The following is a 115,343-nucleotide window of genomic DNA, read 5'->3' as shown; positions in this document are numbered from 1 at the left end:
GCGTAGTCGGATAAAACAATTACATCATGCTCAGTAATCAAGCTATTGAAGCGTGATAATTTATCCTGCAATATCTGCTCTGTCGGCTTTTCTTCAAAATCGATGCGGATTAATTGTTGTTGGCGACCGATCACGCGTAACTTAATAATCGTCGAGATGCTAGGGTCGTGGTTCAAATAACTACGAATTCCAACTTCGCTCAACAAAGCTTCGACATTGCGCCCGGCCTCATCTTCACCGATCACGCCTAGCAAGCTGGTTTCTATCCCCAATGCCACAGCATTACGCGCTACGTTCGCAGCACCGCCCAGACGTTCTTCACGTCGTTCAACACGTACGATAGGGACTGGTGCTTCGGGCGATATACGATTGACTTCGCCAAACCAATAACGGTCCAGCATCACATCGCCCGCCACCAAAATACGCTTTTGTGTAATCGTCATAATTTACTGACCTAGCTTTGTGTTAACACGGCACGACCAATCGCGTGATATTCAATTTCCAGAGATTTAACTGCACATGGATCAAATAAATTACGGCCATCAAAAATTACCGCTTGCTTCAGATTAGTTTTCACATGATGCAAGTCTGCTGTGCGGAAGGTCTTCCACTCAGTCACGATTACTAGAGCATCGGCTGCAAGTAATGCTACGTTTTGATCCGCTGCAAAAGTAATTTGCTTTAACAATTCAGGGGCATCTGCAAAATCCAAGGCCAACACACGCTGCGCCTCGTCGATCGCAACTGGATCAAAAGCGACGATGTTTGCACCTGCACGCAATAGCTCTTGTATTAACACCCGTGAAGAAGCCGCACGCATATCGTCGGTATCAGGTTTGAAGGCCAAGCCCCATAGAGCGAATTTCAAACCTTGCAAATTTTTACCGTACTTTGCAAAAATTTTCGCGCCAAGAACATGCTTCTGATTTTCATTCACGTCTTCAACCGCTTGCAAGATTCTGAGTTCATGACCGTATTCTTGCGACGTGCGTACCAGTGCCTGTACATCCTTCGGAAAACAGGAACCACCATAGCCACAACCAGCCATCAAAAAACCTGGTCCAATGCGTGGATCAGACCCTATGCCCTGACGCACTGCCTCGATATCAACTCCGACTTTATCTGCCAAGTTCGCTAATTCATTCATAAACGAAATACGTGTCGCCAACATGGCGTTTGCTGCATATTTCGTGAATTCAGCGGAACGCACATCCATCCAATAGATTTTATGACCTGAAGTTTCAAAACTTGCATACACCTCACGCATCACTTGTTGCGCACGCAAACCTGATGCGTCATTACCATGACCAATCACGAGGCGATCCGGCTTCATGAAATCGGCAACGGCTGCCCCCTCTTTCAAGAATTCAGGATTTGAAGTGACTGCAAAATCCAAATCAGATTGACGTACATTCAACTCTTCGGCAATCGCCGCAGAAACGCGGTCCGCTGTACCGACTGGGACGGTTGATTTATCAACGACAACTTTAAAACTCGTCATGTACTTACCAATATTTCGTGCGGCGGCGACAACGTATTGCAGATCCGCTGAACCATCCTCATCTGGTGGAGTACCGACCGCGATAAACTGCACCTCACCATGTGCCACGCTGGCAGCGACATCGGTAGAAAAACGTAAGCGGCCAGCAGCGACATTGCGCGCAACAACTTCATCAAGACCTGGTTCATGAATCGGAATGCCGCCACCAACTAAGATATCGATCTTGCGCTGATCCACATCCAAACAAAACACATCATGTCCAACTTCAGCCAGACACGCGCCAGTCACCAAACCCACATAACCTGTACCAATAATTGTTATTTTCATTTTTAGAGATTTCCATACAAAAATTATTCTCGAAGGTCAACTTAACAACCCTTCAACGCAGAGCGACGGAGACGTTGAGAAATAGGAAAAGAGAGAAGAGAAAAGAACAGGAACTTAGTATGTATTTCCTTTTCTCGGCGCACCTCTGCGTCTGGGCCTAGAGGTGCTTTGATTTTTCCTAATTCATCACATTCAGCTCTTCCGTGCGGCGCGGTGGATAAGTTTCCCACTTGCTGCATCCCGGACATTGCCAATAGAATTGGCGTGCCTTAAACCCGCAATGGGTGCATTGGTAGCGCGTGAACTTCTGTGCATAACCGCTGACCAAATTTTTAACGATAGAGAGCTCTGGCAATACTTCTGGTGGTGCAGTCATCATGCGCGCATCCAGTAATTTGTCGAGTCCCAACAAGGTTGGCGTGCGACGCAACTCACTACTGACTAGTTGATTCGCTTCTGCAACAGTTTCAAGTTCTAGTGTCGCCTTAAAAACCACTTCCAATAAATCGATAGACGGCGTTTCTGCCATGTAGGACTTCAACAAATTCAGACCTTCATGTGGACGCTCTAATTTGCGATAACCATCCATCAATCGTTGCGCCACCAAAGCCACATGTGGAACACTTTGCTGCTCTACTCTACGCCAGGCCAATACCGCTTGTTCGACGTCCCCCTTAGCTAGATGAATATCACCCGTTAGAATCGCCGCACGGACATTATGACGGTCGGTGGCAATCGCTTTATCTAACATCAACATCGCTGCTTCAGGATGCGTATGCACCAATTCATCTTGCGCGATTTCACAATAAAATTGGGCGATCTCTTTTTGCCTGCCACCCGCGCCGGACTCCTGCAGAGCATGGGCAGCATCAATCGCACGCAACCATTCTTTTTCTTTTTGATAAATTTCCAGCAAAGCTTTACGTGCAGGAATGGCGTATTGGCCTGCCACCAATTGATTAAAGGTTTCTTCAGCTCGGTCTAATAAACCCGCCTTCAGATAATCCTGCCCCAATTCAAACATTGCTTGAGTCTGCTGTTCTATCGGCAAGTCCGGACGTGATAATAAATTTTGATGAACTCGAATTGCACGCTCTGTCTCGCCGCGGCGACGAAATAAATTTCCGAGTGCAAAATGTAATTCGACAGTCTCAGGATTGAGTTTTAAAATTTCGATAAAGGCGTCAATCGCTTTATCGGGTTGGTCATTGAGAAGAAAATTTAAGCCCTTAAAATAACCTTTTGGCAGACTGCTCGACTCAGAGATCAATTGGCGGATATCGACCCGCGCAGCAATCCAACCTAGGCTAAAAAAGAGAGGAATACCAAGTAACCACCAGATTTCAAATTCCATAGTAACGGGTCTCTGTGGGGGAATAATTATTAAGATTTAAGAATTGCGGATCACGTTGGGTATCGCATCAGGCATCGGAGCCTGATTTGCAGCCGCCTGCTCGAGTTGACGCTCTTTTTCGATTTCCGCAATGGTCTTTTTGTGACGCGAAATATCACGACGATGACGGAACACCATCGGTGCCATCGCCAACAGGCAAAACACTGCGCCAGCAACAAAAAAACATAACAATAAGATGACCAACGGTGCCGATTGTTGGTAGCCCCAGAAATACTCCAGTGTCACGATTTTATCGTTCTTCAGCGCAAAGCCTAAAAAGGCGATAAATACCAACAGCCAAATAAATTTAGAAATAATTTTCATAGTTAATCTAAGTTGCCTAAGTTGTCTAAGTTACTAACAGTAATCAAAGTGGCATATTTTTTAGTGGCCGACATGCTCACATATAACAAGCGGCCAAGATACACAAGACAATGAACGACAAATGAAATTGTACGTGAAAAAAAACGGCATATCGGAAATCCGTTATGCCGTTTTGTTTTCTTAGTGCAAATTACTCACTTTTTCCACACCTGATCACACTTTAATCATGCAGTATGGGCTGACCGACAGTCGCATCTACCCGTTCACGCAATTCCTTACCTGGTTTGAAATGCGGCACCCGTTTTTCAGGCACCATCACTTTGTCACCAGATTTAGGATTACGTCCAATTCGGGGTGGACGGCTATTTAAAGCGAAACTACCAAAGCCACGAATTTCTATACGCTGACCAGTGGCCAAGGCATCAGACATCGCGTCTAAAATAGTCTTGACGGCGATATCCACATCTTTTGCTACAAGTTGTGGATACCGCTCGGCCAGACGAGCAATCAGCTCTGACTTGGTCATAAATGAAGCCTCTGACTAGGTCGTTGCTTAGTTTTTGTTATCGAGCTTAGCTTTCAACAAAGCACCGAGGCTTGTTGTGCCAGAAGCCGCATTGGAATCAACAGCTGTTGACATCTTTTGCATTGCTTCTTGTGTATCAGCGCTATCTTTTGCCTTGATAGACAACTGGATACCACGTGCTTTACGGTCGATGTTCAATACCAAAGCTTCGACTGTGTCGCCAACTTTCAAGTGTGTACCAGCATCTTCCACGCGATCGCGTGAGATTTCTGATGCACGCAAGTAGCCTTCAACTTCGTCAGCCAATTGGATTACAGCGCCTTTAGCTTCAACAGATTTCACTGTACCAGTGACCAATGCGCCTTTGTCGTTCATTGCGCAGTAGTTGTTGAATGGGTCGCCTTCCAATTGCTTAACGCCTAAGGAAACGCGCTCACGCTCAACGTCGATTGCCAATACGATGGCTTCCAACTCGTCACCTTTCTTGAAGCGACGAACTGCTTCTTCGCCTGTTTCGTTCCAAGACAAATCAGACAAATGCACCAAACCATCGATGTTGCCTGTCAAGCCAATGAACACGCCGAAGTCAGTGATAGACTTGATTGCGCCACGAACTTTATCGCCTTTTTTGAAGTTCAAGGAGAAGTCATCCCATGGATTTGCTTTGCATTGCTTCATGCCCAAGCTGATACGACGACGTTCTTCGTCGATTTCCAGAACCATAACTTCAACTTCGTCGCCCAATTGAACAACTTTGTTTGGTGCAACGTTTTTGTTAGTCCAATCCATTTCTGAAACGTGGACCAAACCTTCAATACCTTGCTCGACTTCAACGAACGCACCGTAGTCAGTGAGGTTCGTTACTTTACCGAACAAACGTGTGTTTGCTGGGTAACGACGCGCCAAACCTGTCCAAGGATCGTCGCCCAATTGCTTAACGCCCAGGGACACACGGTTTTTCTCTTGATCAAATTTGAGGATCTTAGCAGTGATTTCTTGACCAACTGTAAGCACTTCAGATGGGTGACGCACACGACGCCATGCCAAATCAGTGATGTGCAACAAGCCATCGATGCCGCCCAAATCAACGAACGCACCGTAGTCAGTGATGTTTTTAACCAAGCCTGTAACCACTGTGCCTTCTTTCAGGTTTTCCATCAATTTCTGACGTTCTTCACCCATAGAAGCTTCAACAACTGCACGACGTGACAACACAACGTTGTTACGCTTACGGTCGAGCTTGATAACTTTGAATTCCATAGTCTTGCCTTCGTAAGGAGTTGTATCCTTAACTGGGCGTGTATCAACCAAAGAACCTGGCAAGAAAGCGCGGATGCCGTTCGTGAGAACAGTCAAACCACCTTTAACTTTACCATTAACAGTACCGATAACCATTTCGCCAGACTCAAGCGCTTTTTCAAGTGCGAGCCATGATGCCAAACGTTTTGCTTTGTCGCGGGACAAGATTGTGTCGCCGAAACCATTTTCCAATGATTCGATCGCTACGGATACGAAATCACCGATGTTAACTTCCAATTCACCTTGGTCGTTTTTGAATTCTTCAACAGGGATGAAGGCTTCTGATTTGAGGCCAGCATTAACGATCACGAAGTTGTGGTCGATGCGAACGACTTCAGCAGAAATCACTTCGCCAGAGCGCATATCTTGGCGTGATAAAGATTCTTCGAACAGGGCTGCAAAACTATCAGCACCAGTTGCGTAATCTTGAGTCATGAATACAGTAGACATAATTTTTACGAGTTAGCCGGAATAGGACAAAAGGTCTATTTACCGGGTTGGGTTAAACAACCCCACTTTGATTTTGGATCGAAATGGGGACTAAATAAGAAATATCGACAAATTCAGCAGACGAACCAAATTTATTAATTTCTTCGGAAAGCTCTAGAAATTAAATTTTGGGGATGCAGTGCTAGGCGCTTCCCGCAGCAGTACTGAAGTACTGCGAGGACAAGCAACAACGCAATGCGCCCCACAATTGGATTTATCGAGCTTCCCTTAATGCAATTGCGTAGAGACTGAGAATCTGATGCACTGCTTCATTCGCAGTGATATGAGACGTATCGAGTATGAACGCGCCTGGTGCGGGTTTGAGAGGCGCTTCTGTGCGAGCCATGTCGCGAGCATCACGTTCCGTCAAATCTTTTACCAAGTCTTCCATATTAGCAGGAAAACCCTTTTCAATCAATTGCTTATAGCGTCGATTTGCACGCGCATCCACACTTGCTGTCAAAAAGACCTTTTGAACCGCATCCGGGAAAATCACGGTTCCCATATCGCGTCCGTCTGCCACCAAACCTGGGGCTTGCCGAAATGATACTTGCAACTCGACCAAAGCCTTGCGTACCAGCGGCAAAACGGCGATTTTTGAGGCAGCGACACCAATTGCCTCTTCTCTCACGGCATCCGTGACATCGTCACCCGCGAGGTAAACATGGCCTTTTTCAAAACGACAAGGCAGTACACGTGCCAAATCAGCAATTTGCTGCTCTTCCCACAAATCAATCCCATGACGTATCGCGGACAAGGCAGTCAAACGATACAGCGCGCCAGAATCGAGGTAGTGAAACCCGAGTTGTTTCGCGACACGATGCGCTACCGTACCTTTACCGGACGCGGTAGGACCATCAATACTAATAACAGGAATATTGACTGAAGCGTTCAAAATAAGTCCTCGTGTTTGATCTTGACAAAGGCTTCAAAGAATTCTGGAAACGTTTTAGCAACACACTTAGGATCATTAATCCGCATCGCCGCACCACGTCGCGCAACACCATCCAAAGTGGCCAAAGAAAAGCACATCGCCATCCTGTGATCATCATAAGTATCTATCGTCGCTGGCGCAAGCTGTGAAGGTGGCGTAACGGTCATAAAATCTTGACCTTCCTCAACAATCGCACCGAGTTTGCGTAACTCTGTTGCCATTGCCACAATGCGATCAGTCTCTTTGACGCGCCAGCTTTCAATATTGCGCAAGGTTGTCGTGCCATTCGCATACAAAGCAGCGATCGCAATGGTCATCGCCGCATCAGGAATGTGGTTGAAATCCATATCAATCGCTTGCAAGGCACCCTGCGTTTCCGCTTCTATCCAATTATCACCCATCGTGATTTTGGCACCCATCTTTTCTAAGGCTTCGGCGAAGCGCACGTCGCCTTGTATGCTGTTTTTACCTACGCCTTCAACCCGAATTGGGCCGCCCGCTATCGCGCCTGCAGCCAAGAAATACGATGCCGATGAGGCATCTCCTTCCACATAGATCACCCCTGGCGACACATAATGTTGACCGGCCTTGATAGTGAATCGTTGCCAGCCATCGCGCACAACTTCCACACCAAAACGCGCCATTAAGTTCAAAGTAATTTCGATATAAGGTTTAGAAATCAGATCACCAACAACCTCAATCACCACATCGCTGTGATGTGCCGCCAGTGGCGACGCCATCAACAAAGCGGTTAAGAATTGGCTGGAAACATTACCCTTCACTTGCATCTTTTGCGCATGAATATGGCCGCGTTTGATATGCAATGGCGGATAGCCGGGATTACCGGTGTAATCAATTTGCGCACCAACAGTATTCAACGCATCCACCAAATCACCGATAGGACGCTCGTGCATACGCGCCACGCCATGCACGGTGTAATCACCTCCCAATACTGCAAGCGCTGCTACCAAAGGGCGAATTGCTGTGCCCGCATTCCCCATAAACAGATCAGCGTGATGATTTGGAAAAACACCGTTAGCGCCAGTCACCGTGTAATTATTCGAGCTACTTTCCTGCGTCCAGTGCACGCCAAGTTTTTGCAAAGCGTTTAACATCACCATCGTATCGTCTGATGCGAGCAAATCGTGAATCCGGGTTGTACCTTTTGACAACGCTGCTAACAATAAAATGCGATTTGATATGCTTTTAGAGCCCGGAAGCCGCACTGTACCTTGCACTTTCATCACTGGGTGTAAATCAAGATAAGGTGGGTAATGTTTAGTTTGATCTTTCATACTTTTCTCAAATGTCTGACCGTATTAAATTTCTTCATGTAATTTAGTTGATGATATTGCGGGATTAATCGATTGATTAACCTGGCTACTAGCAATTCAATCACCACCATCTTTATTTTGCGCTTCCGCTGCCTCAATGGCATTAATCCAATTCACTCGTGCTGTTTGCGCACGACTGTAAATCGACTCTAAAGCAAGGCTGTCACTGGCCTCCAGACTAGCTCGCAACTGCTTCAATTTTAGACTATAGGAATCAAGCTCTTCCAATATCGCATCACGATTCGCCAAGCTGATGTCGCGCCACATTTCTGGAGAGGAGCCGGCAATCCGGGTAAAGTCACGGAAACCGCTTGCGGCATATTGAAATAAGCGATCTGCATGCGGTTTCGCCGCAATGTCGTCAACCAGTGCATAAGCCAGCAAATGCGGTAAATGGCTAACCGATGCGAAGACTTGATCATGCTCTTTAGGACTTAAATAATGAATCATCGCGCCGCATAAACGCCAAGCTTGCGCAACCAACTCAACCGCTTGATTGGAATTCTCTGCAAGTCGCGTAATCACCACTTTTTTGCCAACATACAGATCATCGATCGCCGCTTCAGGGCCATTTTTTTCACGCCCAGCGATTGGGTGTGCTGGTACGAATTGCGAGATTTTTTCTTGCAAAGACGCACGCGCTGCGGTCACCACATCGGCCTTAGTACTTCCAGCATCCGTCACGATCGTGTTTGCCTGCAAATACGGATAAATTGCGCTCAAAATTTTTGCGGTTTGCGCAACTGGCGTCGCGATCACGATCAAATCTGCATCAGCGACGGCAGACGCCATATCATCGGTAAAACTATCGATGATACCGAGTCGTTTTGCAGCTTCCAAATACGTCAGATGTCGATCCAAACCAACAATATGCGTGACTGCTCGCGCCTTTTTCAAAGATAAAGCGAAAGAGCCGCCTATCAGGCCAACGCCTATCAAGACTAATTTGTTAAAAAATGGACGTTTTTGCGTCGCTTGGTTTTCCATCTTTGTGTCAATTCAAATCATTTTAGGCGGCAGGTCTGGGGTAATTTTGTTGTCACTCCTGCGCAGGAATGACAAAGTTCGCGATATCTGTTGACTCACTTGCGCATCATGCGTCATAAGACTCTGAAATCATTTATGAAAAAAATAGACTCTGCGATCTTTGCGGCTAAAAAATTTACACAGTACAAGGATACGATCCCAAAATCTTAAAGAACGCAGCGTCCTGATTCAACTCATCCATCGCTGCCTTGACTTTAGCATCCATCGCATGACCTTCCACATCAACGTAGAAGTAATATTCCCAATTACCAGTACGTGCCGGACGTGACTCAAAACGTGTCATTGACACACCGTGTTTAGACAAAGGTGCGAGTAGGTTATACACGGCACCTGCCTTGTTCGGCGTTGCCAGCACGATAGAGGTTTGGTCTTTACCACTCGGCGTTGTATTCAAACGCCCTACTACCGCGAATCTTGTACGGTTATGCGGATCATCTTGAATATGTGCACTGACAATGCCAAGATTGTATTGATGCCCAGCGATTTCACTGGCAATCGCAGCCACACTGTAATCAGCGCTCGCCATACGCGCTGCTTCTGCATTCGACGCTACTGGTTGGCGTTCGACATGCGGGTAGTGTTGATTGAGCCAAGCCTGACATTGCGCCAATGCCTGTGAATGCGCACAAATGCGTGTGACGCCTTCCATGGTTCCAGATTTACTCATCAAGCTATGTTGCACAGCAATCGCGACTTCACCGCTTATGGCGAGACTCGTTTGCAATAACAAATCTAGCGTGCGATTGATCGCGCCTTCTGATGAATTTTCGATAGGCACAACACCAAAATCTGCAGTACCGGCCTCAGTTGCACGAAACACTTCATCGATTGATATACAGGGCAATGCTTCGATCGCATGGCCGAATTGTTTGTAGACCGCCTGTTCACTAAAAGTACCAACAGGACCAAGAAATGCAACTACCACGCGACGTTCCAAAGCACGGCACGCGGACATCACTTCGCGGAAAATCAATTGAATGTCATCATTGAGCAAAGGGCCCGTATTTTTCGCTGCCATATTGCGTAAAACTTGCGCTTCACGTTCCGGTCTAAACACAGGCGCGTTGGTCTCCGCTTTCACGTGACCAACTTCTTGTGCAACATGAGCGCGTTGATTCAGCAATTCCAAAATCGCCGCATCAATGGCGTCGATTTTCTCTCTCAGAGGGAGTAATTTATTGTCGTTCATTTGAAAACCTAAAAACCGTTTTTGAATTCAATCGCAAACCGAGTGCCATCGAAAATTTAAATAGTATACTCAATCATTTTCAAGCTTTTGACTTGATTCATCAGCGCCACGGTTTCTAGGTGATGGTGGATACCATGCGAAGAAAGGGCTGATGATTTTGATTGCTTTTTTGTAGATCCTGTTCAAATCCGTTTCTACACATATCTCATCGTCCGCAGGCAAGAGTCAGTGTCGTAGCTATAAATTGAGCGTTCTCGTAGGGCGGGTGAAACCCGAGCTGCTCAGGCGCTCAATTACCTAACGGCGCGGGTTTCACCCGCCCTACAGACCAACTTGAACTGCATCAGCCTCAATTTTATTTAGTATTATTTACCGCAAAATCCCGCATGAAAGCCACCAATGCCTGCACACCTTCAATCGGCATAGCGTTATAAATCGAGGCGCGCATACCGCCGACTGACTTATGCCCTTTTAATTGCAACAAACCACGCTCCTTTGCCGTCGCTAAAAATGCGACATTCAAGGATTCATCTTTCAGATAAAAAGGTACATTCATGCGTGAGCGAAATTCTTTGGCCACGCGGGTAACATAAAAGTCTGTGCTATCCAAATAATCGTACAGCAAATTCGCTTTGGCAATATTCTTTTGCTCCATCGCCGCGACACCGCCTTGCCGCTTCAGCCATTGAAAGACCAAGCCCGCGATATAGATGGAATACGTTGGTGGTGTGTTGTACATGGAATCGTTATCTGCAACGATTTTCCAGTCGAATGCAGACGGACAAATTGACAATGCCGAACCAAGTAAATCTTCGCGAACTATCACCAGAGTCAAACCCGCTGGACCGATATTTTTCTGTGCGCCACCAAAAATCACGCCATATTTCGACACATCGATTACTCGTGACAAAATATGGGAAGACATATCAGCAACCAAAGGCGCACCGTTAGTTTGCAGAGCCACATCTGGCACAAAATGATATTCAACACCATCGATGGTTTCGTTGGTGCAGAGGTGCACGTAAGCGGCGTCTTTTGTTAAATTCCAAGTCAAAGGATCGGGTACGCCATCGAAGCCTGTGCTTTCGCTAGAAGCAGCAACATTCACATTCGCGTACTTTTTCGCTTCTTTAATGGACTTCCCACTCCACGAACCAGTGTGAATAAAATCAATGGTAGCTGGCTGTATTTTGCGACCGACTAAATTCAAAGGAACGATAGCGTTTTCGCCTAAACCGCCACCTTGCAAAAATAAGATTTTGTAGTTGGCAGGAACGCTCAACAATTCGCGCAAATCAGCTTGAGCCTGCGCGAGTATAGACATGAACTCTGGGCCACGATGACTCATTTCCATCACCGACATGCCGCTACCATGCCAATCTAACATCTCACTCGCTGCTTGTTGCAAGACTTCTTTTGGTAAAACGGCGGGGCCAGCCGAGAAATTGTAGATCGTAGTCATGGTTTTCAAACCGTTGTATTCAAACATAGGGTGGGCACGATCTTTGTGTCCACGCGTCCGACCAATGTCAGACATTTTAGATAAATATTTTCCGAAGTATTTAATCGTAGCGCGTGGGCACAAAAGCGTGCCCACGCTACGATTATTCTTCTACAGCTGGATCACCGCTAGCATCAGCAATTACTTCGCCGCCTTCAGCAGCTTCTGGATCGGCATCGGTTTCAACAATACGCTGCAAGCCGGAAAGCTTAGTACCATCTTCAACTGCAATCAAAGTCACGCCTTGTGTCGCACGACCCATTTCACGGATTTCAGAAACGCGGGTACGGATCAATACACCACCGGTCGTAATCAACATAATTTCGTCAGTTGGTTCAACCAAAGTGGCTGCAACAACTTTACCGTTACGCTCAGAAGTCTGAATCGCGATCATGCCCTTGGTACCACGGCCGTGACGCGTGTACTCAGTAATCGGCGTACGTTTGCCGAAGCCGTTTTCCGTTGCTGTCAACACAGATTGCTGTTCATTTTCCGCGACCAACAGAGCGATCACTTGCTGGCCTTCTTCCAGATTCATACCGCGTACACCGCGCGCAGTACGACCCATAGGACGCACGTCGTTTTCATCAAAGCGCACTGCCTTACCAGAATCAGAGAACAACATCACATCATGCTTACCATCAGTCAATGCTGCACCAATCAGGAAATCACCATCATCCAGATCCACCGCAATAATGCCGGCTTTACGTGGATTACTGAAATCATTTAGTGCGGTTTTCTTGACAGTACCCAAGCTAGTCGCCATGAAAATGTAATGATCTTCAGGGAAAGTACGATTATCGCCAGACAATGGCAAGATCACCGTAATTTTTTCACCATCCTGCAGTGGGAACATATTCACAATCGGTTTGCCGCGTGAATTGCGTGAACCTTGTGGTACTTCCCATACTTTTAACCAGTACAGACGACCGCGATTCGAGAAGCACAAGATGTAATCATGTGTATTCGCGACGAACAATTGTTCAATCCAATCATCATCCTTCGTTGCTGTCGCTTGCTTACCGCGACCACCGCGTTTTTGCGCACGGTATTCGGACAATGGTTGTGATTTCATGTAGCCGGTATGCGATAAAGTCACGACCATATCGACTGGTGTTATCAAATCTTCGGTTTCGAGATCGGTTGCATTCAAGACGATTTCTGAACGACGCGCATCTTTATTGCCGATGCCGTATTCGTTCATGCAGGCTGTCATTTCATCAGTGATGATGACGGTAACGCGTTCTGGTTTAGACAAAATATCCAAAAGATCGGCAATCTCTGCCATCACGTCTTTGTATTCATTAACGATCTTGTCTTGTTCCAGACCAGTCAAACGTTGCAAACGCATTTGTAAGATTTCTTGCGCCTGATCGTCAGACAACTTGTAAAGTCCATCAGTCTGAATGCCATAATGCTTAGGCAAACTCTCTGGACGGAAAGCTTCAATACCGCCTGGATTATCCGCTGCTGTGCGCGTCAACATTTCACGCACCATGGAACTATCCCATGCGCGGTTCATCAACTCAACTTTAGCTAACGGTGGTGTTGGCGCCGCTTTAATAATCGCGATGAAATCATCGATATTTGCCAAGGCAACAGCCAAGCCTTCCAAGACATGACCACGATCGCGTGCTTTGCGTAATTCAAATACGGTGCGACGTGTGACGACTTCTCGACGATGCGACAAGAAGCATTCCAGCATTTGCTTCAAGTTCAACAACTTCGGCTGGCCGTTGACCAGCGCCACCATATTCATACCAAACGTATCTTGCAATTGCGTTTGCTTGTACAAATTATTCAACACAACTTCAGGAACTTCGCCACGCTTCAATTCGATGACAACGCGCATACCCGACTTATCGGATTCGTCGCGAATATCAGAAATGCCTTCGAGCTTTTTATCGCGTACGTTTTCCGCGATACGTTCTAACAAGGATTTTTTATTGACTTGGTACGGCAACTCATCAACGATAATCGCTGTGCGTCCTTCTTTGCCGTATTCTTCAAAGTGAGTCTTAGCGCGCATCACAACGCGACCACGACCAGTACGATAACCATCGCGTACGCCAGACACACCGTAGATCAAGCCGGCCGTTGGAAAATCTGGCGCAGGGATAATCTCGATCAATTCATCAATGGTGCATTCTGGATTGCGCAAGACATGCAAAGCACCGTTGATGATTTCTGTAATGTTGTGTGGCGGAATATTAGTCGCCATACCAACCGCAATACCGGAAGATCCATTGATCAACAAATTCGGAATACGGGTTGGCAAAACGGATGGCTCTTTTTCTTTGCCATCATAGTTAGGCACGAAATCAACGGTTTCTTTGTCGATGTCCGCCAAAATCTCGTTAGCGATTTTATCCAATCGACACTCGGTGTAACGCATCGCCGCCGCATTGTCACCATCGACCGAGCCGAAGTTACCTTGTCCATCGACAAGCGTGTAACGCAAAGAGAAATCCTGCGCCATACGAACCAATGTATCGTAAATAGAGGCGTCACCGTGCGGATGATACTTACCCATCACTTCACCGACAACGCGTGCACACTTCACGAACGGGCGGTTATAGACGTTATTCATTTCATGCATCGCGAACAAAACGCGTCTATGCACAGGCTTTAAACCATCACGCACATCCGGCAAAGCACGGCCTACGATCACGCTCATGGCGTAATCGAGATAGCTCTTGCGCATTTCTTCTTCAAGGGAAATCGGGAGTGTTTCTTTTGCGAATTGATCCATTGGCGGTCAGACTTGTCTAAGTGCTTACTAAGTGCTTAATTATGTGCTCAAAAATACAGCAGTAAGCTTGGTTAAAATAACAAGCCAGCATGAAGCTGGCGGAAGACCTGCAACTCTTTACTAAAATATGGAAGGAATAAGTAGATTTATATACAGATTATTCATTCCACGCTATTTAGTATTCAACTGTCCATTTTAGCACGGCTACCTTACTCAATCACCGTTTTTCTAGATCTAAAAAGACTGTCCAAAATAGACCGTAAGTTGATTCGACACATTTCTTTCAAGACTTTCACAAATTTTAACCAAACGATCATGAAACTGTGGATGTTGAAGTTTCAAAACGACGTGTTGCCAAAAAAAGACATAAATTGCAGTCATACATTCCTACATCGCCTCATTTAAATCTACCAAATTGGACTTGTGGCAAAATCTTTCTGGCGCAACGCACAAGAAAGTTCTTTAAATTAGAAGAATTCTGCTATGACAGTCACACTGTTGTCATCGAGCACGTGTTAAAATTCTATTGTTACAGATTTCTTATCTTGCATTTTTGCATTTTTTTTTGCATCTTTAAGTGCAGTTTACTGCGCTCATTCTCTACCGAGGAAAAATATATGAAACTTTTAATCAAGCTCGCGTTTGCAGCATCGGCGATTGCGTCATTGTCGGCATCCGCACAAACGATTACTGATATCAAAGCAAACACACCATACAGCGCCTATGTGCAAGATGCACGCGGTGTGATCGTGCGTGATCCATTCGGTTTGTGCTGGCGCACAGGGTACTACACACCTGCTGATGCAGTTGCAGGCTGTGACTTACCTATCGTCCCACCTACACCACCAGCTCCAGTGGCACCTCCTGCACCAGTTGCTCCACCGCCACCGCCAGCACCGACTCCAGCACCAGCTCCAGCTCCAGTGCCAACTTCTGAAAAAGTTACTTTTGCTGCTGACGCATTCTTTGATTTCGACAAATCCGTTTTAAAACCAGAAGCCAAGGTTAAATTGGATGACATGGCGTCAAAATTAAAAGATGTGAATTTGGAAGTTATTGTTGCAGTTGGCCACACAGATTCTGTTGGCACTGATGAATACAATCAAAAATTGTCTATCCGTCGTTCTGAAGCAGTTAAGGCTTACATCATCAGCCGTGGCATCGATGCGAAGCGCGTTTTCTCCGAAGGCAAAGGCGAAAAACAACCAGTTGCAGATAACAAAACTAAAGAAGGTCGCGCTAAAAATCGCCGCGTTGAAATAGAAGTTGTTGGCACACGTACCATCACTAAGTAAATCCTCAGTAATTTAGGATTGCTTATTTAAAAAACCCGCTACGGCGGGTTTTTTAATGGGCGATCATAAACGTAGTGGTTTCTTTTGTTAGCAACTCTGGTGAAATTACCTTCGACCCTCATTTACTTTAAAATGACGTCTATTTTGAAGAATTCAATTCACATTTGCCGCGCCTTTCCACTTTTCACCACCAAGAATTTTTATGTCGACAATCTCCAGTAACACCCCTGCCAACGTTGATCCATCGGAAATTCAAAAATTTAGCGACTTAGCGCACCGTTGGTGGGATCCCAGCTCAGAGTTTAAGCCTTTGCATGAGATCAATCCCTTACGATTAGAATGGATTAACAATTTAGCGCCGCTTGCTGACAAAAAGGTAATCGATATCGGCTGCGGGGGCGGAATTCTCGCCGAATCGATGGCAAAGAAAAAAGCACAAGTGACAGGTATCGATTTATCAGACAAGGCTTTAAAGGTCGCAGATCTGCACAGCCTAGAATCTGGCGTTCAAGTTCGCTACGAAAAAATTGCTGCTGAAGAAATGGCCGCACGAGAAGCTGGAGAGTATGACATTGTCACTTGCATGGAAATGCTAGAGCATGTCCCTGATCCGGCATCGGTGATTAGGGCCTGCGCCAAGCTAGTAAAACCAGGTGGAAAGGTATTTTTCTCGACTATCAATCGCAACCCAAAAGCTTATTTATTCGCCATTATTGGCGCCGAATATCTATTGCAGATGCTTCCTAAAGGCACACATGATTATGAAAAATTCATCACCCCGGCAGAGCTAACGCAAGACATTCGCAATGCAGGATTAGTCGTCGATGCGATGAAGGGTATGAGTTACAACCCGCTCACTAAAATCTATTCACTCAACCAAGACACTAGTGTTAATTACTTAGTCGCCTGCTCCCGCCCATGATGATTACTCCTAAAGCAGTCTTGTTTGATTTAGATGGCACGCTCGCCGATACCGCGCCAGACTTGGCCGCGGCCGTTAATTTGATGCGCACACAACGTGGCTTGGAAGCCGCACCTTACTTTAGTCTGCGCCAATTTGCCTCTGCGGGTGCGCGTGGCCTCATCGGCGCTGGATTTCAGATAAATCCTGAACACCCTGATTATGAATCTATGCGTCTTGAATTTCTTGCAAATTATGAAGCGGCTATCGCAGTTCACAGCCAGTTATTTTTTGGTGTCAATGAGCTGCTTGATGGACTCGATAAGTTAGGTGTCATCTGGGGAGTTGTCACCAATAAAGCTGAAAGATTTACCACGCTGCTCATTCCACAGATTTCACTGCAATCGGCAGCATGCGTCATTTCAGGTGATACCACGGCACATGCAAAGCCACATCCTGAGCCCTTACTCGAAGCTGCACGCCGCATCGATATTGCGCCTAATGAATGCTGGTATGTAGGCGATGATTTGCGTGACATCCAGGCAGCCCAAGCCGCTGGAATGGTCTGCATAGCGGCGGCTTGGGGCTACTGTGGAGCAACTGAACCGACACATTGGAAAGCTGATGCCATACTCGACTCTCCTTTAGAATTATTAGAATTGGTTCGCGGTAAAGTACAGCAAACCCAAACTACCTAATTTAAGTAACAATCCGTACTTGAAACTTGGAGCCATAGCACGATATAGAGTATACTTAGCAATGCTTGGGGACGACCTGGTTTCGACAGGGGTTGCAAAGCAGCGCAGGGCATACCGAGGCCTGACTACCTCGTAAATACAATCAGAAATATATAACTGCAAACGATAACTCGTACGCATTAGCAGCTTAATTGCTCGCTAGCTCTTAACCGCCTCTTCCCTAGGGCGGGCTGGTAACAGCTTAGAGTCATTCATAGGGAATCGTCTCAAGTTGGGTTACTTAGCTGGGGACTAAATAATAGGTAACTCGTTTTGCCGCAGCGTGTGCGTCCGCGTCGTCAAGATTAAATTAAATGACAGCACTAAGTATGTAGAACTGTCTGTAGAGTGCTTCTGGACGCGGGTTCGATTCCCGCCGTCTCCACCAAATTAGTTAAAAAGTATCACAAAGTTTGACCAGAACCCGCCCTTCTTCATAGGAGAGCGGGTTTTTTTATGCCCATCGTTGGCTAGCGTTGCGTAGTAACTACCATGCTAGAATGTAGTAACTATCGTAGTAACCGCGATTTTTACCAGTTACTACATTTAGAGTTACTACATTCCCAGTTACTACAGGGTGAAAACATGGCTATCGAACTTCTATCAGATACAACCCTTAGAGCACTCAAAGCGGGTGCGACCGAGTACAAGGGCAAACAACGCCTAGACGATGGTGGTGGCTTGGTATTGTTGCTGGCGGTCAAGGGCGGCGGTCGAGCTTGGCGACTCAATTACACTTTCGCTGGCAAGCGAAAAATGATTAGCCTTGGGAAGTACCCCGATACGACTTTAGCAATAGCGAGAGACAAAGCCAAAGCCGCGAGGGAACAAGTCGCGCAAGGCATCGACCCAAGCAATTTGCGAAAAGAGCAAAGAGCACAACAGCAAACCCAAATAGCGGAAGAAAAGCGCGAAGCCTCGGGATTGCCTGCCGTAAATTCATTTGCACACATCGCCATAGAATGGTTTGAAGGTCGAAAACATACTTGGTCTGACAGTCACTCAAGCCGCACTCTTGCCTACATCGAGAAAGATTTAATGCCGTGGATCGGTCGAAATCCCATTTCAGAAATCGAAGCACCCGCCCTTCTCGAATGTTTGCGGAAAGTTGAAGCAAGGGGAGCAAGTGAAGCTGCCAACAGACTCCGAGCAATGGCGGGACAAATCTGGCGTTATGCAATTGCTACAGGTAGAGCCAAGCGGGATATTGCGGCCGACCTGATCGGTGCATTAACACCCCATACATCAAAGCAGTTCGCACACATCACCGACCCGAAAGTATTAGGCCAATTGCTACGAGATATTGACGCCTATACAGGTACGCCAATGGTGAAGATCGCTTTAAAAGTCTTGCCTTTGGTGTTTACCCGCCCTGCTGAGTTTAGGTGTGCAAAGTGGCAGGACATCGACTTTGACACAAAAGAATGGCGCTATGTAGCAACCAAGACGAACGCAGATCACATCGTACCGTTATCAGATCAAGTAATAGAACATATCAAAGAACTACACCCGCTCACGGGTAACCAATGAAAGATCAGATTAAATCAGATCACGGAATAGACATAGTACCAAAGAGTGCCTAATATCAAAGTGAGAATTGTCATAAAGAATGGAAAGAAAGAATTAGGTCTGAAAACAATCAAAATTAATCAATTGTCTCGGAGAGATGACATCGACTCAAAAGCACTTTGTCGTCATAAAAAAATACTATCAGAGAATCGAAGCACCAAAAACCAAGTGTAGTAACTATCGTAGTAAATTTTAGCCAAATAGCCTGAAAGCCATAACAGGCTTCACTTTCGATTCCCGCCGTCCCACCAATAAATCAAAAGCCATCCAATTTATCGGGTGGCTTTTTCATTTGTTCTAGCTGAACCGCGCACTAAGTACCAAACATTCATTGAACTTCTCCTTCGAAGTTTCTAGATGTTATCGGTGACGTACCCAGATTAGTTGATTCGTCTTACAATCATCATCTAAAACTGAATCCCAATTATCAATCTGGTTCAGATAAAACAATTCGTCAACAATCATTGAATCAATGGGGTGTCCATGAACCAGCCTACATGCACAGTTAATGTTTCCCGTAAATTTCAGGCAACTGCCGAATCGGTCTTCGATGCCTGGCTAGATCCAAAGCAAGCTGGCCGTTTTTTGTTCGTGACACCTGCTGGTGTGATGAAAAAAGTCGAAATCGATGCGCGGGTTGGCGGAAAGTTCTGTATCGTCGAAACTCGTGATGGTGTTGACGCCGATCATGAAGGCGAGTACTTGGAAATAGAACGTCCGCGCTTTCTGCGTTTTAGCTTCGGCGGGAAGCCCTTCCCTGCCACCTATGTCGCACTGACAATTACCCAGGATGAAAGCGGCAGCGCCCTCCATTTAGTGCACGAAGGCGTCTGGCTAGAATACGAAACTAGCGTGATTCAAGGTTGGACGGGGATACTGGAAAATCTTGGTTTAGTTCTGGCGAACCGCTAGGATCAACCGAGTCCACAGGCAAGTGCAATCCTGTAGGTGATGAATGATGCAAGATACGCTAAAGCAAATAAGTAAGTCATCATGATCAAAGGCATTTTCCAACCACCGGTCTCACGCTTTACCGTCGCTAAAGTCGATATGCACTGAGGAGCGAACACATACCATGCCAGCAAAGACAAAGCAGTGGCAATGCTCCATTGCTGAGCAATTAATGGTGCCAAAGCTTCGGCAGTATCACTACCAGCGGCGGCCAATGCATACACAGTACCTAAAGAACTAACTGCTACTTCGCGAGCCGCCATGCCAGGTACCAAGGCAATACTGATTTGCCAGTTAAAACCGATAGGCTCAAAAACGACCGCAAGTGCTTTACCGATGTAGCCCGCAAAACTATATTCTATTGGCATCCCGGTCGCCCCGACGGGTGCACCAGGATAGCTTGCAAGAAACCACAAAGCGATCGTCAGCAACAAAATAATGCCGCCCACACGACTCATAAAAATGGCAACCCGCTGTTTCAGTCCCAATAAAACATTACGTACCGTCGGCAAATGATAACTAGGCAACTCCATCATCAAAGTGCGAATCTGACTTTGTGCTGTGAACCGCTTTAACACCCATGCAACCGCTAGGGCACCAAAGATACCTGCACCGTATAGGGCAAATAGCACCAAACCTTGCAATTCAAAAAAGCCCCACACCTCGCGTTGCGGAATGAAGGCACCAATCAACAAAGCGTAGACTGGCAGGCGTGCCGAACAAGTCATCAAAGGAGCGATCATGATAGTCACCATTCGATCGCGCGGATTGGCGATGGTTCGCGCCGCCATAATGCCCGGGATAGCGCACGCAAAACTCGACAACAAAGGAATGAATGAGCGACCCGATAAGCCAACGCCACCCATCAAACGATCAAGCAAGAATGCCGCACGCGGCAAATATCCAGATTCTTCTAGTACCAAAATAAAGAAAAACAAAATCAAAATTTGCGGCAAGAATACGATCACGCCACCAGCACCCGCAATGACACCATTAACGAGCAAACTCTGTATCCAGCCTTCTGGCAATAGTGCAGAAACACTAGCACCCAGCCACTCTGTACCAGCCTTAATCAAATCCATAGGTACAGTTGCCCAGGCAAACACCGCTTGGAATACCAAAAAGAGAATCAACGCTAACAAAATCGGCCCAAGCACCGGATGCAAGACCAAACGATCAATCTTGTCGCTAGCATTGTGTGGAACAATCTCATCCAAACCGAGTTTTGCTAATATCTGACGCACACGCTCGTGATCAAGGTCAGTGTGCGATTGAACTGCAGGATCACTATCATCTAGATGCGCATGAGTATCTAAAACTTGAATATCATCCAGAATGGCTTTTAAGGCGATATCGCCACCCTGCTTGATCCCCACAGTCCGCACGACGGGAATTCCCAACTCGCGAGCCAACGCCTGTTCATCAACATGCACGCCTCGTTGTTCTGCCATATCGGTCATATTCAACGCGACCATACATGGAATACCCAATCGCTGTACTGCAATCACCAAGCGCAAGCCACGACGTAGATTGGTTGCATCCACCACGCATACAACATAATCAGGGCGTTTCTCACCCACCGCGTTACCATATAAAACATCGTGCGTAACACGCTCATCGGGCGAACGCGGGTGCAAACTATAAGTGCCGGGCAAATCTAAGACACGCAATATTTTTCCGGCACTTGTTTTTAGGCGCCCTTCTTTGCGTTCAACTGTCACACCAGCATAGTTCGCGACTTTTTGCTTACTATCCGTCAGTAAATTAAAGAGTGCCGTTTTACCGCAATTAGGATTACCCACCAAAGCCACCAACGGGCCGCTTGCATGAAAATGTACGACTGCCGCTTTGACTTGTTTCATGCAGCAACCTTATTTTCGACGAAATCTACCACCACGCAAGCAGCTTCGGCTTTGCGCAACGCAAATGTCGACAAACCAATGCGAATCACAAGTGGATCACCACCAAAAGCACCGCGTGCCATTAAGGCAACAGGCTCACCAGCAATGAATCCTATATCTTCTAATTGAGTTAGCCACTCTGGCATGCCCTCAGGGGCAAGTAACTTCCGGACTACACATTTTTCCCCAATCGCAATATCTGCAAGCGTTTTGGCTGCGGCTGTCACACGTGTCTGACCCGACTGCGATGAGACAGTGGCGGCAGTGGATGCTGATTTCGCAGTAATTATTGGAGTTGCCATATTCGCATTTATGGAGTTCATGGGTAGATCCTGGATCGCAATCAATTGAAAAACTTGTTTCAAGACAAAACTATAAACGAGAATCATTCTTAAGTAAATCAAAGTTGACTCTCGAACAGGGTCGAATTCTTTAACGTATATCAATAGTTCTGACAATTCTTCTGCCAACCAGCAAGTTACCGACAAGCATTCTCGGTTGTCGGTAACTTATCAATACCGTTCCTCGCCAATTTGACTAAGACTCTTAGGTCGAAAAATTCATCGTTTGAGAACGAGATTTGCCAATCTTTCATCAAATTCTAATTGAGACGAGTCAAGGAAAAAGCCCCGCGGAGGTCTATAATGAGACATCCATTTCTGCTGAAAAGCATCACCCAATCACTTCTCATTGCGAAAAAACGAGCATGAATGCTAACGAAAAAATCCTAGGATTGACTGATATGTCACCACAAGAAATTTCTCTCGACGTCCTATTAGAAAAATACGCTAAAGGCGAAGAAGCCACCATCAACGATGTACAGAGTCGCGTAGCCAAAGCCTTGGCGAGCGTTGAAGAACCGGACTTTCAAGCTTATTACGAAGAAAAATTCTTGTGGGCACAAAAAAATGGTTTTGTGCCCGCTGGCAGGATTAATTCTGCTGCGGGTATGGATTTGCACGCAACCTTAATCAACTGCTTTGTCCAGCCTGTCGGCGACTCTGTTTCTAGCACGACCGATGGCAAGCCCGGTATTTATACAGCCTTATCCGATGCAGCAGAGACGATGCGGCGCGGCGGCGGTGTGGGCTATGATTTTTCAACGATACGACCCAAAGATGCCTTAGTACGAGGTACGCGATCACGCGCTTCTGGCCCTGTCTCGTTTATGCAGGTTTTCAATGCCTCTTGTTCTACCGTCGAATCTGCAGGTGCGCGACGTGGTGCGCAGATGGGTGTGTTACGTTGTGACCACCCAGATATTCTAGAATTTATTCATGCCAAAGATTTAGGTGGTCTCACGAATTTTAATATTTCCATCGGCGTCACAGATGAATTTATGAATGCTGTTGCCAACGATACTGAATTCACACTCACTCACAAAGCTGAGCCTAGTGACGATAAAAAGCGCGCTGGCGCCTATCAAAACGAGCACGGCTCATGGGTCTATCAATCAGTCAAAGCACGTGAATTGTGGAACGAAGTAATGAGATCTACTTACGATCATGCTGAACCAGGGATCTTATTTTTATCTCGTATCAATGCAGAAAACAATTTGTATTACTGTGAAACGATAGAAGCAACCAATCCTTGTGGCGAACAACCACTCCCAGATTATGGCTGCTGCTGTCTAGGCTCTATTAATTTGACCCGCTTCGCCAAAGCCGCTTTTTCTGAGCAGGCTAGTTTCGACTTTGAGGCATTTCAAACAGTAGTCAGTGTCGCCACACGCATGCTTGATAATGTACTGGACGCTACTGCATGGCCACTAGAAAAGCAACGTGATGAAGCGATGTCAAAACGTCGGGTCGGGCTCGGGTTCCTAGGTTTAGGCAGTGCCTTGGTGATGTTGGGCTTACGTTATGACTCGAACGAAGGTCGTGCTTTTGCGACGCGTGTGGCTGAAGTTATGCGCGACACTGCCTATCAATCTTCAGTAGATCTGGCTAAAGAAAAAGGTGCATTCCCACTGTTCGACAACGACAAGTATCTACAAGGTGCTTTCGCACAACGCCTACCAGACGGCTTACGTCACCAAATCGCGCAGCATGGCTTGCGTAACTCCCATCTTTTATCAATTGCGCCGACGGGCACGATTACCCTAGCATTTGCTGACAATGCCTCGAACGGTATCGAACCAGCATTTTCTTGGGTGTATAACCGCAAAAAACGTATGGCAGTGGGCGATAGCAAAATTTATGAAGTGGCCGACCATGCATGGCGTCTGTATCGCCATTTGGGGAATGATGTTTCCGATGACAGTAAATTGCCATCTTCATTCGTGACAGCCCTCAACATGTCGGCAAATGATCACATGATGATGCTGCAAGCAGTGCAACCCTATGTCGACTCGGCGATCTCCAAAACAGTGAATGTACCCGCTGATTATCCTTACGAAGACTTCCAAAATCTTTACATGGATGCCTGGCGCGCTGGATTAAAAGGACTCGCGACTTATCGTCCTAACAGCATTCTTGGTAGCGTACTGTCGGTCAATACTGAAACTGCTACACCAGTTGCCAAAGTGACTCCCGACGATGATTTATTGCGAAAACAATTTGATGGACGTCCTTTTGGCGACCTCGAATCCGTGACCTCCAAAGTGCAATACATGACGTATGAAGGTAAAAAAACTGTCTACCTGACGGTGAGTTTTATTCATGTACAAGGCATGGTTGGCGGCGAACTGGCAACGATAGAACGACCGTTTGAATTTTTCATGCCAGCAGGCCAAAAAAATGATGGGCAGCAATGGATATCTGCCAGTATGCGTTTGTTATCGATGGCCGCCCGCTCAGGAGGATCAATCGCCAAAGCTTTAGCCGATATGCGTGAGGTCGTGTGGGATAAAGGCACGGTACGTTGCGGCATGATTACAAAAGACGACGGTTCACAAGCTCCGTTATTCCACGAATCGGAAGTCGCAGCAATTGGGTACTCTTTGCAACGCATACTGATGAAACGCGGATTTCTCGATGCTGGCGGCAATCAAGTACCTATCGTCGTCTTAGCGGAGAAGTTCAAAAACAAACAACTTGCTTATAGCATGGACGATTTAGCATATGAAGTCGAATCAGCTCCCATGACTTACACTGCGACGGGCAAGAAATGTCCTGACTGCGGCGCCTATGCTTTGCAGAAAATCGATGGTTGTTCTCGTTGCGTTTCCTGCGGCTACGTGGGCGCTTGCGGATAAGAAAATCGCAGCAATAAAAAAGCCCGCTGAAAGCGGGCTTTTTTACAAGTGATAGAAACAAAAATTGCACGATCATTACTCGTCCCTACTGATCGTTCCTATTACTCACTACAATTGCGTTCATTACTGAGTCAACAACGCATTTACTTCGGCCAAATCGGCTTCTTTGAGCGAACCCGCAGCTGCTTTTAAACGCAAGCCATTCATAATGGAATCATAGCGAGCCTTCGCCAAACTTTGACGTGTGTTAGACAGTTTTTGCTGCGCATTCAAGACATCAATATTGATACGAACGCCAACTTGATATCCGAGCAAAGTTGAATCCAAAGCAGACTGACTAGAAATTTCTGCAGCTTCAAATGCTTTGATCTGCGCCAAACCACTAACCACACCGATATAGGATTGACGCGCTGCCTGTGCGGCGTTACGACGTGCCGTTTCCAAGTCGTTACGTGCTTTGTCTTCTAAAGCAATCGATTCGCGCACTTTACTGTCAGTAGCAAAACCAGCAAAAATAGGGATATTCACCGCAACGCCAACCGTCGTTGGTTTAGAGACTCCGGATGGTGTCCCTGACCCTAGATTAGCGGTACTACGCCCGGTACTGGCAGAAAAATCGACAGTTGGCAAATGACCAGAACGGCTCTTTTTAATTTCACGCTGTGCAACTTCCAAACCGACCTGGGAAGACGTCACTGAGAAGTTTTGCTTCTCAGCACTGGCAACCCAATCATTAATTTGCGCAGGAACCGGTGCAGTCAACTGCACACCATTTCGCAATTTTGCTAAGTCGCCGGCATCTTTGCCGATGATCTGACGCAATGCTGCGCGTTTTACGTCCAAATCACCCTGACCCGCTAGTTCTTGGGCTGTGATTAAATCATATTGAGACTGCGCTTCATGCGTATCGGTAATTGTTTGCGTACCGACTTCAAAATTTCGCTTGGCAGAAGCCAATTGTTCAGCGACAGCGATTTTTTGTGCTTGCAAGGTTTTCAAAGTATTTTCGGCACCTAATACGTCAAAATATGCCTGACTGACACGTAACATCAAGTCTTGCTGAGCACTCGCAAATTGAATGTCGCTGGCGACAACGGATAATTTTGATTGCTCATAATTTTCCCATGCACCCAAGTTGAATAAAGGTTGACTCAAGGACAAAGTCATCGAGTTGCCGTTACTAGTGCTTTTCACTGTCGAGCCAACATCAGGGTCAAACTCAGAGCGGGTCTTATTAACCCCACCTGTAAGACCAACACGTGGCAATAAAGCAGAGCGTCCCTGAACTGAACGTTCTTGCCCCGCCACTTTAGAAGCACGCGCCGCACTAAACTGTGCGTCGTTAACCAGTGCTTCTTTGTAGATTTGCAGCAAATCGCTAGCACCAGCATTTAATGAAATAAATGCGGTGGCAATAAATGTAGCGACAATAGATTTACGCATAAAATGCTCCGAAAAAATTAAATGTCGTATACGTGATCATGACGTTTGCAATTGTCAAAATCACTTTCTAAACGACGACAAATCACTCAAGTGAGGTCTTTAGCACCACTAAAGACGGCTCTTAATATGTAGGCATAGAAGTATCGACTTGCAATGCCCACGCGTGTACTCCACCGGTCAAATTGATGATTTGATTAAAGCCACTTCTCTCAAGGAAATGTGCAACCTGCATACTACGTCCACCATGATGACAAACACAGACAATCTCAGCATCACGATCCAACTCTTCGAACCGCAATGGTACGCTATGCATAGACATCAACAGCGATTGTGGAATATGACAAGTTTCATACTCCCAAGGTTCCCGAACATCTAATAACAATGGCATTTTTTTTGTCGAATCAGTCAGCTTTTGTGCCAATTCAGAGGCTGTTATATGTTGCATAGGGCTTTTTTATCTAAATTATTTGTTCATATTATAAGGTGAAAGTCGATGCTGGAATGACTTGTGACAAAGTCGGCACCGAAGTTTCAAACAAAGACTTGGTATTAAAAAACAATTCTGACTCACGCGAAATCAATTGCGCCGTCATGACAGGCGCTTTACCAACGACGACAAAGAGACGCCCCCCAACGTTGAGCTGCGCTTGCAAACTTTCAGGTACCGACTCCAAAGAACCTGTGACGACGATGACATCGAAGGTCGCGAAACCAGCGCTTTGCAAGGCATCGCCCCACTGCACATCAATATTAGTAATACCATTCTTCGCAATATTCGATTGCGCCAGATTTTTTACCTCTGGTATTGCTTCCATCACAGTCACATGACGAGCTTGATGAGCCAATAAAGCTGCCAAATAGCCACTATCCGCACCAATCACCAGCACCGAATCCGTCTTTTTTGCAGCGACTTCTTGTACGATGCGTGCCTCTAATTTAGGACTAAGCGAAACCACTCCTGCCACTAGGGGCAAACCTGTATCCATAAAAGCGAGACTAATTTGTTCTGCAGGAAAAAAGTTTTCGCGTTTAACAATCCCTAGCAATTCCAACACTTCTGGCACACTCACGTTGGTTGGACGAATTTGCTGCTCAATCATATTAAAACGGGCTTGTTCGATGTTCATGGTGGTTTCTCGTTGCATTAATTTAAAATAAGTAAATTGCGGAATAAATTATTCGTTTCTTCCGGAAAATTGCCAAAAATCTTCAATCTCGCATTTTATCAAAGCGTTACTGCAAAAAAAGCTTTTCCTACGAGATTTAAGGCATTCTTACTCAATTCGGTCGATATTCAGGAAATAATTGCGCGAAAACAGATACAGATTAAAATTCAGATCGAATACAACGTAGTGCAATCAACCGAACAATGTTAACGATCAATTGCTAATCAATTGCTAATCAATTGCTAATCAATTGCTAATCAATTACTAATTAATCTTGAATTAGAACGCTGCGCAATGCCATATCAATGTAAAAATCCAGATAAGCTCCCAATTTTTCTGGTTCTACAAAACATACTCCATTTGAATGTTTCCACAGCATCATCATGATCATTGGAGCAACCAATATCCGCGGTGCCAACTCTAGATCCATTTCACGAATCTCACCACGTGCGATTCCACGCTTGAGCATAGTAGCCACCAGTTTTTCTCCCCGATCAACCACTTCCTCTTGGTAAAATCGAGCCAATTCCGGAAAGTTTCCCGCTTCTGCTGTCATCAATTTAGGCAATCCCGATAGCTTAGAGGCGCCGACATTTTCCCACCATGTGGTCATCACCAAACGAAATAAATCTTCACTGCTCCCTACATATTGCTCAATCAGGCTCTCAGCCTCACCCAGCAAAGGTACGATAGACTCACGCACCACTGCTTTAAATAATTCTTCTTTACTACTGAAATACAGATAAAGAGTCCCCTTGGAAACCCCAGCCGATTTGGCGACATCATCCAAACGTGTTGCTGCAAAACCGCGTGCGACGAAATGATCTAAAGCTGCATCCAACAATTCTTGTGGTCGCGCATCTTTGCGTCGTTCCCAACGTGGCTTAAATGGACATGACATCATGACAAAAAACACTCTAAAATTAACTTACTCAAGAGTCAGTAATGTAAGCTCTGGAATGCGAATGGTCAAGTCACTCTACGACATAGCGGTCGAAAGCAAGGACTTTGTGGGCTAAAATAGAGGTTTGATTTTAATAGTACTTATGATCTGCCGACCGCACTGTGCCGCCTGTTGTATTGCACCCTCGATTTCCAGTCCGATTCCAGGCATGCCCAATGGCAAGCCGGCTGGTGTTGCATGTGTACAATTAACCATTGATCTGCGTTGCGCAATCTTTGGCCAACCAGAACGCCCACATTGCTGCTCTGGGCTGCAAGCCTCACTGGAAATGTGTGGCACTTCACGCGACCAAGCAATTCAATGGATACATGCCTTAGAAATCGCGACCACGCCAGTGCAGCAGACCGAGAAAAATTAGCTAAATGCACACTATCATGGCGACAAAATTAAGCTCACACGTCAGCGTCACATGATAAGCTTCGTGCCTTCGTTTTTTATTCACTAGCGCACACTATGGATTTCATTCTCGCACTTAAAGTTATCGTCATGGGGATCGTTGAGGGACTGACGGAATTCTTGCCCATTTCGTCGACCGGACATTTGATCCTAGCAGGTAGTTTGTTGAACTTTACTGGCGAAAAAATAAAAGTGTTTGAAATCGTGATTCAGGCAGGTGCGATTTTTGCGGTTTGCTGGGAATATCGCCATAGAATCGCGCAGGTACTGACTGGTCTTGGTAGCGATGTCAAAGCACAACGTTTTGCACTGCATGTGATTGTGGCTTTTTTACCTGCAGCCATTCTTGGACTCTTGTTTAGCAAACAAATTAAAGCTTACCTCTTCAAACCCGTACCAGTTGCGTTGGCATTTATTCTTGGTGGTCTGTTTATTTTATGGACCGAACGGCGCCATCAACAGCACACTCAGGTTCGCCCGTCTCAGGTTGAGAATATTGACGATATGCGTCTGATTGATGCCCTCAAAATTGGGCTAGCGCAGTCCTTAGCATTAATTCCTGGCACTAGCCGTTCAGGCGCTTCGATTATTGGCGCGATGTGGTTTGGTATGTCACGTAAAGCGGCTACGGAATTTTCGTTTTTCCTGGCAATTCCGACCTTGCTCGGCGCAACCGTCTATTCCTTGTACAAAGCGCGCAATGAACTTTCCAGCGCGGATATCCCGATGTTCAGCCTAGGAACCGTAGCGGCTTTCATTTCGGCCTTTTTTTGCGTGCGCTGGTTACTGCGCTACGTTAGCAGTCACAATTTCAATGCATTTGCGTGGTATCGAATTGCCTTCGGCTGCATGATTCTGATTACGGCCTACACAGGCCTCATCACTTGGGCTGAATAAGCAATACCATCGACATGCAACAAACATCCACGCCGGAACAAGCTCAAGCTCTACACCTGCTGCAAACGGTATTCGGCTATCCAGCATTTCGATCACAGCAAGGTCAGATTGTGGACCATGTCGTGCAAGGTGGCGACGCCTTGGTGCTAATGCCGACCGGCGGCGGCAAATCGTTGTGCTATCAAATCCCTGCTCTGATTCGTCATGGTGTGGGCGTGGTGGTATCCCCGTTGATCGCTTTAATGCAAGATCAGGTAGATGCATTGGAGGAAGTGGGAGTCAGAGCTGCATTTTTGAATTCGACTCAAAGCTTCGATGAAGCGATGCGAATAGAACGCATGATGCGCGAAGGTGAACTCGATTTGGTGTACATCGCACCAGAGCGCCTAATGACGCAACGCTGTCTTGAATTATTGAGCGTGACGCCGCTGGCTTTATTTGCCATCGATGAAGCGCATTGCGTTTCGCAATGGGGACATGACTTCCGTCCTGAATACATAAAACTCTCAGTGTTGCATGAACGCTTTCCCGATGTGCCACGCATCGCATTAACAGCGACGGCAGATCAGCAAACGCGTGATGAAATTATTCATCGCTTGAAATTAGAAAATGCAATGCAATTTGTGTCTTCATTTGACCGGCCTAACATCCGTTATCAAATCGTTGAAAAAGCGAATGGTCGCAAGCAATTACTTGATTTCATTAATGCACAACACAGCGGCGACGCCGGGATTGTGTATTGTTTGTCGCGCAAAAAGGTTGAAGAAACTGCTGAATTCTTAAATGAAAATGGCATTACTGCCCTGCCCTATCATGCAGGAATGGAACAATCAGATCGTAGCCGTAATCAAACCAGATTCTTGCGCGAAGACGGTATCGTCATGACGGCAACGATTGCCTTCGGCATGGGCATCGACAAACCCGACGTACGCTTCGTGGCGCACTTGGATTTGCCCAAAAGCATAGAAGGTTATTATCAGGAAACTGGGCGCGCCGGGCGCGACGGCGCCAGTGCGAATGCCTGGATGGCGTATGGCTTGCAAGATGTGGTTCAGCAGCGCCGCATGATCGACGAATCTGAAGCGAATGAAACTTTTAAACGGGTGCAAGGTGTCAAACTAGATGCCATGCTGGGTCTGTGCGAAACCTTAAATTGCCGGCGCGTACACATCCTCGATTATTTTGGCCAAAGCTCACAGGCATGCGGCAATTGCGATACGTGCCTGTCACCGCCAAGCTCATTCGACGGTACGGTCGCGGCACAAAAAATTCTGTCGACGATTTATCGCGTAGATCAACGCTTTGCGGCAGGTCATGTGATCGATGTAATACGTGGCATTGATACTGAGCGCGTCAAACAATGGCGTCATGATCAGCTCTCCACTTATGGTATCGGCTCAGATAAAAGTGAAGCCGAATGGCGCGCCTTATTGAGGCAAATGATTGCACTAGGTTTAGTCGCGGTTGATTACGAAAACTATAGTTCACTTAAGTTGACCGAAGATTCGCGCGCTGTGTTGCGCAGCGAAACCAGCATACAACTGCGTCAATACAAGAAAGCCGAAAAAGCTGTCAAACATAAGCGCCAATCTGCCAAAGATTTTTCTGAAGCGAATCTGTCAGATAGCGAACAGGTGATTTTTGAACGCTTACGCTGGTGGCGCGTAGAAACTGCCAAGGCGCACAATACTGCCGCTTTCATTATTTTTCACGACACTACTTTGCGTGAAATCGCCAAAGCCAAACCGCGCTCACTGGACGACTTACGTGGCGTGACTGGCGTCGGCGCAAAAAAATTAGAAAGCTATGGCGAAGAATTAGTAAAGTTGATTGCCGAGTTTTTGTAAGCAAATTCCAAAAGCTCGATACCAAATCACACAGACCGTCCGACCGGAAACATCCTTACACCCGCATTTTTTTGCAGCGCTTTCTTCAGCCAAATTAGCGTTGCACACACGACTATCGCGCTATACCACCAGATTAACGTTAGCGAAATCGACAGACCTAAAACGAACCCAATCACAAAAATCAATAAACAGGCAATGACCAGTTTAAGCATGGGATGATCATTCAAGGCTTTCATTTTGGCGAAGTTGAAAGCAATAGTGGATATCATTGGAAGCAAACAGCTGAGGAACAAAATCAGGCTCGCTGATTTGACACCGCCATGGAGAACAAAAATACAAACCGGCACAGAAATCAGCAAACTCATTCCATACAAGATAAAAAATTGACGCAACAAATAACGCGTTAACATTTGATCGAGTGCTGCATTCCCTAATTGATTCGGGGTCAATTGAAGCAAGGCCTGTTCATGACGGGTTTGGTATACGGTATAAAACAGCATAAAACTGAAAAATAGCGGTTGGGCAATCAACAGAATCCCACCAAAACCAAATGCAAATCCGATTACAAAATCACTATCTTTTTTCATTGAAAATGCATCCAACACGAACACGGCAAAGATGCCCGTTACCAGCATCGCCACCACCTGCAAACTGATGGTAGTCCAATGGATACGCGGCCCAAACACAAAACCGTTTAAGCTACGCAAAGCTTGGATACTCCCAGGATTTTTTTGGCTACGTGATACACAATGCCCCATCCAACCGAAGAACACCATAGATAAACTAAGTGTCGCACGATTTTGATTCGATCCTGTGCCGACTATACCTGCACGCAAAGCTAAGCTACGTTGATGCATCGTAAACAAAGCCTCGTCACGCAATGAAAATATCCAATAAAGACCGGCATAAATAATCACTGGAATCGAGAGTAAAGCAAGCATAGGAAGGGAAATTCCCACACTACCTTGGACGATCTGATCGAGATGTTCGATTCCTGCACGCTGTAAAAATCCCGGCACTTGAAAACACAGAATCATCGGTATTACCGCCCATTGTGTACGGACAATAATCGTAAAAAACACCATCACTACAACACATACAAACGCCGGCCAGACTGAATATTCATGCATCAACAGGCGCGAGACGAGACACGACAGCAAAACACAGATCATAATTGGAATCACAATCGCAGCTTGTAAAAAACTTCGCATCTGTGGTACCAGTCGAGCGTTCGCTGGTGAATATTGCAAACCTATGTTTTGAACCAACATGACAAACCAGGTAAAGAACACTGTGATAATCAAGGCTGCAATACTAAACAAAAAAGCATAAGCAAAAACATCGACATTCGGCTTTTTTGCTGACCAAAAAAACAAAGCCGACGCGATGAGTTGTCCAGCCACGGGAAAGAAAGCCATGACCAGAAATAAAGATTTCTTACTCTCCATATTCAAGCGCGCATACACTGGCTGCATCCAGATATTCAGAATGTTTTTCATTTGGTCATCTCAATAAACAAGTCTTCCAAACTTAATCGTTCGACTCTCAGATCGCTGCGTGCCAGCAAAGCTGCACTTTGTTGCGAGTCCCATTGCCCCAGCAATCGAATATTGCCGTCTTGCAGATAAGTACTTTGCAAAATCTTCTGCGGACCTAATTGTGTGATCATGTCGGATGGTCCGGTTACCAGTAAGCTGATTTCCATCAAATCATCTAGCGGTTGCTGATGCATGATGCGCCCATTAGCAAGAAAAGCCACCTTCATCGCAACCCGTTCAAGATCAGACAAAATATGAGTAGAAAACACGATCGTCGTATTTTGGTCAATGACGCTATCAACGATTTCACGCAAAAAGTCACGCCGTCCTGCCGGGTCCAAACTGGCAACTGGTTCGTCTAAAATCAATAATTCGGGCTCATGCGCCAAGGCGCGAATAATAGATAGTCGTTGCTTTTGCCCGCCAGAGAATTTGCTAATCAATTTGTTATATGGCAAATCCCATCGCTGCATCAGGGCATCCACTTTGGCATCGTTCCAACGTGGATAGAGCGCCTTAAAATAACCCAACATTTGACGTGGTGTTAACCATTCAAATAATTCGCTAGTTTGTGGAACGTAAGCGATCTTGGCCTTCGTAGCATCCGACAAATGGCGTACATCTTCTCCAAATAAACGCACCTCGCTGTCTGACTCCGCATCACGCAAACCCAACAGACATTCGATCAGGGTTGATTTACCAGCACCATTTCGTCCCAACAAACCGACGATACTGCCTGCTTCAACTTCCCAATCCAGGTTCTTTAAAACACGTTGTGGCTTGAACTGCTTACTGAGGCCTTTAATACTGATAGGTGCTTGCATAGTTTTATCCTGGCTTTATGTCTGATGTACGTGTCTGAATTTGGCGATTAGCAACCCGCCGCCTTATCAATCTTATTTTTTTGAAAAATGCGAAAAATTCGCAATGTTCGCCTCATTCTTCTCACCAGCGTACAAATACTAGTTGCGTGTTGAGCAGGATGGCCTGTCCGCCGATACAGTTGTTCAGCATTAACGGATTTGAGTAACCGTCATCCCCTGCTTCCTCAAGAGATCAACGACGCTTTTTTCACCCGCCAGATGTCCTGCACCGATGACGACCATCAATTTTTTTCCCGCTGCCATCATGCTTTGAATCTTAGCGGCCATGCCCTCATTGCGATCATCCATCAGCATTTTCATCAAGCGTTTTGAGGCTGGGTCTTTATTGGCGGAATCAGTAAATAATTTCGCTAAGGCCTCCGTATCAGCTGCTTTCCAGCTCGCAACGATGCCTTCCAATTCTTTCGCCATCTCACGTTTCTTAATCGACTCAAGCAGCGACGAGATCAGGGAGTCACTTTCTTCATCCGTCAAATTACTCACGATATCGGCTTGAAATCCCAAGCTTTCTAATTCCACTAAAGATTTCTTATCTGTTTTTGCACGTTGAATGAAGTGCATGTCGATCCCCTGTGCAGGATCAAATCCCATTTGCATTCCCACTTGAACAGCAATTGCAGAGGTGATCATGAACGGTTTTAAGGTCTGCATCTGTGCAGATCCTGGCCCGAATACACCTTGAAAATTTGACCAGGTCGTTGGGGTTAAATGATTTTCCAATTTATCTGGTGCGACATACATCAACTTGGGCATGATCGCCTGTGCCGCTGCGACATCTGTGGTATCTGCCTCAATCGCGACCGTGTCGGCAAATTGATAAGCCTTTTCGACTTTTGGTGACATAGGATAAAAATCCGCCTTCGCAATATGGATGGATCCAAATAAGTAAGCGGTTTTGTCACCCGATTTAATTTCAAATAACAGTCCGCGGGTTGCCGATTCTTTAGATGCTACGGAACTCGATTTAGACGCCGTAGTTTGCCCACTCTGAGCCCAACTCATTGAGTTCAAGCTGAACAAAGCAACCAGCGCACTGATCTTCAAAATTTTCGACGTAGTTGCTATTACTTGCTGAGAAAAACGCATAAAATTTCCCTAAAAATATTGTGAATAAAAAATAAAATCTAAATCAACACAAATCAAAATCTAAACGATATCGCTTTACGTTCACTTGCTAAAGGACATGCGCAATCAATTGATCCCACCGGGATCCGCAACATTTCAGCACTCACGAAGATGGGGATACTGTTCACATTACTTGCTCTACTCCCTTAACACGGCGTCTTCATTTTCAATCTTCAAAATCTGACTGAATAAATTTAAGACTTCATCCGGTGCCAACTTCAATTGTTGCGATTCGAGTGCTACTTGCTCCAAGCTGGGACGTATCAATTGGAGTCGACTTTCTGCCTGCTCAAATTGCGATTCACGCTGCGCGACAATCATTCCCATGCCACGTCGGCGCGCTAGCCAGCCATCTGATTCCAACAAACTATAAGCCTTTGATACGGTCATCGGATTCACCCCTAGCGTGCTAGCGACATCACGTACCGAAGGCATTGCGTCACCTGCACAAATTTTTCCGCCCAAGATCTGCCGGCGTAGCTGTTCCACCATCTGCCGATAGATAGGCTCACTACTGCCGGTAGAGATGAGAAAAATATCAACCGGTAAGTCTCTAGGGTTTGTCATAAGAGGGTTTTCTTAGCATTACAAAATGAGGTTATTACATAAATTTACCACAACAAAATTACTGTATGCATATACTAATACAGTAAAACGTCAATTTCAAGATTTATTTTCATCTGTTGAAAATAAATCTTGAAAAGCTTACTTAAGTGAAAAATTTATCAGTATGAGAAAGAGAACGCACAGCGTGACGTTACTTATCGTGGCATTGGCATCTGCCAAAAGACCCGATCACAGGGAGATAAGAATTCGGATCAGGCAGATTGAAATCGCGCGAGTTTTATCCGAGTAACTTTGATGGCGTGAATTTAGTTGACCTAAAAATAGCGGGCACCTTATGCCAGCAACTAGTACTTAAGCTATGTCGACTATCCGCTTATGCAGCTATTCCGCACCGTGCGGCTGTTAATGTTATTCAACAGTTCAACTTATTAACGCAAGCTTATTGTGGCCGGCTTTTATGAAACACTAATGGGCTAGTAACCGTCGTTGGCGGCGGAGATTTGAGGATATGCGGTTTCATACTGCCCATGACATGCATTTCACAAGGTTTGCAATCAAAACGCAAAGTGAATTTCTCGTCGCCATTCACAAGCGTCATCGGTTCGGCTTTCACTTGACCTTGCACGCCCGTAACACCCTTCGCCTGTTTGGGACAAAGATTGAAGGAGAAGCGCAGACAATGCTTGGTAATCATTAACGGAACTTCACCTGCCTCTTCGTGTGACTCGTAAGCAGCTGCGATTAGTTGCACGCCGTGCTTTTGATAGAATTCGCGCGCTTTGTGGTTATACACATTCGCCAAATAACTCAACGTCGTTTCTGGATAGGCAACCAACGGTTGCAGTGCAGCCTCACGCAGAGGACGCTGCCACAATGTCACACGCTCTTGTTCATGCTTTGCTACCGCGTCACGGCGTAGCGCATTGATCACCGATGATGGCACAAACCAAGGCTGGCTCAACTGCAAATCAAGTTGTTCGAGATAGAACATGGTGTTACCCAATTTCGCCAAGCTTTCACGCAGGCTCGCTTCGGATTTTTCAGCTTGTTGCGCTGGCTCTAAATCTAATTTGATGGCCGTAGTGGTTTCTATACCATCGGCATCAGACAATTTCAAACACAAACCATTTTCTGTTTCCGACAGGCTCAGCCATAGACCAACTTTGCGCTCAGACGACTTCTTGGTTAAAGCCATTTCCCATTGCTGATCACGATTGCGATGCACTGACATACCAACTTTGAGGCTGGCAAATTCAGCCATCTTTTCATTTGGATGCACGCGCCAGGTCGTGCCATTTTCATTCGTCGATTTTTGTTCTACCGTGTTAGCATGAACCCCAACAACCTCACGCTTATGCATATAGTTAAGACCATCGCCATTTGCCAAATCTTCATTGGTTTCCATTTCAAACCAATCTGGCCCTAAGCGCGTCACATAGCCGATATGCAGGCCAACAAATTTGGGGGAGTCAAACGCACCAATATTTTCCAAACGTCCGTTCGCGAAATACGCCGTATGACCACGATGAAAAGTCTTATCTACATTCGGCGTAAAAGCCACCTGCGTGTGTCCACTCGAAGCTCGATAATATTCCGGGCGACGCTCCAAAATTTCATCCAACAACAACCGATAATGCGCAGTAATATTTTTCACATAGCCCATATCTTTATAGCGACCTTCAATCTTTAAAGACTGAATACCGGCGTCTAATAAAGCTTCTAAATTCGCACTTTGGTCATTGTCTTTCATCGACAACAAATGCTTATCGTAAGCGACCACACCGCCAGTGTTGTCGGTCAAGGTATACGGCAAGCGGCAGGCTTGCGAACAATCACCACGGTTCGCGCTACGACCATCTTTTGCATGTGAGATATAGCATTGTCCAGAAAACGCCACGCACAAAGCACCATGCACAAAATATTCTAATGGCGTATTGGTCTGGGCTTTGATCGCTTTGATTTGCTCTAAAGTGAGCTCACGTGCTAACACTAATTGAGAAAAACCGGATGCACCTAAAAAATGGGCTTTCCCAGGTGTGCGGATATCACACTGAGTACTGGCATGAATTTGAATGGGAGGAATATCCAGTTCCATGACGCCCATATCTTGCACGATCAAGGCATCAACACCGGCATCATAAAATTGCGTAATTAATTGACGTGCTGGCTCTAACTCACTGTCATGCAGAATCGTATTAAGAGTGACAAAAATCCGGGCATGATAACGATGAGCAAACTCAACTAATTTAGCAATCTCGCCAATCTCATTGCTGGCATTGTGGCGTGCGCCAAATGAAGGGCCTCCGATATACACCGCATCAGCGCCATGCAAAATTGCTTCACGACCGATTTCTACGGTTTTCGCGGGCGAGAGTAATTCGATTTCATTGATACGTAGAGTCATGGCGGTGCTTAAGTGACAGGGTCAGTGGCAGGCAAAGGAAAGGGGTGGATTATAGCGAAAACCTAGACCCCACGCTCATTTCGAGCGAATTATTCACGCACCAGCTTGCTTATTTAGCCAATGTTGCGCCTGCGTCAATGTCAAATCCAAAACAGTTTTCATTTCCACAAATAATCGATCAACCTCGTTTGCTTGCCCTGCCTTGATTGCCGTTTCCAGGGTTTTCGAAGTCTCCACAAAAACAGTTGCCCCTAAAGTCCCCATAGACCCACGCATAGTATGAAACACACGCGCAGCATCGTCACTACGTGCCTCTTGCCACGCTTGAAGTGCCTGTTCAAATTGTGCACGGCTCTTATTCACCATATTTTGAATTAATCCAACAAAAGTAGTTCGATAGGCTGGATTGCCTTCACAGAAGGCCATAAAACGATCTGGATCGAAGTGACTATACTGGTTATCTGACGCCTGCAAGCCTAGATCTGTGGCGTCATGCTGACGTATTTCAAAACCACGTCTAGTTAAAAAACGCTCCAGCGCCATTTGCAACTCTTTGCTTTCTAGAGGTTTACTCACATAGTCATTCATACCAGCTTGCAAACAAATCTCCTTATCGCCATGCATAGCCGCAGCCGTTACAGCGATAATCGCCGGCTGTTGAATTGTTGCATTGCGCACGATTTTTGTGCTTTCTAAACCATCCAAAACAGGCATGTGCAAATCCATCCATACAATATCGAATGGTTCTAGACTTGCATCAGCAGCCAAAATCTGATCCACCGCTTCTCTGCCGTCATTTGCCATGCTAGCTTTATAGCCAAGGCGTTCTAACATCATGTTCGCGACCTTACGATTTGTAGGATTATCATCGACAACTAGCATGCGCAATGGAAAACGCTGTCCCAAATTCGGAGAGCCACTACGGCGCTCTTGCTCTGCCGGACTCCCTCGCATTCCGGCTCGATCTGTCGAGTCAAATAACAATTGCAATAATGCTTCTGCTAAATGCGATTCGCGCACGGGCTTGAGTAAATAAGCAGCTCCGAATTGATCTAATTCACTTTCACAATTGTCAGTTTGCGCAATCAACCCTAGCACAGCAGAACGCGATAAATCGGGGTGCGACCGAATCGATTGCAAGTAGTCTTTCGCCGCCATCTGACTTTGATCTATATTCAAAATGACTAAATCGAAAATTTTCGCGTCATCTTTACCTTCAGGATCAGTGCTAGAAAATTGCGTCAGCGTCGGTATCGTCTGTACCTGCATATCGTAATTGAGTAGACGCTGCCGCATGATCCGCATGCTCTCCGCGTTTTGATCAACCAACAGTACCTGCTTACCAACTAAGGACTTAAGATGATTGCGGGCTACCATATCGCTAGCGTTCGGGTTGATTGCCGCTTCGTCCAAATAGGCTTCTGCTCGAAACTGGACCGTAAACACGCTCCCTTTCCCCACTTCACTTTGTAGTTGGATACCACCACCCATCAGTTCAGCGAGGCGGCGACTAATTGCCAAGCCCAATCCAGTGCCACCATATTTTCGTGTCGTTGCCGCGTCAATTTGAGTAAATGCTGAAAACAGTTGATTCGCACTGTCTGCAGGAATGCCGATGCCCGTGTCACGCACATGAATTTGTATCGTATTCTCTATGTCAATATTCGAAAACTCCACCGGTTTGCTGATGTGAACAATAACGTTGCCATGCTCAGTGAATTTGACCGCATTACCTAATAAATTCAATACAATTTGCCGAACTCTCGTGATATCTCCCAAAATAAATTTAGGAACCTCAGGATCAAATTCGTACAATAGTTCAAGCTTTTTTTGATTCGCTACACTTGCTAACAGGGCGATACAGTCTTCTATCATCTGCTGCAGCGAAAAGGGTTCACATTCCAAAGTCATTTTTCCTGAGTCAATTTTTGAAAAATCTAAAATATCATTAATAATCGTTAATAGTGCATTACCAGAAGTACGGATGGTGTTAACATAATCATGCTGCTCTGTCGTCAATGCTGTGCCAGATAAGAGATCAGTCATGCCAATTACACCATTCATAGGCGTGCGAATTTCATGACTCATGGTGGCGAGAAATGCCGCCTTTGCGTTCGCTGCCTGCAAGGCTTGTTCGGTCTGATGCTCCAGATCAATCGTACGTTCTCTTACACGCTGCTCTAAAGCGGCATTTTGGGCTAACAACGCATCACGCGATTCTTTAAGTACATCGGCCGTGTGCGCCAATTCATCGCCAATCTGATTGAGCTCCGCAAAGTTAGTCCGTATGACATCCAAATTCAATTCACCATGCCCAAGTTTTACGGCAGCACGCGCGATGCCGTTGATACTGTGATTCAAGTAACTGGCAAACCAAATCCCAAATGCTGAGGCGATCAATGCCAACACAATTGCCAAGGCCAGCGTGCGTTGCCCTTTTTGCTTAATCACATAGTTGAAATCATCCGCGGGCACGGCAATTACCAAACGCCAGTCAGGAAAATTCACATCTTTCGCTTGGTTCAATGCCAATGCATTAGAGGTTGCACTACTTCCCTGATTGAGTACAAGTGCGTGGGCCAGATAAGTTTTTTGATTAAATTCAAATTGAAAATTTTCACAAATATCTGAATTTTTACAAGGATTACTATCCGCGTTGTCTGACTTGCTCTGACTCAGTCGAGAATTTGCCCTTCCCCGATCTGGCAAGAAGCGCATGGCATTTCGTATCAATGGTGAATTAGACTCTACTGCTGAAATTTTTGGCACATCTGGTGAACCCAGCAGCATCGTTTCCAGCGAAGTCGCCACCAAATCACCTTTACGATCGATGATGAAAGCAATTGCATTCGGGCTAATTTCCAGATTATGTAACGAAGTACTTAGCAATCTAAAAGAAACATCGAACGCAACAACGCCAATTATTTCCCGCTTAGCATTACGTACAACCGTCGAATGGGCAACCTGCAATTGATTGCGTGAAAACGAATGATAAACATCAGTCCAAGCCCGTCGATCGTTTTTCAAACCAGATGGATCTGCCGCTTGCAGTGCAGCGACGTACCATGGTCGAGAAGTTGCCACATAGGCTTGCTTATCTTTCCCAATCATCATGCGCCTATCCATTGGATAGGCACTGCGAAAATGACGTCGGTATTCTTCACCAACATTTTGAACCAATACTTCTGGCAATGCGTCATCGTCATAAACATTGATGGCGCGATACTCTCCGCGAGCTGAAGCGAATCCCAAAAATTTGACTAATCGCGTGCTGCGCATTGCTCCCCAAGCAACTTCTTCAAAACGATCTAAGCTAGTAAAATTTTTGGGGTCAGGCTCGCCATTGATGGCATCACCGTACTGGGAAAAATAGTTAAGCAGACGCGTTGGCTCAGCCAGATCCGCGTCAGCAGCATCACTTGCCCGCACACTAGCTTGTATCATCACCGCATTCGCAGCATCAATTGCTGTTTGTTGCGCGGCACGATAACCAAACCAAGTTATCAGCAATGCAGGTAACAACACCAGCACACCAATGGCGAATGGTAAAAACAACTTGAGCTGGATATTTTTCACGCCAAATACTTTCATTGCGATTGAACACCAGAAAGTGGTTCTCTCTTGAAACAAAATCAGTATCCAATCGGCAACAGCGAGTGTTAATTCATTTCGTCAGCTAGTACTCACAAAAGCCTGATTACACAGAAACACAAGATGAATTTCGTTAAAATTACGATACATCTTAATAAAAAATCTAGCCATCAGCATGGTACAAATTCACGCAAAAAAAAAGCAGACTTGACGTCTGCTTTGAAGTTTGAAGTTTGCATTTTGCGGCGAGTATCGACAGTTTAATTCCCTCTGCCATGCTTATTCGTTCCCGAGGGATTTCCGGCAAAATGTTTAGCTTAGTACAACCAACTCTACTTAGAGCTTTTGACCATTAAAGGTACCCTGCCCAGCGTGATTGCCTTCCCATTGCCACATCCCCACCACGGCGCCAGTTTGCAAATCTACGCTGCCCATAAATTTAGCACTCCCTGCTTTGCCACTGCTTGCGAGGCTCATTTCGCCATCCGGGCTGACCGTACCGGCGACATTAAAATTAAAATTGTATTTGGTCGACTTACCCATACCAGTCACACTGCCATTTTTATTGATCATGACATTCACGGTACCTTCATCATCACCAGCAAACTTCACGCTATACATTCCAGTCAAGCCAGGACTTGCGCTTGACTTAGTAACCGCAGGCGAACCCACGGATGGAGCTGCAGTTTGGGTATATTGCTGCGCAGCGACTTGTGAAGGCGGCGTTGCCTGAATAGAATTTGCTGCATTATTTTTAGATGCTTGTGACGTTGCTTGAATCAACTGATCTTTGTTGCGTACTGTTTGCACGATCTTGTTGTAATTATCTAGCAAACTGGCAGCGATTAATTTTCCTTCTGGCGTTTTGCTGTACCCACCAGCGCTGGCCCAACCAAAGCCACCCCAACCCCAACCACCGAGACTAAAATCCATCTTACTTGCTTGCCCTTCTGCACTGGCAACTTGTATGCCTGAGCGCACATCTGCTAGCAACAAAGTGGTTTCTGCTTCTTTGAATTTCACACCACCCGCAAGTCCACCTAACGCACCCAAGGCTCCACCAAAGCGCCCTAACAATCCCCCAACAGCACCACCAACACCACCCGTGTCACTGGCAAATTGTACGGAGGGCGTCATCACAAAGTCCGCTGCCTGCAACTGACCGCCGCCAACATTTGACCCTTGTTGCAATTGACCTCCTGCAGCGAGTTCACGTTCTTGACGAATATTTTGCAAGGCAACACCGCGCTCCACTACCGTAAAACATCCCGATTCTTCCACGATCATTCGCAGCATTGTAGATGGAGAACCCAATTTATAGTTTGATAGTGATGCAAGCATATGACTCTGTGGTTCGACAACCGCTAAAGTACCCAGATTCTTACTGCACTTTTCGATTGCACCTTTTTGTATGCTTTGTGCTTGTACCGACGACATCACTAACAAGCTGGAAATCAAAGACGACCCTATAACGACAGAAAATCGATGAGACATTTAGCATCCTTTAACTCGGTGAAGGTCCGCTTATTCAAGATTTAGCTTCAATAAAACGGTACCCAGGAAAAATCAAAATCGCGAGTATATCTTAAACAAACACCAACTTTCAGAAGTAAGCGATAAGAGGTCGAGTTCAGGCGACAGTAGTAGCCAAAGTGAACAGCAGATGAAAACGGTACACGGATAAAAAAACCGTCTGTGAGCTAAACAGACGGTTATTCTCTAATCATAAACCAAGCGAATTTTTATTTAATTGCTTTGGTACTGCGTGCTCTTTGCAAAACATCTGCATTCCATACATCAATCTGCGGCTCATGCTTCAGCACTTTGGCGCCCGGGTCTATGGTGTAAGTCGCAAGCGGCGGCAAACTAATTCGCCCTTTGCCTTGTGCCATAGGAACTTTCATGACTTTGTTGTTGACCCTCACTTCGACCGGCAGCGGGAAAACACTGGCATCGGGCAGCTTCCATTCCAAACGCAAACTATTTCCCTCTCTGACAGACACTAGCTCGGGCAAAACCGCATGCATCAAATAACCGTTAAAGAACCAGCCCCAGTCTTTTTTGGTGAGCTGATTAACGATCTCTATGAATTCTTTGGTCGTACTATAACGTGGTTGAAAATTACCTGGTTTTGGGTCGAGGCGTCCATAGATCAATAGTCGAACGGCTTTAAAGAAAGCATCATCGCCAATCTGACCACGTAAGGTGTGCAGAATATGTGAGCCTTTGAAATAGACATCATTGCCAGGACCATTCGAGACATCGTGCTCACTCATCGAATGCCCCGTCACCATAGGAAACTTATTGACGATGCGAATCCGCTGCTCGTGCATACCGACCTGATAATCCCTTTCACCGCGCAAATATTGCAAGTACAAGGGCTGCATATACGATGCAAATCCTTCATGCAACCAAAAATCATCCCAATTTTGATTGGTCATCTGATTACCAAACCATTCGTGTGCGAATTCATGCTGCAACAACCAGTCATAACCATGTGGCGACTTCTTGTAGTCATTCCCATAAGCATTGATGGTTTGGTGTTCCATGCCCAGATGAGGGGTTTCGACGACACCCATTTTTTCATCACCAAAGGGATAAGGACCGAACTTGCTCTCAAAAAAATCGAGCATTGGCGCGAACTCCGCCATCAGCTCTTTTGCTTTGCTCTGATTACCAGGCAAATGCCACATTCGCAAAGGAATTCGATTACCGAAACGGCTCGCATAGCGGTCCTCCAGCACTTCATACGGTCCGACATTCATCGCGATGCCATAGGTACTCGGATGCTTAATCTGCCAGTGATAAGTCCGCCAACCATCGCGCTCGTCCATGCCTTGTGCCACACCGTTGCCGGCAACCACTAATGGCGCGGGCACACTGATATGCAAACTCATCAGCTTCGGTTTTCCCATAGGGTGATCAATACAAGGCCAAAACAAATCACAGCCCTCACCCTGCACTGCGGAAGCAATCCAGGGTGCACCTGCTGGCGTCTTACTCCAGACAAAACCACCATCCCAAGGAGCTCGTTTCGCAATGCGCGGCACTCCTTGATATCGGATAGTCACTTCGGCATGCTCTCCAGCTTTCAAAGCTTGGCTTAAACTTAGGTACAAACGTCCCTCTGGATTGCTGATCGCGTCGCCTGCCAAGGTCTTGCCATTGACCGACACAGATTCTATCGGCAAATTTTTGTCTAACTCTAGAACGAGACGTTTAAGTTCAGTACTTACCGTAAAATTTAATACTGCGACACCACTCACACTACGTGTTTGCGGATCAAGCCGCAAACTCAGGTCTGCCTTCTCAAAAATCATCGCTAATTGTTCTGGACTACGCTCGGTACCCGAACTCATGGTAAAAGCCGTTGGTTCCGACGATGGTGCTAATGCACTTTGTGCCTGAACATGCGAAGCCAACATGAGGGCAATTGACAAAGATAAACGAGACAGTTTCATAAATAATGTGGATTTAAATTGTGAGGGCGCCGCCCAAATATATTTGGAGCATAAGGGAGATCAATAAGTTCCACAAGTCACTTCATTTACTTTCAACGCATCCAAAAAGCAATGAGGCAACGCTGTTTTCACAGGTTGCCCCCATTGTCTCATTCACCAACGTTCATTAACGAAGTTTGTCTACTCTCTATTCATAGCAGAAATCGTCTTAATGGTTTTTCCATTTTCATCCAACATCAAAATTTCGGCTTGTCCCGCCGCACTGACCAACAACATCATTCGAGTGCGCCCTTTGGCATCTTTCAACTGCAACGATGAGCCTTTGTCACGTGTGTTTCCCAGCCAGATACGATTTTCACTGAGACGCCCCTCATTCGATAATTTCTGCCAATATGCTCTCTGCTCAGCCTCTGGCAATTTGCCTGCCTCTTTGGAAAACTGATCGATGTCTTCCATTGAAGTAACTTTAAAATTTGGTACATCATTAATTTTTATGCCGGTGAATTGGTGCATAGCACTGTCGTTATTAATTAACTGCAGCGCTTGATCTTGACGGAATCGATCGAAAGTCAACGACAGTCCTGAACTTACTTTACCATCGGCAGTTAAACTACCTTTTTGGATAAAACCACCGTTTTCAGTACCCTCTTCGTTGATAAAAATCATACCGGCAAATTCACGGCGATCAGGCCGGGAGCGCTCTTTACCCTGTTGAAAATCTCCTGGAAATTGCGCACGATTTGAAATCACCATACGCTTAGTGCCATCAGGTTCAACAATATTAATTCGTCCTACGGTGATTTCATCAAATTGTTCATGTTTCACTGGCTCTCTGGCACCAGTCAAAGCAAATATTGCCGCCAAAGCCGCAACCATCGTCGTTGCGCCTGCAAAAAAAGTCTTCATATCTGACATTCTGCTACCTTTCAAAATTTGGATAGAGTTCTTCCCCACCGAGAATAAAAAAATTCGATCTAAAATCTGTTTAGAGAATCAAACTGGATTCATCATTCGGTTTCGCCCGCAGTTTTGCTCATTGTCCGATCCTCTGTTTCACGCCAAAGCACTGTGCTTAAGTCGGTTGAAGTTTGCGCAAGCGCCACTCCATAAAAAAACCCAACACGCCGCAAAACACTAGTAAGCCACCGAGAAATTGCAGGTATTTATTTGGCATAGCCAAAACATGGCGGACATTCACCAACTCAAGTTTTCGCCGACCACCATCGACGTTTTGGTAATAAACAATTCCTTGATCCCGATTTTGTTCAATCACGATAGGACGCTTGCGGGTGGTTTCAAACTCGGCCAACAGCTTGGAAAATTCTTCCCGATCAATGATTTTTGCGTTGAATTTGAGATTCAAAATCTTTTCATATTGGTCAAAAATATCCTCAGGCTCATCAGCTAAAAACACACCTTTAGACTCATATTTATACAGATTATTGCTAAAGAAAATTCCATCATTCGCCGCCAGCATGCAGGCAAACCCCAAAGCGCAAGCAACGGCAGAACTGATCAACCATTTTTTGACCGAATGCACTTTGACCGCAATCGACGTGCTCAAAAAGTTACTTACTTCAGGAATTTGCTTAAGTGGGCCTTCTAAGATTTTTTTATCGATATCTTTCAAAAAATCATTCGCGTCTTGATTCAATGCTTTGAGAATCGACTGAAACATGTCGGCGGATGGGACAGATTTATCGTTCTCCAACTTAGATAGATAGGATTGCTCTATACCAATCGCTTCCGCCATTTGTGGTTGCGTCAAATTTTTTTCTGTGCGAATTTGTTTTAGTTTCTCACCAAAATTCATAGTGTTTAATTCCTTAATTTATCTCTATTTGATATCGAATTAATGCGTTCTGCGCAGTTTATTGAATAGTCGCATGCGTAAACACTTCGCATCAAAGCACTCGCTAAGCTAGTGCCTGAGCCATATTCTTGAGTATTCATTAAGAAATTGGAAGCTGAATATACTTGAATATTGAAGAATATCGCACGATCAAGTTAAGCCAAGCACAATTCGGGAACGATTCGATTCCAAAATATTGGCAAAACAAAAAAAGGGAGGCATCTAGCCTCCCTTTTTTTTACGCAATTATGCGCAAGCGTTGTGTAGCAAATTTTTTACTACATCAAAAATTGCAATCACCGTTTTTGAGTGAACAACAAGTACCTTATGGCAAAGCACACATGCAATGTGCCATCACCATATACGACCTGTTTTCTTTACGTAAGTCCGCCAACCAGCTCAGATCTTTCACCATATCAGTGGCTGCAACTGGAGGAATGCCCGTTGGTGCGATCGCGACTTTGAATTTTTCGTTAATTGCTTTTGTCATTGCTTGAGCCGCATTATCACCAAACATACTGAAGAAGCGATCAAATTTTGACGGATCACGCTCAATATAAGTAACGCGGTAATCGGCGCCCATTTTGGCACGTGTTGCGGCTGATTTCAGTGCATCACCAAAGCTACCAAGGCGATCAACCAATCCACGTTCTTTGGCCTGCTCACCAGTCCAGACCCGTCCCTGTGCCACGGCATCAATTTTATCTGGTGTCGTTTTACGTGCTACTGCCGCTTTCGTTGTAAATTCATAGTAAGTGTTGTTGATACCTTGCTGAATCACTTCACCAAACTTAGGATTCATAGGGCGCAGAGGATTAAACGCATCCGACATCCAAGTAGTCGTTGTGCCTGCGGTATGCACGCCAATTTTATCCATCACTTTATCAACGGTTGGGAAAATCGCAAACACACCTATCGAACCCGTAATTGTTGCAGCATCGGCGATCACCTCATCGGATGACATTGAAACCCAATAGCCACCCGAGGCGGCCACATTTCCCATAGAAATGACGACAGGCTTACCAGCTTTGCGGGTTAACTCTAGTTCCTGACGAATCAACTCCGAACCAAATGCACTGCCACCAGGAGAGTCAACGCGCAATACGACGGCCTTCACCTGATCATCTTCACGCGCCTTGCGCACCAAATTTGCTGTCGACATGCCGCCGATGGCACCAGGTGGAGCATTACCTTCGCTGATTTCCCCTTCAGCGATGATCACGGCAACCGCAGGACCAAACGCAAAAGACCGATGATTTTCTAAATAATCTTCAAACGTGATTTGCTTAAAGCTTTTGGTCTGCTCATCTTTCACGCCCATGCCTAACATCATTTGACGAAGATCATCACGCGTTTTCAAACCGTCGATCAACTTAGCTTCAACTGCAAATTCTGCGACGCTGCCATTCGCAGCTTTCAACATTTCTGGTAAGTTATCAATGCTTTTCATAATCGTACCAGCAGGCAACTTACGAGCGGTTTCAACACCATCGGTATAGAACTTCCACATCGCATTATATAAAAAGGCATCTGCTTCGGCCGCTGCAGAAGATGGACCGTTTGCAATATAAGGCTCGGCAAAACTTTTAAACGTTCCGACCTTCAAAACATTCACCGTAACGCCGATTTTATCTAATGCGTCTTTGTAATAATTACGGTACCGACCAAAGCCCGTCAGCATCACATTCCCCATGGGATGCATATAGACCTGATTGGCATGTGCCGCAAGATAATACTGACGCTGATCGAAGCTAGAACCCCAAGCAATCACCTTTTTTCCGCTAGCCTTAAATCGTTCTATTGCTGCAGCGACCTCACGCAGCATCGGCAAGCCGGCACCTTGCATACCGTCTAACAACAACACAGCGTTATTAATTTTGGGATCTTTGCTAGCGGCATCAAGTACCGTCAAAATATCGCGCAATTGAGTCGAGCGTTTGTTCTCGCCCTGCACTTCCGCGAGAAAAGCATCGCTGGCACTGCCTGCATGCTGTTCAACCAGATCGCCTTTGAAATTCAATATTAATGCCGTCCGATCTTCCACCTTGATCTTATTCGAAGAAAACAGACCTATAACCAGAAATAAAACAATCAATAAGAAAATCAAGTTAATGGTAAAACGACGACTGGCATCAACCGCATTCCAGATCCATTTAATACCTTGCCCAATCGCGCGGAAGGGTGAAAAAGCCATAATAACTCCTGGGTGATAACATTATTTGGATCAGCGGCTGCCACATTACCAACAGCCGGCATCCACTTTTTTTACGTCGATACAGATTTATTGATGCAAATTTTTCGGTGCAAATTTAGTGATACCTCAGCATTCACTATCATCTTGAGAATGCGTTTCATATTCTAAACGATGTCACCAAACTCAGAATTTTTCATGACCGTAAATGCATAAGATAAGCATCAGCTACCTATTGTAGCCCGACACTGTCAATCGTATCGTCCTCAAAATTGCAAAAACAGATACAGAATTCTAACTGATTTGGTGACGAAATCAGAATTAGCGGGTCAACAGCCTGACAAAATGACGATTCACAATTGCGGTTAGAATATCGTTCAATAAGTTTTCGCTATATTCAAGTTCAATTATTCACTATTAACCTCACACGGAAAAATCATGAAAACAAAAGCCGCGATCGCTTGGGAAGCAGGAAAACCATTAACAATCGAAGAAGTTGATTTACAAGGCCCGAAAGCGGGAGAAGTCTTAGTTGAGATCAAAGCAACGGGCATTTGCCACACCGATTACTACACTTTGACCGGTGCCGATCCAGAAGGTATTTTCCCGTCTATTTTGGGTCACGAAGGTGCTGGTGTTGTAGTTGATGTTGGACCCGGTGTAAAAAGCTTGAAGAAAGATGACCACGTCATTCCTCTCTACACACCAGAATGCCGTGAATGTAAATTTTGTCTCTCGCAAAAAACCAATCTGTGCCAAGCAATCCGCAGCACACAAGGCCGCGGATTAATGCCTGATGCGACCAGCCGTTTTTCTATCGATGGCAAACCAATTTTTCACTACATGGGAACCTCAACTTTTTCAAATTACATCGTAGTTCCAGAAATCGCTCTGGCAAAAATCCGTGAAGATGCGCCGTTTGATAAAGTTTGTTATATCGGTTGTGGCGTAACCACTGGCGTAGGTGCAGTTTTGTTCACAGCAAAAGTCGAAGCTGGTGCCAATGTCGTGGTCTTTGGTTTAGGCGGTATTGGATTAAACGTGATTCAAGCAGCACGCATGGTCGGCGCAAACAAAATCATCGGTGTTGATATCAATCCAGCGCGCGAAAGCATGGCACGCAAATTCGGTATGACGCACTTTATCAATCCGAAAGATGTCGGCAATGTCGTTGATGCCATCATAGGCTTGACCGATGGCGGTGCTGATTACAGTTTTGAATGTATAGGCAATACCACGACCATGCGCCAATCTCTTGAATGCTGTCACAAGGGCTGGGGTCAATCCATCATCATCGGCGTCGCTGCTGCTGGTCAAGAGATCAGTACTCGTCCATTCCAATTAGTCACAGGCCGTGTCTGGAAAGGTTCCGCATTCGGCGGTGCACGTGGTCGGACTGACGTGCCAAAAATCGTCGATTGGTATATGGAAGGTAAGTTGAATATCGACGATTTGATTACGCACAAATTGCCTTTGGAGAGAATTAATGAAGGCTTTGATTTGATGAAGAGCGGTGAATCGATACGCTCTGTGGTGGAGTTTTAATAGTTATCCCATCACACATTGAATGTATTAAAAACTATCAGCTTCGCTTATTTATAAGGAAAAGCGAAGCTGACAGTAGTTAATTGTTATTAAAAGTTAGCAATTCGCTTCACTCTGCCGACGCAAAAATAAGAAGCCGCTAGGTCAGCATGTTAAAATGCTCGGTTAATTTCTACTACAGAACTCCCGCAATGACCGATATCACCAGTACTCCAGAAAGCAACGACGAACAAGACAGCGTTGCCATTAAAAAAGTCTCTACCGACCTGATCCGCAAAGAAGTAGCGCGTCGTCGTACCTTTGGCATTATTTCTCACCCGGATGCTGGTAAAACCACGCTCACCGAAAAACTCTTGATGTTCTCAGGCGCGATTCAGTTAGCAGGTACGGTCAAAGCACGTAAGAGCGGTCGCCATGCGACGTCTGACTGGATGGAAATTGAAAAGCAACGCGGTATCTCGGTAGCGTCCTCCGTCATGCAGTTCGAATACCGTGATCACGTGGTCAATTTGCTTGACACACCTGGTCACCAAGACTTTTCCGAAGATACTTATCGCGTATTGACCGCAGTCGACTCTGCATTGATGGTGATTGATGCGGCCAAAGGTGTGGAAGAACAAACGATCAAACTGTTAAACGTTTGCCGCATGCGCAACACACCGATTATCAGCTTCGTCAACAAAATGGATAGGGAAACACGCGATCCTTTGGAATTATTGGATGAACTGGAATCGGTCTTAAAGATTGATTGCTCGCCTGTCACTTGGCCTATCGGCATGGGTAAAACTTTCCGCGGTGTGTATCACATCTTGAAAGATGAAATCATGTTGTTCACACCAGGTAGTGAACGCGCTGATCAAGAATTTGAAGTCGTCAAAGGCATCGACAATCCACGTCTCGCTGAATTGTTCCCACTCGAAATCGAACAATTAAAAATGGAAGTCGAACTGGTGCATGGTGCCTCTCATCCTTTCGATTTAGAAGCGGTGTTAGCAGGTACGCAAACGCCCGTATTCTTTGGCTCGGCAATTAATAACTTCGGTGTACGTGAAATTTTGAACGCCCTGCTCGACTGGGCACCTTCGCCACGCGAGCGCAATGCAACTATTCGTACGGTAGAGCCAACGGAAGAACCATTCTCAGGTTTCGTCTTCAAGATTCAAGCGAATATGGATCCAGCACATCGCGACCGTATCGCCTTCTTACGCGTTTGCTCAGGCCGCTTTGAGCGCGGTATGAAACTCAAACATTTGCGTATCAACCGCGACATTAAAGTGTCGTCAGTGGTCACCTTCATGGCATCGTCACGCGAGCAAGTGGAAGAGGCTTACGCAGGTGACATCATTGGCTTACCGAATCACGGCAATATGCAAATCGGTGACAGTTTTTCAGAAGGCGAATTACTACAATTTACGGGCATCCCTTACTTCGCACCAGACTTCTTCCGCATCGCTCGTATTTTGAACCCGCTCAAGACCAAGCAATTACAAAAAGGCTTGCAGCAGCTAGGTGAAGAAGGCGCGGTACAGGTTTTCAAACCTATCGTCAGCAGTGATTTGATTCTCGGTGCGGTCGGGGTTTTGCAGTTTGAAGTCGTTGCGAGTCGTTTGAAAAATGAATATGGTGTCGATGCTGTATTCGAGGGCACCAGCATTAGTAGTGCACGTTGGATTACTTGTGAAGACAAAAAGATGTTGGCCGATTTTGAACGTTCTAGCGCAGGTGCTAACGTGGCTTATGATGCAGCAGGGAATATGGCTTACCTCGCCAGCTCTGGAGTAAACTTACGTTTGACACAAGAACGCTGGCCGGATGTGGTGTTCCATGCGACACGGGAACATGCTGCGAAATTAGACTAAATACTGAACATACAAAATCAAAAAGCCGGATCTACAATTGCAGATCCGGCTTTTTGATCTTTCGCTATTTAATTACGCGATATCCAAACGCATACGCTCAAACCGTATCGTCACACCATCAGGCAAAGTATCTGAAACATCTTCCACCTTTTCAAAGCCCAAGACCTTATAAAACGGCACGCCTGGCAGCGTTGCCATCAGTTCCAAACGGGTAAAACCTTGCACTAATGCCGCTTGTTTGCACGCCTCAAATACGGCTCTGCCTACACCGCGCCGTGCTGCTTTTGGTGAAATGAAAAAAGCCCTGATTCTAGCGGGATCTAAGGTCGGATCGAGAAATTCATCGGCACCCATTGGTCTTTGGTCACCACCGTATAAAGTACGACGGCGACTCCAGCCGCCACAACCGGCTAATTCGCCATCTAAAGTTGCGGTGAAATAGCTGCCATCATTGACGAGCGCAGTGTCGACACCGAAGACATATTTGATTGCAGATTCTGCTTCTTGTTCAGTATAAAAACCACGGCTCAAGACGCGTGCTGATTCTATGATCATTTGATTGAGTTGCGGGATTTCTTCCAGCGTGCTTGGTCGGACAAATAATTGTGGGTTTGTTTTAGATGTCATGAAAACCTCTTATGAATGTATTGCTGAGCCCGCGACTCTTTCGTACACGGATGAAAAACCAAGTGCAATTCAGCGTAAGGCGGATGCAACCCGCGCTGCATGTAGATCGAGTTGGCGCGCTTCACGTTTTGGCGGTGCGGGTTGCACCCGCCCTACGTTTAACTAAAAAAACCAACGACACTAAATAGGTATTTCGCCAAGCTGAATCACCCTCATCCCTACCTTCTCCCGCAAGCGGGTGAACGCGTTCTATCCGAACTTCGACTTGTCTAGATGCCCATGCATTGAAGGGAGAAGGAGCAAATACTTTTGGAGCAAAATCGCTCTTCGCTCCATCCTCAACAACAGAATATACACAAAAACGCGCTAAAAACAAAACCGCAGAATTACTTCTGCGGTTCGTGCATTCCCACTAAATTTACGACTAAGTTTTGACTCTTCTATTTGAACACTAAAACGCCATCGACCACATCCACCACAATCACATCCTTAGGTCCAAATTTACCTTGCAACATCAGCTTAGACAAAGGATTTTCTATCTCTTGTTGAATCGCGCGTTTCAAAGGACGGGCACCATACACAGGATCGAAACCGGCTTCTGCGATTTTTAATAAAGCAGCATCAGTCACTTGCAACTCCATATCCATTTGTACAAGGCGTTTGTTCAAAGTTTCTAACTGTATCTTGGCAATTGCACCTATGTTTTTTGCATCGAGCGCATGGAAGACGACGATCTCATCAATTCGGTTAATAAATTCAGGACGGAAATGCGATTTCACTTCACCCATCACCGCCATTTTAATCACGCTAGGATCACTGCCTTCCATCGCTTGAATCTGGTGCGAGCCAAGATTCGAGGTCATAACGATGACGGTGTTTTTAAAGTCCACTGTACGTCCTTGACCGTCAGTCATACGACCATCATCCAAGACTTGCAATAAGACGTTAAACACATCGTGATGCGCCTTTTCGACCTCGTCGAGCAAAATCACGCTATACGGTTTGCGGCGTACAGCTTCGGTCAGATAACCGCCCTCTTCGTAGCCAACATAACCTGGTGGCGCACCAATCAATCGTGCGACTGAATGCTTCTCCATAAACTCGCTCATGTCGATACGAATCAATGACTCTTCCGTATCGAACATGAAATTCGCCAATGCTTTACACAATTCAGTTTTACCAACGCCGGTTGGTCCCAAAAACAGGAACGAACCATACGGACGTCCTGGATCTCCGAGTCCAGCCCGTGAACGTCGAATCGCATCAGATACAGCCGTAATCGCTTCATGTTGACCGACCACGCGTTTATGTAATGCGTCCTCCATCGCCAAAAGTTTTTCGCGCTCTCCTTGCATCATACGAGAAACAGGAATGCCGGTTGCACGAGAGACGATTTCGGCAATTTCTTCAGCACCAACCTGTGTGCGCAACAATCTTGGTTTACCACCTGTTTCGGCATTTTTCGCAGCTTGCAAATCGGCGGATTTCAATTGCGCTTCTAGTTCTGGCATACGGCCATACTGGAGTTCTGACATCGCTTGCCAATCGCCTTTGCGCTTAGCATCTTCCATTTGCAGACGAACTTTTTCTATCTCTTCTTTGATGTGGGTGCTGCCTTGAACCATCGCTTTTTCAGCTTTCCACACTTCTTCCAAATCGGCATATTCACGCGAGAGTTTTTTGATCTCTTCTTCGATTAAGACCAGACGCTTCTTAGAGCTCTCATCTTTTTCACGTTTAACCGCTTCCTTCTCAATTTTCAATTGAATCAGGCGACGATCCAGCTTGTCCATGACCTCTGGTTTAGAATCAATCTCTATCTTGATTTTTGCCGCCGCTTCATCGATCAAATCGATCGCTTTATCTGGTAAAAAGCGATCGGTAATATAACGATGCGATAATTCAGCCGCCGCGACGATCGCCGGATCAGTGATGTCAACGCCATGATGAACTTCATACTTTTCTTGCAAACCACGCAAGATAGCAATCGTCGCTTCGACGCTAGGTTCATCAACGATAATTTTTTGGAAGCGGCGTTCAAGCGCTGCATCTTTTTCTATGTACTTGCGATATTCATCCAAGGTGGTCGCGCCGACACAATGCAATTCACCGCGCGCCAAAGCAGGCTTGAGCATATTACCCGCATCCATTGCACCTTCAGCTTTACCTGCGCCGACCATGGTGTGCAGCTCGTCAATGAAGACGATGGTTTGACCTTCGTCCATCGCAATTTCTTTGAGCACAGCTTTCAAACGCTCTTCAAATTCACCACGGAATTTTGCCCCAGCTAGCAAGGCCGCCATATCGAGGGAGAGTACGCGTTTTGATTTCAGACTATCTGGTACTTCACCATTCACAATTCGTTGTGCCAGACCTTCGACAATCGCGGTTTTACCAACACCTGGTTCACCAATTAAAACCGGATTGTTTTTACTGCGACGTTGCAGAACTTGAATAGCACGACGGATCTCATCATCACGCCCAATCACGGGATCAAGCTTACCGAGACGTGCACGTTCAGTTAAATCCATCGTATATTTCTTTAATGCCTCGCGCTGACCTTCTGCTTCAGGCGAATCTACATTCGCGCCACCACGTACGCCCTTTATTGCTGCTTCCAATGCGCTGCGCGTCAAACCATTTTCGCGCGCTAATTTTCCCGCCTCCGATTTATCATCCACCAGGGCTAATAAGATCATTTCGCTGGCAAGAAATTGATCTCCGCGCTTTTGTGACTCTTTGTCAGCGAGATTCAGTAAGCCCATTAGTTCGCGCCCGATTTGAACCTGACCATCACTTCCAGTTACTTTGGCGATGCGCTCGAGTGCACTCTTTGCGCCGTTCAATAAACCATTAATATTGACACCCGCACGTTGCAAAAGGGAACGTGCTCCACCATCTTCCTGATTAATTAACGCAAGTAAGAGATGCACAGGTTCTATATATTGGTTATCATTACCTACTGCCTGACTCTGCGCATCAGCCAATGCTTCTTGCAATTTCGTGGTCAATTTATCCAAACGCATAATGCCTCCTAAGACGGATTCAATGATTAATTAACTGTTAGATTAGGCGCTAAAATCAGTTTTCAAGAACCAAACATCGAAAATCTCTCCACGCTTTGCGTTACATCAATAATTTATGCAATTAGAACAACTTAATTTAACTTACCTCGTCAACGAAGATCGAATTTTGCTCAGAATTGGTTTTTCCGTAAAGGATGCCGAGCAAGAAAAACAAGAAATCCAGTTGTTTATTACTCGCCGTATGTTGCAAAGACTATGGCCGACCCTGATGGAGGCAATCGCTTCACATATGCGCTTGAATCGACCAGAGACAGCTTTTGCTAGCGATGAGCTGGTGAACCTTGAACATAAACAAGCGGTCGACTCAATCAAAGAAAGTGGCAACTTCAATCGCGCCTATGAAGCTGAAAATCGTAAGCCTTTAAATGGGGAACGACCGCTATTATTGGAAACAATCAAATTTCATCTTCAACCCAATGCACCGCTGTGGATACAATTCATCACACAACAAAATGGCACGGTAGATTTGAAATTAGAGACTTCATTAATCCACGGTTTTTGCAAATTATTAATTGATGCAGAGAAGGCCTCAGGTTGGGACTTACAGCTGACCTTGCCTAGAGTTGAAGAAATGAGCGTCCCTGCGCATTTATTGAATTGAACATTGGTAGAAAACTGAAAAACAATAAAGGCAGAGAATTCTCTGCCTTTATTATTTTTAGGATGTCAGATTAAGAAATTTGCACTCGCAAATCTGAATTACTGCCGTCCTTTGACTTCTCTTTCCATTAACTTGTAAATCCGGCGATATTCATCTAGCCAGCTTTCTGGCTCGCGGAAACCATGTGATTCGATTGGGTACACTGCTAATTCAAAATTCGGATTTTTCAATTCGATTAATTTTTGTACCATGCGTACGCTATCTTGGAAGAATACATTGTCATCCAAAATACCTGAACAGATTAATAAAGGGCGTTTTAATCCGACCGCGAATTCTATCGGAGAGCTGCGGGCGTAAGCATCTGGATCAACATCTGGCGTGTTCAAAATATTCGACGTATAACCATGATTGTAATGCGCCCAATCTGAAACTGGACGCAAGGCGGCGCCAGCGGCAAACTTATCCGATTTAAACATCGCCATAAACGTCATAAATCCACCATACGACCCACCATAAATACCTATACGTTGACGATCTACATTCGCATTATCGACTAGCCAATCGATACCATCCTCGTAATCTTCCAACTCCGGCGTTCCCATGCGTTGATAGATTGCAGTGCGCCAGTCACGTCCATAGCCGGCTGAGGCACGGTAATCCATATCGATTACCACATAGCCTTGTTGCACCAAGAGATTATGAAACATCATTTCGCGAAAATAATTCGACCAGCCATGATGCGCCGCCTGCAAATAGCCTGCGCCATGGACAAACAAGACCGCCGGCTTACGCTCGCCAATCTGAGTCTTACTGTCGCGATAGACCCTGGAATAAATCGGTGCAGCGCCATGCTTGGAAGGTACGGCAATGATTTCTGGTTTAATCCAATTAATTTGTGAGAATTCTTTGGATGCGGAGTCGGTCAACCGAATTACTTTTGCACCCGGCGTTGCCGCCTGTACAAATAAATCAGGCTGTCGAGTCGTGGTGGAATGGGTTAACAATAGCTTGTCTTCGTTGGGCGACAATTCAAAATCCATCCCGCCGTTCATATCGGTCAAAATTTCATCGCGCTGCCCGTCAGCCGCGACGCGATACACCTCGTGTATACCCGGATGTTTTTTATTGGCTCGGTAATAGAACCATTTACCATCCCGAGTTAATTGCACACTATTGACTTCAAACTTGCCACTGGTTAAAGCGCGCGTTTGTGCATCGCGCTGCACATAGAGTTGGCTATAGCCGCTTTCTTCAGACAAATACCACAAGGCCTTGCCGTCGGGGCTCCAACCAAACTCATTGAAGCTACCGTCATTCACCCACGCCTGATCGGTTAAACGGTGTGCTAACTGCCAATTGTTTTTTTCTGCTTGATGCAAATCTAACTTCAATATCCAGCGATCTTTATTATCAGCACTCAATAAACTAAGCGCCAACTGTTGCCCACTCTGACTCCACCGCACACCACGAAAATTCACATACACTGCACGCGGTGTTGCCGCTTTAGGTGCGGCCTTACCCAAGCGTTTTGCAGCATCCATTTTTAATGCTAATAAGGGATCTTCGTTAATTCCGGCTAATTTATCGAGATTTAACTGATGGGCTTTACCAGTACCGACTTCAATAACATACAGTTGTTCACTGCTTTCCGCCGCGGTGCCAACTTTACTCCGAACATCTTCAATTTTGACATAACCATCACTGCTGACATAATGCGGCATTTTGTCGCCGCGACCATCTTTACGCGGTAATGCCGTACTCACAAAAACGAATTTTCCGTCAGGCGAAACACTAAAACTGCGAAATTCACGCCCCTTGCCCAAAAACACGGGCAGTGGCGCACTCGCGGCTTGACTGCTTAATTCTCTTTGTAATTTTTCCGCTTCTTTTTTATCGGTTTCACGTTTTTTTATAATGTCGAACAAGCGTGTTTGCTGCGCGGTTAAATAATCTGGGCTCTCTTTTTTAGCGAGCGGGTCATCGTCATTCTTGATATTCACTAACAAGGTTTGCTCGCCATTTCGCAGGTTTAGCAAACTCACTTTCCCATCATTGCGCAAAGCAATTTGCTCATTGCCGACAAAGCCGAGTAAGCCACTCAATTCGCCGGTACGCGTGAATTGCTGACGCTTGCCATCTTTGATCACAAACAAATTTCCATTACGCAGCCACACGGTGTAATTTCGATCAGCGCTGACAAATCTCTGCTCGCTATCTGCGACCACGACGTCAGCAGCACTGAGTTTCTCTGCATTTCCACCCGTCGCTGGTATCTTGTACAGATCACGAGTTTCAGATCCCACGGCTTTGCGTTGAAAATAAACGCTCTTACCATCTTGGCCAAAATAGGCACGTTCTGGCGCGATACCCATCCAGTCGGTATGCGCCATGATCTGTTCCATGCTCAACTTATCGTCTATTTGAGCCTGCGCTAATGGCATGAAACCTGTAGAAAATGCACCTGCAGCCAGCCATAGCAGGACACCATGCTTGTTCGTTCTCATTGTTGTTTCCCTCATCGGGTAAGATGGTCAATAAAAAAACGCTGAATCTTTGCAGAGTTCAGCGCTTCTTGGACAAGACTAATGTGGAAAAATTCCTTATTCTGGCAATTTTTGCTGCGCAATGTCTCCCTCAACATGCTCGCCTAATTCACCTTCCCACTTAGCCACTACGGCGGTTGCCAAACCATTACCAATCACGTTGGTCGCCGAACGAGCCATATCGAGGAAATGATCAACTCCCAATAGCATTAACAAACCTGCTTCGGGGATATTGAACTGTGCTAGCGTTGCAGCAATGACTACGAGTGAAGCGCGTGGCACACCAGCCATCCCTTTTGAAGTCAGCATCAAAATCAACATCATGGTGATTTGCGTACCTAAAGACAATTCTATTCCGTAAGCCTGTGCGATAAACACTGTCGCAAAAGTGCAATACATCATAGAACCATCAAGATTGAATGAGTAACCCAGAGGCAGCACAAAGGATGCGATCCGGTTTTTCACACCAAAGCGCTCTAAACCTTCCAAGGTCTTAGGAAACGCTGCTTCTGAAGAGGCCGTTGAAAACGCCAATAAGGTTGGCATCCGCAATTCACGCAACAGACCAAGCACTCTGTTTTTCAGGAACAAATAACCAATAAAAATTAATACTAACCACAAGCACAAAATCGAGAAATAGAATTCGGCCATGAACACGCCATAGGTTCCCAATACCGCCAATCCACTTTTCGCGACCACGCCAGAGACCGCTGCGAACACCGCGAAAGGCGCGAAATTCATCACATAACCAGTCAACTTCAACATGATATGTGCCACACCATCGATCGCTTCGACCACGACCTTACTGCGCTCACCGACTGCAGCGGCGGCTGTACCAAAGAAAATTGAAAAGACCACGATTTGCAAAATTTCATTTTTAGCCATGCCGTCTACGATTGATGCTGGCACCAAATGTGTGATGAATTCTTTCATACTCAAGTTGGTGGTCGTAATTCCTGAAACCGCATCCGCCGCAGGCAACATCGCATGCATCGCGTCGCCAGGACGGAAGAAATTGACCATGATTAGACCCAGCGTCAAAGAAATCAGAGACGCAATAATGAACCATGCCAATGCTTTGCCGCCAACTCGCCCCACTTCATTGACGTCACCCATCTTGGCAATACCAACGACCAAAGTAGAAAATACCAACGGCGCAATAATCATCTTAATCAAGCGCAAAAACATCGTCGTAATCAACGACATCGTGTCAGCAAAATCACCTGGCTTTGCCAAATTCGCGTTAACGAAATAGCCGACAACTATGCCCAGCAAAAGTCCGAGAATGATGTAAGTCGTCAGATTGAGGCGTTTTTTCATGTTGTTTGCGTCCTTATTAGTATAGAAAGCACCGGGCTTTAATTCTTATCAATTCTCATTAGTTCTTTTCAATTCGGATCAATACTGCCAATCGCTCTATGATGCACAAAGAAAAATGGTGGCTCAGTATACTGGAGGATGTTAACACAGACCACTTTTATTCAAATCACACGTAAGAAAATTTTCATTTTTGCGCATCGAATATCTGCATTTGCAAAATCTCCGTAGCAACAGTCGCTACGGTTTGAATTTTTGAAAACGATAAAACATCATCGATTTGGACAAAAAAAACCCGGATGTCAAATCCGGGCTTTCAATCATAAAGAAAAATAGAGGCTACTATTCCACTTCCACTACTTCTTGCGAAGCCACAGGCGGTGGTGCATCCCCTTCCGAGAACTCCAGCTTGATCTGATCTTTTTCGTCTAAATCGACTCCCACGCGTCCGCCGCTTACTAATCGACCAAACAAGAGTTCGTCAGCCAAGGCTTTTCGAATCATGTCTTGAATTAAACGCGCCATCGGACGGGCGCCCATCAATGGATCAAAGCCTTTCTTCGCCAAGAACTTACGTAAATGATCGCTGAAAGTTGCTTCCACTTTTTTCTCATGCAATTGCTCTTCCAATTGCATTAAGAATTTATCGACGACACGCAAAATAATTTCTTCATCGAGTGAACGGAAACTAATAATTGAATCCAGACGATTACGGAACTCAGGCGTGAACATACGCTTAATGTCCACCATTTCATCGCCAGCCTGCTTGCTATTACTAAAGCCGATAGATGCTTTCTGCAAACTCTCGGCACCCGCATTGGTCGTCATGATGATAATCACATTACGGAAATCCGCTTTGCGCCCGTTATTATCTGTCAGCGTGCCATGATCCATCACTTGCAATAAAATATTGAACACATCTGGATGTGCTTTTTCTATTTCATCCAGCAACAAAACGGCATGTGGCTTCTTCGTGATCGCCTCTGTCAACAAACCACCCTGATCAAATCCGACATAACCCGGTGGTGCACCGATCAAGCGGCTAACTGCATGACGTTCCATATACTCTGACATATCGAAACGAATCAGCTCTATACCTAAAGTAAAAGCAAGCTGTTTTGCCACTTCGGTTTTACCCACACCTGTTGGCCCTGAGAATAAGAAAGAACCGATCGGCTTGTCGGTTTTTCCTAAGCCAGCACGTGACATCTTAATTGCGGATGCCAAAGCTTCAATCGCTGGATCTTGACCGAACACCACATTTTTCAAATCACGATCAATCGTCTGCAGTTTACTGCGGTCATCCTGATTGACGGTTTGTGGTGGAATACGAGCGATCTTAGAAATAATATCTTCGATGTCCGCCTTACCTATGGTTTTCTTCTGCTTGGACTTCGGCAAAATTCTTTGCGCAGCACCAGCTTCGTCAATCACATCAATTGCTTTATCCGGCAAATGCCTATCATTGAGAAAACGCGCAGATAATTCAGCTGCAGTCGTCAATGCTGCTGCAGAATATTTCACGTTATGATGCTCTTCAAATTTTGATTTCAAGCCTCGCAAAATCTGGACGGTTTGTTCTACCGTCGGTTCGTTCACATCCACTTTTTGAAAGCGACGTGCAAGTGCGTGATCTTTTTCGAACACGCCACGATATTCGGTGTAAGTTGTCGCGCCTATGCATTTCAACTGACCGTTCGATAAGGCTGGCTTCAACAAATTCGAAGCATCCATAGTACCACCTGAGGCCGAACCTGCGCCGATGATCGTGTGAATTTCATCAATAAACAAGATCGCATCCGGCGCTTCTTTCAATTGTTTTAACACGCCCTTCAAACGCAATTCAAAATCACCGCGGTACTTGGTACCTGCGAGCAAAGCGCCCATATCGAGCGAATACACAACCGCTTGACTCAAAATATCCGGCACATCATTTTGTGTAATACGCCATGCCAATCCTTCTGCAATCGCAGTCTTACCGACTCCAGCCTCACCAACCAACAAAGGGTTGTTCTTGCGACGACGACACAAAATTTGAATCACACGTTCGACTTCGCTGTCACGTCCGATCAAAGGATCGATCTTGCCCTCTGCAGCCGCTTTATTGAGGTTTTGGGTGAATTGTTCGAGTGGATTTTCTTTAGCCTGTGCATCACCTTGAGCATCTTCTGCACCTTCCGGTGATTTCTGCGGTTCGTTGTGATTATCTTTACGCACGCCGTGAGAAATAAAATTCACAACATCCAGACGTGTCACGCCTTGCTGATGCAGGTAGTACACGGCGTGCGAATCTTTCTCACCGAAAATCGCGACCAGCACATTTGCACCAGTCACTTCTTTCTTACCGTTGGATGCGGATTGCACGTGCATAATCGCACGTTGAATCACGCGCTGAAAACCCAGAGTCGGTTGCGTATCAACTTCGCCTGTACCTTGCACGGTAGGCGTATTATCAGCGATAAAATTTGATAAAGTTTTACGCAAGTCTTCAATATTCACGGCGCACGCACGCATCACTTCTGCCGCGGATGGATTATCCAGCAGCGCGAGTAATAAATGCTCGACCGTAATAAACTCGTAACGAGCTTGCCGTGCCTCCACAAAGGCCATGTGCAAACTGACTTCTAATTCTTGCGCAATCATACTTCCTCCATCACACATTGCAGCGGATGACCCGCGTGCTTAGCGTGTGTTAAAACCAGCTCAACCTTTGTCAACGCGACATCTTTCGTGTATACACCGCAAACGCCACGCCCTTCGACATGTACTTTCAACATAATTTGCATTGCGGTTTCTCTATCCTTATTAAAGTGCTCTTGAATCACTGCCACCACAAATTCCATTGGTGTGTAATCATCATTTAACAGCACGACCTGATACATCGATGGCGGTTTTAGTTTCTGCGCCTGCTTCTCGAGTACCGTATTATTTTCATGCTTTATTCCCATACGTCTATTCTAGTACCTTGATGATAGTCGAAGTCAAACATTAGAAAAATAAAAGTGCTTCTGTTCATTGTAAGGTGCCGAGCAAATTTCTGCAGAGACTTGCAAAAATTTAACAATTAAACGATGCGTCATTACAAAACGACTCGAACTCCCCCTCACTGTCTTCACGCCAAGTAATAGCGATCTTATGATTGAGTACATAGATGGAGATCATTCGACTCAGATCAAGAGCAACACTTTTCACGTAAAAAAACAACAATACTACTAGGACAAGCTAATTTTCTTGACTTTACTTTTTTTTCCGCCAAGAATGATATTTATTGATATGTAACTTCAGTTCTGTTCTTCAGTTCTTTGTATCAATATGAAGTGGGCAGGTTAAGAAAGGTAGCTTTATAGAGTTTTCTTGCTTTTTCGGCTCGTGTGATTAGTTTATATTTGAAAGATGTATTATGGCAACAGGTACCGTAAAGTGGTTCAATGATTCCAAGGGCTTTGGTTTTATCACTCCTGATGATGGCGGTGAGGATTTGTTCGCCCACTTCTCCGCGATCCAAATGAATGGCTTCAAGACTTTGAAAGAAGGTCAAAAAGTACAATTCGAGGTAACACAGGGTCCAAAAGGCAAGCAAGCTTCTAACATCCAAAATCCTTAATCCGATTTTGCAATGTTTTTAAAAAACCCGCTGCGGCGGGTTTTTTTATGGGTACAAATCAATCTACTGTTAAGTTTGAAATCAAATGGAAATAATCATAATTTTTGGAATCGCAATAATTATATTTGCGTCTATTTCCTTTTTGGATCATCGCCGAATGCGATCTATCGCTTTAAATCGCAAGACCTCAACCATTTGCACTTATGCCAGATCGTTTGATTATCGCAATGTAGACACCAAGATAATGAGAGAGGTCTATAACCATATACAAGCATGGGTTGGTAAATATGAAGGTATAGGTTTCCCAGTTGAGGCCAGTGATAGTTTCAATGAAACATACAAAATGGACCCAGATGATCTTAGTGACATCTATTTCGAAATTACTGGAAAGCTTGGAATATGCACTGACGACCCTACGTCAAACCCATATTGGAATCAGGTAACTACAGTAAAAAACTTGGTCTTATTTTTAAATCGCCAACCGAAAATAAAAGCAACATAACAAATCGTTGCTACTTATTCATTTCGTGTGCCGGACAGTTTTTAGAAGGCATACAGAATGAAAACTGATATTCCCTCGCCAAAAGCTTCGCCTTGTTTCAAAGTGTAAAAAATGCAAAAAGCCGACACGTGGTCGGCTTTTTTTCATCGAATTTCAACATCGGTTTTAAGCTTCGGAAAATTCAATTATAGGGATGCAGATCTAGGCGCAAACCACAGAAATACAAAAGTATTGCGAGGATTTGCAACAACGAGCTGCTCCCTAGAATTGGATTTAACGACGCTTAAAATAAAATTACATATTTTCGATCATTACGTCTCCAAAACCAGAACAAGACACTTGTGTAGCGCCTTCCATCAAGCGGGCGAAGTCATATGTGACCTTCTTCGCAGTGATCGCACGTTCTGTCGCAGAGATCAACAGATCTGCCGCTTCCAACCAGCCCATGTGACGCAACATCATTTCTGCGGACAAGATCAAAGAACCTGGGTTCACATAATCTTTGCCTGCATATTTTGGCGCTGTACCGTGAGTGGCTTCAAACATCGCGATAGAATTCGACAAGTTCGCACCTGGAGCGATACCGATACCGCCCACCTGCGCAGCCAATGCATCAGAGATGTAATCGCCGTTCAAGTTCAATGTCGCGATCACGCTGTATTCTGCTGGACGCAACAAGATTTGCTGCAAGAACGCATCAGCGATGGAATCCTTAACGATAATGTCTTTACCTGTTCTTGGATTTTTAAATTTGCACCATGGACCGCCGTCGATCAATTCTGCGCCGAATTCTTTTTGTGCCAATGCATATGCCCAATCACGGAAGCCACCTTCGGTGTATTTCATGATGTTACCTTTGTGAACGATAGTCACAGATGGCTTGTCATTGTCGATCGCATATTGAATTGCTTTGCGTACCAAACGCTCAGTGCCTTCAATAGAAACTGGCTTGATGCCGATACCTGAAGTTTCTGGGAAACGGATTTTTTTCACGCCCATTTCGTCTTGTAAGAACTTGATCAGTTTTTTAACTTGATCAGAGCCTTGTGCGAATTCGATACCTGCATAGATATCCTCTGAGTTTTCACGGAAGATGACCATGTCAGTTTTTTCTGGTTCACGCACAGGAGATGGCACGCCTTTGAAATAACGTACTGGACGCAAGCAAACATACAAATCCAACTCTTGACGCAAAGCCACGTTCAAAGAACGAATGCCGCCGCCGACTGGTGTCGTCAATGGACCTTTAATAGATACAACGTAATCTTTCAACGCACCCAAAGTTTCTTCTGGCAACCAGACGTCTGGGCCATAGACTTTCGTTGATTTTTCACCAGCATAGATTTCCATCCAGCTGATTTTGCGCTTGCCTGCATAGGCTTTTGCTACCGCAGCATCCACCACTTTGATCATGACTGGGCTAATATCAACACCAGTACCATCACCCTCGATGTAAGGGATAATTGGATTTTCAGGAACATTCAATGAGAAGTCTGCATTGACGGTAATTTTTTGACCTTCTGCAGGTACTTTAATATGTTGATACATCGTTTTCTCCGTGGATACGTGCGATCAAGCGCTACACTAGCATTCTGTAAATTGTAGAATCGCGCTTTACTGTTAACATGTCTCGATGTCAGATACAAAATTCGCGCTATAACAACAACATTACAACATCGAACACGCAAACTCTTATATAAGACAGAAGACCACCATTTCGTATTATGCACTACTATTTTACTTGATGCCATAATTTTGCGACACTCGCGATTCCACTTTTCGAGCGCTTTTAGCGTGCATTTTTACCGTTTTACCAATTAGATCAATGAAACTTATCTTATTTAACAAACCATTCGACGTGATGTGTCAATTTTCATCACATCCGACTCGCGAAACTTTAGCAAACTACATCAAAACGCCGAATGTTTATCCGGCAGGTAGACTTGATGCCGATAGTGAAGGTTTAGTGTTGCTAACGGACGATGGAAAGTTACAGCATAAGATCAGTCACCCAAACTGGAAAGAAGCCAAAACTTATTTGGTTCAAGTTGAGGGTGACGCCACATCAGAACAAATAGCTCATTTAACACAGCCGCTTGATTTGGGCGATTTCACAACACTGCCCTGCAAGGCGATGAGAATCGCTGAGCCAGAATGGATCTGGCAACGTAATCCACCGATACGAGAACGAGCGAATATACCCACTAGCTGGCTTTGCATCATTTTATCTGAAGGGAAAAATCGCCAAGTTCGACGCATGACGGCCGCTGTTGGCTTACCGACTTTGCGCTTGATACGGAGTGGAATCGGCGAGTATAGCCTCGCAAGCCATCCATTATTACCAGGCGAATCTATGGAGATTGCTGGCTAGAGCATATTGATAATTAAATTGAACGAATTCCAACATGAATAGTCAGACAGCAAGCCATTTTTACCATAAGTCGAAATTATCTATGCTGAAGATCACTCACAAAAAAATGCTTGTATTGCTTTACTCAATAATTTGCTTTCATGCCGCCACATCCACAGCGGAAGAATCAAACCTAAAACGCCAACAATTTCAAATTGGAACACACAAACTAGATGCAGAATTGGCACTAACCTCGGAAGAACGTCAGCGCGGCTTGATGTTTCGAGAGTCACTAGCCGAGAATAAAGGCATGATGTTTCAATTCTCTCATGCCGACTACTACTGCATGTGGATGAAAAACACCCTGATTCCACTGTCGATTGCGTTTATCGATGAGCAAGGCAAAATCATCAATATTGAAGAAATGCAAGCGAATAACGAAAAAACCACCTGTGCAAAAAGCAAAGTACGCTACGCCCTAGAAATGAATACAGGCTGGTACAGCCAACGTCGGATCATGGCCGGAGAAAAAGTAGAAGGACTGCCATTGGCGGAGAATAAACAATAGGCAAAGATGCCCAAATTCTTGCGCATAAGAATAAAATCCAATGCAGCAGAAAAGACAAAAACCGCAATAAAAATTGCGGTTTTTTATGTCATAAATTGCCTACAAGGTAGACAACTTATTTACTACGTTTGCGCCAATCAAGTCAGCGCAAGGCAAAAACAATTAAGCCAATGCTTTCAAAGCAGAAGCTAAACGGCTCTTATGACGAGCTGCTTTGTTTTTGTGGATGATTTTTTTGTCAGCAATACGATCGATCGTAGAAACAGAGTTCTGAAAGATCACTGCAGCAGCAGCTTTATCACCAGCTTCGATTGCCTTACGAACAGCTTTGATCGCTGTACGCAAAGTCGAACGCTGACTAGAGTTGTGTGCATTTTGTTTAACTGCTTGACGAGCACGTTTGCGTGCTTGTGCGGTATTTGCCATGAGATTTCCTAAACGTGGTCAACGCGACGGGTTCAAGATGTGGATTTCATTACCCACATGGCCGCGCCGCAAAATTCTGTACAGTTTTGCAGTATAACTGGTTTTAAAACCATGCGCAAGCCGCTTCTCGCTTTTCTTGCTAGTGAACCTCGTAGCACTACAAAATAGACAGCAAAACCGAGGCCTAGCACCAACAACCTATTCTCTCTAAAGCATTACAATAAGCACTCAAGCGTTCAATAGGAGTCACGATGTCACCAGGCAACATCACACTTACAGGTCAACACGCCAGACTTACACCGCTCTCACAAGATCACCTGAATGATTTGCAAGCTGCTGCCAGCGATGGGCGCCTATGGGAATTATTTTTCACTTCGGTACCGTCACCAGAAAATTTGATGACTTGGTTCAAGATCGCTACTGAGCAAAGCGACAAAGGACTAGCCATGCCCTTCACTGTTTTTGATCAGATTCAAAATAAAGTGATCGGTGCGACACGTTATTGCAATATTGACAGTGCCAACAAACGCCTGGAAATTGGTTACACATGGTACGCACAATCTTATCAAGGTAGCGCCATCAACACAGAATGCAAACTTTTACTATTGACCCATGCCTTCGAAGTGCTCGACTGCAATGCTGTGGAATTTCGCACAGACTGGTTTAATCAACGCTCGCAAAAAGCCATAGAACGACTGGGCGCCAAACGCGACGGTGTATTACGTAGCCATATGATTTTGCCAGATGGCCGTGTACGCGACACCGTAGTGTATAGCATACTCAAACATGAATGGGCAGGCGTGAAAGCGAATCTGGAATTCAAACTCAAACGCACACCCTCAACAATATCAAACTAACTATCAACCTAAGTACTAGCCTAAGTACTAACCTAAGAGAACAGCACAGTGTTAATCGACTTTTTCTTCACATTAAAAGACGCCAAACTTCCCGTGTCGATTAAAGAATTCCTGACATTGCTAGAAGCTATGCAACAAGGCGTCGTTGGCACTTCGGTCGATGAATTCTATTTTCTGTCGCGCACTATCTTGGTGAAGGATGAAGCCAATTACGATAAATTTGACCGCGCTTTTGGCCTGTACTTCAAAGGAATCAATACGATTTTTGAAAAGCATCCTGACATTCCGCTCGATTGGCTCAAGAAAAGATTAGGGCGTGAACTGACAGATGAACAAAGGGCTGCATTGGAAAAATTTGGCTACGACAAACTGATGGACAGGCTCAAACAATTACTCGAAGAACAAAAAGAGCGGCACCAAGGTGGCAATCGCTGGATAGGCACAGGTGGCACCTCCCCTTTCGGCAATGGTGGTGATAATCCTGAAGGCGTACGCATCGGTGGTAAAAGCGAAAGACGTTCGGCAGTCAAGGTCTGGGAAGCACGTGCATTCAAAGACTATGATACCGAACGTGAACTCGGTACGCGTAATATCAAGGTTGCTCTGCGCCGCCTGCGTAAATTCGCCCGCTTAGGTGCAGAGGAAGAATTGGCGTTAGATGCAACGATCAAAGCCACCGCGAACAACGCGGGCTACCTCGATATCAAAATGCAGCCCGAGCGCAAGAACAATATCAAGGTACTGATGCTGTTGGATGTCGGCGGCACCATGGACGATCACATCGCGCAGATAGAGGAATTGTTTTCGGCGGCAAAAACTGAATTCAAAAACATGGAATTCTATTATTTCCATAATTGCGTCTACGATTATCTGTGGAAAAATAATCACCGACGTCATTCAGAAAAATTCGCCACGTGGGATGTGCTGCGCAAATACACGCCTGATACCAAATTAATTTTTGTCGGCGATGCCACCATGAGCCCTTATGAAATTCTGCAGGCTGGTGGCTCAGTCGAATACAACAATGAAGAAGCTGGTGCGACTTGGATACAACGCTTCACAGCACACTTCCCCAAGTATTTGTGGCTCAATCCCGAACCCGAAGGAATTTGGCAATATCGACAGTCGATCGATATCATGCGCAAATTGCTGAGTAATCGTATGTTTCCGATTACTTTGTCTGGACTGGAACAAGGAATGCGCTTATTGAGCAAGTAGATAAGTAAATAAAGTAAGTAAGTTTTTTCTTAATTCAGATCATTTATTTTGCTTGTGCGAGTTAACCCGGAATTCGCAAACTACAGTTGCCCGCGATTGTTGAGCTTCGCTCCGCTCAGCACCAACCTACGTAGAGAACATTCGCATTGAACCAGTTTTTTTCACATCTATATCACACAGAATCAAATTAACTGTACATAAAACCAGTGTTTCACATTACAATAATTCGTCAAATCCTCGGTTTTCCGTGTACGATAAAAAAAGAAGCCCATCGCTCAAACTCGGGCGAAAGCAAATAAACAAGTCAATAGATTAATTTTTCACCCATTTCATCGCATGGCAACTAAAAAAACCACAACCCCATCCGACTACAGCGAATCATCCATCCGCGTCCTCAAAGGACTGGAACCGGTCAAACAAAGACCAGGGATGTACACCCGCACCGAAAACCCTCTGCATATTATTCAAGAAGTCATCGACAATGCCTCAGATGAAGCATTGGGTGGCCATTGTAAGAATATCCAAGTTACGCTCAATGCCGACGGCAGCATCAGCGTCGAGGATGATGGCCGTGGCATTCCTGTCGGTTTGCATCCAGAAGAAGGCGTGCCTACGGTAGAAATCGTGTTCACTCGCTTGCATGCTGGCGGCAAATTTGACAAAGGTTCAGGTGGTGCTTACGCCTTCTCCGGCGGTTTGCACGGCGTCGGCGTGTCTGTCACCAATGCGCTATCGAAACGTCTCGAGATCACCGTTTGGCGTGAAGGTGGATTGCATAATCTCGTGTTTGCCAATGGCGATGTGATCGAACCATTGAGCACTCAGCCTTTAGGTCGTGGCGAAAAGAAAAATGGTACCCGCGTTTCAGTCTGGCCTGATGGAAAATATTTTGATTCGCCAGCGATTTCTATCCCAGAAATGCAGCGTTTACTGCGCTCGAAGGCGGTGTTACTGCCAGGCGTTAAAGTCACCTTCAACAATGCAAAAACCGGTGAAAGCCAAACTTGGCAATACGATCAAGGCTTGCGTGGTTACTTGACTGAAGCTCTGACACAAGCCTCACATGGCGACTTAGTGATCCCTATGTTTGAAGGCGAACAATTTGCCAATGCCGATGCCGACGGTTTTGCTGAAGGTGAAGGCGCGTCGTGGGTTGTAGCATGGACCGAAGATGGTGGCGTCGTACGCGAATCGTATGTAAATTTGATTCCAACACCGGCAGGTGGCACCCACGAATCCGGTTTGCGCGAAGGATTATTTGGCGCGGTGAAAAGCTTCGCGGAGATGCATTCGCTGCTACCCAAAGGCGTAAAACTTTTACCGGAAGACGTGTTTGCCCGAGCCTCTTTTGTACTCTCGGCCAAGGTGCTAGACCCACAATTTCAAGGACAAATTAAAGAGCGTTTAAATTCACGCGATGCGGTACGTCTGGTATCAAGTTTTTCCAAACCACCTTTAGAACTCTGGCTAAATTCGCACGTAGAACTGGGTAAAAAACTCGCCGAACTAGTGATCAAGCAAGCGCAATCGCGTCTGCGTTCCTTGCAAAAAGTCGAGAAGAAAAAATCGTCTGGTGTCGCAGTCTTACCTGGCAAACTCACCGATTGCGAATCGAACGACATCACCCGCAATGAATTATTTTTAGTCGAAGGTGACTCTGCGGGCGGCTCTGCAAAAATGGGACGTGACAAAGAGTTTCAAGCTATTCTGCCACTACGCGGTAAAGTCTTGAATTCTTGGGAATCTGAACGAGATCGCCTGTTCGCGAACAATGAAATTCACGATATCGCCGTCGCAATTGGCGTTGATCCGCACAGTGTCAACGACACCATCGATTTAACAAATCTGCGTTACGGCAAAATCTGTATTCTTTCTGATGCGGACGTCGATGGTTCACATATTCAAGTCTTGTTGTTGACACTGTTCTTTAAACACTTTCCACAGTTAATTGCACGCGGACATATCTGCATCGCCCGCCCGCCTCTATTCCGTGTCGATGCACCGGCACGTGGCAAGAAACCCGCGCAAAAAATTTATGCATTAGATCAGGGCGAACTAACTGCGATTGAAGATAAATTGCGCAAGGACGGTGTTAAAGATGGTGCTTGGGCGATTTCCCGCTTTAAGGGCTTGGGTGAGATGAATGCCAACCAATTATGGGAAACGACGATGAACCCTGATACGCGCCGTTTGTTGCCGGTGTCTCTTGGTGAATTCGATCAGGAATTTTCGGAAGGCCGTTTCAATATGCTGATGGGCAAAGGTGAAGCTTCGGCACGAAAAGCATGGTTAGAAGAGCATGGGAACGAAGCCGAAGCAGACATCTAGCTTGTGGACTTCTAAAACCGCATACTTGGGCGAATTGCGGCGTTGCTTGTCATCGCAATACTCCAGTATTGCTGTGGGAAGCGCCTTGCACTTCATCCCAATTAAGCAGTTTTAGAAGCCCCAAGTTTCAGTGAAAATATAGGGCGGTGAAATCTGCCATTAGGTCACAAGAAGCACAAAAAAAACGCGGGTTGCACCCGCCCAAAATTAGATTGTAAGATTATGAGCGAACAAGCAAATTTATTTGACGAAGCCCCGAACAATAATGGTGGCAATGGTGGTGATAGCGAGACCTTGACGTTGGCGACTTTCGCTGAGCGCGCCTATCTTGATTACGCGATTTCTGTAGTTAAAGGTCGTGCATTGCCAGATGTCAGCGATGGACAAAAACCTGTGCAGCGTCGGATTCTGTATTCGATGAACGAGCTCGGTTTGAATTCCTCCGCCAAGCCGCGTAAGTCTGCGACGGTGGTTGGTGATGTCCTAGGTAAGCTGCATCCGCATGGCGATCAATCCGTGTATGACGCGATGGTACGTATGGCGCAGGATTTTTCTCTGCGCTATCCACTGATTGATGGACAAGGTAACTTCGGTTCACGTGATGGCGACGGCGCTGCCGCCATGCGATATACCGAAGCACGTTTAACGCCTATTTCCAAATTATTACTCGATGAGATCGATCTGGGCACAGTCGATTTTCAGCCTAACTATGATGGTTCATATCAAGAGCCGACTTTATTGCCGGGACGTTTGCCTTTCGTTTTATTGAACGGCGCATCTGGTATTGCGGTCGGTATGGCAACTGAAATTCCTTCACACAATTTGACGGAAGTTGCTAAAGCAGCAGTGGCCTTGATTCGCAATCCTAAGACCACGCATGCAGAATTAATGGAGTTCATCCCCGGTCCAGATTTTCCGGGTGGCGGGCAAATCATTACGCCAGCAGCAGCGATCAGCGATATTTACGCTAGCGGTCGTGGCAGTCTGAAAGTACGCGCACGTTGGAAGATAGAAGAACTGGCACGCGGTCAATGGCAAGCGGTGATTACTGAGCTGCCACCTGGCACCTCCTCACAAAAAGTGCTGGAAGAAATCGAAGAGATTACGAATCCCAAAATTAAAATGGGTAAAAAATCTCTGTCGCCAGAGCAAGTCAGCTTAAAGCAAGTCATGCTGTCGGTACTCGATGCTGTGCGCGATGAATCTGGCAAAGATGCGGCTGTGCGTTTGGTATTAGAACCAAAATCTAAAAACCAAGATCAAGCCGAATTTATGCAAATGTTGTTGGCGCATACTTCGCTCGAAACCTCAGCTTCGCTGAATCTGGTGATGATAGGTGGTGATGGCCGCCCACGTCAAAAACCACTCTCCGATATTTTGACGGAATGGATCAGCTTCCGTTTTGAAACCGTCACACGTCGCACTCAATTCAAACTGAAAAAAGTGAATGACCGCATTCACTTTTTAGAAGGCCGTGAAGCGGTACTGTTAAATATCGACAAGGTCATCAAGATCATTCGTGAATCGGATGAACCCAAGCCTGCGTTGATGGAGGCTTTCCGCTTATCGGATCGTCAAGCCGAAGATATTTTGGAAATCCGCTTGCGCCAATTGGCGCGCTTGGAGTCCATCAAGATACAGCAAGAATTGGCAGAATTACGCAACGAAAAAACCAGCTTGCAAAACCTTTTAGATGATCCTTCAGCCATGAAGAAATGCATCATCAAGGAAATCGAAGCGGATGCAAAACAATTTGGTGATGCTCGCCGTACCGTGATTGAAGAAGCACAACGCGCTTCAATTGAACAGAAAGTAATCGACGAGCCAGTCACCGTCGTCATTTCTGAAAAAGGTTGGGTACGCGCTCGCACCGGACATGAACACGATCCTGCCCAATTCACATTCAAAGCAGGTGACAGTTTATATGGCACTTTTGAATGCCGTACCGTCGATCAGCTCTTGGTATTTGGCTCAAATGGTCGCGTGTATTCCGTGCCCGTTTCAGCGCTGCCTGGTGCACGCGGCGATGGCGTACCTGTCACGACTTTGATCGACTTAGCGAGCGGGTCACGTATCTTGCATTACTTCGCAGGTAAAGCCGAGACTTCACTCTTGTTAGCCTCCACAGCTGGTTATGGTTTCACCGCTAAACTCAGTGATATGGTCGGCCGTATGAAGGCGGGTAAAGCCTTTATGACCTTAGATGATGGCGATGAACCGTTGGCACCAAGCACAATTTCTGAAGACGCCAGTGCGATTGCCTGCTTGTCTGAAAAAGGTCGCTTACTCGTATTTGGCTTAACTGAAATCAAACAATTATCGAGCGGTGGCCGCGGTGTGATTTTGATGGAATTGGAGCCCAAAGAAAAACTGATAGCTGCTACTGCGATCAGTCAAAAAGGCGTCAAGGTCAGTGGCATAGGTCGCGCAGCTAAACCGCAAGAAGTAAGTTTGAGCGCCAGTGGCCTTGCGATTCATATCGGCAAACGCGCACGCAAAGGTAAAGCTTTGGAATCTAAAATCAAAGCAAGTCATCTCAGCAAGAATTGAGGATGTTTGCAGCGAAAGTATCAGTGAGTCCTTCCGTTCGACGTTTTTTTGCGAACCAACACTAAGCCGCAACATCGCAATTAAGTCTTGATTGCACGCACAAATAAAAAGCCAGTACAAATTAGTTTGTACTGGCTTTTTATCTACGAATAATTATTTTTTCTTAAACAACCAATTAAACAAAAAGAAAAGAAAAATTAAGGCTTAGCTAGCTTGATCGCCTAATACAATTTGATTCTTACCACTGTGTTTAGCGCGATACAAAGCGGCATCTGCAATCGATATTAGGTCATCAGGACTGGTTGTCTGGCGTGAATCCGCGATGCCCGCTGAAAATCCTACACAAAATTCTCCCTGCTCTGCAAAATGATGAATTTGATTAAATGCCAGCCTCACTTTATCCAATACGATTTTTGCCACTTCGGCTGTCGTATTAGGGAAGATAACGATAAACTCCTCACCACCATAACGCCCCACGACATCACTTTTACGCAATCGCTGCTTGAGTAAGTGCGATAACGTTCGCAATACTTGATCACCGACTTGGTGCCCATAAGTATCATTCACTTTCTTGAAATTATCCAAGTCCAACATCGCCACCGATACAGCGGTAACGCCTCGACTAGCACTCGACATTTTTGCGATCAAATCTTCTTTGATGGCAGAGTGATTGTACAAGCCTGTTAATCCATCGCGCATTACCAAAGTGCGTAGAGCCCGATAGCGTTCGGCTCGAGAACTTAATGACGATACCAGTAACTCAGGTGAAATTGGTTTACTTAAGAAGTCATCTGCGCCGACCTTCACCGCTGCAATTTGTTTTTGCAAATTATTTTCACTCGACAAAAATACAATTGGCACGTCCAGATAGGAGCTGTCTTGTCGTATCACGGTAGATAATTCAACGCCATCACAATCGGGCATGTAGACATCCATCAACAACAACTCTGGACGAAAACTCGCCATCTGTTCAAGGACCAATTCGGGATCATTCAAGACTAATGTAGTCATTCCCGCGCCTTGCAATACCCGGCTGTAATACTGTGCAAGGTCTACGTCGTCGTCAATAATCATTATCCGAAAATGCCTTGGATTGGGGCGTTCCAAAATTTCTTCAATGCACTCCGTCAGAGCGAGCACATCTAAAGGTTTCAGAAAAAAAGCCTCACCGCCCGCACGTACAGCTCGCAAGCGGCACTCGAAACTGTTTGTTTGCGACGTAAATAGAACGGGAGGCAATGCAAGGTGTTGATTTTTCAAACGCACAACTTCATCAACACCAGCGAATACTTGCTCTTCAAATCCTGCATCCATGATGAGCAAAACCGGTTTGGTCGCTTGCAAAGCCAGCTCCAGCTTTGACAATTGTTGGATGCGTTGAATTTCAAATCCAAACTGCTCCAAAATTTGTATGATATCTTTATTTTCTTCAACTTCAGCGTCTACCCAGAGTATGGACTTTTTCTCTAGCGGAATTAAGGTCTTTGCAGCATCTCCCTGTCGCTCATTCACTTCCGCTTTAGCTTGTAATGCCGTTTTATAAGTCGATTCTGTATTCGCTAAATAACGCTCGATCTGGTCACTAAAATCCTTGATCCTAAAGGCTTCCCAAGGTTGACCGGAAATATACTCCTTAATTTTGGCCTCTAATTCACGTGCCGCTTCCCCCATCTCAGGGAACCCAAAAGTGCCGGCAGAGCCAGCCATCGTGTGCAAAAGTCGGTGCAATAAAATATAATTTTCACGATCCGAAGGATTGATTTGAAACCGTTGGTTGGCGACTTTGAGTTCTTCTATCTTAGAAGGCAGTTTAGCAATATAGACTTGAGCCAATGCCCGCAAAGCATCATTTAACTCTTGATCCCTGTCATTCACTTAGCTCACCTTGTCCCACAAAGCACGCGCCTGTCCAGCCAATGCCATAGGATCAAATGGCTTCGCAATCACACCGATCGCCCCCAAGGTGAAATAATAATCTTGTTCGTTAGACTGCACCTTGGCCGTCATAAATATAACTGGCGTGTTGGTTGTGACTGGTAACTTACGTAATTCAGACAGGGTCGTGGGGCCATCCATATTGGGCATCATGACATCTAACAGCAGCAGATCTGGTATAAATCCTTGCTCAATCGCAGCAATCGCTTCCGCGCCCGAACTGCAAGTTTTGAGTGTAAAGCCGCCGACAACTTCCAAGGCGATTTGTGCAACCGCCTGAATATCGAGATCGTCTTCTACGTACAAAATATTACTCAGTGACTTCTCTGGCATATCCATCCTTTAACAAAATACCATCCTCACGGCAAATTTCATACAAAATGAAAATTGCGGGACATATAACTGAATGTAATCATCATAGCCCGCAGGCAAATGTTGTCAAAGCAATTTCATCGGCTCGTGAATTATTTCCAACAGGAACGACTCATTTTTTATAAATAGACAAGGCACATTCCGTCATCTCAAGCACTTTTTGCCAGACTTTATATTTATCCGATCAATTCAGGAAGGTCTGTAATGAGCGAATCTGACCTGAAAATACACTTGTTACACAAGGATTCACACCAATCATATAGGCGAGATCTGCTGGCCGTACAATATTCCAGAGAGCGAAATCCGCCTGTTTCCCCACGGACAAACTACCGATTTGTTGATCTAATCCCAAAGCGCGGGCGGCGTGCATCGTCAAGCCTTGTAATGCTTCCAGTGGCGTCATGCGAAATAAAGTACATGCCATATTCATGGTTAATAACGGTGAAGTCATGGGTGACGTGCCAGGATTACAATCAGTCGCCAAAGCAATCGGCACCTCTGCTGCGCGTAAGGCGGCTAATGGTGGATATTTGGTTTCACGTAAAAAATAAAATGCACCAGGCAATAAGACCGCAACCGTACCTTGCTTTTGCATCGCAGTGATGCCCTCCTCGCTCAGGTATTCCAAATGATCGGCAGATAGACCTTGATACTTGGCGGTCAACGCTGCGCCACCCTGATCCGATAACTGTTCTGCATGTAATTTGACTGGCAAACCATGTTTTTGCGCAGCTTGAAACACACGCTCCGTTTGTGAGGGAGTAAAACCTATCTTCTCGCAAAAAACATCGACAGCATCCGCCAATCCTTCTGCCACAACCGCAGGCAACATGCGCTCACAAACTTCATCAATGTAATCGTCGGCTCGACCGGCAAATTCAGGCGGCAGAGCGTGTGCACCCAAAAATGTCGTGGTAACTCTGACTGGCAAATCGCGTTGAATCTGCCTGGCGACGCGCAAAATTTTTGATTCTGTCGCTGTGTCCAGACCGTAGCCTGATTTGATTTCGAGGGTCGTCACACCTTCGCGTAAACTGCTGAGTACACGTGGCAAACTGGCCTGCATTAATTCTTGTTCGCTGGCTGCGCGTGTCGCCTTGACGGTCGATACGATGCCACCACCTTGACGTGCTATTTCTTCGTAAGCGACGCCGTTTAAACGCGCCTCAAACTCATTGCTGCGATTGCCTGCGTACACCATGTGGGTATGGCAATCGATCAGCCCGGGTGTCAGCCAACATCCTTGGCCATCGTGCGTGGTTTGCGCTACATAGTCGACAGGCAAATCTTTTGCTGCGCCTAACCATGCGATCTTGCCATCCCTGACGGCAATTGCCGCATCACGAACCATGCCGTAACCGTTGCCAGACTCCATAGTTGCAAGATGTATGTTGAGCCAAACGCTATCCCATTTAGCCGAGTGCATGCGCGCCTCCATGCTGTTCATGATGATTTAGAAAACTAATCCGCATTATGTACAAAAAACTGCCCTCTTCCGCTTCAATATGACAGCGTATACCACTGGCTTCATGTTCTTCTTCCAATAAAACCAGATCACCCGCTTCCAATTGCGTCTGCTTAATCAATTGCGCTCGACCTTTTTCGCAGAAGATTAAGATTTGTTGCGCCTCTTCAGCATTGATCAGATGTTCACCGGCACTCAGAGGTTGCATGAAATGCTGGCACACATCACGGCGCGTCATCAGGTTTAAGTCAACGACAGTGCCATCTAGTAACTCGGCAAAAATATTATCTTCGCCAGAGAAACGATGCGGCAAACTTTCTTGGGTCAGCGTGACCATTTTTTCTGCTGTACTGCCAGCATCGGTTTTCAACACCAAGCCAGCACCAGTCAAAATTGCCAGACTGCGATCGATTTGTGCGAAGTGTGAGAACGGTCCATCCTGCGCGACGGTGGCAGTGCTTAAACGCCAGACAAAGTGTTCCATTTCTGCACCTTCAGGAAAGATCGCCAACTCGGTGGTACTGCCGCCACCATTTTTCCACGGCATCGTGCGGTAATCTTTTGCTGTCCATTTACGCATGGTTAGTCTCAATAATAGGTCAACTCAAAATCATAAATAAGCCGCAGAGGTGCAGAGCACGCAGAGATTTTTTTGATCAACTTCGCATACTCGGCGCCTCTGCGGCAAAAAACACTACAGCCTAAACCACAACTTAAGCCAAATACAAATGCCCATATAAGTCTGCACATTGTGCGCTTAAAGCACCTTCAACCACTAAAGATTTCGCTGCTTCAATATCCGGTGCAAAGAAACGATCCTTATCGTAGAACGCTACTTTGGAACGTAACAACTGGTGCACTGTCGTCAACTTATCCGACGTCTTCAGCGGCTGATGAAAGTCCACACCCTGCGCTGCCGCCAACAATTCTATGCCGACGATGGTAGCGGTATTGTGCGCCATCTCATGCAAACGACGACCAGCAAATGTCGCCATACTCACGTGATCTTCTTGATTTGCAGACGTTGGAATCGTGTCAACACTGGCTGGATGCGCGTGCGATTTATTTTCAGATGCTAACGCTGCGGCTGTCACGTGCGCAATCATAAAGCCAGAATTCAGACCAGATGACGGCACCAAGAATGGTGGCAAACCAGAAATCGAGGAATCAATCAACAAGGCGATGCGACGTTCAGAAATAGAACCAATTTCCGCGATTGCCAAAGCCAAAGTATCAGCGGCAAACGCCACTGGTTCAGCGTGGAAATTACCACCAGAAATCACTTCATTCGTATCAACAAACACCAAAGGATTGTCGGTGACAGCATTCGCCTCTGTCAGCAAAGTACGCGCGGCATTATTGATGATGTCCAAACATGCACCCATTACCTGTGGCTGACAACGCAAGCAGTAAGGATCTTGCACACGTTCGTCATTGACCAAATGCGATTGACGGATTTCACTGCCATTTAACAGAGTACGATAAATATTCGCTGTAGCGATTTGTCCTGGCTGGCCGCGCACTGCATGAATACGTGGATCAAATGGCGCATCGCTGCCTTTTGCTGCATCGACGGACAAAGCACCCGTGATGGTTGCAGCTTCTAACAAACGCTCGGCCAAAAATAAACCATTCAATGCCAATGCAGTTGAAACTTGCGTACCGTTGATCAAGGCCAAGCCTTCTTTCGCTGCCAATACGACTGGTGTGATACCTGCTTTTGCCAACGCCACTTTTGCATCGACCATTTGACCATCAACACGTACTTGACCTTCGCCCATGATCGCTAAAGTCATGTGTGACAAAGGCGCTAAATCGCCAGAAGCACCGACGGAACCTTTAACAGGAATTGCTGGCATGATGCCAGCGTTATAAGCCGCGATCATGGTGTTGATGACAGAAGCACGAATACCAGAAAAACCGCGCGCTAAGCTTGCAATTTTCATTGCAATAATTAAGCGCACCACATCGTCTGCGATCAACTCACCAGAGCCGACTGAGTGTGACAAGATCAGATTTTTTTGCAGTAGTTCTAAATCTTCATCTGGAATACGGGTTTTCGCGAGCTTGCCAAAACCGGTATTAATCCCGTAAGCCGCATCGCCTTTTGCGACGATACGATCTATCGTCGCAGAGGCTTCATTGATGGCGGCGTAGGCAGATTCTGCCAACGCTAATTTAAAAGGTTTTTGCCAGATCGCGCGCAAGTCCGCGAGTTTAAATTGACCTGGTTGTATGGTGAAAGTTGTGCTCATATTGGTGTCCTTTATTATCTTTGAATTCTATTTACCGCAGAAGTGTAGTGTATGAAAAGTCTCTTTTTGTCACTCCTGCGTAGGCAGGAGTCCAGTGTCTTCGATTACACCACCAAAGTCACTGGATTCCCGCCTTCGCGGGAATGACACTAACTAGCTAATCGCTTTTCTCTACGTACTCTGTGCCTCCGCGGCAAATAAACAAATTACTTAATCATCGGCAATTGCAAGCCATTACGCTTAGCACATGCCACGGCTTGTTCGTAACCGGCATCCGCATGACGCATGACGCCTGAGCCACAATCATTGACTAACACGCGCGCTAAACGTTTAGCTGCTGCTTCAGTGCCATCAGCCACAATCACCATTCCTGAGTGCTGCGAGTAACCCATCCCCACACCACCACCGTGATGCAAAGATACCCAACTCGCGCCGCCTGCTGTGTTCAAAAGAGCATTCAACAAAGGCCAATCAGATACTGCATCAGTACCGTCTTTCATACTTTCAGTTTCGCGATTTGGACTAGAGACAGAACCGGTATCGAGATGATCACGACCGATCACAATAGGTGCTTTCAATTCACCGTTTTTCACCATCTCATTGAAGGCCAAACCTGCGATGTGACGCTCACCCAAACCTAACCAGCAAATACGTGCTGGCAAGCCTTGGAAGGCAATCCGTTCACTCGCCATGTCCAGCCATTTATGCACGCCTTTATTCTCTGGAAATAATTCTTTAATCTTAGCATCGGTCTTACGAATATCTTCAGGATCGCCAGACAAAGCCACCCAACGGAATGGGCCTTTACCATCGCAGAATAAGGGACGAATATACGCAGGCACAAAACCTGGGAAATCGAAGGCGTTTTTGACGCCCGTATCAAAGGCGACCTGACGAATATTATTGCCGTAATCGACCGTTGGAATACCCATAGCGTGGAAATCCAACATTGCTTGCACATGTACCGCACAAGCTTGTGCAGCGTCGGCGGTTAATTTTGCATGCTGACTCACATCGTGTTGCGCTGATTTCCATTGCTCGACTGTCCAGCCAATCGGCAAATAACCGTTGATCAAATCATGTGCGGAGGTTTGATCAGTAACTAGATCAGGTTTGATGCCACCAGCTTTAGCACGCTTGACCAACTGTGGCAAAATTTCTGCCGCGTTACCGAGCAAAGCAATCGAGATCGCGTCTTTACGTGCGGTGTGATACTTGATCAGTTCTATCGCATCGTCGATGTCTTTCGCTTGCTTATCGACATAACGCGTGCGCAGGCGGAAGTCGATGCTCGATTGCTGGCACTCGATGTTCAAGGACACTGCGCCAGCAAAACTAGCCGCCAGTGGCTGCGCGCCACCCATGCCGCCTAAACCAGCTGTCAAGATCCAACGACCGCCCCAATCACCGCCAAAATGCTGACGACCGGCTTCAGCAAACGTTTCATAAGTGCCTTGCACAATACCTTGCGTACCGATATAGATCCAGCTGCCAGCGGTCATTTGTCCGTACATGAACAAACCCTTGCGGTCGAGTTCATTGAAGTGCTCCCAATTCGCCCACTTTGGTACCAAATTGGAATTGGCGATCAACACACGTGGAGAATCTTCTGTAGTTTTAAAAATACCGACAGGCTTGCCCGATTGAATCAGCAAAGTTTCATCTTCGCCCAAGTCTTTCAAACTAGCCAAAATCTGGTCATAGCATTCCCAGTTACGTGCAGCGCGACCGATACCGCCGTACACGACTAAGTGCTTAGGATTTTCTGCAACTTCTTTATCAAGATTATTTTGAATCATGCGGTAGGCCGCTTCGGCTACCCAAGTTTTACACACTTTTTCAGCGCCGCGTGGTGCACGGATTTCACGACTTGCATCCCAGCGTGGATCGTTATTCATAGCCTTCTCCTCAAGAATCGATTAATAAACGCATCTTTGCCTGATCACTTTGCTAACTTCAAAACATGTCGTTCAGATTAAGCGTAGCCGCGCAAAAATGATATTGAAACTTAATATGCTCCACAGTTTAAGTTGTATATACAACTTTTGCAAGCGACTTTTTTTGATTCTGTGCGAAAATATGAAAAATTTGCTTTTCTCTAATAATTACCTTTGGGCATGTAGGCTTAACTATGACGATTCAGTCCACCGCCACTCCTGTTTTTCAAACAATTAAAGATTTCCTGCTGCGTGAGATTCAGGCTGGCACTTGGAAAGAAGGTGATGCGATTCCATCTGAAGCCGCCTTGGCGCAGCAATTTAGTGTGTCGCGTATGACTGTCAATCGTGCAGTACGCGAACTGACCAGCGAACAGATACTGAATCGTATCCAAGGCTCTGGTACTTATGTCGCCCAACAAAAATATCAGGCTACGCTCGTCGCGATCAAAAGTATCGCGGATGAAATTCGCTCACGGGGACATGCACATCGCAGTGAACTTCATGAATTGCTTGAAGTCGAAGCCAACGAATCTCTAGCGCAGCAATTTCAAGTGGACCCTGGTTACCGACTATTTCATTCGGTGATTGTGCACTTTGAAAACGAGATTGCGATTCAAGTGGAAGATCGTTGGGTCAATTCTGCCCTAGCGGAAGATTATTTGAGTCAAGACTTTTCCAGCATCACTCCGAACGAATATCTGGTTGCAGTGGCACCACTACAAGGTGTCGATTACAGTATCGAAGCTGTGATGCCGCCCAAACACATCGCTGACATGCTGCATATTTCAACTAAAGAGGTATGCCTAGTTTTGCATAGAAAGACCCGTTCACAAAACAAGATTGCGACGATCGTCACCATGTGGCATCCAGGTGCACGCTATCAATTTACGGGTAGCTTCTAATTTCAGTTTAGCATCAAGATCTGGCAATATAGCCAGGTCTGACAATTGCACCACCAATCACATTGCTTAAGGACACTGAGTGAGAACTATGTTTAGTACTAAGATTACCCAGAAAATTCATCTCCTTAGTTTATCCATTGTTTGTAGTATTTCTTTGAGCACTTACGCACAAACGCCGGTACCAATCCAATCTCCCGTTCAGGAACAAGAACCTAAGCAATCACTCAAACTCGAAGAAAACGTCACGGCAATTAAAGAACGCCCCAAAGTCGCACTTGTGCTATCCGGTGGCGGTGCACGCGGATTTGCGCATATCGGTGTGTTACGTGTGTTAAAAGAAATGCGCATTCCTATCGATTTTGTAGTCGGCACCAGCATGGGAGCGGTGGTAGGTGGTGCCTATGCAGCTGGACGTTCAGTTGAAGACATAGAAGCAATCGTGCGCTCGACTTCATGGGAAAACGTGCTGGCGGATCGCCCTGCTCGCGATGCGCTCGATTTTCGCAGGCGTGAAGAAGATGTTGTACTGCCTTCGCGCATCGAATTTGCGGTCACTCGCTCTGGAATCGCCTTGCCCCCTTCTGCTGCTGGCAACGCAGCACTGGAGCAAGCACTGACACGCTTACTGCCAGCAGGCATGAAAAGTGAGCATGTGAATCATTTGCCGATTCCATTTCGCTCAGTTGCCTCCGATCTGGTCACCGGCGAAATGGTCGAACTGACAGATACACCGCTTTTCATCACTATGCGTGCCTCCCTCGCAGTGCCCGGCATGTTTGCACCTGTGCATGTCAACAACCGTCTCGTGGTCGACGGTGGATTAGTTCGAAATCTACCCATCGATATGGCCAAGAAAATGGGCGCAGATGTCGTCATCGCTGTGAATGTCGGCACGCCATTAGCAGAAGAAAAAGAACTAGGCAGTGCGATCAGCGTAGCGCAACAAATGATACAAATTTTGACCGAACAAAACGTGCAGCGCTCACTCAAAGAATTGCGCCCAAAAGATGTCTTAATCGCGCCGAATTTGAATGGCATCAATTTTCTCGATTTTAGCGAGCATCACAATGCCATGCTGGCTGGTGACATAGCAACTCGTCAAATGGAAAGCCGTTTAGCAAATTTGAGCAGCTCGGTCAGCGACTATCAACGCTACGAACAGCTGCGCACAGCAGAAGGCAATGCGCCAGATACCAGCTTAAGAATTGCAAGCATCGATATTCAAGGTACACAAAACATCAATCCGGAAATTTTACTCAAACAATCCGGCATCAAAGTCGGTGAAGTCACCAGCGAAGAAAAAATCATGCAGGTGACCGGCAAGCTCTATGGTCGTGGTGATATTGATCATGTTGAAGTTGAAATTGATGATCGCTTAGATGAGCGTGAAGTCACCATCAAGACACACGAAGCGGTCTGGGGTAAAAATCGCCTACGTGTTGGCTTAGAACTGTCCAGCGACTTCAAAGATACCCATAAATTTTCGCTCGGTGCGATGCATGTAGCAGCATCGCAAAATAGCTGGGGTGGAGAGTTACGCCTTGCTGGAAAAATCGGCTCCGACCGTGTTTTTGGAGGTCAATTCTTTCAACCATTAGGGGCAGGTAGCGAATGGTTTATAGCGCCTGCGGCACAAAGTGATTCATTGGCGGGAGATCTTTTTTCTTCGGGTCGAAAAATCATGCGGCTCGGCTATAAGGCAACGTCCTTCAACTTTCCTATCGGTCATCAAATCGGCAATTGGGGTGATGTGCAATTAGGTTTCCGACGTGAGCGTGCTGAAGTGAAGACTTTACTACCCGAAGCGGAGGGACCTGATTTGCGCGTGTTTCAATCGACGCAGTTCCTACGTTTCAGAGTCGACACTTTAGACTCATTGGCTTACCCCAGTCGTGGTAATTACTTAACCATGAACTGGGAACGTGCACTGGCACCGGATGGCTCTAAGAAAGCCATATTAAATTCTTCAATCATTGGCATGACTGCTTTTCAACGCGGTGAATGGGCGGGCCATCTGTATGGCGAATGGGCCAGATCACAAGGCAGCTTCGCCCCACTTTCACTCGGTGGATTTTTGCGTTTATCGGGCACACCTGCTGATTCATTATCGAGCAAAACTGTCGCATTGGGGCGGGTCGTAATGGCCCACCGAATAGGTAGTATGCCAGCCGCTCTTGGCGGCGCTGTGCGTCTTGGTTTCTCGGCAGAATTAGGCGGCGGTTTTGGTGAAGGGGAAGCGGTAAAATTCAGCAAAATAAAACGTGCTGGCAGTACTTTCGTCGCCTTCGATACGCGCTTTGGCCCCTTGTATTTTGGTGCTGGTTCTACGCAGGGCAGCGGTTCTACTTTTTATCTGTTCTTGGGCCCGATCTGGTGAACCACCCGTCCCTTCGTAGTCGCCATGGTGGAAGGTCTGCGTAAGGCAGTAAATGCAGAAAATTCCCAAGAACGGAAGCCCAGCATTAAGGTATAGCCATCTCGGTCTTCGGCCGGAAGACGACGGTCGTCGTGCTGCAGCCGAGCGATTTCTGCAGTAAGTTGCTGAATTTTCTGTTGAATTTCTTGCGCACTGTTTTTCGATAATCGGGCTGGTACGCACATCAAGGTTTCGCCAGTACCATCAAAACGCCCATTAAAATAATCTGCGACCACCACTTCTTTAAAGAAAGCTTGTATCGGTCCATCCGCACGCCAGCGAAATGCTGGTGAAACGCGCAAGCGATAACGATTCATGGGTTTGAGTTCTATCAATTCGTGTTTATCCAACTCGACCATACACAATATACATTCAGCCTCAGTCAAGGTATAAGTCTCAATGATTTGCTCAAAAGTCCAATGTCCAAGACAAGAAATCGCCACCAATAATAGTTTGGGATTATCCATTAAGGCACGTTCTTGAGACAACGTGAGGTTATCTGCTTGCGGTGTCACATCTGCAGCCTGACGCAATACATCTTCTAGAGAAATATCCGAGACTTTACAAATTTGTGCCATCCGCGACAAGGTCATATCTTTTTGACCGAACATACGTTTGATACTCGACTCACTCATATCAATCAGGTGCGCTAACTGCTTATATGTCATGCCGACACGACGCAATTCTGTACGTAAAACTTCTAACAACATTTCGGGAGAACTCATACTTCACTCCTGTTTAATTCAGTCAATTTACTATTTGATCTGTGCGGGTAAGAAATTAATTTCGCGTGCTGTCTTAGGGCCAATCACCACTTTGTTCAAATGACTGGGGATCACTGCATCAAATTCTGTCAGAGCTAGACGGCCTCCCATTATTTCGGCATAACGCTGAGGATGTAACGGGTTCTTTTCTGGTTCCGCATAGCCATCGGGGAAGCTAGGGAAATCTGTAGTTAAATTGTATTTATCCGTTGCACCTAGTGTATGTAAAAATTCGTGCGCAATCACGACATTATTTTTTTCGCGCATCTCAGCACTGGCAAATACGTTCACTTGTCCGATCAAGCCCTCCTGTAAAGCAGTTGAACGATGCACTTGCAATTGTTGCGGATCAAAGTACTGCAAGAACAAACGTACCTGGGTGCCAGGACCATGCACTTTTGCATGACGATAGGCCCACCATCTAAACTGCAAGCTCCACCACATCACTTCCAACATATTCGCATTTTCTGGTGGTGCTGGTGGTCTACTCAGTAATTTATTTTGCAAACGGATTTGTATTGAAGCGTGTTGACTTTTGCCGTATTGCTCTGCGGCAGTTAGCATAAATTTTTCGACTGACTGATATTCATCCACACTTAGGCCATTGATAAAGGCCTCAGACAATGCGCTGCCATCTCCGTTGATGGGATAAACATTCACCATCAGCGTGTATTTCCATTCTACTGATTGAATTCTGGCGCGATAAGCGGAATAGCTGACTGCTGCCAGGATGAACAGCAAAATAAAAATGCGCGTTGCTCTGAACATGTTAAAAATAGTTAAGAAAAATTATACCGATTGTAACTGATTGATATCAGCAACTACATCCACGATGAACTATATTTTCCGCGGCACCTTATTCAACTTCAACAAATGATGGGCAATAAAAAAAGCAGCCGAAGCTGCTTTTTAGGGAAAAGAAATCTGCGTAAAAGTCGCGATTATTTTTTCGCTTTTTTACCGGCAGCCGTTGCAGGCAGGTAAGCCAACGGATCATTCAAGCCACTTTCGTAAGCAGTCATCACTGTTTTTGGACGCAAACATGTGGCACCCAAAGTTGTGGAATCAGCCGATACTGAATTCACGCAAACCTGCAATTTCATGATTTTGCTTTGCGGAATACCAGCAGCTGCAGCGATGGAAACTACAGAGTGTTGATTTGCACCATTAGCAATCAATTGATCAACAGTTTTCTGCAAATTACGGCTGTTTGACAACGCTGTAAAAATACCATCTACCGATGTATCAACTGGCTTCGCAGCTTCAATTGCAGAAGCACTTCCAACCAAGGCCAAACCTAAGCATGCACCAACAAACATTTTCTTCATAGTAGTCTCCTTAATTTGACAAACAATTTTGCCTAACAGATTGATTCTAGTGAGTTTTTAGGGCACTGCAAAGAATTAAATGCAAAAACGTTTAAAAAAGATTTTGAAGTTAAATTTCAGACAAATAGTCTGTTTGAGTTTTGCGACAAAAAATACAAACTTGGGGGTTTTACAAGTTAGGTGTAGCCGTAAACTCTTGTTGCCTGATGCTTATTTTTCTATATCGAACTCCAACAACTATTTATTGACGTGCGCACTTCACGGGCATACATTGAATACACGCAAATTGGATGACATTCAAAAGAAAAAAAATACACAACAATAGATAGCATTAATCGCATGAACCGATTGTTAACACGCGTGCTCGCTATTCGAGAAGTCGACAGTCTTCTCGCACTCAACAAATTAGTTTTGTTGACGATTATCATTATCTTTATTTCTTCTTCAAACATCTACGCAAGTTCAAAGCAGAGTCTGCGTTTTACGCACATTTCACAAGAACAGGGATTAAACGACGGCTCAATTCCTGCCATTTTTCAGGATAAACATGGACTTATGTGGTTAGGGACTTCGACTGGTCTGGTGCGCTACGATGGCCGCCACGTTCGTCAATGGAGCTCAGATACCGAAGATCCGAATAGCTTGAGCAGCCCATTGGTGTCTGCTTTATTAGCGGGTCAACAAGATACATTGTGGATTGCCACGTCTGGCGGACTTAACCGCCTGAATATGAAAACCGAACAGATTGAACGCGTGCAAATGCCAGAGAATCTGTCTTTGCAGCAAAGGCGGATATGGGCGCTGGCGCCACAACGGGATAATAAAATCTGGGTCGCAACACAAAACCAACTCTATTTATTTGACCCGCACGCATTAACACCACAAGGTTTTCAGCCGTTTATGTTGGAGGGCGATCATGGTGCATTGATACGCGCCATGATCAGCGATGGGAACAGCGGGGTGTGGGTTGCCCTTGGTTCGCGTGTGTACCATCTCAATGCCAGCGGAAAGCTTACACAGAGATTTGACGCTGCGAGTTTACATCCACATCGGCAGCGACTCGATTTCTCTATCCGCGCTATGAGTTTAGATAGCGAAAATCGCCTATGGTTAGGCATGCAATCTGGCGTACAAATTTGGAATATTGATGACACACAAGCAAAACCCGATCCCATCATGGAACGCTTGCGATTACCACAAACCCGCGTTTTTTCAATTTTTTTAGATGAAGAAAAATCAATGTGGATAGGGTTTGGTGGCGGCGAATCACTTTATCGAATCCGCCTCAAATATGCTGAAAAGATTGAAACTTTTCGCAATTATCCAGCACTTTCCTCCAGCATCAGCAGCAGCTCTGTCGCATCGCTATTTCAGGATCGCAGTGGCACGCTATGGATAGGAACTTGGGGCTATGGAATTAGTCTGGTGGACTTACGTAGCCGGGGATTCACAAACTATTTTCATATCGAGGAAGAAAAAGCCAGTCTCAGCAATAATAATGTTGTTGGCATCAATCTCGATCAAAAAAATCATGCTTGGGTTGCGACTTATGGCGGCTCACTCAACTATCTCGACCTCAATAGTGGCATGGTCGAGCATTTCCCGCAAAGCGTCACTGGTGCTTTACACACCAAAACTTTGCGTCTACAAAGCGATGATAAACTCTGGCTGGGTGGTGACGATGGACTCTTTCTATTCAACCCTGTCAGCAAAAAAACAAAAAAAATTCTCCTAGCGCAAGATACTCCCGGGGCTAACTCGATCAGCGCCATCATCATTGATCGGCGAGGTGATGTGTGGGCCAGCAGCGGTAACGGCCTGTATCAAATTTCGCCTGATCTGAGAGTCAAGATCCACAAAGCAATTCCACAAAAGGCAGGCTCACTCACGCACGACACAATCGATTGCCTGTTGGAAGATAAGGATGGAAGAATCTGGATAGGGAGCAAAGGCGGATTACAAATTTGGGATCATCAGACCGCGCAATTTTCGCAGGCTATTAAACCCAGCCCCGAACTCAAAAATCCCACAGCGTTATCGATTTATGGCTTGCACCAAGATGCACAGGGAAGAATTTGGGTTGGCACCGCATCTGGGCTATATCAACTGATTAGAATTCAAGATCACTGGGAGTTAAAATCTTGGAGAAAAAACATGCCCGCTGGTTGGGTAATTACTATACAAGACGACGAGAATGGTGATTTGTGGCTTGGTGCAGAAGCCGGATTGGTTCACCTGAAAGTCGCACAAGAAAGCGTGCGAATCTACCCCAACTTAAATGGCCCTTTGAACGGCAGCTTCAGTTTTGGCGCTACGACAAAGGCAGCCGATGGCACGCTTTTTTTTGGCGCATGGGGTTTAATTGCCTTCCACCCTAAACAGCTCAAAGACAATGACACACGACTCAAAATTATTTTATCCGACATACTTGAATTCAATCGCTCTCTAAGGTCAGAAAGCGGGGCTGCCAATTCTGCAGATAATGCAATCATCAATACTCCGCAAAACATCGCTTCCTCTAGCAAAAGTAATTTAGCAGCGTTAGGAATAACTGGTCCATTGCATGAAGCGCACATGGTGTACCTTTCGCCCAAACAAAGCATGATCAGCTTTGAATTTTCCGCTCTGCAGTTTTACGACTACCGACAAAATCGCTACGCATGGAAGTTAGAGGGTTTTGATCACGATTGGATTTACGGTAAACCGGGTGAAGCTATCGCAACATATACCAATCTTGATCAAGGAAATTATGTCTTAATGGTTAAGGCGGCAAGCGGCACCGGGAACTGGAGCGATAGTCTATTACACCTGGACATTAAAGTTTCTCCACCATTTTGGAAGAGCTGGTGGTTTCAACTATTTATGCTCTTCAGCGTTTTTAGCTTACTGGCATTTTTTTACCGCCTACGCGTTGGACTCTTAAAACGCGCGCGCGACCAACTCGAATTGCAAGTCAATTTACGTACTCAGGAAGTCCGTGAACAAAAAAATCAATTGCGGCAAGAAAAAGTCATCGCAGAGCAGGAACGTGAAATCGCCGAAAAAGCGCGTGGCGACATCATCATCTTGAGTGAAATTGGACGAGAAATCAGCGCTTCTTTAGATATCGAAGCGATCCAAAAAGTCTTCTATGCGCACGTTGCCAAATTGATGGATGCGGATGTCTATGGCATAGGCATGGTTGATTGGGATGAGCGTATCGTCAGCTTCGACAAGGTACTAGATCGTGGCACACCCACTAAAAATTATTTTCTCAGTCTTGATGAAAACACAGAGCTAACATCGAGATGCATTTTACATGCCCAAGAACTTATTATTGATCAATTTGACGATGACAACAAGTTGGTACACCTCAGTCACCAAGAAACTCTGAACGGCAATCGCCAAGATGGCAGTGAAGTTACACGCACCAACTCGGGAATTTATGTGCCGATGCTCATTGACGATCAAGTAATCGGTGTCATCACCGTTTTAAGCGCCCGTCCGCACGCTTACAACTCAACTCATCTGGATATGCTGCGTACACTAGGCGCCTATGCGGCAGTAGCTTTAGACAAAGCACGCGCCTATGATAGGCTAAAACTGGCACAGACTAAATTGGTCGAGCAAGAAAAACTCGCCGCATTAGGCTCGATCGTCGCGGGCGTTGCGCATGAACTTAATACGCCGATCGGGAATAGCTTATTGGTCGCCAGCACACTCAAAGAACGCAATGACAACTTCATTTCTGCAATTCAAAGTGGCACCATCAAACGCTCGGAAATAGAAAAATTTTGCCAAACTTCCTCCGAGGCTGTTGATCTCATTGTGCGCAATCTCGATACTTCAGCGCAACTGGTGTCGAGTTTCAAACAGATTTCTACGGATCAGACTTCAAATCAGCGTCGCTGTTTTGATTTAGGAAAAATTTGTCAGAAAATGGTGCTGACGATGACGGCGCGGGTCAAGCGTGAAGGTCATGAGATCACCGTCAATATGGAAAACGCAATAGAGATAGACAGCTACCCCGGTGCTTTGTGTCAGGTTCTGAGCAATCTCATTATCAATGCCGTAGTACACGGCCTCGATACGATAAAACCTGGGCATATTGAAATTAGTGCAGAATTGAATAACCGAAATCGCGTTATCGTTCGATGCAGAGACGATGGCAAAGGGATACCAGAAAAACATCTTCATCGCATCTTCGAACCATTTTTCACCACCAAACTCGGGCAAGGTGGCAGCGGACTGGGGCTCCACATCAGCTACAACATCGTCAACTCGATACTGGGCGGAAGTATTTCCGTACAAAGTCAAGAAGGCAAAGGAACCTGCTTCACCTTGGATTTGCCGCTGGTTGCGCCACAACTTCAGGAATAAATTCAAGCCTGCGTTGCCGGCAATCCCAAATCTATCCCGTCAAAATCAAGCAAGGGAATCAGATTGATCGCATGCCCGACAAACGGAGAGCGCTCGTGCCAGCCCTGCTCTCTGGCAGGCACGAGCCAATAACCGTCTTCGTCACGGGCGATCCAAAACCGTGGCTGTTGCATATATTCGTAGAAGACAATTTCCATGGAAAAACTCAGTTTGACGACAAATCAGGCGACAAGCCAGTGATTCAATCAGACGATAGAATAAACAGGATAACGACACCATTCGGGCTCATTAAATCGCTTTCCATTCGCGAAAATGAACTCGAGTACCGCTTCCTGGTTATTGAGCAAAGTCGGATTCGCTGCTTTCCACGACGCGAATTTATCTGCTAGCTCTGGTTCGGTTTGCAGCATCTCGTAGGCACTGTCTTCAAACACATAATCCGAAAAAGTTTCTTTCTTTTCTAGAACACTGTTGAAAAACCCCCAACGGAAGAAACTATCGTGCGCCTGTGGCTCCAAAGTCTCGATTGCATAACGTGCGTGCGGCTGATTCAATTCCACAACATAATCACCGGCGCGCGCCAAAAACATTTCTCGTATGGGCTGCAATTCCACTTCATCATGAAACATGTGCCCTTCATAGGCATTTGCTCTGGATGTTACTTGCTTGATGTGATAACTCTTTACTTGCAATTGTTGATCCGCCTCTAATCGGCGCAGGATGACACCATTCCACTCCAGACGTTCTATCACTTCGCGCCAGGCTTGAGGAATCAAATACGCCTGCGGCGTTTTAACCACGACGTCTTCGACAAAATTGTCATAGTAGGGAATGTCTTTCTCCCAAGGCTGATTACGGTCATACGATAGGCGCGTATAGTTTCCGATCTTACTTGGGCTATACACAGCCTGATAACCTTTAAATCGAAAACTCGAAGGACGTGAGTGATCGGCTTTCCAAGTCACTGGCCATTGCTTTTTTTGCGTAGCTGCCTGACGCGCCTGCGCGCGCAGTGTTTGAATTTCTGTCGCATGTGTAATCGTGAAATTTAATACGACCTCGACCAAACTACGCATAGAATTATAACGGTCGCCATAGGGCTTTAGCATATGCGTTTCAGGCATAAAACCGATCGTGTGATGCAAAGCGGCAAAGCCAGTTGAAAAACGCGGCACCTCCAAAAAATCTTCAATACCATCATCGGGCGTCACTTTGACTGGGTTCACATAAGGACAGGTTGGCCAACCACGTTGCTCCATCTTGTTGTAAATCGCCGGCAGCATGGTATTGCGTAAGAAGGGTCCCAAGCCATCTCCCAGTTTATCGGCCTGAGTCTGAATTAAAGTCATCGTATAGCTATAGTCTGCGCCATTCGAAGTATGGGTATCCACCATCACATCAGGATCCCACATCGTGAAGAAACGATTAAAGACCTGCGCCGCTAGGCTATCGCATTTAATGAAATCACGATTCAAATCCAAATTGCGTCCGTTCGCGCGGAAGCCAAACATTTCAGGTCCGTCTTGATTCACCCGCGAGGTATTTTGGCGATTCAAGCAGCCATCAACGTTATAAACAGGAATAAATAAAAATACCGTTTTACCCAATGCGGCAAGGCGCTCAGGTTGTAGGCAAAAATCTCGCACTAAAGCCATGCAAGCGTCGATGCCTTCTGGTTCGCCAGGATGTATACCATTATTATTAAAAAACACCGGACGCCCTGCTGCTTTCAAACTGGCGCGATCGAAAACTCCGTCTGCCGCAATGACACCGGCGTACATTGGGAAACCGCTGTCTGACACACCAATTCTCTCTAAGCGCAAAATTTGCGGAAAATCCTGCGCCAATTTTTCGTAAAAAGGAATGCAGTTTTCCCAAGTAGTGGTTTGATTTTGATTGCCAGATTCGTAGGGCGTTGGATAAAGTGAAGAGCTTGGTGTGTTCATAGCGGACGGGTTTCTATAAAATGAATACTGATGCGAAGAATTGTAGCATCGCCACTTCAAAATTTTTGACGTAATAGCATCTATCCCACCAAACGAAGACCAGCAAACCACTTGACTATTGCATGCAAACTGAAGATTTGATTTCACTCGTCACTAAGACCATGCCTTACGGTAAGTACGAAGGACGCCTGTTGGCGGATTTACCTGGCGATTATCTGGGCTGGTTTGCGCGCAGTGGTTTCCCACTCGGCGAAATCGGGCGCCTATTAGAACTGATGTACGAAATTGATCACAATAATCTGCGCGACCTGCTCAAGCCGCTCAGATCTTTCAAAAGCAATTAATCAATAGTAACTGATATTTTGAACAAATCTTAATCGGTCACGTCCGCTTCAAAATCGCTTCAAAAGTTCAAAAATCAAAAAAAGTACTGAAGAACAGTACCTTAGATCGCTTCTGATTCGCCCCACAAAGTAATTTTGGCATTCCTTTGTGTAACTGTCGACACTGCGTCCCAAGCCGAAGTGCAGCAACTAGCGCCAATCACGGAACTAATTACCGCACCAAGCCCAAAGTTTCGAATGCTTAAATTCTTACTTTGTTTCAAATTGATTTAATTCGTTTTAATTAGTGTTCACCAAGAGGATTTTATGTTGACATTCAAACGTGCCGTTTCCACTACATTGGCAATTGCCGCAACGATCAGCGCATTCGCGTTTGCAGCTAACGCCAGCGCGGCAGACAGCTACTTAGGCGCAGCCTGGGGCGTACGTACCACTTCTGATTTGAACTGCGCGGTCGGTGCCGTGTGCGAACGTGCGAGCAAAAGCACCGGAAAAATTATTGGCGGCTACAATTTCGCCAGCACTCCCTACAATGGTTTCACTTTAACCCAAGGCATCGAAGGCATGTTGTATCAAATCGGTGATACCAAAGGTACTTTCCATACCGCATCCACTTTAAAAAACGGCACAGGTAAATCCACCGGCGCTGGTATTTTTTATAAAGTTGACTTAGGGAACGAAACATTTGGCGTTACCGGCAAAATCGGCACTAGCTACGCTCGTAGCAACGTCGACTTCACGGCTGGTGGCAGCGATTCAGAAAAAGCCTGGTTTATGCCTGCAATTGGTTTAGGTGTGCGCTACAACTTAACGAAAGAAGTTGCACTGACCGCAGATTGGGATCGTTTGCCAAGTAAATTTAGCAGCACGAATAGCGCGAAGACGATCAACAATTTGTTTTCAGTTGGCGTTGCTTACAAATTTTAGACAATTTAAAAGAACTTTCATTTAGCAAGATAGTCCAAGCAGTCTAAGCTTCTTGGTAGAAATTTTCCAAGAGCGACTACAAGATATCAAGGCTAATTGAGAGCCCTGCAAAAGAACCACCGACGTACAGAGACACACACCTACCTGTGAAAGAGCAAGATACTCCCCTCCATCTTGTCATTTCGTGTGTCTCTGTGCTGAGGTGGTACCTAAACTCCACCTCCCCCCATCTACGGCCATAGCGAGCGCTCATTTAGCGCTGGAAGCGCTGACAACCGGCTCACACAAGGTACATTACTCACCATCGACAATGCGCCTACGGACAAAGTGAATGTGACTACGCAATCCATACAATTCTTCTGCATACGATAGAGGGATGGAAATGTGATTTACTTTCGCTTCTATCTCATTTAAGCGCTGTAACTGTTCCTGCGCAATTTGCTTACGTTGCTTCGGTGTCGCTTCGTCAAGCGTATGCTCAACTGAACGCAATTGCCCATACCAACGGTAAATTCTTGACCGCACTCGCCACACATACAGCGGAGGAATAATTTTTGACAGAGGTAATGCCAATGCCCCAAACGCGATCAACAAAACCCACATACGTTCTAAAAAATTCGACATCCAAAAGCTTAAATATCGCTGCAAAAATGGGGGGCCATTTTTATAGAATTTTTCTGCCTGTGGTTCCACTGCAATCTCAGTAAATCGATCAGAAGGAAATTCTCCTTGGCGACTAAACCAATTCGCACCTCCATGTATCTTCTTGGCCGCTTGTAAAAACAAACTGATCAAAGCGGGATGCAAGCTCTCATGCGCCACCAAGGTGGCCGTTGGAGAAATCAAATGATAGTCGCGCGATGGAATATCTTTCCCCATATTCACAATTCCTCGTGGCAACAACACATGCGACAAAAATGGAAAACGGCGCGTGTACGCTTCGGCCTGCACAAAATCAAATAACTTAACTCCCGGCGTTTGCAACAACATCTGCACCAGCAAAGAATCTGATGCCGAACTCATCACTAATACATCGACTTTGCCCTCAATAAAGGCCACCGTCGCCGGTGTACTTTCCAATTGCTGAATACGCACATCGCTTTCTTCCAAATTATTTACTTCTAAAATTTGTTGGAACAAGCGTCGGACACCGTAGCCATCCGGACCGAGATTAATCCTCTGCCCTTTCAGCTCGTGCAAATTAGTAATATCCTTTTTACCGCGATAAAAAATCCAGATTGGTTCATAAAACAAGCTGCCGAGTGAAATTAATCCATTTGCTTCCGCATCAGCCTGATTGGTAGAACCACTCTGCACAAAACCAATGTCGATATTTGATTCTGGGTCACTGATCTGGCGTAGATTTTCCTGCGAGCCTTGTGACTTATGGACGCGCACAGTGATTTGATTCTTTGTCAACTCTTCTGCATATTGCTTGGCAAATCCTTCGTAAGCGCTGTTTTCCTGACCCGCGCTAAAATCCAAAGTCCGACCTGGTGCTGGGTCAACGAAATAATACGCCGCAAACAAAACCGCGATGACCATCAAAACAATAGGACCAAATGCGAACAAAGCATCTTTGGTCGAAATCAGCGTAAATTTAATCTTAGGCATAAGCATTCCATGTCGTATCAATAGATCGTCCACGTTGTTTCAGATGAGGCATCTCAATCATCTCAGTCGCATTGTTCGTCCAGTTCAAATCAATCCAACTTAATCAAGCTCGATTCCTAAAAACGACATCTGTATCAGATAGTTTGATATTCGGCATGCAGCGCATCCAATCCCGAGCACATATCAGCAAAGGCTGCAGCGACTTGCGCTGGCTCACCTTTTACACCCAATTCGATATGACGTCGTATAGTTTTACTCCCCACGCTTGGCAAGCTGAACACTTTAATCAAGGGATATTCAGCCTCCAAAGTTTCCATCATGGGCGTCAGCGTCGATTCTGCAATCTCGTAGACTAACAAGGCTTTTTCATCATGTGGCTGTTGATGAAAAAGGTGGGAATAATGCGTATCTAAAACCCAAGCGATCATAGGCCAGGCCATCACCGGAAAACCCGGTACAAAATAGTGATTATTGATCGCAAAGCCAGGGATCTTATTAAATGGATTGGGGATAATAGCCGCGCCCTCAGGAAACTCGCCCATTTGCAGTCGACGGAAGTAATCAGGTCCATTCAAATCAGTAGGCATGTCAACGGTCAAATTCATTTCAACGATACGTTGATGAATCAACTCTTTCGCTTCCGGATGCAAAACAACCGAAAGTCCTAATGCCGCCGCCGCACACTGCCGCGTGTGGTCATCAGGTGTCGCGCCGATTCCACCAGTACTAAAAACGATGTCACCGCTGGCGAAACTCCGCTGCAGAGTGGCCGTAATTCTGGCTCTATCATCACCCACATATTCTGCCCAATCTAGACTAAGGCCGCGCTCTTTCAATAACCCAATGACTTTCGGCAAATGCTGATCAACCCGTTTGCCCGATAAAATTTCATCACCCACAATAATCAAACCAATTGCCATCTTCTACTCCATCGTGATTTAAGCGTTGGTGCATATGCATTCACGCATTTAAATGTTTATAGTGACTTCTGCATTTTGCTCCTGCCGCAATGCTTGCAGCGCATCAAGACAAAAATGTTGGTACCACAAACCGGTAAAAATAAAGATCAGTAGATAAGCCCAGATCGCCAAACTGACAAAGATGGGGAAAAACGCTACGTAAGCCATCGACATCGCGCCGCCCATCCACAACATCGAAGGCAAACCACTAAACCATCCGGCGATGATGCCTATTAATAGCAATGAGCCCCGATGCTTGGCCACCAATAATTGACGTTCCTGCTTATCCGCAAATGGTGCTAGTGCGTCATAACTCATCACGCGATAAGTCAGCCAGCCCCACAACAGTGGTTGTACCAAAACATAGACAGGCGGCACAAAAAACAGCGGCAAAGTCACGATCCAGGCAAACACAAAAATAAAAAAAGATCCCAAAGAGAATCCCAAACTGGCGAAAAATGAACTTCCCCGACGCAGTTCTAGCTGAGCAAAATCACGCTGTCCTACGTGTTTGGCAACCGTCGGCATTACCAGCACGCCAATAAATAAGAGACTGGTAATGATCACCAAAGGCAATAGCAACCACATCGCTAACAATGGAACAATTACGGTTTTTAAGGCTAACAAACCGAGCGAATTGAGGATCGCACTGGCATTCGCAAACCCATCGTGATTAGAAAAATAGGATTGGATGAAATCAAACACGGCCTGCAAACGCCAGGCCATTAATCCACCCCATACCGCTAAAGAAATCAGCAAAGGAATCACGCTTAGCAATAATATTTTGAAACGAAATTGAGTCGACAGTGCCCGTGCCCAAGAACGCAATACAGCAGTGAAATTCATTGTAACTACCTTTACCAGCGTGATCGAGTGGTGAATATGGATGTGAGAGACTATTTTACCTTGCAATTGCGGCAAGCATAGTACGCCGGAAGTGATGAAGCTGACAAAGCGATGAAGTTTTCTACTAAAATGACGCTTTTAGGCTTAACTCGACTTGATCGGCCTGGCTATATCGAGCTACTCTGACTTAAGCCAATTTGTCTCTATTTATTTCAAAGGAATTTTATGTCATCAATCACGACCGTCAGCGGCTTACAGTACGAAGACAAAGTAGAAGGTACGGGCGCAGAAGCGACTACCGGACAAAATGTGGAGGTTCATTACACGGGCTGGTTACAAAATCCAGACGGTAGCGCTGGCAAAAAATTTGATTCCAGCAAAGACCGTGGCACGCCATTTGAGTTTGCACTTGGCGCGGGTCAAGTCATTAAAGGGTGGGATGAAGGCGTGCAGGGCATGAAAGTTGGCGGAACCCGCGTTTTGACGATTCCCGCTGCCATTGGCTACGGTCCCCGCGGTGCAGGTGGCGTAATTCCACCGAACGCTACTTTGATTTTCGAAGTGGAATTATTGGGCGTGTAATCCCCTACTCACTTCAATTTCTGACAAAAAAATGGCTGACCCAATTGTGGTCAGCCATTTTTTTCGGGCATAAGATTGCATTGCCCTCGAATTTACTCGAATGCACTCTAAAAATTTATTCTTTAATAAAGTGCTCGCGATAGTATTTCAATTCTTCGATAGACTCGATGATGTCTGCCAGCGCAGTATGTTTTTGATGCTTTTTAAAACCGCTACTTAAAGCAGGTTTCCAACGGCGGCACAATTCTTTAAGTGTCGATACATCCAGATTGCGGTAATGGAAAAACTCTTCCAGTTTAGGCATACCACGGAACATAAAACGGCGATCCTGACAAATCGTGTTACCGCACATCGGCGATTTACCTGCAGGAACAAACGATTTCAAAAAGGCGATTAAGGCTTTTTCTGCATCCGCTTCGGTTACCGTGGAAGCTTTAACCCGATCGATCAGACCAGAGCGACCATGTGTCCCCTTATTCCATGCATCCATTTTATTCAAGACTTCATCTGACTGATGGATCGCAAAAACCGGACCTTCTGCCAGTATATTTAATTGCATATCCGTCACCACTACAGCAATCTCGATAATTTTGTCGTTGTCAGGATCGAGTCCCGTCATCTCCATATCCACCCAGATCAAATTCATTTCATTGGGTTTGGCAGCCTTAGCAGGGACTGCAGGGGTTGTCGTTGTGGTTTCAGTTACTTGAACATTGCTCTCTTGTGACATAATTCTTCCTAGGACGCTAATTTGGCATAAATTCTAAAATCGCATTTAAATTACATTTTAAACAAATGAAAAGTATGTTTTTAGATAATAGCCTTGAACACTTTTTCTGATAAAGCAGCATTTTCCCATGAATTCATACACGTTTTCGGTTTTATTCATTGTTTTTCTTGGCATCACTGTTAGTTTGCAATTTTGGCTATCGTCGCGCCAGTTACGCCACGTGAGCCAACATCGGGCTGCTGTTCCCGCGGAGTTCAGTGAAAAAATTGGACTAGACGCGCATCAAAAAGCAGCCGATTACACAATTGCAAAAACCAAATTCGGCTTACTCGCCTTATTTTTTAGCGTTTTGGTATTGCTTGCATTTACACTTTTCGGTGGGTTGCAATTACTCGCCGTCACTTTGTATAAATGGCTGGGCGATGGCATGGTCTACCAATTAGGCTTAATAGCCGCTTTTGCCTTGATCAGCGGGGCAGTAGATTTGCCGTTCGATCTATATCGCCAATTCGTCTTAGAAGAAAAGTTTGGCTTCAATAAAATGACGCTCAAATTATTCTTCAGCGATATGATCAAAGGCAGTTTGATTGGCGCCGCCATTGGCTTACCTCTGGTATGGGTGGTAATTACCTTGATGGATAAATCCGGCGACTTGTGGTGGCTATATGCATGGTTGGTTTGGAGTGGATTTCAGCTCTTGATGATGTTGATTTTCCCAACTTGGATCGCCCCCATGTTTAACAAATTTACGCCGCTTGCCGACGACAGTTTGCGCGCCCGCATTGAAAGCTTAATGAGCCGAGTGGGCTTTGCATCCAGCGGTTTGTTTGTGATGGATGGATCAAAACGCAGCGCGCATGGGAATGCCTACTTTTCAGGCTTCGGCAAAACCAAACGCATCGTGTTTTTTGATACTTTAATTGCCCGCCTTGCACCACAAGAAGTCGAAGCCGTACTAGCGCATGAACTGGGTCACTTCAAGCTGAAACACATTGTCAAACGTATGGTAGTCATGTTTGCAGTATCACTAGGATTCTTAGCCTTACTCGGCTATTTGAAACAACAAGTCTGGTTTTTTACTGGCTTGGGTGTCGATCCGATTTTGTTTGCGTCATCGAATAATGCAATGGCACTGATTTTATTTATGTTGACCTTGCCAGTGTTTACGTTTGTGTTATCTCCATTAACTTCTATCAGCTCGCGCAAACATGAATTTGAGGCAGATGCTTTTGCGGTGAAACATACCAATGCCAATGACCTCGTTTCGGCACTGGTTAAACTGTATGAAGATAATGCGTCAACGCTGACGCCTGATCCAGTACACTCGGCGTTTTACGATTCGCACCCACCAGCTTCCATCCGGATCGCGCACTTACATCAACAAGCGAAATTGGCGTAACTTTCACCAACGAAATTTAAAACGCAATTTAAACAACAATTTTAAAAAACAACTTCAACACCATGAAAACTTCTGACCTCTTAGCAAAAAAATCGGCACATACAGAAATCGGCCTGCAGGACAACGAGCTCGCAGCGTATTTCGCGGCGACACCCGGCTGGACGCAAGACGGGCCCCGCATAGTCAAGACTTACAACTTCAAAAATTATTACGAAACCCTAGCATTCGTGAATGCAATCGCCTACACCATACATGAAGAGGATCACCATCCTGAATTGAGCATCACTTATAACCGTTGCGTCGTTAAATTTGATACACATACGGTGAATGGCGGTAAAGGTGGTATTTCAGAAAATGATTTTATTTGCGCTGCCAAAATCGACGTTATTTTCACGCAGACTTTCGGTTAATCGCACTGCATGTCTAAGAAATTTTCCTCGCAAAAAAAATCTGCGCCGACCGAGCAAGGCACTGTAATCGCCGCGCACGGTCGACACTATCTGATTCAAGCACAAGACATCAAATTGCATTGCGTTACCCGCGGCAAAAAGAGTGATGTCGCCGTCGGCGATATCGTCGAATATCAGTTGACGTCGGCGAATCAAGGTGTGATTGAAGCGATCGTGCCGCGCAGCACGTTGCTCTATCGTTCAGATCAATACAAATCGAAAATGCTAGCGGCAAATCTCACACAATTAATTGTGGTGGTTGCGACTGAGCCGAGTTTTTCGGATGATTTAATTTCGCGTGCTTTGGTAGCATCGGAATCCTCGGGCATTAGGGCGCATATCGTCTTAAATAAAATCGACGTCACTGCCAGTTTGCCAAAAGCCAGAGAACGAGTTGGCTTATATGCTTCACTCGGTTATCCGGTGCACGAAGTATCAGTGACCGCGCAACCCGAAGTAACGCGTGAAAAAATGCTGTCGCTAATACAGGGCCAGAGCACAATTTTGATCGGGCAATCGGGCATGGGGAAATCTTCTTTAATAAACCTCTTGATTCCCGACGCAGAAATTGCAACTCGCGAAATCTCGGCGGCCTTGGATACAGGCAAACATACAACCACATTCACCCGTTTGTTTCAAATGGATGCTTATCAAGACAGGCCAACCTACGTCATCGATTCACCGGGCTTTCAGGAATTCGGCTTGCATCATTTAAGCGAAGGTATGCTGGAGCGTGCGTTCCCTGAATTTTTACCACATCTGGGTCACTGCAAATTCTACAATTGCCATCACCATACAGAACCAGGATGTACTGTGTTAGATGCCGTAAAACGCGGAGAAATTACCCGTATGCGGCACGATTTATTCAAACAGCTGGTGCATGAAGCAGCACAAACCATCGGTTACTAAAATGTGCGTCCGCGTAGCACGTATCATCTCGCAATGAACAAAGTTGGGGTCTTAGCGAAGCCGGGCAGACCATCATGCAAATGGATCAAGACACGCTAGAGAATATCGGCTTGGTTGAAGAGATGACCAATGCCGCCAGTACCTTGAAATCGCAGGCGTTAGAATTAGTCGATATTGTGGCGATTTTCCAGCTGAGCAACCAAGTTGGGGACTCACGCCTGTATTTGGTAACGGCTCTTACAGGAGCAGGTGGCTATGCAAAAAAAGCACGCCCATAAGTAAGCAAAGAATTTGCCCTTAAGCGCTTGCATGCATCGAAATTCGCACGATCAGAACGGCAAAGTACAAATTTGAAAATGGCTTAACAAATGGCATAGCAACACCGGAAAAATAATCAGGGTAGCCGGCAAGCAATTATGGCGCTGGCCGTTTCCACTTTTGTTCTAATTTTAAATAAGTCCCGTCTTTTCTTATCTTACGCAGCCCGCGATCAAGCAACTCAGCATATTTGATTGAATCCGGGTGTCGGATGGAAAAACTGACATAGAGTGCATTTTGCCCTATCGTTCCAACCTGTTTAATTTTCCCCTTCAGTTCGTCAGGGTAGCGACTCATCAAATAATCGAAAACACGGGTGTAGACCAAAGAATAATCTGAACGTTGGCGCAACAATTTCCGCAAATTGGATAAATCTGTTGGTGCAACTTCTCGATTAATACTCGCATCGTTGTCAATTTCATCGGTATAGGTATATCCGTTCGTGACGCCAACTTGCTTGCCTCTCAGAGCGCTAGCTTGCAAATTTTTTTCTTGCGAGCTCTCCAGCGCATAAATGCCAATTTCTGCTTTAAAGATGGGTTCTTCATGAAATAGGAACTTTTTACTGAGCTTGCTATCTTTTAAACTGTCGAAGCACGCTAATTCTTGCCCAGATTCCGCCAGCATCAAGCATCTGGCGTACGGTGCGGATTTGAATTGGACCTTGACCTTCATCGCGCCAAATGCGGCCTCTATGATATCGACCGCCAAACCTTGTAACTTACCATCCTTCAACGCAGCGTAGGGATACCATTCATCCTCTCCAACCAAGGTGATGATATCGCCACGATCGTCCGCATACGCCTCCGTTGTTAAGTTGCAAAAAACCAGCACTAACACCAAGACAAAAATTTTCTTACACTGAATGAGATGGTCACAAAGGTGCATACAGGGTCTCTAAATGGATTACTGTCCATTTAAACATAAAATTTTATTTGTACAAAAAAATAAGAACAGTTTTGTTTGAAACATGTAATTAATTTGATGAACAATGAGAATCTGACCGAACTAAATTTTATCTATCTGGTCTGATCTGCTACTTCATTCCGTACTGCATCTCCTGCATAACTGTGTTCAGTTGACATTTTATTTCCGCAAAGAAAAAATCATAGAAATGTTCGGTGATGTATTTATTTAAATCCTAATGTTGATTACAAAATGATGACAATTCGCCCTCTCCTTCCCAAGCTCGCACTCACACTCTCACTGGCCGGTATGATTGCATCTGCTTATGCCAGCGCCGATAACAAGGCTTACATCCGTTTTCCTTCCGTCCGAGCAGATTCAGTGGTATTCACTGCCGAGGGCGATTTGTGGAAGGTTGGCGTAAATGGTGGCACTGCCCAAAGATTGACAACGCATCTTGGTGCCGAAACGCATTCTGCGATTTCACAAGATGGCCAATGGATCGCCTTCTCCGCTACTTACGAAGGTACGCAAGAGGCCTACGTGATGCCAGCTGTCGGCGGTGTTCCTAAACGCATCAGCTTCGAAAATAATGTGGTCAATGTACTTGGCTGGAGTGCGCAAGGCGAAGTATTGATCAGTAGCCAAAATCCGCAGGGGCCAACATCGCAAACCGTCATCGCTGCGATTAATCCACAAAACTTGCAGAAGCAAATTTTCCCATTGACGGATGCCAATGAAGCGGCGATCGACAGCACGGGCAAGACGCTCTACTTCACCCGACTTGGTCTGCACACACGCGCCGATAATGCAAAAATGTATCGTGGTGGTGGCTTGGCGCAATTATGGAAATATGATTTAAGCGGAAAATCGGAAGCAGTTAATCTGTTCACCAAAGAGAAATCCAATAACCGCCGCCCTATGTTGTGGAAAAATCGTCTTTATTTCCTCAGTGATCGTGATGGCGCCTACAACATCTACGTGGCGAATGTTGATGGCAGCGATGCGCAAGCACTCACCAAACATCGTGATTGGGAAGTGCGAAATCCACAAGCCGGTGACGGCAAAATCGTCTACCAACTCGGTGTGAATTTGCATGTACTGGATCTCAACAATCTCAGCAATAAATTGGTGGAGATCGATTTGCTGTCTGATTTTGACCAATCACGCCAACGCTATATCAAGAATCCGTTGGAATTTTTGAGCAATGTACAAGCAGCAAGTAAAGACGAAAAACTGGTCTTTACAGCGCGTGGGCAAATGACCATCGCTGGTACCGGAACCCAACGCCGGGTGGACATCAATTTGCCAGATGGCGCACGCGCACGTGAAGCCGTGTTTTCGCACGATGACCGCTACGTCTACGCGTTTGTCGATAGCACAGGAGAAAACGAAATCTGGCGTTTTCCGACAAATGGCAATGGCAAAGGTGAGCAATTAACAAAAGATGGTGAAACGCATCGCTTGGCGATGGGACCATCACCTGATGGAAAATATTTGGCGCATATCGATAAACGTGGGCGTCTCTGGCTGTTAGATTTAGCGACTAAGTCCAATGTCGTGATTGACGATGCCGCAAAAGATGGTAACGGCACGCATGATGAAATCGTCTGGTCACCCGATAGCAAAACGCTGGCAATGGTACGCAGTAATACTACGCAAGGACGGAATCAAATCGGACTATACGACATCGACAGTAAGCAGACGCATTTCGTCACAACGGACCGTTATGAGTCGGAGTCACCGAGTTTTTCCAGCGATGGTAAATGGCTGTATTTCCTGTCAAATCGCAATTTCCAACCAGGGGTCGGCGCACCTTGGGGCGATCGGAATATGGGAACCAACTTTGATAAGCGCACGGGCATTTTTGCGCTCGCTTTACAGCCTGGAAATCGTTTTCCTTTCAAACCAGATGATGAGCTGAGCAAGAATAATGACAAAACCGCGGAGAAAACCGCAGACAAGGCAGACGTAGCTGAAGGTGGCAAAGAAGCAAATGGAGCGAAAGACGCCAAAGACAGTAAAGATACAGGCGATACAAAAAAAACAGCGGGAGCAACACCCAAAAAAGTAGTGACTGCGATCGTTTATCAAGGACTAGCGGAACGTTTATATGAAGTCCCGGTTCCTGCTGGGAATTACCGTCGTTTAATTGCCGATGACAAACGCCTGTACTTCCTCGAACGTGACCCAAGCGACCGTAGCCGTAGTAATGTCAAAACCTTAGCGATCAGCAAGGCCGCACCACAAGCAGAAATCTTTGCCGCAGGCGTACGTAACTATGATTTGTCGCTGGATAAAAAACGTGTTTTATTACATACCGGTACGGGTAACGGTGATTTCTATGTCGTAGAAGCTGCGGCAAAAGCACCTGGTGACTTAAGTAAAGCGAAAGTCAAAGTTGACGACTGGAGCTTTAGTTCGCAGCCGCGTCAGGAGTGGAAGCAAATGTTCATGGATGCTTGGCGCATGCATAGAGATTTCTTGTATGACACGAATATGCGTGGAGTAGATTGGGTAAAAGTACGAGAAAAATACGCCCCGCTGGTTGAGCGTGTCACAGATCGTGCTGAACTCAATGATGTCCTTGCTTTGATGGTGAGTGAAGTCAGTGCTTTGCATTCTCAAATACGTCCAGGAGACGTGCGTCGTGCCACACCAGATGGCCAAGCAGCCGGTTTAGGTGCAGTGTTGACAAAAACAGGCGAAGGCTATCGCATCGACCATATTTATCGCAGCGAACCTGATTTACCTTCACAACGTGCCCCACTCGACAATCCTGATCTGGACATCAAAACTGGCGATATCATCACATCAATCAATGGTAAAGATGTGTTAGCCGCGCGTGACATTTCCGATCTTTTGACCAACCAAGCAGATAAGCAAGTGCTGATGCAGATCAAACGCGCCACCATCAGCAAAACGGTGTTGGTATCGCCTATCAATATGATGAAGCAAGCAAACTTGCGTTATAGCGATTGGGAACAAGGTCTGGCCAATAAAGTGGATCGTGCATCGAATGGCAAGATAGGCTACCTGCACCTGCGTGCAATGGGGCCAGCAGATGTTGCCAGTTTTGCGCGCGATTTCTATGCCAACTATCATCGCGACGGCTTGATCATCGATGTGCGTAGAAATAATGGCGGCAATATTGATAGTTGGATTATCGAAAAACTGTTACGTAAAGCCTGGGCATTTTGGGCCTCTGCAGGGCAACAACCCTACGCGAATATGCAACAAACTTTCCGCGGTCATTTGGTCGTGTTGATTGATGAGTTGACCTATTCGGACGGAGAAACTTTCGCCGCTGGTGTCAAAGCATTAAATCTTGGACCGTTGGTCGGCAAACGCACGGCGGGTGCTGGCGTATGGTTATCGGACCGCAATACGCTTAGTGATAACGGCATGGTGCGCGCTGCTGAGAATGCACAATTTGATGTCAAAGATGGACGTTGGTTGGTGGAAGGTGTTGGAGTTTCACCGGACATCGAAGTCGACAACTTACCGAATGCCACCTTCAAAGGTGAGGACAAACAATTGGAAACAGCTTTGGATTATTTGCAGAAAAAACTCAAAGAGCAACCGATTAAACCTTTGGTGCCACAAGCGATTCCGGCATTGAAATAATCTAGAAGACTTAAAAATAAAACGGCACAGAATTCACCTCTGCGCCGTTTTTTTATTTTCAAGATCGTTGATCAGTCGCTGGTCCAACGACTTCACGATACGCATGCCAGGTTGCATGCCCAACTATCGGCATCGCAATAATAAAGCCCAGATTCCAAGTCATAAATCCCAACACGACGAGGGCAACGATACTCAGTCCCCACACCATCGTCAGCGGCACATTCACAAACAAGGCAACGATACTGATGATCATTGCGGTAATCGCATCGGTGTCACGATCTAGCATGAGAGGGATCGATACCCAGCTGATGGCAAACACCAGACTAGCAAAGATAAATCCTATACAGGCATACACGACTAAAAATTCGGCATTTTCTAGCGAAAATAATTTCGCCAAAAAACCAGTCATCGTTGGCATACCCTTGTTATAGAACAGCGCAAAAATGATCAATGATGCCCGTGCCCACACCATCATAATCACTGCCAGTACCACGGCGAACGTGCCAATATTGCTCCAGCGCCCACTCATAGAAAACACGCTGCCTAACATACCTGAACGTAAATTCTCGATACGGCGACTAACATCGTACAAACCCAACGCCAACAAGGGCCCAACCAAAAGAAATCCACAAGTCAGTGCTGATAAATATTCGGGCGCATTGGCTAATGTCAATTTTAAGATGCCACCCATCACAGCAAAGCAAACTCCATACAGCAAGCCCGCCATGGGCTCTGCGCGGAAATCTTGCCAGCCCAAATACAACCAATGAAATGCCCGAAAAGCCCCGAGGCGCGCAACCGGCGGAAAAGCACTTTTTTGATCAATTACCATACGGATATCGGGTGCGGCACTATCACCGTCACGCCCACTGCCTGACTCACTCATCTTGTCTCCCTCATTCATCTGGACATCAAACGCGATATCCGTGCTGACTAGTTATTTCTAATTATTGTCGACTATTTTTACTGGCGACGGCATCACTCTCTAATTCAACTCATTCTTGAGCCGTATCAAGTACATGAAAGCCATACAAGCATCGTAATCGAAATGAAGAGCGCGCCGCAAGGATATCGCGGGGAAATGTGGTCACAATGCAGCCTTAGAGCAAATGCATATCTGCCGCAGACAATCCGATCAAGGTCAAAGCTACTTGCGTGTCTGTCGATGTGACAGCCGCTGCGATCGCCATTCCTTGCAAGATGGCGTCATCAGGACTGGCATAACCCAATCCCCAGTCGATCGCAAAAGTTCTTGCAACGATAATTTTATTATCGAGGAGATTAGCAACCCAACCCCAAGTGGAATCGCCCTTAAAACGATGCGCGGAATCAAGGATGGTCGACACTAATGAACCACGATTCGCACGGCCAGCGCTTAATTCGGTGTTCCAATAGGCAAGCCCGTCTGCATCAGCGCCATCCGTGCGTCCCAGCACATTCTTGTAGATCACATTGATGAAATCAACATTACTCATACTGGCCGAAAAACCTGTCAGGCTCGAAAATTGGACGCCTGCGTTATAAAAGGTTTCGGCAATCGCATTGATTGTTTTGCCCGCTTTCATCTCGCCTAACCAGTAAGCTAATCCATCGGCATCGGGCACGCGATTAAAAAATGCCACATAGAGCTCGATCAATCTTTGCACATTCTGTGACGGTGCACCCGCTGCGACTGCTTGAATTTGCAAATTGACGGTCATATCGTCAAATTTAAGTGATTCAATATTGCGCAAGCTATCAACTGAAGTCTCGCCCCCCGCTACGCCATTCTTAGACGTCACGTTGTAAGTATTGGCTTGGTGACTCAGGGCATAAGTCGATAATTTTCCGCTGTAGACAACCGTGTCTCGTCCTGCATTGCCATCGATGTTATCACTACCAGCACTACTGACAATCACATCATCGGCCGCAGTACCAGTCAGCGTTTCACCAAGCGCCGTTTTAAAACTGATCGTTTGCGAAGCAACGAATAGGTTTCCCTTTGCATCCTTCACGTTACCTGCGGCGATCTCAAGGACATAATTTTGGTTGTACAGGAAGGCCTTTGCCGGCTTAATCGTGAGCGACTTTGCACTGATCGTAAGCCGCGTGCTACTTGTGACATCAAAGCTTTCAACCAGTTGACCATCCGCTGTCTTAAGCAAAACACTGCCGGCCCCAGCGAGAATATTTTCACTAAAATTAAAAACAATATCGTTGTGAACCGGGACATTATTCGACTGATCTGAAGGGCTAAAACTCAGTAAAATTGGAGGACTCGTATCTACAAAATATGTCGCCAGATCAAGTGTCTCAGAATTGTTGGCAAAAATCAGTTTTTCAAAGTTATAGAGCGTTGCATGAAACTCGCCACTTGCCCCCGAAATCGTATCCACATGAACTGCACCATCAGCCGCTTGTGTAATGGTATAACTTGAACGCAAAGAAGTACCTAGGTTTAAGGTATCGACCCCACCAAGGCCATCAATCACGAAGGTGCCTGGATTGACCACCATCCAAGAATCATCGTTTTCGGTTCCTTTAATTGTTGGCATGCGATCTTTCCGAGTTTATGTGTTGTTGCGCAACACGCCGATGTAGTGACTAATGATTTTTATGCAGCTGTCCTGTATGGTCAATCGCCAAGTAATCCACTCCCGCTTGATGTAAGAAGTCCAAGCAGTTTTCCTGCTTCAACATACCGATTGTAGTACAGCTGCCAGCCATTGTGGTCAAAGGCGCTATCACAGTGATGGAACGCCAATGCTCAACTGGCCAACCCGTGCGTGGATGAACTATATGGCAATAACGACGTCCGTCTAACTCGAAAAAACGCTGATAATCACCACTCGTAGCCAAGCCACCACGTTCTATAGCAATGCTTGCGATGATTTGGTCGGTGCAACGGGGATCTTGTATCCCAATTTGCCAAGCTTGCTGATCTGGCTTGGGACCCAGCACACGAATATCGCCACCCAAGTTGACATACCCACATCTAACTTGTTGCGCTTGCAAGACCACAGCGGCTTTATCGGCAGCATACTCTTTACCAAAGCCACCAAAATCCAGCTCCATTCCCTGTCTCGGTAAATAGATCTGCTGATCCTGACGTTCAAGCGAGGACCAATCGATCAAACTGCACAATTCCACCAAAGTCTGCTCTGTTGGCAAAGTCGCATGTGAAAAATTCCACGCACGGCGCAAGACTCCCGCAGTAATATCAAACAGACCGCCGCTCGATCGATACAAAGTATCGGCATACTCGAGCAACGTCCAGGTTTCGGCATCGCAGTCAATAGGTTTTTTCCCAGCGGCTTGGTTGATCACACCAATCACACTTTCTGGTCGGTAGCGGGAATACTTAGCTTCAATTCTTCGTACTTCGGCGATTGCCAACTGTGCACTGTTCTGTGCACTTTGTTGTAATTCATGCTGTGCATCGTGTGATGTCTGAGTAACTTCGTAGCCAATCACAATTTCGCAACGACACGCCATCGCACTGAAGGAAAATCTAAAAATCTGCATCACACTATACGCCGTTTCAAAACTGTCGAGAAACGCCAACTTGCGCGCTGCGCGCATAAAATGACTGTAAGCCAGCACTTCCGGCACCAAACCATTTTAGCGAAGCTGCTTGCTTGTATTGTTCCATCTTAAAATCAACTGACCAGTCCTGATCGATTTGCTTACTGACTTTCACACCATAGGTAAAAGCGCCAAACGCTGACACCCGATGGTCTTCCGAGAAATAAGGTGCTTTATCAGGAGGATTGGGGGGAAACGGATAGTCTTCGGGCCCGGCATCGACATAAAATTCTGCCGCAGTCTGGCTATACAGCCGGAGCGTAGGAGTGATCGTCCATCCTTGCACGAATGTCTGTACATACTCTGCGCTCAAGGTGTGGGCTTTGATGTTCCAATTATCCGCATAATAACGGTAGCTCCATCGCATTGAGCTAGAAAGGGACTCTAGGTGATGATTCCAACGTACGGTCAGGGTATGGTTATTCCGATCACGAGGCCGCTGATCAAATACTTTGTAGGGATCGGAAAAATAGCCCGCGCCATGTGAAAAGCCCAAATTAAATTGGACAATATCATCCGTACTGAGCACCTGCGACACACTGAATAAAACATCGAGCAAAGTCTTCTTTTCCTGTCGCACGATATGATTCACAGGATTGATATCATCATTGCTAGCACCAAATGCCGCGCTCAATACAGTATTTCTGTCAGCACTGGAATAATTCGTCTGGAAAGACAATCCCTTCGATTCATAGTCCGCTTCATGCGAATAATTTGCTGCTAGGCTAACGCTGCTATTCTCGAAATAGCGGGTAAGATCGAGATCCCCCGCATTCCGTCTATCGCGCATCTTCTTCAATCCTGCACTATGATAAACCGGCGAAGCCCCAGAAATACCATCGGTAACGATCGATGAGCCTAAAGCCCATTCACCTGCAATCGGCACCACTAATTTTAGGGCAGTCGCCTTGACTCGTATCCTGTCTGCGCTGGTCTGGTAATCAAAATAATCGAGGTATTTCAAGGCAAGCACACCGCGCTCTGGCGGCTCATCAGCGAGCGCGACATCGCAAACGAATAAGGATAGTGAAGCGGTCAACAGAGCTGACGCCACAGTGTCACGCGGAGAAGAGTCGGAATTGGATAACATCATGATTTTCGAAAGCGGGTCTCAATAAGAAAATGTGTTGCACGAATTTACACTCAGTTACAACCACATCCCCCACCACCAACGCTACTTCCCCCAGTCGCGGCTTCCTTACTAAAATAAATATGATCGACAAATTTAGCTTCTAAAGGATCGCGATCAAATTTCATTTCTTGTCGCGCCAACTTCCCTTTATCCCAAGCCTGCACCTGATTGATAGAGGCACACCCTGACAGCAGAGCGATCACGAATAGTCCGGACAACATTTTAAGAAGGTTCACTTTTTTCTTTCAGATGCTATTGCGTCAAATTTCTCCATCTTATGTTAACAGCTTTCGCCTTCACTCAAAACATAAAGTTGGCTAAACTCATCGAAAATTCAATATGGAAGCCACAGAGTCAAATTCAAACTGCAGCCGCCTAAAGTTAAAGAACGACGTGGGTAAAATTTCTGCATTCGCCGGATATTTCATCGTCAAACATAACAAAAATTCATAATTTATTGAACATCATTCAATGCTGCAGGAAGTAAAAAAACCGGCTACAGGAGCCGGCTTTTTTATATCATCTTCAATGCCATAACATGGCATCAACGCAAGAGCATTTCTATATGTGGGATATCATCTTCCAGATACATGTCTGAATCAGTAACAAAACCAAATGATTGGTAGAATTGTTCCAAATATTGTTGCGCGCCGATACGTATTGCTGCGCCCGGATAGGCAGCTTGGCAGGCGGCTATTCCTTTGATGAGCAGTTGTTTACCAATGCCAGTGCCCCGGGCAAACTTGCTAGTAATAACTCGGCCAACAGATGCCTCTTGAAATTTCAAACCCGGCGGGACGATCCGCAAATACGCTGCCAATTGCTGATCATCTGTCCAGGCGATCAAATGCTGGCAAGCCAAATCGGCACCGTCAGGGTCGAGATAGGGACAATTTTGCTCAACCACAAAGACCTCCGCTCTTGCTTGCAAGATGGCATACAGTTGAATTGTTGTCAGGATAGAAAATGAACAGCATTGCCAGGTAATATTTTGCATCACGGGTACCGAGTAAGAGAGAAACAGTGATTTTACATTTGCTTGAACAAATGCGCGTATACCCGGCTCACTTGCAATTTTTGATTGCTTCCTTTTAATTGCACCGAGAGTTTGCCAGTTTCGTCGCGCGTAGCAAATTGCAAATAACGAGAATTAATAATGTAACTACGATGAATTTGCCAAAAAATCTGTGGATCCAGCTGCGGCAATAATTCGCGCAGGCTCATACGAATCAGACTCGCCTGCTCGGCACACACAACGTTAATGTATTTGTCGGTCGCCTCAAAATACAAAACATCTTCGACCGGTATCATGCGGATCTGGTTGCCAACGGCAGCACGAATCATCGTCAGACGTTCGCTCGCAGGATAAAGATTCGCAAACATCCTCGGCGCGATACCACGCAACTGCGCGATCATCGTATCTAATTCACCCGAAGTAGACAATGAGGAATTCTGCTCTTTGAGCTTGCTTTGCAAACGTTGTACCGTCTTCGCTAAACGCACGTCGCTAATCGGTTTTAAAACATAATCACAGGCTTCATGTTCGAACGCCTGTATCGCATATTCGTCGTAGGCAGTAACGAATACGATCAATGGAAAGGCTTTGTCCGCAGGCCACTCTTCCGCCAATTCTTCCGCAACTTCTAAGCCAGTTTTCCCTGGCATTTTGATGTCTAAAAAAATCACATCGGGCATCAACTTAAGTGCTTGATTCACAGCGACTACGCCATTTTCTGCGATCTCTAAAATCTGTAACTCTGGCCACAATTTTTCCAGCGTTTTTTGTAAGGTGATTGCCAGAATGTTTTCATCCTCAGCTATCAGTGCGCGGATTGTCTGCATCATTTTCCTTCTATGGAATTAAATAGTCGTGACTGGAATA

The 115,343-nt window shown here is 45.8% G+C and carries 92 protein-coding genes and 1 other RNA gene (2 of these 93 only partly in view); 32 read left to right on the top strand and 61 right to left on the bottom strand.

Going from position 1 to position 115,343, the window contains the following annotated elements; genetic code table 11:
- The 12 genes from rfaE1 to gyrA all read right to left on the bottom strand — a co-directional run.
- Positions 1 to 443, bottom strand: the 5' portion of a protein-coding gene (rfaE1, locus tag ACO0KW_RS02315) for a D-glycero-beta-D-manno-heptose-7-phosphate kinase (protein ID WP_423050236.1). Its footprint begins 478 nt before the window's first position; only the first 443 of its 921 coding nucleotides appear in the window; the start codon lies at positions 441 to 443; its stop codon lies off the left edge, out of view.
- A gap of 11 nt (positions 444 to 454) precedes the next feature.
- Positions 455 to 1,828: a UDP-glucose dehydrogenase family protein gene (locus ACO0KW_RS02310; RefSeq protein ID WP_423050234.1), complete on the bottom strand. Its 1,374-nt coding sequence runs from the start codon at positions 1,826 to 1,828 to the stop codon at positions 455 to 457.
- 178 nt (positions 1,829 to 2,006) lie between these two features.
- Positions 2,007 to 3,182: a lipopolysaccharide assembly protein LapB gene (gene lapB, locus ACO0KW_RS02305; protein ID WP_423050233.1), complete on the bottom strand. Its 1,176-nt coding sequence runs from the start codon at positions 3,180 to 3,182 to the stop codon at positions 2,007 to 2,009.
- A 36-nt stretch (positions 3,183 to 3,218) separates the two neighbouring features.
- Positions 3,219 to 3,545 carry a LapA family protein gene (locus ACO0KW_RS02300; protein WP_423050231.1) on the bottom strand — a complete coding sequence of 109 codons (327 nt, stop codon included), beginning with the start codon at positions 3,543 to 3,545 and terminating at the stop codon, positions 3,219 to 3,221.
- A 220-nt stretch (positions 3,546 to 3,765) separates the two neighbouring features.
- Positions 3,766 to 4,071 carry an integration host factor subunit beta gene (locus ACO0KW_RS02295; protein WP_186889975.1) on the bottom strand — a complete coding sequence of 102 codons (306 nt, stop codon included), beginning with the start codon at positions 4,069 to 4,071 and terminating at the stop codon, positions 3,766 to 3,768.
- Between the two features lie 27 nt (positions 4,072 to 4,098).
- On the bottom strand, positions 4,099 to 5,820 hold the full coding sequence (gene rpsA / locus ACO0KW_RS02290) for a 30S ribosomal protein S1 (protein WP_315481398.1): 1,722 nt from the start codon (positions 5,818 to 5,820) through the stop codon (positions 4,099 to 4,101).
- A 253-nt stretch (positions 5,821 to 6,073) separates the two neighbouring features.
- On the bottom strand, positions 6,074 to 6,754 hold the full coding sequence (gene cmk, locus ACO0KW_RS02285) for a (d)CMP kinase (RefSeq protein WP_423050228.1): 681 nt from the start codon (positions 6,752 to 6,754) through the stop codon (positions 6,074 to 6,076).
- Positions 6,751 to 8,088 carry a 3-phosphoshikimate 1-carboxyvinyltransferase gene (gene aroA, locus ACO0KW_RS02280; protein WP_423050226.1) on the bottom strand — a complete coding sequence of 446 codons (1,338 nt, stop codon included), beginning with the start codon at positions 8,086 to 8,088 and terminating at the stop codon, positions 6,751 to 6,753. Before aroA ends, cmk begins: the two co-directional genes overlap by 4 nt.
- A gap of 96 nt (positions 8,089 to 8,184) precedes the next feature.
- On the bottom strand, positions 8,185 to 9,114 hold the full coding sequence (locus ACO0KW_RS02275; protein WP_423050224.1) for a prephenate dehydrogenase: 930 nt from the start codon (positions 9,112 to 9,114) through the stop codon (positions 8,185 to 8,187).
- 175 nt (positions 9,115 to 9,289) lie between these two features.
- Positions 9,290 to 10,363 (bottom strand): prephenate dehydratase, encoded by a 1,074-nt coding sequence (gene pheA / locus ACO0KW_RS02270; protein ID WP_423050222.1) that lies wholly within the window; start codon positions 10,361 to 10,363, stop codon positions 9,290 to 9,292.
- A gap of 355 nt (positions 10,364 to 10,718) precedes the next feature.
- Positions 10,719 to 11,825, bottom strand: coding sequence for a 3-phosphoserine/phosphohydroxythreonine transaminase (gene serC / locus ACO0KW_RS02265; protein WP_423051939.1), 1,107 nt, complete (start codon positions 11,823 to 11,825; stop codon positions 10,719 to 10,721).
- Positions 11,826 to 11,967: 142 nt separating this feature from the next.
- Entirely contained in the window at positions 11,968 to 14,616 is a 2,649-nt protein-coding gene (gene gyrA / locus ACO0KW_RS02260) for a DNA gyrase subunit A (protein WP_423050220.1), read from the bottom strand.
- A gap of 617 nt (positions 14,617 to 15,233) precedes the next feature.
- On the opposite strand from gyrA, the gene ompA reads away from it, so the two are divergent.
- From ompA to ACO0KW_RS02230, 6 genes are all read left to right on the top strand, one after another.
- Positions 15,234 to 15,911 carry an outer membrane protein OmpA gene (ompA, locus tag ACO0KW_RS02255; RefSeq protein ID WP_423050218.1) on the top strand — a complete coding sequence of 226 codons (678 nt, stop codon included), beginning with the start codon at positions 15,234 to 15,236 and terminating at the stop codon, positions 15,909 to 15,911.
- 202 nt (positions 15,912 to 16,113) lie between these two features.
- Positions 16,114 to 16,833: a bifunctional 2-polyprenyl-6-hydroxyphenol methylase/3-demethylubiquinol 3-O-methyltransferase UbiG gene (ubiG, locus tag ACO0KW_RS02250; RefSeq protein ID WP_423050216.1), complete on the top strand. Its 720-nt coding sequence runs from the start codon at positions 16,114 to 16,116 to the stop codon at positions 16,831 to 16,833.
- Positions 16,830 to 17,510, top strand: coding sequence for an HAD-IA family hydrolase (locus tag ACO0KW_RS02245; RefSeq protein WP_423050214.1), 681 nt, complete (start codon positions 16,830 to 16,832; stop codon positions 17,508 to 17,510). Before ubiG ends, ACO0KW_RS02245 begins: the two co-directional genes overlap by 4 nt.
- Positions 17,511 to 17,577: 67 nt before the next feature.
- Positions 17,578 to 17,937: a transfer-messenger RNA gene (ssrA, locus tag ACO0KW_RS02240) on the top strand.
- A gap of 197 nt (positions 17,938 to 18,134) precedes the next feature.
- Positions 18,135 to 19,079: a tyrosine-type recombinase/integrase gene (locus tag ACO0KW_RS02235; protein ID WP_423050212.1), complete on the top strand. Its 945-nt coding sequence runs from the start codon at positions 18,135 to 18,137 to the stop codon at positions 19,077 to 19,079.
- Between the two features lie 522 nt (positions 19,080 to 19,601).
- Positions 19,602 to 20,030, top strand: coding sequence for an SRPBCC family protein (locus ACO0KW_RS02230; protein WP_423050210.1), 429 nt, complete (start codon positions 19,602 to 19,604; stop codon positions 20,028 to 20,030).
- A gap of 2 nt (positions 20,031 to 20,032) precedes the next feature.
- Here the strand turns inward: ACO0KW_RS02230 and feoB are convergent, their stop codons facing one another.
- Together feoB and ACO0KW_RS02220 are read right to left on the bottom strand one after the other, a co-directional pair.
- The gene (gene feoB / locus ACO0KW_RS02225; RefSeq protein ID WP_423050208.1) at positions 20,033 to 21,931 is read right to left on the bottom strand and encodes a ferrous iron transporter B; all 1,899 of its coding nucleotides are present in this window, start codon (positions 21,929 to 21,931) and stop codon (positions 20,033 to 20,035) included.
- Entirely contained in the window at positions 21,928 to 22,293 is a 366-nt protein-coding gene (locus tag ACO0KW_RS02220) for a FeoA family protein (RefSeq protein ID WP_423050206.1), read from the bottom strand. Before ACO0KW_RS02220 ends, feoB begins: the two co-directional genes overlap by 4 nt.
- A 383-nt stretch (positions 22,294 to 22,676) precedes the next feature.
- On the opposite strand from ACO0KW_RS02220, the gene ACO0KW_RS02215 reads away from it, so the two are divergent.
- Positions 22,677 to 25,166 carry an adenosylcobalamin-dependent ribonucleoside-diphosphate reductase gene (locus tag ACO0KW_RS02215; RefSeq protein WP_423050204.1) on the top strand — a complete coding sequence of 830 codons (2,490 nt, stop codon included), beginning with the start codon at positions 22,677 to 22,679 and terminating at the stop codon, positions 25,164 to 25,166.
- Positions 25,167 to 25,289: 123 nt separating this feature from the next.
- Here the strand turns inward: ACO0KW_RS02215 and ACO0KW_RS02210 are convergent, their stop codons facing one another.
- The 4 genes from ACO0KW_RS02210 to ACO0KW_RS02195 form a co-directional block, all read right to left on the bottom strand.
- Positions 25,290 to 26,609 carry a TolC family outer membrane protein gene (locus ACO0KW_RS02210; protein ID WP_423050202.1) on the bottom strand — a complete coding sequence of 440 codons (1,320 nt, stop codon included), beginning with the start codon at positions 26,607 to 26,609 and terminating at the stop codon, positions 25,290 to 25,292.
- A gap of 121 nt (positions 26,610 to 26,730) precedes the next feature.
- Positions 26,731 to 27,054: a rhodanese-like domain-containing protein gene (locus ACO0KW_RS02205; protein WP_423050200.1), complete on the bottom strand. Its 324-nt coding sequence runs from the start codon at positions 27,052 to 27,054 to the stop codon at positions 26,731 to 26,733.
- A gap of 31 nt (positions 27,055 to 27,085) precedes the next feature.
- The gene (locus ACO0KW_RS02200; RefSeq protein ID WP_423050198.1) at positions 27,086 to 27,736 is read right to left on the bottom strand and encodes a protein-L-isoaspartate O-methyltransferase family protein; all 651 of its coding nucleotides are present in this window, start codon (positions 27,734 to 27,736) and stop codon (positions 27,086 to 27,088) included.
- Positions 27,737 to 28,043: 307 nt separating this feature from the next.
- A complete protein-coding gene (locus ACO0KW_RS02195) occupies positions 28,044 to 28,679 on the bottom strand; it encodes a TetR/AcrR family transcriptional regulator (RefSeq protein ID WP_423050196.1) in 636 nt (211 codons plus the stop codon).
- A 142-nt stretch (positions 28,680 to 28,821) separates the two neighbouring features.
- Between ACO0KW_RS02195 and ACO0KW_RS02190 the strand changes: the two genes are divergently transcribed.
- From ACO0KW_RS02190 to recQ, 3 genes are all read left to right on the top strand, one after another.
- A complete protein-coding gene (locus ACO0KW_RS02190) occupies positions 28,822 to 29,097 on the top strand; it encodes a YkgJ family cysteine cluster protein (RefSeq protein ID WP_423050194.1) in 276 nt (91 codons plus the stop codon).
- Between the two features lie 95 nt (positions 29,098 to 29,192).
- Positions 29,193 to 30,032, top strand: a complete 840-nt coding sequence (locus ACO0KW_RS02185) for an undecaprenyl-diphosphate phosphatase (protein ID WP_423050192.1) — start codon at positions 29,193 to 29,195, stop codon at positions 30,030 to 30,032.
- 14 nt (positions 30,033 to 30,046) lie between these two features.
- Positions 30,047 to 31,879, top strand: coding sequence for a DNA helicase RecQ (recQ, locus tag ACO0KW_RS02180; protein WP_423050190.1), 1,833 nt, complete (start codon positions 30,047 to 30,049; stop codon positions 31,877 to 31,879).
- 26 nt (positions 31,880 to 31,905) lie between these two features.
- On the opposite strand, the gene ACO0KW_RS02175 is transcribed toward recQ, so the two are convergent.
- The 11 genes from ACO0KW_RS02175 to sppA all read right to left on the bottom strand — a co-directional run bounded on the left by ACO0KW_RS02175 (position 31,906) and on the right by sppA (position 49,495).
- Positions 31,906 to 33,378: a hypothetical protein gene (locus tag ACO0KW_RS02175; protein ID WP_423050188.1), complete on the bottom strand. Its 1,473-nt coding sequence runs from the start codon at positions 33,376 to 33,378 to the stop codon at positions 31,906 to 31,908.
- Entirely contained in the window at positions 33,375 to 34,241 is an 867-nt protein-coding gene (locus ACO0KW_RS02170) for an ABC transporter ATP-binding protein (RefSeq protein ID WP_423050186.1), read from the bottom strand. The genes ACO0KW_RS02175 and ACO0KW_RS02170 overlap by 4 nt, the downstream gene beginning before the upstream one ends.
- Positions 34,242 to 34,430: 189 nt before the next feature.
- Positions 34,431 to 35,387: a TraB/GumN family protein gene (locus ACO0KW_RS02165; protein ID WP_423050184.1), complete on the bottom strand. Its 957-nt coding sequence runs from the start codon at positions 35,385 to 35,387 to the stop codon at positions 34,431 to 34,433.
- Positions 35,388 to 35,564: 177 nt separating this feature from the next.
- Positions 35,565 to 35,993 (bottom strand): GntR family transcriptional regulator, encoded by a 429-nt coding sequence (locus tag ACO0KW_RS02160; RefSeq protein ID WP_423050182.1) that lies wholly within the window; start codon positions 35,991 to 35,993, stop codon positions 35,565 to 35,567.
- 439 nt (positions 35,994 to 36,432) lie between these two features.
- The gene (locus tag ACO0KW_RS02155; RefSeq protein ID WP_423050180.1) at positions 36,433 to 38,397 is read right to left on the bottom strand and encodes a peptidase U32 family protein; all 1,965 of its coding nucleotides are present in this window, start codon (positions 38,395 to 38,397) and stop codon (positions 36,433 to 36,435) included.
- Between the two features lie 93 nt (positions 38,398 to 38,490).
- Entirely contained in the window at positions 38,491 to 41,988 is a 3,498-nt protein-coding gene (locus ACO0KW_RS02150; protein ID WP_423050178.1) for an ATP-binding protein, read from the bottom strand.
- A 336-nt stretch (positions 41,989 to 42,324) separates the two neighbouring features.
- On the bottom strand, positions 42,325 to 43,482 hold the full coding sequence (locus ACO0KW_RS02145) for a CsgG/HfaB family protein (RefSeq protein ID WP_423050176.1): 1,158 nt from the start codon (positions 43,480 to 43,482) through the stop codon (positions 42,325 to 42,327).
- A gap of 248 nt (positions 43,483 to 43,730) precedes the next feature.
- Positions 43,731 to 45,449, bottom strand: coding sequence for a M1 family metallopeptidase (locus ACO0KW_RS02140; RefSeq protein ID WP_423050174.1), 1,719 nt, complete (start codon positions 45,447 to 45,449; stop codon positions 43,731 to 43,733).
- 180 nt (positions 45,450 to 45,629) lie between these two features.
- A complete protein-coding gene (locus tag ACO0KW_RS02135; RefSeq protein ID WP_423050172.1) occupies positions 45,630 to 46,355 on the bottom strand; it encodes a hypothetical protein in 726 nt (241 codons plus the stop codon).
- A gap of 166 nt (positions 46,356 to 46,521) precedes the next feature.
- Positions 46,522 to 47,262, bottom strand: coding sequence for a helix-turn-helix domain-containing protein (locus ACO0KW_RS02130; protein WP_423050170.1), 741 nt, complete (start codon positions 47,260 to 47,262; stop codon positions 46,522 to 46,524).
- Positions 47,263 to 47,626: 364 nt separating this feature from the next.
- A complete protein-coding gene (sppA, locus tag ACO0KW_RS02125) occupies positions 47,627 to 49,495 on the bottom strand; it encodes a signal peptide peptidase SppA (RefSeq protein ID WP_423050168.1) in 1,869 nt (622 codons plus the stop codon).
- 435 nt (positions 49,496 to 49,930) lie between these two features.
- Between sppA and ACO0KW_RS02120 the strand changes: the two genes are divergently transcribed.
- Complete coding sequence (locus ACO0KW_RS02120; RefSeq protein WP_423050166.1) at positions 49,931 to 51,037, top strand: S-(hydroxymethyl)glutathione dehydrogenase/class III alcohol dehydrogenase; 1,107 nt, start codon at positions 49,931 to 49,933, stop codon at positions 51,035 to 51,037.
- Between the two features lie 191 nt (positions 51,038 to 51,228).
- On the top strand, positions 51,229 to 52,896 hold the full coding sequence (locus ACO0KW_RS02115) for a peptide chain release factor 3 (protein WP_423050164.1): 1,668 nt from the start codon (positions 51,229 to 51,231) through the stop codon (positions 52,894 to 52,896).
- A gap of 72 nt (positions 52,897 to 52,968) precedes the next feature.
- Here the strand turns inward: ACO0KW_RS02115 and ACO0KW_RS02110 are convergent, their stop codons facing one another.
- Both ACO0KW_RS02110 and clpB read right to left on the bottom strand, forming a co-directional pair.
- Entirely contained in the window at positions 52,969 to 53,523 is a 555-nt protein-coding gene (locus tag ACO0KW_RS02110; RefSeq protein ID WP_423050162.1) for a GNAT family N-acetyltransferase, read from the bottom strand.
- Between the two features lie 440 nt (positions 53,524 to 53,963).
- Positions 53,964 to 56,549: an ATP-dependent chaperone ClpB gene (gene clpB / locus ACO0KW_RS02105; RefSeq protein ID WP_423050160.1), complete on the bottom strand. Its 2,586-nt coding sequence runs from the start codon at positions 56,547 to 56,549 to the stop codon at positions 53,964 to 53,966.
- Positions 56,550 to 56,664: 115 nt separating this feature from the next.
- On the opposite strand from clpB, the gene ACO0KW_RS02100 reads away from it, so the two are divergent.
- Positions 56,665 to 57,210: a hypothetical protein gene (locus ACO0KW_RS02100; RefSeq protein WP_423050158.1), complete on the top strand. Its 546-nt coding sequence runs from the start codon at positions 56,665 to 56,667 to the stop codon at positions 57,208 to 57,210.
- 98 nt (positions 57,211 to 57,308) lie between these two features.
- Here the strand turns inward: ACO0KW_RS02100 and ACO0KW_RS02095 are convergent, their stop codons facing one another.
- The 4 genes from ACO0KW_RS02095 to clpS all read right to left on the bottom strand — a co-directional run bounded on the left by ACO0KW_RS02095 (position 57,309) and on the right by clpS (position 64,018).
- On the bottom strand, positions 57,309 to 59,714 hold the full coding sequence (locus ACO0KW_RS02095) for a prolyl oligopeptidase family serine peptidase (protein ID WP_423050156.1): 2,406 nt from the start codon (positions 59,712 to 59,714) through the stop codon (positions 57,309 to 57,311).
- 96 nt (positions 59,715 to 59,810) lie between these two features.
- The gene (locus ACO0KW_RS02090; RefSeq protein WP_423050154.1) at positions 59,811 to 61,073 is read right to left on the bottom strand and encodes a dicarboxylate/amino acid:cation symporter; all 1,263 of its coding nucleotides are present in this window, start codon (positions 61,071 to 61,073) and stop codon (positions 59,811 to 59,813) included.
- A 339-nt stretch (positions 61,074 to 61,412) separates the two neighbouring features.
- Positions 61,413 to 63,713, bottom strand: a complete 2,301-nt coding sequence (gene clpA / locus ACO0KW_RS02085) for an ATP-dependent Clp protease ATP-binding subunit ClpA (protein ID WP_423050152.1) — start codon at positions 63,711 to 63,713, stop codon at positions 61,413 to 61,415.
- On the bottom strand, positions 63,710 to 64,018 hold the full coding sequence (gene clpS / locus ACO0KW_RS02080) for an ATP-dependent Clp protease adapter ClpS (protein ID WP_186943743.1): 309 nt from the start codon (positions 64,016 to 64,018) through the stop codon (positions 63,710 to 63,712). The genes clpA and clpS overlap by 4 nt, the downstream gene beginning before the upstream one ends.
- Positions 64,019 to 64,470: 452 nt before the next feature.
- On the opposite strand from clpS, the gene cspE reads away from it, so the two are divergent.
- Both cspE and ACO0KW_RS02070 read left to right on the top strand, forming a co-directional pair.
- Positions 64,471 to 64,674, top strand: coding sequence for a transcription antiterminator/RNA stability regulator CspE (gene cspE / locus ACO0KW_RS02075; RefSeq protein ID WP_126129050.1), 204 nt, complete (start codon positions 64,471 to 64,473; stop codon positions 64,672 to 64,674).
- Positions 64,675 to 64,759: 85 nt separating this feature from the next.
- Complete coding sequence (locus tag ACO0KW_RS02070; RefSeq protein ID WP_423050150.1) at positions 64,760 to 65,176, top strand: hypothetical protein; 417 nt, start codon at positions 64,760 to 64,762, stop codon at positions 65,174 to 65,176.
- 294 nt (positions 65,177 to 65,470) lie between these two features.
- Here ACO0KW_RS02070 and icd read toward each other — a convergent pair whose 3' ends face one another.
- Positions 65,471 to 66,724 carry an NADP-dependent isocitrate dehydrogenase gene (gene icd / locus ACO0KW_RS02065; RefSeq protein WP_423050148.1) on the bottom strand — a complete coding sequence of 418 codons (1,254 nt, stop codon included), beginning with the start codon at positions 66,722 to 66,724 and terminating at the stop codon, positions 65,471 to 65,473.
- 277 nt (positions 66,725 to 67,001) lie between these two features.
- Between icd and ACO0KW_RS02060 the strand changes: the two genes are divergently transcribed.
- Positions 67,002 to 67,547 (top strand): pseudouridine synthase, encoded by a 546-nt coding sequence (locus ACO0KW_RS02060; protein WP_423050146.1) that lies wholly within the window; start codon positions 67,002 to 67,004, stop codon positions 67,545 to 67,547.
- An 82-nt stretch (positions 67,548 to 67,629) separates the two neighbouring features.
- Complete coding sequence (locus ACO0KW_RS02055; protein ID WP_423050144.1) at positions 67,630 to 68,094, top strand: DUF192 domain-containing protein; 465 nt, start codon at positions 67,630 to 67,632, stop codon at positions 68,092 to 68,094.
- A 162-nt stretch (positions 68,095 to 68,256) separates the two neighbouring features.
- On the opposite strand, the gene rpsT is transcribed toward ACO0KW_RS02055, so the two are convergent.
- Complete coding sequence (rpsT, locus tag ACO0KW_RS02050; protein ID WP_186890178.1) at positions 68,257 to 68,520, bottom strand: 30S ribosomal protein S20; 264 nt, start codon at positions 68,518 to 68,520, stop codon at positions 68,257 to 68,259.
- A gap of 251 nt (positions 68,521 to 68,771) precedes the next feature.
- Here rpsT and ACO0KW_RS02045 point away from each other — a divergent pair, with 251 nt between their 5' ends.
- From ACO0KW_RS02045 to parC, 4 genes are all read left to right on the top strand, one after another.
- Complete coding sequence (locus tag ACO0KW_RS02045; RefSeq protein WP_423050142.1) at positions 68,772 to 69,377, top strand: GNAT family N-acetyltransferase; 606 nt, start codon at positions 68,772 to 68,774, stop codon at positions 69,375 to 69,377.
- A gap of 48 nt (positions 69,378 to 69,425) precedes the next feature.
- Positions 69,426 to 70,595, top strand: coding sequence for a vWA domain-containing protein (locus ACO0KW_RS02040; RefSeq protein WP_423050140.1), 1,170 nt, complete (start codon positions 69,426 to 69,428; stop codon positions 70,593 to 70,595).
- 336 nt (positions 70,596 to 70,931) lie between these two features.
- On the top strand, positions 70,932 to 72,923 hold the full coding sequence (locus ACO0KW_RS02035) for a DNA topoisomerase IV subunit B (RefSeq protein WP_423050138.1): 1,992 nt from the start codon (positions 70,932 to 70,934) through the stop codon (positions 72,921 to 72,923).
- Positions 72,924 to 73,145: 222 nt separating this feature from the next.
- Positions 73,146 to 75,473, top strand: coding sequence for a DNA topoisomerase IV subunit A (parC, locus tag ACO0KW_RS02030; protein ID WP_423050136.1), 2,328 nt, complete (start codon positions 73,146 to 73,148; stop codon positions 75,471 to 75,473).
- Positions 75,474 to 75,677: 204 nt separating this feature from the next.
- Here parC and ACO0KW_RS02025 read toward each other — a convergent pair whose 3' ends face one another.
- The 6 genes from ACO0KW_RS02025 to hutU all read right to left on the bottom strand — a co-directional run bounded on the left by ACO0KW_RS02025 (position 75,678) and on the right by hutU (position 83,398).
- Positions 75,678 to 77,348 (bottom strand): diguanylate cyclase, encoded by a 1,671-nt coding sequence (locus ACO0KW_RS02025; protein ID WP_423050134.1) that lies wholly within the window; start codon positions 77,346 to 77,348, stop codon positions 75,678 to 75,680.
- Positions 77,349 to 77,741: a response regulator gene (locus tag ACO0KW_RS02020; RefSeq protein WP_423050132.1), complete on the bottom strand. Its 393-nt coding sequence runs from the start codon at positions 77,739 to 77,741 to the stop codon at positions 77,349 to 77,351. It abuts the gene before it with no gap.
- A 223-nt stretch (positions 77,742 to 77,964) separates the two neighbouring features.
- Complete coding sequence (gene hutI, locus ACO0KW_RS02015) at positions 77,965 to 79,206, bottom strand: imidazolonepropionase (protein WP_423050130.1); 1,242 nt, start codon at positions 79,204 to 79,206, stop codon at positions 77,965 to 77,967.
- Positions 79,193 to 79,825: a HutD family protein gene (locus ACO0KW_RS02010; RefSeq protein WP_423050128.1), complete on the bottom strand. Its 633-nt coding sequence runs from the start codon at positions 79,823 to 79,825 to the stop codon at positions 79,193 to 79,195. Before ACO0KW_RS02010 ends, hutI begins: the two co-directional genes overlap by 14 nt.
- Before the next feature lie 133 nt (positions 79,826 to 79,958).
- Entirely contained in the window at positions 79,959 to 81,500 is a 1,542-nt protein-coding gene (gene hutH / locus ACO0KW_RS02005; RefSeq protein WP_423050126.1) for a histidine ammonia-lyase, read from the bottom strand.
- Positions 81,501 to 81,706: 206 nt separating this feature from the next.
- On the bottom strand, positions 81,707 to 83,398 hold the full coding sequence (gene hutU, locus ACO0KW_RS02000; RefSeq protein ID WP_423050124.1) for a urocanate hydratase: 1,692 nt from the start codon (positions 83,396 to 83,398) through the stop codon (positions 81,707 to 81,709).
- A 233-nt stretch (positions 83,399 to 83,631) separates the two neighbouring features.
- Between hutU and hutC the strand changes: the two genes are divergently transcribed.
- Together hutC and ACO0KW_RS01990 are read left to right on the top strand one after the other, a co-directional pair.
- Positions 83,632 to 84,342, top strand: a complete 711-nt coding sequence (gene hutC, locus ACO0KW_RS01995; protein ID WP_423050122.1) for a histidine utilization repressor — start codon at positions 83,632 to 83,634, stop codon at positions 84,340 to 84,342.
- A gap of 88 nt (positions 84,343 to 84,430) precedes the next feature.
- A complete protein-coding gene (locus tag ACO0KW_RS01990) occupies positions 84,431 to 86,719 on the top strand; it encodes a patatin-like phospholipase family protein (protein ID WP_423050120.1) in 2,289 nt (762 codons plus the stop codon).
- Here ACO0KW_RS01990 and ACO0KW_RS01985 read toward each other — a convergent pair.
- The 3 genes from ACO0KW_RS01985 to ACO0KW_RS01975 all read right to left on the bottom strand — a co-directional run bounded on the left by ACO0KW_RS01985 (position 86,692) and on the right by ACO0KW_RS01975 (position 88,850).
- On the bottom strand, positions 86,692 to 87,483 hold the full coding sequence (locus tag ACO0KW_RS01985; RefSeq protein ID WP_423050118.1) for a helix-turn-helix domain-containing protein: 792 nt from the start codon (positions 87,481 to 87,483) through the stop codon (positions 86,692 to 86,694). The two genes, ACO0KW_RS01990 and ACO0KW_RS01985, sit on opposite strands and share 28 nt — an antisense overlap.
- 30 nt (positions 87,484 to 87,513) lie before the next feature.
- Positions 87,514 to 88,290 carry a hypothetical protein gene (locus tag ACO0KW_RS01980; RefSeq protein ID WP_423050117.1) on the bottom strand — a complete coding sequence of 259 codons (777 nt, stop codon included), beginning with the start codon at positions 88,288 to 88,290 and terminating at the stop codon, positions 87,514 to 87,516.
- A 173-nt stretch (positions 88,291 to 88,463) separates the two neighbouring features.
- Positions 88,464 to 88,850, bottom strand: coding sequence for a hypothetical protein (locus tag ACO0KW_RS01975; RefSeq protein WP_186942816.1), 387 nt, complete (start codon positions 88,848 to 88,850; stop codon positions 88,464 to 88,466).
- Between the two features lie 339 nt (positions 88,851 to 89,189).
- Between ACO0KW_RS01975 and ACO0KW_RS01970 the strand changes: the two genes are divergently transcribed.
- Positions 89,190 to 93,209, top strand: a complete 4,020-nt coding sequence (locus tag ACO0KW_RS01970) for a two-component regulator propeller domain-containing protein (RefSeq protein ID WP_423050114.1) — start codon at positions 89,190 to 89,192, stop codon at positions 93,207 to 93,209.
- 2 nt (positions 93,210 to 93,211) lie between these two features.
- Here ACO0KW_RS01970 and ACO0KW_RS01965 read toward each other — a convergent pair whose 3' ends face one another.
- Together ACO0KW_RS01965 and ACO0KW_RS01960 are read right to left on the bottom strand one after the other, a co-directional pair.
- Entirely contained in the window at positions 93,212 to 93,406 is a 195-nt protein-coding gene (locus tag ACO0KW_RS01965; protein WP_423050112.1) for a hypothetical protein, read from the bottom strand.
- Positions 93,407 to 93,454: 48 nt separating this feature from the next.
- Positions 93,455 to 95,155, bottom strand: coding sequence for a M14 family zinc carboxypeptidase (locus ACO0KW_RS01960; RefSeq protein ID WP_423050110.1), 1,701 nt, complete (start codon positions 95,153 to 95,155; stop codon positions 93,455 to 93,457).
- Between the two features lie 122 nt (positions 95,156 to 95,277).
- Between ACO0KW_RS01960 and ACO0KW_RS01955 the strand changes: the two genes are divergently transcribed.
- Entirely contained in the window at positions 95,278 to 95,499 is a 222-nt protein-coding gene (locus tag ACO0KW_RS01955) for a DUF3820 family protein (RefSeq protein ID WP_423050108.1), read from the top strand.
- A gap of 306 nt (positions 95,500 to 95,805) precedes the next feature.
- Positions 95,806 to 96,426 carry an outer membrane beta-barrel protein gene (locus tag ACO0KW_RS01950; protein ID WP_423050106.1) on the top strand — a complete coding sequence of 207 codons (621 nt, stop codon included), beginning with the start codon at positions 95,806 to 95,808 and terminating at the stop codon, positions 96,424 to 96,426.
- A gap of 294 nt (positions 96,427 to 96,720) precedes the next feature.
- Here ACO0KW_RS01950 and ACO0KW_RS01945 read toward each other — a convergent pair whose 3' ends face one another.
- The 3 genes from ACO0KW_RS01945 to ACO0KW_RS01935 all read right to left on the bottom strand — a co-directional run bounded on the left by ACO0KW_RS01945 (position 96,721) and on the right by ACO0KW_RS01935 (position 99,845).
- Positions 96,721 to 98,040: a TAXI family TRAP transporter solute-binding subunit gene (locus ACO0KW_RS01945; protein WP_423050104.1), complete on the bottom strand. Its 1,320-nt coding sequence runs from the start codon at positions 98,038 to 98,040 to the stop codon at positions 96,721 to 96,723.
- Positions 98,041 to 98,174: 134 nt separating this feature from the next.
- The gene (locus ACO0KW_RS01940; RefSeq protein WP_423050102.1) at positions 98,175 to 98,960 is read right to left on the bottom strand and encodes a competence/damage-inducible protein A; all 786 of its coding nucleotides are present in this window, start codon (positions 98,958 to 98,960) and stop codon (positions 98,175 to 98,177) included.
- Between the two features lie 48 nt (positions 98,961 to 99,008).
- Positions 99,009 to 99,845, bottom strand: coding sequence for an EI24 domain-containing protein (locus tag ACO0KW_RS01935; RefSeq protein ID WP_423050100.1), 837 nt, complete (start codon positions 99,843 to 99,845; stop codon positions 99,009 to 99,011).
- Positions 99,846 to 100,070: 225 nt separating this feature from the next.
- Here ACO0KW_RS01935 and ACO0KW_RS01930 point away from each other — a divergent pair, with 225 nt between their 5' ends.
- Positions 100,071 to 100,427, top strand: coding sequence for an FKBP-type peptidyl-prolyl cis-trans isomerase (locus ACO0KW_RS01930; RefSeq protein WP_423050098.1), 357 nt, complete (start codon positions 100,071 to 100,073; stop codon positions 100,425 to 100,427).
- Positions 100,428 to 100,542: 115 nt separating this feature from the next.
- Here the strand turns inward: ACO0KW_RS01930 and orn are convergent, their stop codons facing one another.
- Positions 100,543 to 101,157 carry an oligoribonuclease gene (gene orn / locus ACO0KW_RS01925; protein WP_423050097.1) on the bottom strand — a complete coding sequence of 205 codons (615 nt, stop codon included), beginning with the start codon at positions 101,155 to 101,157 and terminating at the stop codon, positions 100,543 to 100,545.
- 127 nt (positions 101,158 to 101,284) lie between these two features.
- Here orn and ACO0KW_RS01920 point away from each other — a divergent pair, with 127 nt between their 5' ends.
- The 4 genes from ACO0KW_RS01920 (at position 101,285) to ACO0KW_RS01905 (ending at position 104,192) form a co-directional block, all read left to right on the top strand.
- Positions 101,285 to 102,556, top strand: coding sequence for a M48 family metallopeptidase (locus ACO0KW_RS01920; protein WP_423050096.1), 1,272 nt, complete (start codon positions 101,285 to 101,287; stop codon positions 102,554 to 102,556).
- Between the two features lie 62 nt (positions 102,557 to 102,618).
- Positions 102,619 to 102,966, top strand: coding sequence for a 4a-hydroxytetrahydrobiopterin dehydratase (locus ACO0KW_RS01915; protein ID WP_423050094.1), 348 nt, complete (start codon positions 102,619 to 102,621; stop codon positions 102,964 to 102,966).
- Positions 102,967 to 102,975: 9 nt separating this feature from the next.
- Positions 102,976 to 103,914 carry a ribosome small subunit-dependent GTPase A gene (gene rsgA, locus ACO0KW_RS01910; protein ID WP_423050092.1) on the top strand — a complete coding sequence of 313 codons (939 nt, stop codon included), beginning with the start codon at positions 102,976 to 102,978 and terminating at the stop codon, positions 103,912 to 103,914.
- Positions 103,915 to 103,988: 74 nt separating this feature from the next.
- The gene (locus tag ACO0KW_RS01905) at positions 103,989 to 104,192 is read left to right on the top strand and encodes a hypothetical protein (RefSeq protein WP_423050090.1); all 204 of its coding nucleotides are present in this window, start codon (positions 103,989 to 103,991) and stop codon (positions 104,190 to 104,192) included.
- A gap of 136 nt (positions 104,193 to 104,328) precedes the next feature.
- Here the strand turns inward: ACO0KW_RS01905 and ACO0KW_RS01900 are convergent, their stop codons facing one another.
- A complete protein-coding gene (locus ACO0KW_RS01900; RefSeq protein WP_423050088.1) occupies positions 104,329 to 105,120 on the bottom strand; it encodes a substrate-binding periplasmic protein in 792 nt (263 codons plus the stop codon).
- A 270-nt stretch (positions 105,121 to 105,390) separates the two neighbouring features.
- On the opposite strand from ACO0KW_RS01900, the gene ACO0KW_RS01895 reads away from it, so the two are divergent.
- A complete protein-coding gene (locus ACO0KW_RS01895) occupies positions 105,391 to 108,765 on the top strand; it encodes a S41 family peptidase (protein WP_423050086.1) in 3,375 nt (1,124 codons plus the stop codon).
- Between the two features lie 58 nt (positions 108,766 to 108,823).
- Here the strand turns inward: ACO0KW_RS01895 and ACO0KW_RS01890 are convergent, their stop codons facing one another.
- From ACO0KW_RS01890 to ACO0KW_RS01855, 8 genes are all read right to left on the bottom strand, one after another.
- On the bottom strand, positions 108,824 to 109,651 hold the full coding sequence (locus ACO0KW_RS01890) for a DUF2189 domain-containing protein (protein ID WP_423050084.1): 828 nt from the start codon (positions 109,649 to 109,651) through the stop codon (positions 108,824 to 108,826).
- A gap of 214 nt (positions 109,652 to 109,865) precedes the next feature.
- Positions 109,866 to 111,299: a DUF4214 domain-containing protein gene (locus ACO0KW_RS01885; protein WP_423050082.1), complete on the bottom strand. Its 1,434-nt coding sequence runs from the start codon at positions 111,297 to 111,299 to the stop codon at positions 109,866 to 109,868.
- Between the two features lie 49 nt (positions 111,300 to 111,348).
- A complete protein-coding gene (locus ACO0KW_RS01880; RefSeq protein WP_423050080.1) occupies positions 111,349 to 112,326 on the bottom strand; it encodes an FAD:protein FMN transferase in 978 nt (325 codons plus the stop codon).
- Positions 112,286 to 113,422: a DUF3570 domain-containing protein gene (locus tag ACO0KW_RS01875; protein ID WP_423050078.1), complete on the bottom strand. Its 1,137-nt coding sequence runs from the start codon at positions 113,420 to 113,422 to the stop codon at positions 112,286 to 112,288. Before ACO0KW_RS01875 ends, ACO0KW_RS01880 begins: the two co-directional genes overlap by 41 nt.
- Before the next feature lie 50 nt (positions 113,423 to 113,472).
- On the bottom strand, positions 113,473 to 113,697 hold the full coding sequence (locus ACO0KW_RS01870; RefSeq protein ID WP_423050076.1) for a DUF4266 domain-containing protein: 225 nt from the start codon (positions 113,695 to 113,697) through the stop codon (positions 113,473 to 113,475).
- 308 nt (positions 113,698 to 114,005) lie between these two features.
- On the bottom strand, positions 114,006 to 114,458 hold the full coding sequence (locus tag ACO0KW_RS01865; protein WP_423050074.1) for a GNAT family N-acetyltransferase: 453 nt from the start codon (positions 114,456 to 114,458) through the stop codon (positions 114,006 to 114,008).
- A gap of 32 nt (positions 114,459 to 114,490) precedes the next feature.
- The gene (locus tag ACO0KW_RS01860; protein ID WP_423050072.1) at positions 114,491 to 115,306 is read right to left on the bottom strand and encodes a LytR/AlgR family response regulator transcription factor; all 816 of its coding nucleotides are present in this window, start codon (positions 115,304 to 115,306) and stop codon (positions 114,491 to 114,493) included.
- A gap of 15 nt (positions 115,307 to 115,321) precedes the next feature.
- A protein-coding gene (locus ACO0KW_RS01855) for a sensor histidine kinase (protein WP_423050070.1) crosses the window boundary here: on the bottom strand, positions 115,322 to 115,343 show its final stretch. It continues 1,115 nt past the right edge of the window; only the last 22 of its 1,137 coding nucleotides appear in the window; the start codon falls outside the window, past its right edge; the stop codon is at positions 115,322 to 115,324.

Source organism: Undibacterium sp. Ji22W (assembly GCF_049340305.1).
In the GTDB taxonomy this organism is placed as follows: domain Bacteria; phylum Pseudomonadota; class Gammaproteobacteria; order Burkholderiales; family Burkholderiaceae_D; genus Undibacterium.
The sequence above is the reverse complement of the archived record's forward strand: the minus strand, read 5'-3'. Positions and strand labels throughout refer to the sequence as shown.

Excerpts from the sequence above, each read along its gene's own strand:
- ACO0KW_RS02310 (WP_423050234.1), bottom strand. The coding sequence starts at position 1,828 with ATGAAAATAACAATTATTGGTACAGGTTATGTGGGTTTGGTGACTGGC.
- lapB (WP_423050233.1), bottom strand. The coding sequence starts at position 3,182 with ATGGAATTTGAAATCTGGTGGTTACTTGGTATTCCTCTCTTTTTTAGC.
- ACO0KW_RS02300 (WP_423050231.1), bottom strand. The coding sequence starts at position 3,545 with ATGAAAATTATTTCTAAATTTATTTGGCTGTTGGTATTTATCGCCTTT.
- ACO0KW_RS02295 (WP_186889975.1), bottom strand. The coding sequence starts at position 4,071 with ATGACCAAGTCAGAGCTGATTGCTCGTCTGGCCGAGCGGTATCCACAA.
- rpsA (WP_315481398.1), bottom strand. The coding sequence starts at position 5,820 with ATGTCTACTGTATTCATGACTCAAGATTACGCAACTGGTGCTGATAGT.
- aroA (WP_423050226.1), bottom strand. The coding sequence starts at position 8,088 with ATGAAAGATCAAACTAAACATTACCCACCTTATCTTGATTTACACCCA.
- ACO0KW_RS02275 (WP_423050224.1), bottom strand. The coding sequence starts at position 9,114 with ATGGAAAACCAAGCGACGCAAAAACGTCCATTTTTTAACAAATTAGTC.
- pheA (WP_423050222.1), bottom strand. The coding sequence starts at position 10,363 with ATGAACGACAATAAATTACTCCCTCTGAGAGAGAAAATCGACGCCATT.
- serC (WP_423051939.1), bottom strand. The coding sequence starts at position 11,825 with ATGACTACGATCTACAATTTCTCGGCTGGCCCCGCCGTTTTACCAAAA.
- gyrA (WP_423050220.1), bottom strand. The coding sequence starts at position 14,616 with ATGGATCAATTCGCAAAAGAAACACTCCCGATTTCCCTTGAAGAAGAA.
- ompA (WP_423050218.1), top strand. The coding sequence starts at position 15,234 with ATGAAACTTTTAATCAAGCTCGCGTTTGCAGCATCGGCGATTGCGTCA.
- ubiG (WP_423050216.1), top strand. The coding sequence starts at position 16,114 with ATGTCGACAATCTCCAGTAACACCCCTGCCAACGTTGATCCATCGGAA.
- ACO0KW_RS02245 (WP_423050214.1), top strand. The coding sequence starts at position 16,830 with ATGATGATTACTCCTAAAGCAGTCTTGTTTGATTTAGATGGCACGCTC.
- ACO0KW_RS02235 (WP_423050212.1), top strand. The coding sequence starts at position 18,135 with ATGGCTATCGAACTTCTATCAGATACAACCCTTAGAGCACTCAAAGCG.
- ACO0KW_RS02230 (WP_423050210.1), top strand. The coding sequence starts at position 19,602 with ATGAACCAGCCTACATGCACAGTTAATGTTTCCCGTAAATTTCAGGCA.
- feoB (WP_423050208.1), bottom strand. The coding sequence starts at position 21,931 with ATGAAACAAGTCAAAGCGGCAGTCGTACATTTTCATGCAAGCGGCCCG.
- ACO0KW_RS02220 (WP_423050206.1), bottom strand. The coding sequence starts at position 22,293 with ATGAACTCCATAAATGCGAATATGGCAACTCCAATAATTACTGCGAAA.
- ACO0KW_RS02215 (WP_423050204.1), top strand. The coding sequence starts at position 22,677 with ATGAATGCTAACGAAAAAATCCTAGGATTGACTGATATGTCACCACAA.
- ACO0KW_RS02210 (WP_423050202.1), bottom strand. The coding sequence starts at position 26,609 with ATGCGTAAATCTATTGTCGCTACATTTATTGCCACCGCATTTATTTCA.
- ACO0KW_RS02205 (WP_423050200.1), bottom strand. The coding sequence starts at position 27,054 with ATGCAACATATAACAGCCTCTGAATTGGCACAAAAGCTGACTGATTCG.
- ACO0KW_RS02200 (WP_423050198.1), bottom strand. The coding sequence starts at position 27,736 with ATGAACATCGAACAAGCCCGTTTTAATATGATTGAGCAGCAAATTCGT.
- ACO0KW_RS02195 (WP_423050196.1), bottom strand. The coding sequence starts at position 28,679 with ATGATGTCATGTCCATTTAAGCCACGTTGGGAACGACGCAAAGATGCG.
- ACO0KW_RS02190 (WP_423050194.1), top strand. The coding sequence starts at position 28,822 with ATGATCTGCCGACCGCACTGTGCCGCCTGTTGTATTGCACCCTCGATT.
- ACO0KW_RS02185 (WP_423050192.1), top strand. The coding sequence starts at position 29,193 with ATGGATTTCATTCTCGCACTTAAAGTTATCGTCATGGGGATCGTTGAG.
- recQ (WP_423050190.1), top strand. The coding sequence starts at position 30,047 with ATGCAACAAACATCCACGCCGGAACAAGCTCAAGCTCTACACCTGCTG.
- ACO0KW_RS02175 (WP_423050188.1), bottom strand. The coding sequence starts at position 33,378 with ATGAAAAACATTCTGAATATCTGGATGCAGCCAGTGTATGCGCGCTTG.
- ACO0KW_RS02170 (WP_423050186.1), bottom strand. The coding sequence starts at position 34,241 with ATGCAAGCACCTATCAGTATTAAAGGCCTCAGTAAGCAGTTCAAGCCA.
- ACO0KW_RS02165 (WP_423050184.1), bottom strand. The coding sequence starts at position 35,387 with ATGCGTTTTTCTCAGCAAGTAATAGCAACTACGTCGAAAATTTTGAAG.
- ACO0KW_RS02160 (WP_423050182.1), bottom strand. The coding sequence starts at position 35,993 with ATGACAAACCCTAGAGACTTACCGGTTGATATTTTTCTCATCTCTACC.
- ACO0KW_RS02155 (WP_423050180.1), bottom strand. The coding sequence starts at position 38,397 with ATGACTCTACGTATCAATGAAATCGAATTACTCTCGCCCGCGAAAACC.
- ACO0KW_RS02150 (WP_423050178.1), bottom strand. The coding sequence starts at position 41,988 with ATGAAAGTATTTGGCGTGAAAAATATCCAGCTCAAGTTGTTTTTACCA.
- ACO0KW_RS02145 (WP_423050176.1), bottom strand. The coding sequence starts at position 43,482 with ATGTCTCATCGATTTTCTGTCGTTATAGGGTCGTCTTTGATTTCCAGC.
- ACO0KW_RS02140 (WP_423050174.1), bottom strand. The coding sequence starts at position 45,449 with ATGAAACTGTCTCGTTTATCTTTGTCAATTGCCCTCATGTTGGCTTCG.
- ACO0KW_RS02135 (WP_423050172.1), bottom strand. The coding sequence starts at position 46,355 with ATGAAGACTTTTTTTGCAGGCGCAACGACGATGGTTGCGGCTTTGGCG.
- ACO0KW_RS02130 (WP_423050170.1), bottom strand. The coding sequence starts at position 47,262 with ATGAATTTTGGTGAGAAACTAAAACAAATTCGCACAGAAAAAAATTTG.
- sppA (WP_423050168.1), bottom strand. The coding sequence starts at position 49,495 with ATGGCTTTTTCACCCTTCCGCGCGATTGGGCAAGGTATTAAATGGATC.
- ACO0KW_RS02120 (WP_423050166.1), top strand. The coding sequence starts at position 49,931 with ATGAAAACAAAAGCCGCGATCGCTTGGGAAGCAGGAAAACCATTAACA.
- ACO0KW_RS02115 (WP_423050164.1), top strand. The coding sequence starts at position 51,229 with ATGACCGATATCACCAGTACTCCAGAAAGCAACGACGAACAAGACAGC.
- ACO0KW_RS02110 (WP_423050162.1), bottom strand. The coding sequence starts at position 53,523 with ATGACATCTAAAACAAACCCACAATTATTTGTCCGACCAAGCACGCTG.
- clpB (WP_423050160.1), bottom strand. The coding sequence starts at position 56,549 with ATGCGTTTGGATAAATTGACCACGAAATTGCAAGAAGCATTGGCTGAT.
- ACO0KW_RS02100 (WP_423050158.1), top strand. The coding sequence starts at position 56,665 with ATGCAATTAGAACAACTTAATTTAACTTACCTCGTCAACGAAGATCGA.
- ACO0KW_RS02095 (WP_423050156.1), bottom strand. The coding sequence starts at position 59,714 with ATGAGAACGAACAAGCATGGTGTCCTGCTATGGCTGGCTGCAGGTGCA.
- ACO0KW_RS02090 (WP_423050154.1), bottom strand. The coding sequence starts at position 61,073 with ATGAAAAAACGCCTCAATCTGACGACTTACATCATTCTCGGACTTTTG.
- clpA (WP_423050152.1), bottom strand. The coding sequence starts at position 63,713 with ATGATTGCGCAAGAATTAGAAGTCAGTTTGCACATGGCCTTTGTGGAG.
- clpS (WP_186943743.1), bottom strand. The coding sequence starts at position 64,018 with ATGGGAATAAAGCATGAAAATAATACGGTACTCGAGAAGCAGGCGCAG.
- cspE (WP_126129050.1), top strand. The coding sequence starts at position 64,471 with ATGGCAACAGGTACCGTAAAGTGGTTCAATGATTCCAAGGGCTTTGGT.
- ACO0KW_RS02070 (WP_423050150.1), top strand. The coding sequence starts at position 64,760 with ATGGAAATAATCATAATTTTTGGAATCGCAATAATTATATTTGCGTCT.
- icd (WP_423050148.1), bottom strand. The coding sequence starts at position 66,724 with ATGTATCAACATATTAAAGTACCTGCAGAAGGTCAAAAAATTACCGTC.
- ACO0KW_RS02060 (WP_423050146.1), top strand. The coding sequence starts at position 67,002 with ATGAAACTTATCTTATTTAACAAACCATTCGACGTGATGTGTCAATTT.
- ACO0KW_RS02055 (WP_423050144.1), top strand. The coding sequence starts at position 67,630 with ATGCTGAAGATCACTCACAAAAAAATGCTTGTATTGCTTTACTCAATA.
- rpsT (WP_186890178.1), bottom strand. The coding sequence starts at position 68,520 with ATGGCAAATACCGCACAAGCACGCAAACGTGCTCGTCAAGCAGTTAAA.
- ACO0KW_RS02045 (WP_423050142.1), top strand. The coding sequence starts at position 68,772 with ATGTCACCAGGCAACATCACACTTACAGGTCAACACGCCAGACTTACA.
- ACO0KW_RS02035 (WP_423050138.1), top strand. The coding sequence starts at position 70,932 with ATGGCAACTAAAAAAACCACAACCCCATCCGACTACAGCGAATCATCC.
- parC (WP_423050136.1), top strand. The coding sequence starts at position 73,146 with ATGAGCGAACAAGCAAATTTATTTGACGAAGCCCCGAACAATAATGGT.
- ACO0KW_RS02020 (WP_423050132.1), bottom strand. The coding sequence starts at position 77,741 with ATGCCAGAGAAGTCACTGAGTAATATTTTGTACGTAGAAGACGATCTC.
- hutI (WP_423050130.1), bottom strand. The coding sequence starts at position 79,206 with ATGCACTCGGCTAAATGGGATAGCGTTTGGCTCAACATACATCTTGCA.
- ACO0KW_RS02010 (WP_423050128.1), bottom strand. The coding sequence starts at position 79,825 with ATGCGTAAATGGACAGCAAAAGATTACCGCACGATGCCGTGGAAAAAT.
- hutH (WP_423050126.1), bottom strand. The coding sequence starts at position 81,500 with ATGAGCACAACTTTCACCATACAACCAGGTCAATTTAAACTCGCGGAC.
- hutU (WP_423050124.1), bottom strand. The coding sequence starts at position 83,398 with ATGAATAACGATCCACGCTGGGATGCAAGTCGTGAAATCCGTGCACCA.
- hutC (WP_423050122.1), top strand. The coding sequence starts at position 83,632 with ATGACGATTCAGTCCACCGCCACTCCTGTTTTTCAAACAATTAAAGAT.
- ACO0KW_RS01990 (WP_423050120.1), top strand. The coding sequence starts at position 84,431 with ATGTTTAGTACTAAGATTACCCAGAAAATTCATCTCCTTAGTTTATCC.
- ACO0KW_RS01985 (WP_423050118.1), bottom strand. The coding sequence starts at position 87,483 with ATGAGTTCTCCCGAAATGTTGTTAGAAGTTTTACGTACAGAATTGCGT.
- ACO0KW_RS01980 (WP_423050117.1), bottom strand. The coding sequence starts at position 88,290 with ATGTTCAGAGCAACGCGCATTTTTATTTTGCTGTTCATCCTGGCAGCA.
- ACO0KW_RS01975 (WP_186942816.1), bottom strand. The coding sequence starts at position 88,850 with ATGAAGAAAATGTTTGTTGGTGCATGCTTAGGTTTGGCCTTGGTTGGA.
- ACO0KW_RS01970 (WP_423050114.1), top strand. The coding sequence starts at position 89,190 with ATGAACCGATTGTTAACACGCGTGCTCGCTATTCGAGAAGTCGACAGT.
- ACO0KW_RS01965 (WP_423050112.1), bottom strand. The coding sequence starts at position 93,406 with ATGGAAATTGTCTTCTACGAATATATGCAACAGCCACGGTTTTGGATC.
- ACO0KW_RS01960 (WP_423050110.1), bottom strand. The coding sequence starts at position 95,155 with ATGAACACACCAAGCTCTTCACTTTATCCAACGCCCTACGAATCTGGC.
- ACO0KW_RS01955 (WP_423050108.1), top strand. The coding sequence starts at position 95,278 with ATGCAAACTGAAGATTTGATTTCACTCGTCACTAAGACCATGCCTTAC.
- ACO0KW_RS01950 (WP_423050106.1), top strand. The coding sequence starts at position 95,806 with ATGTTGACATTCAAACGTGCCGTTTCCACTACATTGGCAATTGCCGCA.
- ACO0KW_RS01945 (WP_423050104.1), bottom strand. The coding sequence starts at position 98,040 with ATGCCTAAGATTAAATTTACGCTGATTTCGACCAAAGATGCTTTGTTC.
- ACO0KW_RS01940 (WP_423050102.1), bottom strand. The coding sequence starts at position 98,960 with ATGGCAATTGGTTTGATTATTGTGGGTGATGAAATTTTATCGGGCAAA.
- ACO0KW_RS01935 (WP_423050100.1), bottom strand. The coding sequence starts at position 99,845 with ATGAATTTCACTGCTGTATTGCGTTCTTGGGCACGGGCACTGTCGACT.
- ACO0KW_RS01930 (WP_423050098.1), top strand. The coding sequence starts at position 100,071 with ATGTCATCAATCACGACCGTCAGCGGCTTACAGTACGAAGACAAAGTA.
- orn (WP_423050097.1), bottom strand. The coding sequence starts at position 101,157 with ATGTCACAAGAGAGCAATGTTCAAGTAACTGAAACCACAACGACAACC.
- ACO0KW_RS01920 (WP_423050096.1), top strand. The coding sequence starts at position 101,285 with ATGAATTCATACACGTTTTCGGTTTTATTCATTGTTTTTCTTGGCATC.
- ACO0KW_RS01915 (WP_423050094.1), top strand. The coding sequence starts at position 102,619 with ATGAAAACTTCTGACCTCTTAGCAAAAAAATCGGCACATACAGAAATC.
- rsgA (WP_423050092.1), top strand. The coding sequence starts at position 102,976 with ATGTCTAAGAAATTTTCCTCGCAAAAAAAATCTGCGCCGACCGAGCAA.
- ACO0KW_RS01905 (WP_423050090.1), top strand. The coding sequence starts at position 103,989 with ATGCAAATGGATCAAGACACGCTAGAGAATATCGGCTTGGTTGAAGAG.
- ACO0KW_RS01900 (WP_423050088.1), bottom strand. The coding sequence starts at position 105,120 with ATGCACCTTTGTGACCATCTCATTCAGTGTAAGAAAATTTTTGTCTTG.
- ACO0KW_RS01895 (WP_423050086.1), top strand. The coding sequence starts at position 105,391 with ATGATGACAATTCGCCCTCTCCTTCCCAAGCTCGCACTCACACTCTCA.
- ACO0KW_RS01890 (WP_423050084.1), bottom strand. The coding sequence starts at position 109,651 with ATGAGTGAGTCAGGCAGTGGGCGTGACGGTGATAGTGCCGCACCCGAT.
- ACO0KW_RS01885 (WP_423050082.1), bottom strand. The coding sequence starts at position 111,299 with ATGCCAACAATTAAAGGAACCGAAAACGATGATTCTTGGATGGTGGTC.
- ACO0KW_RS01880 (WP_423050080.1), bottom strand. The coding sequence starts at position 112,326 with ATGCGCGCAGCGCGCAAGTTGGCGTTTCTCGACAGTTTTGAAACGGCG.
- ACO0KW_RS01875 (WP_423050078.1), bottom strand. The coding sequence starts at position 113,422 with ATGATGTTATCCAATTCCGACTCTTCTCCGCGTGACACTGTGGCGTCA.
- ACO0KW_RS01865 (WP_423050074.1), bottom strand. The coding sequence starts at position 114,458 with ATGCAAAATATTACCTGGCAATGCTGTTCATTTTCTATCCTGACAACA.
- ACO0KW_RS01860 (WP_423050072.1), bottom strand. The coding sequence starts at position 115,306 with ATGATGCAGACAATCCGCGCACTGATAGCTGAGGATGAAAACATTCTG.